The following is a 110,735-nucleotide window of genomic DNA, read 5'->3' as shown; positions in this document are numbered from 1 at the left end:
CGGCCCGGCCGACCAGGAACGCAAGGCGGGCTCGATCGGGCACGCGGGCATGCCCGGCGTCGACGTGCGGGTCGTGGACCTCGACGGGGACGACGTCGGCCCGGGCGGGACCGGGGAGATCTGGCTGCGGTCGGACACCCGGATGGTCGGCTACCTCGACGACCCGGAGGCGACCGAGGCCGTGCTCGTGGGCGACTGGTACCGCACCGGCGACGTCGTGCGGGTCGACGAGGACGGGTACCTGTTCATCGTCGACCGGCTCAAGGACGTCATCATCACGGGCGGCGAGAACGTCTACTCCCAGGAGGTGGAGGAGGCGCTGCGCGGCTCCCCGGAGGTCGCGGACGTCGCCGTCGTCGGGCGGCCGCACGCCGACTGGGGCGAGACGGTCGTCGCGTTCGTCGTCCCCGCGCCCGGCGCCGAGCCGACGCTCGACTCGCTGCGCGCGTTCCTCGCCGACCGGCTCGCGCGCTACAAGGTGCCGCGCGACGTCGCGCTCGTGACCGAGCTCCCCCGCAACCCCTCCGGCAAGCTCACCAAGCACGTCCTGCGGTCGCGCGTGCGGGAGGAGACGACGGTGGCGTGAAGCCAGGGCCTCAGGGGCGCGCGTGCTCGAAGATCACCGTCGTGCTCGTCCCGGCCACCTCGGGGCGCACGCTGAGCGTCCGGGACACCAGGTCGCGCAGCGCGTCCGAGTCGGCGACCGCGACGTGCAGCAGGAAGTCGCGGTCGCCGGTGACGAAGAAGACGCCCTCGACGTCAGGCAGCGTCAGCAGGTAGTCGCGGAACGCCTCCAGGCCCTTGCGCGCCCCGGCCTGGAGGCGGATCGCGATGAGCGCCTCGAGCCCCCGGCCGAGCGCCGCGGGGTCGACGTCGGCCCGGAAGCCCCGGATCACGCCGCGGTCCACGAGGGCCCGGACGCGCGCGTGGCACGTCGAGGCGGCGATCCCGACACGGGCGGCGACGGCCGCGTTCGTGGCGCGCGCGTCGGTCGCGAGGACGTCGAGGATGCGGCGGTCGACGTCGTCCAGCGCGGGCGGTCGAAGATCCTTCGGCACGGTGGGCCTCCCCTGGTCGGTGGGCGAACGTCGGGACGGCGGTGGCAGCCCGGAGCGACGATCCTTCGGCACATCTTGCCGCACACCGAAGGATCCACCACGCTGTGAGTCGTGCGGCACCATCCCGCCGCACACCAGCCACGCGCCCGCCTCGCCACCCGCGGGGCGGGCGTCGGTCGAAGGAGCCCGGCGTGAGCACGACCTCTCGTCCCCGTCCCCGTCCCCGTTCCCGCGACGCCCGGTCGGCACCCCCCGGCCGCGCCCCTCGCACGGCCGTCGTCGTCGGCGCCGGCATGGTGGGGCTCGCGACCGCGTGGCATCTCCAGGAGCAAGGCGTCGAGGTGACCGTCGTCGACCGCGAGGGCGTCGCCGCGGGCTCCTCGTGGGGCAACGCCGGGTGGCTCACCCCCGGCATGGCGATGCCGCTCGCCGACCCGTCCCTGTGGACGTACGGGCCGCGCGCCCTCCTCGACCCGGCCGCTCCCCTGCACGTCCCGCTGCGGTTCGACCCGCGCCTGTGGACGTTCTTCGCGCGCTTCATGGCGCACGCGACGCAGGCCCGCTGGGACCGCGCGATGGCGGCCCTCACCCCGATCGACCGCGTCGCGCTCGACGCGTTCGACGAGCTCGCCGCGGGCGGCAGCCTCGGCCACGGCGTCGAGGCCGGCACGACGCCCGGCCCGTTCACCGTCGCGTTCGAGCACGTGCGCGAGGCCCGACCCTTCCTGCGCGAGCTCGAGCACGTCGCCGCCGCCGGGCAGACCGTCCCGGTCCGGCGCGTCGAGGCCGGGGAGCGCGCCCACCAGCTCACCGACCGCGTCTCCACCGTCTACGCGCTCGAGGGCCAGCGCTTCCTCGAGCCCGGACCGTACGTCCATGCCCTCGCCGACTCCGTGCGCGCCCGCGGCGGCACCATCCTCACCGGCCTCGACGTGCTCGACGTCGAGCCCGGCCGCCTCGGCGCGTGCGTCTTCGCGCGCGCCGTGCACCCCGACGCCGCCCGGCACCCCGCCCTCGTGGGCGCCGGGGCGAGCGACGGGCCCGGGATGACCGACGACGTCGGGCCGGGCGCCGGGGCGCCGCGCCGGGCCGGCTCCCCCGCCGACCGCGAGGAGGGCGTCGTGCTGCGGGGCGACGCCGTCGTGCTCGCGACCGGCGCGTGGCTGCCCTCGCTCGCGGCGCCGCTCGGCGTGCGGACGCGCGTGCAGGCCGGACGCGGCTACTCGTTCACCGTGAAGACCGACGAGCCCGTCGAGACGCCGATCTACCTGCCCGCGCGCCGCGTCGCGTGCACGCCCTACCAGGGCCGGTTCCGCGTCGCGGGGACCATGGAGTTCCGCGGCCCGGACGAGCCGCTCCAGCCCCGGCGGATCGAGGCGATCCTCGCGTCCGTGCGGCACCTGTTCCAGGGCGTCGACCTCGACGACCGGCACGACGAGTGGGTCGGCTCGCGCCCCGTCACGCCCGACGGCCTGCCGCTCGTCGGCGCGACGCGCACGCGCGGCGTCTACGTCGCGGGCGGCCACGGCATGTGGGGCATGGTGCTCGGGCCCGCGACCGGCCGGGCGCTCGCCCACCTCGTGACGACCGGCGAGACCCCCGAGGAGATCCGGGCTTTCGACCCGCTGCGCTGAGCCCGGCGGCCGGGCGCCCTCGGACGGCTCCCGGCCCCCGGTCCCCGGCCCCCGGCTCGCGGCTCGCGGCTGGCCGAGCCCGGCTGAGCCCGGCCGAAAGACCCTGTCGGACGGAGGCGCCGCGTCCTAGCGTGGTCGGCATGACCGTGCGAGAGGAGCACCGGGCCGCGCTGCGCGCGCTCGACGGCGACCCGGCGGCGGTGCGCGCGCACCTCACCGCGGGGTCGGGGCTGCCGGGCCCGCGTGCGAACCTCGAGCTCCTGAACGCGTTCGCCGACGTCGCGCCCGCTGACCTCGTGCGCGCCCTGGCCGACGACCCCGACGAGTACCTCCGGTGCTGCGGGACGTGCGGGCTGGGCCGGGTCGTCGTCGAGGCCCCCGCCGACGCGCGCGCGGAGCCGACCGACCGGCTGCGCGCCCGCGCGTCGGACGGGTCGTGGCGCGTCCGTGAGGCCGTCGCGATGGCGCTCCAACGGATCGGCGACGCCGAGCCCGCTTCGCTCCGCGCTCTCGTCGCGTCGTGGGTCGCCGACGCCGACCCGCTGGTCCGCCGCGCCGCGGTCGCCGGGATCTGCGAGCCGCGGCTCCTCCGGGACCCGGCGACCGCGACCGCCGCGTTCGACGCGTGCGCGGCCGCGACCGCCTCGATCGGCGCGCTCCCCGCCGACGTGCGCCGCGACCCCGACGTGCGCACGCTGCGCCAAGCCCTCGGCTACTGCTGGAGCGTCGCCGTCGTCGGCGACCCGGCCGCCGGTGTGCCGCGGTTCGCGGCGCTGCGCGGGTCGTCGGACCCGGACGTGGCGTGGGTCGTGCGCGAGAACGAGAAGAAGGCGCGCCTGCGCCGCGTGCTCGACCCCGCGTCCTGACCGGGCGCCGGGAGCCGCCCGGTCACGGCGTTCCGGCGGCGGCGCTCCGGCGGCGTTGCGACGACAGCAGCCCAGAAAGGTCGACCCCGAGGAGTCTTGCGCCCCTTCGCGCGCACCTATATGTTTAACCGAAATACTAATCACGACGAAGGAGTCCGATGAGCAGCACGACCGAGCCGACGACGAGGATGGCCGAGCTGGCCGCCACGGACGAGGACCTCCGCAGCCTGCTCTCCGGCGGGTGGCTGCGCTACCGCACGTCGCCCGCGCTGCAGGAGCTGACCCGCGACGCGCACGCGACGTGCGCCCGCATCGGGCGCGTGTACTTCGAGGACGTCGACGAGGCACGCCGCCTCTTCCACCGGCTCGTCCCCGGCGCCGAGGAGGGGATCGACTTCCGCCCGCCGCTGACGATCGACTACGGCGACCGGCTGCAGATCGGCGCGCGCACCTTCATCAACGCCGACTTCATGGTCATCGGCGGCGGCCTCGTCACGATCGGCCCGGACTGCCTCATCGGCCCGCGCTGCTCGATCTACACGCCGAACCACGCCGAGGACGTCGTCCGTCGCCGCGAGGGCTGGGAGCGCCCCGAGCCCGTCACGATCGGGAGCAACGTGTGGATCGGCGGCTCGGTCACCATCACGCCCGGCGTGACGATCGGCGACGACAGCATCATCGGGGCCGGGTCCGTGGTCACGCGGGACATCCCCGCAGGCGTCGTCGCGGTGGGGAACCCGTGCCGACCCGTCCGCACGATCGTGACGGACCCCGCGGACGTCACCGCCCGCTGAGCCGCGCGCCCCTACGCTGGCGCGCATGGACCTCGCGCGCTCGATCCCGCTGTTCGTGCTCGCCGCGCTGCTCGAGATCGGCGGGGCGTGGCTCGTGTGGCAAGGACTCCGCGAGCACCGGGGCTGGCTGTGGATCGGGGCGGGCGTCGTCGCGCTCGGGCTCTACGGCGTCGTCGCGACGCTCCAGCCGGACGCGAACTTCGGGCGCATCCTCGCCGCGTACGGCGGCGTGTTCGTCGCCGGCTCGCTCACGTGGGGCATGGTCGTGGACGGCTTCCGCCCGGACCGCTGGGACGTGGCCGGCGCGCTGCTGTGCCTCGCCGGCGTCGCCGTCATCATGTACGCCCCACGCCCCGAGTGACCGAGGCCCCCGCCCACGCCCCTGCCCATCCGCCGCCGAGCACGACGTTGCCGTCGCTATCCGGCGGACGACGACCGCAACGTCGTGCTCGGCGGAAGGGTGTGGTCGCCGAGGTCGCGCTGTGCCAGGATGCGCGCGTGGCCATCGACGCCCCGACCGGCAGGGGGCCGACGCACGCCGTCGGAGCCGGAGACCTCGACGACACGCTGCCGGAGCTCGAACCCGCGCACGGCCCCTACGCGAGCTGGTCGCGCCGGGTCGTCGCGTCGCTGCTCGACACCGCGATCGCCGCGACGGTGCTGTTCCTCGCCGTCGGGCCGGCCTACGAGGTCGCCTGGATCCCGACGATCAGCTTCGGCGTGAGCACGGAGGCACCGGTGCCCGGCGGGGGCTGGTGGGCCTTCGGCACCGTGGCCGCGCTCCTCGCCCTCCAGGCCTGGACGGGCGCGACCCCCGGCAAGCGGACGGTGGGGATCGTCGTCGTGCACGACACCACGGGTCGCCCCGCGGGTCTCGTGCGCACCGTCCTGCGGAGCGTGGCGCACATCCTCGACGCGCTGCTCTACATCGGCTTCCTCCGCCCCCTGTGGAACGCGCAGCGCCGCACGTTCGCCGACTCGCTGTGCAGCACCGTCGTGCTCCGGCGCGTGCGACCGCCCGTCCCGTTCCTCGGCCCGGGCACCGGCCTCGGCGGCCCGACGCCGTCGCGCGTCGTGACCGGCGCGGCGACGGTCCTCGCTGTGGGCAGCGCCGTCTTCATGCTCGGCCCTGCCACGTCCACCACCGGCGACCCGGAGATGCAGTCGTGCACGCCCGAGGTGGCGGCCGGGTCCCCGCTGACGGTCAGCGACATCCACGTCTCCGGCTGGTCGGAGGCGGGCACCATGACCCGCTGGGGCGTGACCCGCACGGACCCGCTCCCCGCGTGGGCCGGCGAGGAGGCGGGCCTCGAGGCGGCGTTCACCGTCGACGTCGCCCCGGGGGTGACGCTCGACGGGCCGCTGGACGGCGCGCTCGTCGTGCGCCTCACGACGTGGCAGGGCGACGAGCTGGGCGAGTACCGGTCGTCCTTCCGCGTGGAGCAGACGCCGGACAGCGGGCCAGAGTGGGAGTCGGTCGAGCCCACGACGCCGGGCTCCGGTCTCGGCACGGTCCACGTCCCGGCGGGGACGGTCGATCTTCTGCCGGAGGCCTGGCGCTGGGAGGCCTCGGTGGTTGTCGACGGCGAGGAAGGCTCGCAGACGATCGCCACGTGCGGAGCCCGCGGCCCCGCCTGACCTGACCGGCCGCCGTCGAGCACGGGGTCGGCGACCGGGATCGGTCTCGGGCGGTCGGGAACCCCGTGCTCGGCGGCCGGGTGGGGCCGCAACATGGCCGAAACGTTGAGGACGACCGGGGGAAACGTCGCGGTCGCACGATGAGGGGGCGCCGGGCGGCGAGCCCGGCGCACCAGCATCGTCCCGACCCTCCGCCGCCCCGCGCGACGGAGTCCCCGAGGAGGCTCCCGTGCCGGACAACCGCCCGCTCTTCTCCGCACCGTCCGCTCCGACGTCGGCCGGCCCGGCGACCACGACGGCGCACCGCGCGGCCGACCACGGCGCCGCGCCCGACCTCAACGTCCACGGCGAGCCGCGGCGTCGGGCGAACCCCGGCGACGAGCTCACGGTCGACCCGACCGACCGCCGTCGGCGCGCCCGCGCGGCACTGCTCGACCTGCGCCGTGACGTCATCCGGAGGAGCTCGACCGGCTGGTGACGAGCGGCCGCGCGCGTGGGCGGCGCCGCGTAGGTTGGTCCCCATGCGGATCGGAGCCCACCTCGACCAGTCGGACGTCATCGCGCAGGCAGCGAGCATCGGCGCGGACGTCGCCCAGATCTTTCTCGGCGACCCCCAGTCGTGGAAGGGTCCGGAGTTCACGTTCCCGGGTGGCGCGGAGGCCCTGAAGGACGCCGCCGCGGCGGCGGACCTCGAGCTCGTCGTGCACGCGCCGTACGTCATCAACGTCGCGAGCCCCAACAACCGCATCCGCATCCCGAGCCGCAAGCTGCTCCAGCAGATCGTGGACGGCGCGGCGGCGGTCGGCGCGACGGGCGTCGTGGTCCACGGCGGGCACGTCACCGCGAAGGAGGACCCGGCGAAGGGCTTCGACAACTGGCGCAAGGCGATCGACGCGCTCCAGACGGACGTCACCGTGTACATCGAGAACACCGCCGGCGGCGACTTCTCGATGGCCCGCCGCCTCGACCGCATCGAGGGCCTGTGGGCGGCCGTGCAGCAGGCCGACGGCGCCGAGAACGTCGGGTTCTGCCTCGACACGTGCCACGCGTGGGCGGGCGGCATCGACCTCACGACGGCGGTCGACGACGTGCGCGCGATCACCGGCCGCGTCGACCTCGTCCACCTCAACAACAGCCGCGACACCGCGGGCTCCGGCGCCGACCGCCACGCCGGCCTCACGGCCGGGACGATCGACCCGGAGCTCCTGCTCGGGGTCGTGCGCGCGGCGGGCACGTCGGTCGTCTGCGAGACGCACGCCGACGTCCCGGCCGACGTCGCGTGGCTGCGCGAGCAGGTCGGCTGAGCCGTGGCAGACCCCCGCCCGCTGCGGCTCCGCAACGTCACCGTCGACGCACGCGACCCGCGCGCGCTCGCGGAGTTCTACCGGCGCCTGACCGGCTGGGCGTACACGCCGGGCCACGAGGTCGCCGACCCGGCGGGCGACGACTGGCTCTCGCTCCAGGTCCCGGGCGGCGCATCGCGCCTCGCGTTCCAGCGGTCCGACGCCGAGGTACGACCCTGGCCCGGCGGGGCGCGCGTGCACATCGACCTCGACGTCCCCGACCTCGACGCGGCGCACGAGCACGCGCTCGCGTGCGGCGCGCGCCCGCTCACGGGCACGCCGGAGGACGAGGGCCACCCCGACGACCTGTTCCGCGTCTACGCGGACCCGGAGGGCCACCCGTTCTGCCTGAGCTCGCCGCCGCTCGACCACCCGTGAGCGGCCGGTGCAGGGCCGCCCGGCGCGAGGCCGGTCCCCGCAGGACCAGCCCGCGCGCGTCCGGTCGGCGCACCGGTCAGTAGCCCGACCCGGCGGCGGGGGCCGCGTCCATGATCTCGGTCCCGTCGGGAGCCACGACGTGCCAGACGCCGTTCACGCCCTGGCCGGTGACGTCGCCGGGGCCGGTGTCGGCCGCGTACGTGTAGACCGGGCGGCCGTCGACGGTGACCTGGAGCTCGCCGTCGACCGCGGTGATGGTGCCGACCTCGCCCGTCACGCCGTCGACCTCGGGGTCCGCGCTCGCCGCGTGGACGGCGGGCCACGCGGCGGCGCACTCGCCCTCGCACGCGCTCGTGCCCGAGCCCTTCGTGTCCTTGTCGTAGTAGTAGACGGTCATGCCCTGGCCGTCGACCACGACGGTCCCGAGCGAGGAGTCCGCCGTGCCGAGCGCGACGTCCGACGAGCCGCCGCCCGTCGAGCCGTCGGAGGTCGATTCCGACGGGCTGGAGCCACCGCCCCCGTACAGGCCGCCTCCCCCGCCGGAGCACCCGGCGAGGGTGGCGGCGAGCAGGGCGGTGACGGCCCAGGTGGTGGCGGCCGGGACACCGGTGGTCAGGGTGCGTCGCATGTCGACTCCTCGGAAGGACGGTCGGGGTCGCGAGCACGGCCCCTACTCTCACGACGGCGCGGCGCGCCGCGAGGTTCACCGGCCCGCCCGCGCGTCGGCCCGCACACCGCACGCCCGTCCGACGGCCCGTCCGACCGTCGGGCCCACCGCCCGGCCGCGCACCGTCGACGGCCCGGGTGAACCGATCAGGACGCTGCCTCGTCTCCCAGGTGACGGAGTCGCAGAGGATGATCGGAAGGGGCAGACGTGCGCAGGAGGACGAAGGTGCTCGTGGGGGTCGGGGTCGGTGTCGTGGTGCTCGGCGGTGCGGCCGTCGCGTTCGGCCCGGGCCTGTACGCGGACTGGTCCAACCGCGCGGCGGCCGAGGAGCCGACGCTCGACGCGTCGTCGGGCGACGGCGCCACGCTCGACCCGGCGGACCTGGCCGGTGCGTGGACGGTCGGGGACGGCTCGTACGCGGGGTACCGCGTGCACGAGGTGCTGCAGGGCGAGGACGTCACGGTGACCGGCCGGACCGACGAGGTCACGGGGTCGTTCACCGTCGCGGACGGCGCGCTCACCGCGGCGACGATCGAGGTCGACATGGCGAGCGTCGCGACCGACGAGCCGCCGCGCGACGCGTACTTCCGGGGCGACGCGCTCGAGGTCGGGACGTACCCGACCGCGACGTTCGAGCTGACGAGCCCCGTGGACCTGCCGACCGGGTCGGGCGACGTCGAGCTCGCGGGCGACCTGACGATCCACGGCGTGACCCAGGCCGTGACGGTCGAGGCGCAGGTCGGCCCGACCACCGACGGCGTCCAGGTCGTCGGGAGCGTGCCGATCACGTTCTCCGACTTCGACGTGGAGGCGCCGAGCCTCGGGTTCGTCACGGTCGACGACGCGGGCAGCGTCGAGTTCGGCCTCGACCTCGTGCGGTCGGCCGGGTCGTGACCGACGGGGAGGTGCCGCGCGTGCGCGCCGACGCCGACGACCTGCTGCGGGCGGTCCACGCCGCGCACGGGCCGGCGCTGGAGCGCTACGTCGCGCGCCTCACCGACGACCCGGCGCAGGCGCAGGACGTGGTGCAGGAGACGCTGCTGCGCGCGTGGCGCCACCCCGAGGTGCTGGAGCGGCCGGAGGGCTCGGTGCGCGCGTGGCTCTTCACGGTGGCGCGCAACCTCGTCGTCGACGAGCTGCGCAGCGCCCACCACCGCCGCGAGCTCGCGAGCGCCGACGTGCCCGACCGCGGCGAGGCCGACGCGACCCAGGCCGTGCTCGACGCGTGGCTCGTCGCGGACGCGCTGGTCTCGCTCTCGCCCGAGCACCGGGCGGTCGTCGTCGACGCGTACTACCACGGGCGCTCCGTGGCCGAGATGGCGTCGGCGCACGGCGTCCCGCCCGGGACGGTGAAGTCCCGCATGCACTACGCGCTCCGCGCGCTGAGGCTCGCGCTGCAGGAGAAGGGAGTCTCGTCATGACCGCCACGCCGGACCCGTACCGCGAGTGGGACGCCGCCTACGTGCTGGGCGCGCTCAGCCCGCGCGACCGGCGCGCGTTCGAGCAGCACCTCGCGACGTGCGCGGCGTGCCGCGAGGCCGTCGCGGAGCTCGCGGGCATGCCGGGCATCCTCGGCATGCTCACGGCCGAGCACGCGGACGCGCTCGTCGACGACGCGCGCGCCGACGTCCCGGCCGAGGCGTCCGGCGGGGCGGGGGGCGCCGTCGTGCCCCTCGCGGTGGTGGCCGCGAGCGCCCGGCGGCGCCGCACCCGACGGCGGTCGCTCCTGTCCGTGGCGGCGGTGGGCCTGGTCGTCGCGGGCGCCGCGGGCGGCGCGGCGGTGACGCGGCCCGACGACGTCCCGCCCCCCGCGACGACCGGCACGACCCAGGTCGCGCTCGAGCCGGTCGGCGGCGCGGACGTGCGCGCCGAGCTCACGCTCACGCCGGCCTCGTGGGGCACGCGCCTCGACTGGTCGTGCTCGTACCCGGCCGGGGTCTGGGAGGACGGCGCGACGTACGAGCTCGTGCTCGTGGACGACGACGGCACGCGCTCGGTCGTGGCTACGTGGTCCTCGACGGAGGCGGGGAGCTCGTCGGGCCTGGGTGCGTCGTCGGCGGTGCCGGTGGACGGGATCGCGCGCCTCGAGCTCGGGGTCGTGGGGGTCGACGGCGCGCTCGCGGCCGCCGACGTCTGACTCCGGCCCGGCCCCCGGGCCGGCCGGACCCTCAGGAAATCCTCGGGTCGAACCACACCACCGGGCTTCCGCAACGCTGAGCCAGACCTCGCCGACCCCTGCGCCGCCCCCGCGGGAACGCTGAGGCGACCGCCGGAGGCTCCTTGTCGACAGCACTCGTCGACCTGGAGCCTCCGGTGAACACCACTGCCCCGCACACCCCCCGCCACCGCGCCGAGGCGGCCGCCCGTCCCGCGGACGGGCCCGCCGTGCGCGTCGTCGTCGTCATCCCCGCCCACGACGAGGAGCAGGCGCTCCCCGCCACCGTCGCCTCGCTCGCGGCCCAGACGCGCCGCCCCGACCGGGTGCTCGTCGTCTCGGACAACAGCACGGACGCGACCGTCGCGGTCGCCCGCGCCGCCGGTGCGGACGTCATGGAGACCGTGGGCAACACGGCCCGCAAGGCGGGCGCGCTCAACCAGGCGATCGCGACCACGACGGAGGACGTCGTCATGGTCCTCGACGCGGACACGACGATCGCCCCGACGTTCGTCGAGGAAGGGCTCGCCGTCCTCGCCTCGGCGCCCGAGGTCGCCGCGGTCGGCGGCGTGTTCCGCGGTCGGCCGCCGCAGGGCTACCTGCAGCACTGCCAGGCCAACGAGTACACGCGCTACGGCGTGCAGGTGGACCTCACCGGCCGCACGGCCGTGCTCACCGGGACCGCCGCGCTCGTGCGCCGCACCGCGCTCCAGGAGGTCGCCGACGCCCGCGGCTCGGTCCTCCCCGGCGAGCGCGGCGACGTGTACGACCGGCACGCGATCACCGAGGACTCCGAGCTCACCCTCGCGCTGCGCACGCTCGGCCACGAGCTGCGCTCCCCCGTCACGATGAGCTGCACGACCGAGCTCATGCCGACGGCCGGCGACCTCCACCGGCAGCGCGTCCGCTGGTACAAGGGGATGCTCGACAACCTCGCCGAGTACGGGCTCACGCGCACGACGTGGCGCTACGTCGGCCAGCAGGTGATGCTCGCCGTCGGCACGCTCATGATGGCGGCCTACCTGCTCCTCACGGTCGTCACCCTCGTGACGGGGACCTTCACGCTGTCCCCGCTGTGGGCGGCTGTCGGGCTCGTCTTCGTCGCGGAGCGCCTCGTCACCGTCTGGGGCGCCGGGCGGCGCGCACGGCTGCTGGCCGCGCTCGTGCTGCCGGAGCTCCTCTATGACCTCGCCCTGCAGCGCGCGTTCCTGCACGCCGCAGCGCTGTTCGTCACGCGGCGCCAGACGACGTGGAACCACGTCGCCGCCACCGCCTGACCCTCACCCCTCCCCTCGCCGGCCCGCCCCGTCGCGCACGCGACCGGGACGTCCTCGGCATGCCCTCACCCGTCCCGGAAGGACAGCAGCCATGTACAACTCGACCCTCGCCCAGACCGCCCCCGTCCTCGCCGTCACCGGCGTCGCGACCGCGTTCCACGTCGTCGCGGCCTGGACGCTCCTCGTCGCCGGCCTCGCGCTCGTCACGACGGCGCGCGTCCTGCGCCGTCGGGCCGCCGCCCGCCGCGCTGAGCAGGCCTGACCTCAGGGACCGGGGGCGGGCGCGACCGGCACGGCGACCTCCATCACCGGGCCGGGACCGCCTGCTTCCCAGGTCGGCAGGTAGACCTCCCGGTCGTCCCCCGCGGGCGCACCGCCCGCGAGCGCCCGCCCGGACGCCAGGTAGTCGTGCACGAGGACCAGACGTTCCTGGTCGCGGGCCTCCGCGGCCGTGAGCGCGACGTACGCCTCCTCGTGCGCGTCGTCCGTCGTGAGGGCGAAGCCCGACGGCGGCCGCACGGGCGCGGGGACGGGAACCCGGAGCGTGAGGCGAGCGGCGTACCCCTCGCTCGCGCGCTCGTGGAGCTCGACGTAGGGGTGGCCGGCGAGGGGCACGTCGGCGGCGCGCAGCACGGCGAAGACCGCTCCGGTCGCCTCGGGCAGCACGGACGGCAGCTCGGCGAGCGTCGCGCGGCGCTCCGTCCCGAGCACGAGCCGCTCCGGCACGTGCCGTCGGTGCACCACGACGTCCAGCCGTGGCGCGCCGACGAGCGCGGACCGGACGTACTCCGCCGCCGTCAGCGACGCCGCGAGCGCCGAGCGGCGGTCGCTCCACACGGCGTCGAACGCGGGGACCGGGTCGGGGGCGGCGAGCACGTCGCCCACCTCGGCGAGCGACAGGCCGACGCCCCGCAGGAGCCGGACGAGGCGGGCGCGCTCCACCTGGCCGCCGTCGAGCAGCCGCGGGCCGTCCGCGGAGGTGCGGCGCGCGTCGAGGAGCCCGCGGTCGACGTACATCCGGACGGCCTTCTCGCTCAGGCCCGTCGCGCGCGCCACCTGACCCGTCGTGTACTCGTCCATGCCCGCGACGCTAGGGCCTTCCCCTGGGGCAGCCGCAAGGGGTCGGCTCAGTCGTCGTCGCCGGGCACGTAGGGTCCGCGGCGGAGCTCGAGGTCGATCTGCTCGGCGTCCAGCAGGTCGAGCGCGTGCCGCAGCGCCTGCGAGCTGTACGCGCCGGACGTGCGCGCGTCGAGCAGCGCGACGCGCTGCGCGGCGATCGCCCGGAGCCGCAGCTCCTTGTACTGCGCGAACAGGTCGGCCGACGTCGCGGCGTCGGTGTCGCGGTTCTCGAGCTCGCGCACGACGTCGCGGCGCACGCGGGCGACGACGGCGCCGTCGTAGGTGGTGCCGTCGGCGCGGCGGAGGTCGGGCGCGTCGATGACGGCCACGGCCGCGCCGTCGAGCTCGGCGCGCACGGCGCCGCGGTCCTCGTCGGCGCGCGTGGAGCCACCCGAGAGGCCGAGCCGGCGCACGACCCACGGGAGCGTGCCGCCTTGCACGACGAGCGTCCCGGCCGCGACCCCGAACGCGACGAGCACGAGGAACGAGCGCTGGGGGGTGTCGAGCGGGAGGGTCTGCGCCGCGGCGAGCGTCACGACGCCCCGCATGCCCGCCCACACGAGGAGCGTGCCCTCGCGCCACCCGAGCCGCTCGGCCGTCAGGTAGTCGATGTCGGCCGCACGACGACGCAGCGACGACCGCAGCCGGCCCACCCGCTCCGGGGGCGCCTTGGCGACCATCTCCGCGCCGCGTCGCTCCGGGGTCCCGGGCGCCGGCCTGGCCGGGGGCGGTGTGGCCGGCGTGACGGGCGTGCCGTCGGCCGCGAAGCGCGCGTCGAGCTTCTCTTGCATGCCCGCGATGACGCCGCGCATCGACTCTCCCCGCCGCGCGCGTCGCGCGAGCGACCGCAGGAGCGTCGCGACGTACGCGGAGCGCACGACGAGGATGACGACGGCCGCGAGCGCAGCGATGCCGACCGCGCGCCACAGGCTGCCGTGGGCCTCCTGCACGTCGGTGACGAGCGCGAACAGCTCGAGCCCCATGAGGAGGAAGACGGTGCCCTCGAGCAGGAGCTCGACGGTCCGCCAGTTCGACTCCTCGGCGAGCCGGTGCTGGGGGCGCAGGTACTTCGCGGCGCCGTTGCCGGTGACGAGGCCCGCGGTGACGACGGCGACGAGGCCCGACGCGCCGAGCTCCTCCGACGGCAGGTAGGCGAGGAACGGCACGACGAAGGACACCGCGGTGCTCAGCGCGGGGTTGGCGAGGCGGCGCCGGACGAACAGGCCGAGGAAGCCGACGAGGAACCCGACGAGCACGGCCACGACGACGGCGAACACGAAGTCGCCCGCGACCGACCACAGCGACACGCGGGTGGCGGACTCCCCGGTCGCGACGGCGATCCCGATCCCGGCGATGGCGGAGCGCAGGAGCACGAGGGCGGACGCGTCGTTGAGCAGGCTCTCGCCCTCGAGCAGCGTGACGACGCGGGGTGACGCGCCGAGCCGTTTGACGATGGACGTCGCGACGGCGTCGGTCGGGCTGACGATGGCGCCGAGCGCGAAGCCCGCCGCGAGCGGGATGCCGGGGATGAGCCACGTGAAGAGGTAGCCGAGGAGCGCGGTGCTGAGCAGGACGAGGACGACGGAGAGCCCGCTGATCGCGGTGAAGTCCCGCCGGAAGTCCATGGTGGGCAGGCCGACGGCCGCCGAGTACAGCAGCGGCGGCAGGATCCCGGCGAGGATCCACTCGGGCTCGAACTCGATCTCGGGGACGGCGGGCACGAAGCTCACGACGACGCCGACCGCGACGAGCACGAGGGGCGCGGCCACGCCCGCCTTCGGCGCCAGGGCGTTGACCCCGACGATCGCGACGACCGCGAGCGTCCCGACGACGATGAGGGAGAGGATCTGCTCCTCGGTCAGGCTGAACGGGAACTCCATCTGCACCTCCGGCTACCGGCGCCGCGCCCGGGTCGGCGCGCGCGGGACGCCCCCACGCTAGCCGCCGGGGCCGTCTCCGGCGGTGCGCACGCGGCGTTCGAGGCGCCACTCGTTGCCGGAGGTCCCCGCGACCCAGCGGTGCTCGAGCCGGTCGACGCACGCCCGCGCGAGCGCGAGCCCCCGCCCGGACTCGGCCTCGGGGGGCGGCATGGTGCGGTCGAGGTCGACGTCGGCGGCGGGTGCGGTGTCGCGCAGCACGACGACGACGCGTCCCGCCCCGGCGTCGAGCTCGGCCCGGACCTCGACCGTCTCGGGTGCGGGCGAGTGCCGCACGATGTTCGCGGCGATCTCCGTCGTGGCGAGCTCGACGGCGAGCCGGTCGTCGGTGGGCACCCACGGCGCCTGGCCCCAGAGCGCGGCGAACGCGTCCGGGAGGGCGTCGAGCCACGGCGGGGACGCGGTCGCGCTCAGCACGACGAGCGGGGCGTCCGGCGGGGTCACGCGGGGGTCACCCGTCGGCGAACGCGCTCGCCGCGTCGTCGTGCACGCGCAGCACGCGGTCGAGGTTGGTGAGCCGCAGGACCGTCGCCACGGACGGCGCGGCGTTCGCGAGCCGCAGGTCTCCGCCGGCGGCGCGCGTCGTGCGCAGCCCGCCGACGAGGGCGCCGAGGCCCGAGGAGTCGACGAACTCGAGGCTCCCGAGGTCGACGACGAGCCGGGTCCGGCCCGCCTCGACGAGGTCGGTGACCGCGTCGCGCAGCTGGGGTGCCGTGGTGAGCGTGAGCCGCCCCCGCGGCACGATCACCGCCCCCGTCTCCTCGAGCGGTGTCACGTCGAGCTTCACTGGTCCTCCGTCCGTCGTCCGGTCATCGTCGTCTCCGGCACGGGCTCGCGCGGCGGGCGCGGGCCGGAGTACCGCGCGGCGGGGACGAGCACCCCGAGCACCGCGAGGTCGTACGCCACCCAGGCGAGGGTGACGAGGGTCGCGCCGAGGTCGGCGTCGAACGCGACGAGGCGCACCGTGCCGACGACGGCCGAGACCACGAGCAGCACCATGGCCGTGAGCTGGGGCCAGATGGTGCGCCAGGCCGGCCGGTGCTCCCCGGTCCGCGTCTTGGGCGTCACGACGAACCCGAGCGGGCGGCCGAGGACGACGTTCGCGAACGCCGTCCAGCAGGCCCGGATCCACACCGGGAAGAGCGCGAGCGAGTACTGCTGCCCCCGCCAGGTCCGCACCCCGCGCGCCACGACGAGGAACAAGAGCTGGTTGAGCACGAAGTACGGCACGAAGCGCACGAAGAAGTCCGTCCCGAACGCCTGGACCGGGAGGATGCCGAAGCACAGGTACACCATGGGCGCCGCGAGGTACGCGAGGGCGGCGAAGCCCGCGAGGTAGCTCCACATCGTCGCGAAGTACATGAGCCGCTGCCCCACGCGCAGCCCGCGCAGCGTGAGGGGGTTCTCCCGGAGCATCACCTGCACCGTGCCCTGCGCCCAGCGCAGGCGCTGCTGGAGCATCGTCGGCATGTCCTCGGGCGCCAGGCCGTGGGCGAGGACCTCGTGGTGGTAGACCGACCGCCACCCGAGCGCGTGCAGCCGCATCGCGGTGGCCATGTCCTCCGTGACGGAGATCGTCGCCATCGGCATGACGGCCTGCGCCTCGTCGCTGCGCCCGACGTCGACCGCGTCCGCGAGGCGGCGCACCGCCTCGACGGCCACGAGCGGCGAGAGGTCGCGCCGGGCGAGCCGGTCGAGCGCCTCCTCGTCGACGACGAGCTGGCCGATCTCCTCGTCGACCTGGAACGGGCCGCCGGACACGAGCTCGGGCTCCACCGTCGCGAGCTCTGCCCGCAGCGCCTCCACCTGGCCGGCGACGACGCTGCGCGACGCCTCGTCGACGCGGCGCTGGAACCGGTAGGTGACGTCGGCGGCGGGCTCCCCCGCGGCGAGGGCCCGGCGGGCCTCGTCGGCCTCCGCGCGGAGCCGCTCGACGGCGGTCCGCACCGCCGGGTCGGCCGCCTCCGGCGAGCGCGCCGCCCGGGCGAGCACCGAGCCCGCGGTGCGCAGCGCGCGCCGCACGCCGACCGTCACGCCCTGCACGTACCCGACGACGCCGAGCTGCATGAGCGCCTCGCGCCGCAGCACGGCGTTGGAGCCGCAGAAGAACGCGGCGTTCCACCCGTCCTTCCCCTGCTGGATCGGCCCGTAGAAGAGGGGCGCCTGGCTCCCGAGAGGGTCGGCGTCGTCGACGTTGACGAACCACTGCGGTGTCTGCACGATCGCGACGCGCTCGTCCGCGGTGAAGTACCCGACCGTGCGGTCGAGGATCGCCGGGTCGGGCACCTGGTCGGCGTCGAGCACGAGCAGCAGCTCGCCGTCCGTCTGGAACAGCGCGTTGTTGAGGTTGCCGGCCTTCGCGTGCCGCGGCTTGCCCGCCCAGCTCGCGCTGCGCGTGAGGTACCCGACGCCCGCCTCCGCGGCGGCGGTCCGCATGCTCTCGCGCGCGCCGTCGTCGAGGATCCACGTGCGGTGCGGGTACCGGATGGCCCGCGCCGCGCGGGCGGTCGCGAGGACGAGCTCCTCGGGCTCGTCGTACGTCGTGACGAACACGTCGACCGTGACGCCCTCCGGGGCGGGCGGCGGCTCGCCCCGCTCGCGCAGGCGCCACATCGTCACGCCGAAGAGGGCGGTGTCCACGAGGCTGTACGTCTCGGCCAGCACGAGCGGGACGGCGATCCACCAGTGCGACCACGCCACGGAGTCGAGCCACCGCCACGCGACGTAGTTGACGCCCGTGAGCAGCGCCAGCACGACGAGCACGCGGATCAGCACGAGCCGCCGCGCGGAGCCCCTCATGCCGCGACCCGCTCGACCACGAGGACCGTGAGGTCGTCCCCGACGTACCGCCCCTCGGCGATCCCGACTAGCACGTCGAGCGTCGCCGCGGCGTCCCCGGCCTGGCGGACGTCGCGCGCGGCCCGCGCGAGAGCGGGGCCCTCCGGGACGGGCAGCGGGACGTCCGGGTCCAGGAGCCGCGGGTCCCCGCCCGGGACCCCGAGGTCGGCGAGCAGGTCGACGAGCCCGTCGCTCACGACGACGAGCCGGTCGCCCGGTTCGAGGGTCACGTGGTGGACGGTGCGCGCGGTGCCCGGCGCGACGCCGAGCGGCAGGCCGTCCGCCTCCAGGCGGTGGATGCCGCCGTCGGGCCGCAGCACGCTCGCCAGGCCGTGCCCCGCGTCGACGTACGCGAGCCGCCCGCTGTCCCGCTCGACCGTGGCGCACCAGGCCGTGACGAACGAGCCGACCTCCTCCAGGTCCGGGGCGAGCAGGTCGTCGGCCGTCTCGACGCCCGCCGCGAGCGACGGCGACCGGAGCGCGGACCGCAGCGCGGCGCGCGCCGACGCCGCCACGATCGCGGCGGGCATGCCCTTGCCCATGACGTCCGCGACGACGAACCCGGCGCCGTCGGCCGTCGTCGTCCAGTCGTAGAAGTCGCCCCCGACGCCGCGGGCCGGCAGGCAGCGCGCGGCCACCCGGTAGCCCTCGAGCTCCGGGGCGCGGCGCGGGAGGAGTCCGCGCTGCACCGCGCCCGCCCGGTCGAGCTCGACGTCGTGCTGGAGCTCCCCCTGGACCCACAGCGCGAGGTCGCGCAGCAGGGAGCGGTCGGCGTCGTCGAACCGGCGCGGCCGGGTGTCGATGACGCACAGCGTGCCGACCAGCTCGCCGCCCGGCGCCGCGATGGGGTGCCCGGCGTAGAACCGCAGGTGCGGGTCGCCGACCACGAAGGGGTTGTCGGCGAACGTGGCGTCCTGCGCCGCGTCCTCGACGACGAGCGTGCGGTCCGCACGGATCGTCACGTCGCAGAACGCGCCCTCGCGCTGCGCGACCGGGCCGTCGAGGCCGACGAACGCCTTGCGCCACTGCCGGTCCGCGTCCACGAGCGTGATGCTCACCGTCGGGACGCCGAACAGGCGCTGCGCGAGCCGCGTCACGCGGTCGAACCGTTCCTCGGGCGAGCTGTCGAGCACGCCGAGCCGCTGGAGCGCCAGGACCCGCGCGCGTTCGTCCTGGAGCGCGTCGGTCGTCGTCAAAGTCTCTTCCCCCTGCTCGTGCCTCTCCGTCGTGACGCGACCTCCCGACATCTATCACGGAGTGCTGCGCGTCGCAGGGGCAGGAGACGGTCCGCACGTCCCGGACCTGGACCTTCGCCCGTGCCTGCCGCGGTGCGTCTCGGGGTGGGGCCGCTCCGGTCGCGAGCGGCCCGCGGTCCGGAGACGCTGCCAGAGGCGACGAACCGCCGGGCACCCGAGGAGAGGGAGGACCGTGGACGCGATCACCGTGCTGGAGGACCTGTTCGGGAGGATCGGGCCGACCGCGACGCGCGCGGTCGACGGCCTCGGCGAGGACGCGCTCACCGCGCGCGTCGACCCGGGCGCCAACACGATCGCGTGGCTCGCGTGGCACCTCGCGCGCGGGCAGGACGCCCAGGTCGCGGGCGCCGTCGGGCGGGACCAGGTGTGGACGCGCGACGGGTGGGCCCGCCGGTTCGACCTGCCGTTCGACGACGGCGCGACCGGCTACGGGCAGTCGGCCGACGACGTCGCGCGCGTCCGCGCGCGCGACGACCTGCTGCTCGGCTACGTCCACGCGGTCCAGGTCGAGTCCCGCGACGTGCTCGCGTCCCTCACCGCCGACGACCTCGACCGGGTCGTCGACGAGGCGTGGGACCCGCCCGTGACGCTGGGCGTCCGGCTCGTGAGCGTCGCGGTGGACGCCCTCGAGCACGCGGGCCAGGCCGCCTACCTCCGAGGGGTGCTCGAGCGCACCGGGCGCGTCTGACGCAGCGCGGGATCGACGAGCGAGGCGCGACCGCCGGGCGCCAGGACCTGCGGTCGTAGGGTCGGACGATGGGGAACCCGATGCACTTCGACGCGCTGGCGGACGCCTACGCGTCCGCCCGTCCGCCGTACCCGGCCGAGCTGTGGGAGCGGGTGCGTCGCACGGGCCTGGTCGCGCCGGGTCGGCGAGCGGTCGACCTCGGCGCGGGCACCGGTGAGGCGACCGGGCCGCTGCTCGCAGCGGGGGTCGACGTGGTCGCCGTCGAACCAGGCACGCAGCTGGCCGCCGTGCTCGCGGCCCGTCACCCGACGGCGGAGGTGGTCGTCGCACGGGCCGAGGACGCCGAGCTCGGCCGAGCGGCGTTCGACCTGGCGGTCGCCGCGACCTCGATCCACTGGATGGACCTCGACGCGCTCCTGCCCCGGCTCCATCGCGCCCTGGTGCCAGCCGGGCGGTTCCTCGTCTGGCGGCACGTCTTCGGTGACCCCGCGGCGGAGCCGACCGCCTTCCGTGACCGGGTCGCGCGGATCGTCGCGCGGCGGAGCAGGCCGCCGCGCGCCGGAAACCCGGAGGCCGTCAGGGAGACCGCGGCACGGCTGACTGCCTCCGGGCTGTTCGCCGTCGAGGACATCGGTGAGTACCGCTGGAGCATCGAGCTCGACCCCGAGCAGGTTCACGGGCTCTTCAGCACGTTCAGCGACTGGAGTCGGGACGAGGTCGACGAGGTCGCAGCGGCCGTCGCGGACCTCGGAGGGCGCGTCGTCGAGCACTACACGTCCTGGTTGATCGTCTGTGCACCGGTCCCCGGAGCCAGTCCCCAGTAGCTCGGCATGCCGTCGAGAGCCTGGCCCGACCCGCCGTGGTGATCGAGAGCTGCTACGGCTGGTCGGGTGAGAGGAGCGAGGAGAGTCTCTGCGGCGGTCGGACGGGGGGTGTGACGTACGGCTAGTGAACGGCGCTGCGTTCTTGCTGGCCAGAGAGGGTTTCTCATTCCGCGGCCCGGTGGTCGAGCTCGTCCTCGATCACGGCCTCGAGCTCGGCGGCGGACGGCAGCACACCGCGGGCTTCCTCGGGCAAGCCCTGGTAGTCCGCGACGGCGATCGGCACCCGGGTGCCGGCCAGCGCGTACCGCACCGTCGGGCCGGTCTTGCCCGTGCACAGCAAGATCCCGATCGTCGGGGCGTGGATCTCGGGCCGACGGAACTGATCGTCGACGATCGCGACGTACGTACCGAGCTGGCCGACGTGGGCCGGCTCGAACGGCCCGATCTTGAGCTCGACCACCACGTAGCGCAGCTGCTCGACGTGGAAGAACAGCAGGTCGACGTAGAACTCGTCCACCCGGTCGCTCGCGTCGTCCGGCACGGTCAGACGCACCTGGCGCCCGACGAACGCCATGCCGCGACCAAGCTCGAGCATCGTGTCCTGCAGCCGGTCCATCAGCGCCTGCTCGACGTCCCGCTCTGCCACCCGTTCGACCATCGCCAGGTGCTCGAACACGTACGGATCCTTGACCAGCTGCTGCGCCAGCTCAGAGTCCGGCGCCTCGAGCGCCTCGGTGAAGTTCGTCGGCGCCGCCCCGACGGCGCGGCGCAGGTCGGCCTTGATCTGATGCTCGAGCACCGCGCGCGACCAGCCGTACTCGGCCGCACTCGCGGCGTACCAGTCCCGCTCCTCCCGCGTTTCGAGCCGGTCGAGCAGGACCGTCACATGACGCCACGGCAATCGTCCACCAACGTGGTGGACGAACTCCTCCTCCGTCGGCCACGCCTCCGCCGCCCGGCGCATGTAGAGCAGGTTCGAGCGTGACCAGCCGCGCTGGTCCGGAAACTCGCGCTGCAGGTCCGCGGCCAGCGACGTGACGACCTTGCTGCCCCAGCCCGCCTGGCGCTGCCGGTCGAGGATGTCGCGCCCGACCGACCAGTACAGACGCAGCACCTCGGTGTTCGCCGCACGCGCCGCGCGGAACTGCGTCGCGCGGACTCGCGCCTTCAGATCGGCCAGGAGCTCGGCGTATCCGACTGGTTCCAACTCGCTCCCCGAGGACGTCACGCGCGACATCCTGCCGCATCGCTCGGGACAGCAGCACACACAGGCTTGGCCTGGCCTTCACACCGGCCGTGGGGTCGAGCGCCTCGACAGAGATCATGCCCGGCCACCTCGAGGTGACCCGTTGCCGCACCGCGTCAGGCAGACGGCGCCACCGCGTCGACGAACCAGGACGTGAGGGTCGTGGGGTGGGTGATCGCGGTGCCCACGCACACGGCGAACGCGCCGCGCGCCATCGCCTCGGCGGCCTGGGCGGGGGTGTGCACGCGACCCTCGACCACGACCGGGAGGGTGCAGGCGGCGACCATCTCGTCGACGAGCGCGAGGTCGGGGCCGTCGGTCCGGGGCCGCTCGCCGGTGTACCCGGAGAGGGTCGTGCCGAGCAGGTCGACGCCCGCGTCCTGGGCGGCGAGCGCGTCGTCGAGCGACCCGCAGTCCGCCATGACGAGCGCGTCGGTCGTCTCGCGCAGGCGCGCGACGGTCTCGGCGAGCGTGAGCCCGTCGGGGCGGGGCCGGCGCGTGCCGTCGAGCGCGACGACGTGCGCGCCCGCGTCCGCGACCGCGACGGCGTGCCGGAGGGTCGGGGTGATGAAGACCCCGCCGTCGCCGTCCTTCCACAGCCCGACGACGGGCACGTCGACCGCCGCGACGACGGCCGCGACGTCGTCCAGGCCCTGGACGCGGACGGCGGCCGCGCCCCCGGCGACGACGGCGCGCGCCATCTGCGCCGTCGTGCGCGGGTCGCGCAGGGGCTCGCCGGGGTAGGCCTGGCACGACACCGTGAGGCGTCCGCGCATCGCGTCGAGGACGCGCTCGCGCGTCCAGGGGGTCCGGTCGTGCTGCTCCGCGCTCATCGGGCTCCTCCGTCGGTCGTGCGGTCGTCGAGCAGGTTCCACGCGCCGCGCGCCGCGCCGACGACCGCCGCGACGTTCCCCAGCGCGGCGGGCCGCAGCGGCAGGTCGGCGAGCACGTCGACGACCTCCGCGCGCAGCGCGTCCTCGAGCGCGGACCACCACAGGTCGCCCGCGCCGGCCATGCCGCCGCCGACGACGACCACCTCCGGGTCGAGCACGGTGACGACCCCGGCGACGGCGCGGCCCACGGCCCGGGCGGCGTCGCGCACGACCGAGGCCGCGAGCTCGTCGCCCGCGTCGGCCCGGGCGACGACGTCGCGCGTGTCGGGGCTGGTCGCGTCCCCGCCGAGCGCGAGGTAGCGGCGGTGGACGGCCGGGCCCGCCCCGATCGCCTCCAGGTGGCCGGTACGCCCGCACGGGCAGCGCAGGAGCTCGGCGCCGGGGACGGGCACGTGCCCCAGCTCGCCCGCGACGTGGTGCGCGCCGCGCAGGGGACGCCCGTCGAGCACGACGGCGCCCCCCACCCCGGTCCCGACGGCGACGAGGAGCGCGCTGCGCGCACCCGCGGCGGCGCCGCGCCACACCTCGCCGGCGGCGTGCGCGTCGACGTCGTTCTCGACGAACACGGGCAGGTCGGCGTCCGCCGCAAGGTCGGCGAGCCGACGGCGCAGGCCGCCCGCGACGTCGGTCCCGGGCCAGCCGGGCAGGGTGTCGGTCGCGGAGACGATCACGCCACGACCGACGTCCACCACGCCGGCCGTGCCGACCCCGAGCGCGCGCAGGCGCGCCGCGCCCGGCAGCGCGGCGACGACCTCGCGCACGACCCCGGCGACGTCGTCGAGCACCGCGTCAGGGCCGCCGGCGGCCGGGGTCGGCACGGCGAGCACGGGACCGAGGGTCCCGTCGGCCGCGACGGTCGCCGCGGCCGTCTTGGTGCCGCCGAGGTCGACGCCGACGACGACCGTCGGCGCGGCGGCGTCCGGGGAGGCGTCAGCCACGCAGGAGCCCCGCGGCGCGCGTGATCTCCTCGACGCGCGCGGCGACGTCGTCCGCGAGCGGCTCGACGGGGAACGCGAGGGTCTCGGTCGCGATGAGCCCCTGGCGCTGCGCGGCCACCTTGAACGCCCCGACGCCCGCGGCGTCGCCCGAGCGGCCGCGTGCCTGGAACACGATCTCGAACAGCGCGGCGATACGGTCCTGCTCCACCCGGGCATCGTCCCACTTCCCGGCCTGGGCGAGGTCCCACAGGCGCACGTACCCGCCCGCGTCGACGTTCGCGAGGCCGGGCACGACGCCGTCGGCGCCGAGCAGCAGCATCCCGTCGACCACGACCTCGTGCCCCGTGAAGAGCACGAGGGGCGAGCCGGCCGCCGCGTTGGCGGCGACGAGACGGCGGAACCCGACGTCGTCGCCCGACGAGTCCTTGACACCCGCGAGGACGCCCTCGGTGCCGAGCCGGACGAGGAGGTCCGCGGGCAGCTTCGTCCGCACGCGCACGGGGATGTCGTACGCGAACAGCGGCACGTCGACGGCGGCCGCGACGGCGCGCAGGTGGCGCTCGATCTCGTCGAGGTCGTTGAGCGCGTAGACGGGGGCCGTGGCGACGACCGCGTCCACCCCGCCCGCCACGAGCGCCTTCGCCTGCTCGACGACGCGCGCCGTCGTCAGGTCGATGGCGCCGCCCATGACGGGCACGCGACCGGCGGCAGCGCGCACGACGGTCCGCACGACGACGTCGCGCTGCGCGTCGGTGAGGTAGGCGACCTCGCCGGTCGACCCGAGCACGAACAGGCCGTGCACGCCCTCGGTGACGAGGTGGTCCACGAGACGCTCGAGGGACGCGACGTCGACCTCGCCCTCGGTCGTGAGCGGGGTGAGGACGGGCGGGACGATCCCGCGGAAGGGGGTGGTCACGAGGAGCTCCGGTTCTGGGTTCAGCGGTGTGGTGGTCGGGGTGGTGCCCGGCGTCGGGCGGGGCGCGGCGGCGCTCACAGGAGCGCGGGCGCCGCGCCGAGCAGGGTGCGGGTGTAGTCGTCCTGGGGGTCGTCGAGCACGCGCGCGGCGGGGCCGGACTCGACGATGCGGCCGCCCTGCATGACGACGATCTCGTCGGAGACGTGGCGCACCGTCTGGATGTCGTGCGAGATGAACACCATCCCCAGGTCGAGCTCGGCCTTGAGGTCGGCGAGCAGGTTGAGGATCTGGGCCCGCACGGACACGTCCAGCGCGGACGTCGGCTCGTCGGCGACGATCACGTCGGGCGAGAGCGCGAGGGCGCGCGCGATCGCGACGCGCTGCCGCTGCCCGCCGGAGAGCTGGCCGGGCAGCGCGTCGAGCGCCGACTCGGGCAGCCCGACGAGGTGCACGAGCTCGCGGACGCGCGCCTCGCGCGAGGCGGCGTCGCCGACGCGGTGCACGTCGAGCGGGTCGCGCAGCGCGTCCCGCACGCGCATGCGGGCGTTGAGCGCGGTGGCCGGGTCCTGGAAGACGACGGACACGACCCGCCCGACGTCGCGCCGCACGCGCGTCGTGTACTTGTCGACCGGCTGCCCGCGGAAGCGGATCTCGCCGGACGTCGGCGCCTGCAGCCCGACGAGCACCTTCGCCATGGTCGACTTGCCCGAGCCGGACTCGCCGACGATCCCGAGCGTGCTGCCGCGGCGGACCGCGACGCTGACGTCGTTCACGGCGTGCACCCGGTTGGCCTGGAAGAGCGTGCCCGTGCGGGCCTTGAAGACGACGTGCACGCCGCGCAGCTCGACGACGGGGGTGTCGCGGTCGGTCGCGGACCCCCGCTCCGCGGCGGTCGGGGTCTGGTCGGTGGCGCTCATCGCGTCCCTCCGGTGGTGATCGGGGCCGGGCCACCGCCCGCGACGGCGCCGACCGGCTCGTCCGGCGGCATCGCGACGAGGTGCTGCCCGTCGGCGTCCACGGCGCGCAGCACGGGCCGCACGTCGAGACCGCGGTCGGGGCGCGACGAGCGCGGCGCGAACCGGTCGCCCGTCGGGAAGTCGCGCGGCGACGGGACCGTGCCGGGGATCTGGTGCAGGCGCGTGGAGCGCTGCTCGATCGAGAGCACCGCGCCGAGCAGGCCCTGCGTGTACTCGTGGCGGGGGTCGGTGAGCAGCTCGCTCGTCGGCGCCTGCTCGACGACCTGGCCCGCGTACATGACCGTGATGCGGTGCGCGATCTGCGCGACGAGCGCGAGGTCGTGGCTGACGAACACCATCGCGAAGCCGAGCTTGACGCGCAGCTCGTCGAGCAGCGCGACGACCTGGGCCTGGACGGTGACGTCGAGCGCCGTCGTCGGCTCGTCCGCGATGACCAGCTTCGGGTCGCGCGTGAGGGCCATGGCGATGAGCACGCGCTGGCGCTGCCCGCCGGAGAGCTCGTGCGGGTAGCTCTTGAGCGTGCGCTCCGGGTCGAGGCCCACGAGCTCGAGGAGCTCCTCGGCCGTGCGGGTCCCGCCGCGGCGCGTGAGCTGCTTCATCTGCGCCCGGACGAGCATCGACGGGTTGAGCGAGCTCAGCGCGTCCTGGTAGATCATCGCGATCTCGGTGCCGCGCAGCGCCGCGCGCTCGCGGTTGCCCATCGCGAGCAGGTCCTTGCCGCCGTAGCGGATCTCGCCGCTGATCTGCGCGGAGGGGTCCAGCAGGCCCATGACGGCGAGCGACGTGATCGACTTGCCGCAGCCGGACTCGCCGACCAGCGCCATGGTCTCGCCGGGGCGGACCGAGAACGAGACGTCGTCGACGACCGCGACGTCCCCGTGGCGCGGGAAGCGGATGGACAGGTTGCGCACCTCGAGCAGGGGCTCGGCGTCGCCGTCGTACACGGGCCGGTCCGTGCGGGCCGACTCTGCCGCGCGCAGCGTGGCGAGGCGCGAGGCGAGGGGCACGGCCCGCCCGACGTGCGCGACCTGCGGCTCGACGTCCGGCACGACCGGCTCGGACTCGGCGAGGCGTGCCTCGTCCGCCGTCTCGACCGGCTCGTCGGCGTCCATCGCGGTGAGCTCCGCGGCGACGGCCGCGTCGTCGGAGTCGGTCGCGAGGGCCTTCGCCGGGGTGGCGCGCGTCGCCCGCGGGGCGGCGACCATCGCGTCCGTCATGCCCTCGGAGAGGATGTTGAGGCACAGGACGGTGAGCATGATGGCCAGGCCGGGGAAGAACGTCGCCCACCAGTAGCCGCCCATGACGAGGTCGCGGCCGGCGGCGATGATGTTGCCCCACGAGGGCTCCGGGTCGGGCACGCCCGCCTGGATGAAGGAGAGCGACGCCTCGAAGACGATCGCGTCGGCCACGAGCACGGTGGTGAACACCAGCACGGGCGCCGCGCAGTTGCGGGCGACGTGCTTGGCGAGGATCCAGGCCGTGCGGGCGCCCATGACGCGGGTCGCGGCGACGTAGTCCTCGCCGTACTGGTCGAGGATGTTGGCCCGCACGACGCGCGTGAGCTGCGGCGTGTAGAGGAACGCGATCGTCAGCACGAGCACGGGCAGCGAGCGGCCGAAGACCGAGACGAACACGGCGGCCAGCGCGATGCCAGGGAACGACATGATGATGTCGAGCACGCGCATGAGGGTCTCGGAGACGCTCTTGCGGGCCGTCGCGGCGACGGCGCCGAGCACGGCGGCCGCGGCGAGCGCGATGGCGGTGGCCCCGAGGCCGATGACGAGCGAGTACCGCGCGCCGTAGACGACGCGGGAGAAGATGTCGCGCCCCTGGCGGTCGGTGCCGAACCAGTTCTCCGCGCCCGGGGGCTGGACGGGCGTGCCGGTGGCGAGCGGGTCGTGGCTCGCGACGAGCGGCGCGAAGACGGCCGCGAGCGCCACGAGGAGCACGAACGCGAGGGAGATCTTGGACCCGAGGGGCAGCGCGCGCAGGCGCAGCCCGGGGGTCGAGAGTCGTTCGGTGAGCTGTCGGCGCACGTCACACCGTCCTGATCCGCGGGTTGACGAGCACGTAGAGCATGTCGACCACGATGTTGATGAGCACGAACGCGAGCGCCACGGTGAGGGTCACGCCCTGCACGAGGTTGGGCTCGTTGTTGGTGACGCCGTTGAGGATGAGCGTGCCCATGCCGGGCAGCGCGAAGATGATCTCGATGACGACGGCGCCGCCGATGAGGTAGCCGACGCGCAGGCCGAGGACCGTGATCGGGGTGATGAGCGCGTTGCGCAGCACGTTGCGCCCGACGACGACGTGGCGTGGGATGCCCGCGCCGATCGCGGTGCGGACGTAGTCCTTGTCGAGCTCCTCGACGACGGACGTGCGCACGACGCGCGTGAGCTGGCCGACGACGGGGATCGCGAGCGCGAGCGCGGGCAGCGTCATGCGCGCGAGGTAGCCGCCGAGGTCCTCGGACGGGTCGGGCAGGGGCCCGCTCGCGGGCAGCCACCCGGCGCTCAGCGTGACGACCTGGATGAGCAGCACCGCGAGCCAGAACGACGGCGTCGCGAGGGACGCGACGGACACGACGCGGATCGCCTTGTCGGGCCAGCGGTCGCGGTAGAGCGCCGCGAGGATGCCCATGACGAGCGCGGCCACGACGGCGATGACGAGGCCCATGAGCGTGAGCTGCAGGGTGATCGGCAGGGCGCGCGCGACCTCGTCGGCCACGGGCACCTGGCGTGCGCTGAACGTGCCGAGGTCCCCGTGCAGGAGGCCGCCGAGGAACGCGACGTACCGGACGAGGAGCGGGTCGTTGAGCCCGTTGGCCTCGCGGTACGCCTCGCGCGCCTCGACCGAGGCACCCTCGCCGAGGGCCTGGATCGCGGGGTCGACCTGCGAGAACGACATCACGAGGAACACGAGGAACGTGATGCCGAGGATCATGATCGGCAGCTGCAGGAGGCGGCGTCCGACGAGTCGCAGCAGCGCGCTCATGGTCGACCTCCTGGTGCGTCGGGGGTGCGGTGCATGGTCTGTCCGTTCTGGGTGCCGGGCGGGTACCGGGCCCCTCGCCGGGGCGGGCGAGGGGCCCGGGGTCGGTCGGCGCCGAGGGCTACGCGCCCGCGGCTACTTGACGAGGCCGGCGTCGAGGAACGACAGGCCCGTGATGGGCAGCGGCTTGAAGCCGGAGAGCGTGTCGCCGTCCCACGCGGTCGGCAGCTTGCGGTGCAGCAGCGGGTAGAGCGGCACCTCGGTGGAGATCAGGTCGAACGCCTGGTTCCACAGCTCCTGCTGCTCGTCGCCCGACGTGCGGACGGCGGCGTCGAGGATGCCCTGGAGCTCGGCGAACTTCGGGTCGTCGTTCCAGCGGTAGCGCGACTGCGACCACACGTTGTCGCCGTACCACCAGCGCATGAGCAGGTCGGGGTCGTTGCCGAAGACGGACGGGTCGCCGGGCGCCACCATGACCTGCAGGTCGCCGTTGTCGACCTTGGTGTACTGGCCGCCGGACTGGCCGATGTCGAGCGTCGTGTCGACGCCGATCGCGTCGAGGTTCTCCTTGATGAGCGGCGCGATGTCCGCGACCCAGCCGGTGTCGGTGGTGAGGAGCGTGATGGACAGGTCGCTCACGCCGGCCTCGGCGAGCAGCGACTTCGCCTTCTCCGGGTCGTACGAGTAGACGGTCGACGCCTCGTGGTAGTTCGGGTGGCTCTGCGGCAGGAAGCTCGTGGCCGCGGCACCGTTGCCGAGGAGCCCGTTGTCGATGATCTTGTCCATGTCGAGCGCGTAGAAGAACGCCTGGCGCACGCGGACGTCGTCGAACGGGGGCAGGTCGGTGTTGAACATCATGAAGAGCGTGCCGAACGACTGGACCGACTCGACGTCCACGGCGCCCTCGAGCGTCGGGACGTCGATGTAGGGGACGTCCTCGATCGCGCTGACCGTGCCGGAGCTCATCGCGGTGACGCGCGCCGCGGGGTCGGACAGCAGGTTCCACACGAGACCGGCGGCCAGCGCGGGACGACGGCCGTTGTAGTCGTCGAAGCGCTCGAACGTGATCTTGTCGTCGGGCGTCGCCTGGGTCATCTTGAACGGGCCGGTGCCGACGGGCAGGGCGTTGAACGCCTCGTAGTCGGACTCGACGAGCGCCTTGGGGACGACCTTGACGACCGAGAGACGCTCGGGGACGAGGCTGAACGGGTACTTGAGGTTGATCGAGACCGTGTCGTCGTCGACGGGGGTGACGGACTCGATGAAGTCGATGAAGCCGGCGTAGAGCGACTCGCTCGCCGGGTCGAGCACGCGCTCGAAGCTGAAGACGACGTCGTCGACGGTGACGGGCGTGCCGTCGTGGAAGACCGCGCCCTCGCGGATGTCCACCTCGTAGTGGGTGTCGTCGACCTGCGCCGGGAGGTCGGTGCCGAGCGCCGCGTAGACCTCGCGCGTCGCGGGGTCGAGCTCGGTGAGTCCCTCGAACACGTGCCAGTTCGCGGCTACTGTCACGGCACCGGTGGTGATCATCGGGTCGAACCCACCGGAGAGGGAGTACGAGATGCCCGCCTCGATCACGGCGTCCTGGTCGATCTCGCCCTGGGCGGCGGTGCCCTCGGTCGGGTCGTCCTGCGCGGCGTCGCCACCCGAGCACGCCGCGAGGCCGAGCGCGAGCACGACGCCCGCGGCGACCGCAGCGACTCCCCGGCGACGGGGAGGTGAGCTGACGTGAAGCTTCATTGGTTCTCCTGACATGAGACCGACACTCTTCCGGAGAGAAGATGTCTGATGTCTGACGTTGTGTAGCATGACACTAGGACCAGAAACCGAAGGGGTCAAGATGGCGACACCACGGCGGAGGAGCTTCGCGACGCTCGACGCCTCCAGAGCCGGCAGCACCGGTGCGACCGCACCGCGGCGGACCACCACCGCCGACCGGATCAAGGACTTCATCCTCGGCGAGGGGCTGCGGCCCGGGGACCCGCTCCCCACCGAGGCCGAGCTGTGCGAGCACCTCGGCGTCTCCCGGTCGAGCGTGCGCGAGGCGATCCGCACCCTGTCGACCCTCGACATCGTCGAGGTCCGCCACGGGCACGGCACGTTCGTCGGCAGCATGTCGCTCGACGCGCTCGTCGAGGCGCTCGTCTTCCGCGGCGTCCTCTCCCCCGGCGACGACCTGCGGGCGCTGCGCGACGTCGTCGAGGTGCGCCAGTCCCTCGACCTCGCCATGGCGGAGCGCATCGTCGCGAGCCTCACCGGGACCTCGAACCCCGAGCTGCACGCCCTCGTCGACGAGATGGTCGCCGCGGCGTCGCAGGGCCAGTCGTTCCCCACCCAGGACCGGGCGTTCCACACCGGCCTGCTCGCGCGGCTCGACAACTCGCTCGTCGGGCAGCTCGTCGCCGCGTTCTGGGACGTGCACACCGCCGTGATCCCCAAGCTCGGGCTCTCCGTCGCCGCCGACCTCGACCAGACCGCCCGCGCGCACGGCGCGATGCTCGACGCCGCCGAGGCCGGCGACGTCGACGCGTTCCGGGCCGCCGTCGCCTCGCACTACCAGCCGATCGACCGGGCCCTCGGGGTGACGACCGCGTGAGACCCCAGCACCTCCCCACGGCCGGGCGACCGTCGAGCCGCCGCCCCGTCGGGATCGCCGTCGTAGGCATCGGGGCGTTCGCGCGCGAGCACCTCACGGCCCTCGCGGCGCTCGACGGCGCGGACGTGCGCTGGGTCGTCGGGCACGACCTGGAGCGCACCCGCGCGCTCGCGGCGCTCGTCCCCGGTGCCCGGGCGACGACCGCCCTCGACGAGGCGCTCGCGGACGACGCCGTGCACGCCGTGGACGTCGTCACCGCGACGCCCACGCACGCGCGCGACACGATCGCCGCGGGCGAGGCCGGCAAGCACGTCCAGGTCGAGAAGCCGGCGGCGCTGTCGCTGCCCGAGCTCGACGCGATGGTCGCGGCGACCGAGGGCCGGGGCAGGACGCTCGTCGTCGGGCAGACCGTGCGCTTCCAGCCCGCCGTGACGGCGCTCGCCGCCGCGGCCCGCCGGGGCGAGATCGGCACCCCGCGGCTCGCGCACATCTCCTGGTACACGGGACACGCGTGGCCCGCCGGGTGGCGCGGCTGGCAGCTCGACCCGGAGCTCTCGGGCGGGCACCCCGTGCACAACGGCACCCACATCATTGACGCCGCGACGTGGCTGCTCGACGACGAGCCGGTCGAGGTCTTCGCGCGCGGCTTCCGCACGTTCTCGCCCGACATGGAGTCGCCCGACTCGTTCCACGTGCAGCTCCGCACGGCGTCGGGCGCGCTCGCGACGCTCGAGCTCTGCTACGCGCTGCGCCGCCGCGGCGAGCTCGTGCGCCGGGTCGTGCTCGTGGGGACCGAGGGGACGCTCGCGCACTCGACCACCGAGGAGGACGGCCTGCACTCCGACGCCACGACCGCCCCGCCCGTCTCCGTCGAGGGCGCGCTGGGGATCCAGCTCGCGCACTGGCTCGACGTGGTGCGCGGCGACGCGACGCCCGTCGTCACGACGCCGCAGGTGCGGGCCGCGCTCGCGACCGCGCTCGCCGCGCAGCGCTCGCTCGTCTCCGGGCGGCGCGAGCGCGTCGCCGACGTCCCCGGCTACGCGACCGCGGGGGTGGCCGCATGAGCACGACCCTGCGCGTCGCGTTCGCGTCGGCCGTGCGCCACGCGGCCGACTACCTGCGGATCCTCGGCGCCGACGACCGCGTCGAGCTCGTCGGCGTCGTCGAGGAGGCGGACGCGCCCGGCTGGGTGCGCGACGACTCGCGTGCCGTCGCCGAGCGTGCCGGGGTGCCCTACGCCGAGGTCGCCGACGTGGCCGCGGTCGCGGAGGCCCTGGGCAGCGCGGTCGACCTCGTCGTCGTGTGCGCCGAGCCGACCCGGCACGCGCGCCTGGCAGCGGCGCTGCTGGAGGCGGGCCTCGACGTGCTCGTCGACAAGCCCGTCGCGACGACCCTCGCCGACGCCGACCACCTCGTCGCCGTCGCCGCCCGCACGGGGCGGACGTGCGCCGTCGTGAACCGCACGCACGCGCCCGCGCTGCGCCGCCTGCGCGCGTGGGTCGACGCCGGCCACGTGGGCCTGCCGCGCCACCTGGACCTCGAGTTCCTCGCGTCCGGCGCCCACTTCGCGACGTCGGTCGAGCGCCCGGGCCTCGTCGTGGACCGCGCGCTCTCCGGGGGTGGCGAGCTGCTGAACTTCCTCGGCTACTGCGCCGACGCGGCGCACCACCTCACCGGGCTGCGCACCGTCGAGGTGCACGCGTTCGCGGGGTCGCTGTTCCTGGAGCCGCACCGCGAGGCCGGGGTCGAGGACACGGCGGTCGTCACGCTCGAGCTGGAGCGTGGCGTGACCGCGACGATCACCCTCGGGCGCGTCCCGTTCGCGCCCGGCGGGACGCCCACCACGTCGTCGGTGCGGCTGCTCGGGTCGCACGGCCACGCCGTCGCGGACGACGACGCCCCGGCCGTCGCGCGGTTCGGCGCGGACGGTCGGACGACGATCGCCGCCGACGCGGGCCAGGTCGCCGCGGCGGCGTACCTGCGGCACGTGGTCGGGGCGGTGCTGGCCGGCGGACGGCCGGACTACGGGATCGAGGAGGCGCGCGCGTCGCTCGCCGTGATCGACGCGGCGTACCGCTCGGTCGAGACGGGCGACGTGGTCGCGGTGGAGCACCGGACGGTGCCCGAGGAGGCGAGGGTCTGATGGAGGTCGTGATCGCTCCGGCGGAGCGGTTGGCGGTGCTGGCTGCGGATGCCGTGGAGGCGGTGGTGCGGTCGGGGCCGGGGGCGGTGCTGGGGTTGGCGACGGGGTCGTCGCCGTTGAAGGTGTACGACGAGCTGGTGCGGCGTCATGTGCAGGAGGGGTTGTCGTTCGCGGGGGTGCGGGCGTTCATGCTGGACGAGTACGTGGGGTTGCCGGTCGATCATCCGCAGCGGTACCGCAACGTGATCGAGACCGAGATCGCCTCGCGGGTGGACTTCGCCCCGGGTGCGGTGCAGGGTCCGGACGGCAACGCGCAGGACCTGGTGGCCGCGTGCGCGGCGTACGAGGAGTCGATCGCGGGGGCGGGGGGTGTGGACCTGCAGATCCTGGGGATCGGGACGGACGGGCACATCGCGTTCAACGAGCCGGGGTCGAGCCTGGCGTCGCGGACGCGGATCAAGACGTTGACGGCCCAGACGCGCGAGGACAACGCGCGGTTCTTCGGTGACGACGTGGAGCGGGTGCCGCGGCACTGCCTGACGCAGGGTCTGGCCACGATCATGTCGGCGCGGCACCTGGTGCTGCTGGCCACGGGCAAGGGCAAGGCGGAGGCGGTGCACCAGCTGGTGGAGGGCCCGGTCAGCGCGATGTGGCCGGCGACGATCATGCAGATGCACCCGCACGCCACGGTCCTGGTCGACGACGCGGCGGCCTCGCGCCTGCAGCTGGGCGACTACTACCGCCAGACGTACGCGTCCAAGCCCGACTGGCAGGGCCTCTAGCCGGCCGCCCGGGCGGCTCGACACCGCCCGGACTTCACCCGCTCGAGAACTGGACGCCTGTCCAGTTGGGTGTCTAGGTTGAGGCCCAGCCGATGCCCGCACCACAGCCCCCTGCAGGTGCGGGCATCGGCGACGACGGCGGTGCCGCCTCATCGTGTCCGACACGCCCGTGCCCCTGCTGCTCCGGTCCCGCTGGTCCGCGGGGGTACGGCGGCGCCCGTGGACGACGACCGCCGAGACCCGACCGACCACGACCCGACGGGAACCACCATGAGCACCTCGACCGGGCGCCGCGCCGCCGGGCGGGCCACCGCCGCCGCCGCTCTCGCTGCCACCGCCGCGCTCCTCGCGGGGCCGGCCCACGCGGCGGAGGGCGACACCTACGTGCCGACCGAGCCCTCGATGCGCCTGACGACCCTCGCGCCCGTGTGCGAGAGCGACGCCGCGTACCTCGACTACGCGATCGAGGTGGAGGGCACGGACCACGACACCGCGACGGTCACGTGGATCAACCCCGACGGCGAGAGCGTCGTGCAGAGCGGACTCCCGCTCTCGGGCCGCCTCCTGTGGCCCGGCGCGGTCGTCGACGACTCCGGCCGTGGGGTCGACTGGCCCGGCTGGCGCCTCGAGGACGGCCAATGGGTCGAGGGCGACGAGTACGACTGGGTGCGCCCCTCCGTCGACGTCCGCTTCGAGGTCAACCCCCACGTCGTCGTGACGACCGTCTACCCGCCGGCGTCCCCCGACTGCGCGACGAACCCGCCCGGGCTGGACGACCCGGCCGGCGTCGTCCCCGTCTCGAGCACGGTCAGCGCCTCCGCGGCGAACCCGGGCCTCGCGGAGACCGGCGTGAGCGCGGCGCTGTACGCCGGGATCGCCGCGGTGCTCGCCGCCGCGGGCACCGCCGTCGTGATCGCGTCCCGCCGGACCCGCCGCGGCTGAGCCGCCGGAGAGCTCCGACCCGCACCGACGCCCGTCAGCCGCGCACCCCGCGCGGCCGGCGGGCGTCGTGCTGTCCGCGCGCCGCCCTTGACCCTGCCGACCCGCCGGGCTACCTTCCTGACGTCAGACATCTGACATCATCTGTTCAAGCGTTCTCGGCAGCGTCGCCGCGTTCCCCCGCGACCGTCCGCCCGCGCCGAGCACCGACCGGAAGGAACGGCATGATCGGACACCTCCGCAGACCCGCGCACCGCGCGGTGACCGTCGCCGCGGCGCTCGCGCTCGCGGTGGGCGGCGTCGTCGCCCCCGTCACGACGGCGTCGGCCCACCACACGACCCTCGCCCCCGACTTCGACCTCGCGCCCGCCACCGGCGGACCGGGCTCGTACACCGAGCAGCAGCTCGCGACGAACGGCCAGGGCGGCTTCCCCAACTACCGCATCCCCGCGCTCACCGTGGCGCCCAACGGCGACGTCCTCGCCTCGTACGACGGCCGCCCCACCGCGGCCGACTCCCCCGGGCCGAACTCGATCCTCCAGCGCCGCTCCACCGACGACGGCGTCACGTGGGGGCCGCAGGAGGTCGTCGCCGCCGGGAAGACCACCGCGCCGATCGAGGGCTACTCCGACCCGAGCTACGTCGTCGACCGGGAGACGGGGACGATCTTCAACTTCCACGTGAAGTCCTACGACCAGGGCTTCGGCGGCTCCCGGCCGGGCGTCGACCCGACCGCGCGCGACGTCATCCACGCCAACGTCTCCGCCTCCACGGACGACGGCCGCACGTGGACCCACCGCACCATCACCGCCGACGTCACCGCGGACCTCGGGTGGCGCTCGCGCTTCGCCGCGTCGGGCCAGGGCATCCAGCTCCGGTACGGCCCCCACGCGGGCCGGCTCGTGCAGCAGTACACGATCATCAACGGCTCCGGCCAGTTCCAGGCCGTGTCCGTCTACTCCGACGACCACGGCGCGACCTGGCAGGTCGGGCAGCCCGTCGGCACGGGCATGGACGAGAACAAGACCGTCGAGCTCTCGGACGGGCGCGTCATGCTCAACTCGCGCGACTCCGCCGGGTCGAAGTACCGCAAGGTCGCGTACTCGACCGACGGCGGCGTGACGTACGGGCCGGTCACCCTCGACACCGAGCTGCCCGACCCGACCAACAACGCGTCGATCGTGCGCGCCTACCCGAACGCGCCGCAGGGGTCGGCCGAGGCGAAGGTGCTGCTCTTCTCGAACGCCGCGTCGCAGACCGGGCGCGTCAACGGCACCGTCCGCGTCAGCTACGACGACGGCGAGACGTGGCCCGTCGCGCGCGTCTTCCAGCCGGGCGGCATGGCGTACTCGACGCTCGCCACGCTCGCGGACGGGACCGTCGGCCTGCTCTACGAGCCCGGCGGTGGCGGTGGCGGCATCCGGTTCGCCAAGCTCGACCACGACTGGCTCCTCGCGGCCCCGAGCAGCACGCCGGGCGAGGTCGAGGTCACCGCGGCGAGCGTCACGAGCGCGACGCCGGCCGGCGGCTGGAAGGTCGGCGACGTCGTCACCTACTCGTTCACGGTGACCAACCTGTCCGACGCCGTGACGACCGTCTCGCCGACGGGGACCCTCGACCGGTTCGACCCCGCGCAGGGCGCGCCGAACTGCCGCTACCGCAACCTCGGGGCGCGCGCGGCGTACACGTGCACGTCCGCCCGGCACACGATCACGCAGGCCGACCTCGACGCGGGCTTCTTCGCCCCGCGCACCACGTGGACATCGACGTCCGGCACGACCGTCACCACCGTGGAGCACGAGGGTCCCGGCGTGTACTTCGGCGCGCCCGGGAACATCAGCGTGCGCGGGAAGCACGCGAACCCCCAGCAGTCGTACGCCGTGGGCGACCGCCTGAGCTTCACGTTCGACGTGCGCAACCTCTCGACGGCCGCGACCCAGGTCGTGCCGGCGGGCAACCTCGCCGGGCTCGACCCCGCGAACGCCGCGCAGAACTGCCGGTACCGGAACCTCCCGGCCGAGGGGTCGTACACGTGCACGTTCGCGCACCACGTCGTCACGCAGGCCGACCTCGACCGCGGGTCGTTCACGCCCGCCACGACGTGGACCTCGACCTCCGGGTCGAGCGTGACGGTCGTCGAGCTCGACGGTCCGACGGTCGAGCTCGCCGCCGCCCCTGCCGCGCTCGCCGTCCAGGCGACCAGCCGCTGCCTCGCCGGCGGCGCGTACGTCGCGGTCACGGCGCGCAACACCGGCGACGAGCCCGCCGACGTCACGCTGCGCACGCCGTACGGCGAGCGCACGGTGGCGGGCGTCCAGCCGGGCCGGGCGGCGTACCAGTCGTTCGCGGTCCGCGCGGCGTCGGTCGACGCCGGGAGTGCGAGCGCCGGGACGGCCACGGCGGCCGTGGACGCCGACTACGCGGCGACCGACTGCTCCTGACACCGGGAGCGCCCGGCCGGGCGGCGCGGGAGCGTCACCCGGCCGGGACGGCGTCGGTGCGGGCCGGGGCACCGGCCGACCGGCGCGAGAGCAGCGCGGCGGTGAGGAAGCAGACGGCGCCGAGGAGCGTCCCGGCGTCGTCCCACCACGCGCTCAGGTACGTGCCCGTGGACGGGTCGACGTACGCCCCGACGGCGGACGCCGCGAAGGCGACGGAGCCGATCATGTTCAGCCACGTGCCGTGCCACGTGCGCGCGTCGGTGTCCCACAGATGGCCCCGGTCGCGCGTCGCGAGGACCGCGAGCGCCGACGACACGAGGAACGCGACCGACCCGTAGGCGTCGGGCCGCCACCCCACCCACAGCGCGGTCGGGGCCTTCACGGCCGCGACGAGGGCCGCCGTCGTGCTCACGTTGAAGCACAGCGTCCCGACGAGCTGCACGGCCGCGGACCACCAGTCCCAGCGGTCGGCGGGCGGCGTGCCCGTGCGGGGCGGGCGGCGCCCGCTCAGGCCCAGCTGGACGAACGCCGCGGCCGTGAAGAACACCGAGCCGACGACGAACGTCACCCCGGTCGCCACGGCGCCCACCGCGCCCGCGTACGGCGGGAGCGCGCCGACGAGGAAGCACAGCGACCCCGCCGCGAACCCCCACGCCTCGCGCCGCAGGCGACGCCCCGGGTCGGCGGTGCGGGTGCGGGTCATGCTCGTCCTTCCGCCGTGCCGGGCCGGCCCGCGCGCCGGCGGACCGGCCGTGTCAGGCGAGGATGCGGGCCTTCTGGGCCTCGAACTCGGCCGGGGTGAGCACGCCCTGGTCGCGGAGCGCGGCGAGCTGCGTGAGCTGCTCGATGCGCGCGTCCGTGGCCGCCGGGGCGGGTGCCGGCGCGGCGTACTGCGGCGGCGGGGCCGCGTACTGCGGCTGCTGCGGCGGGGCCGCGTACTGCGACTCCTGGGCGGCCCAGCGGCCCGCCTGGCGGCGCGAGACACGGTTCGAGACGGCGGTCGCCGTCCCGGCGACGACGGCGGTGCGGGCGACGCCGCGGAGCAGTCCTGGCACGGTGGTCTCCTTCCTGGCGCCGGTCAGCCGACCGGCTCGGTGGCGTCCAGCGACGCGATGAGCGCCTGGACCGGGATGCGCCCGCTCGCGACGAGCTGGGCACCGTTGCGACGCAGCGCGGTCGCGAAGGGCGCCGCCCACACGTTCTCGTACACCAGCACGACGGCCGTCATGCCGGGCTCGACGGCGTCCACCGCCTGCGCGAGGTCGTCGTCGTCGAGCAGCCCCGACCGCGCACCCTCGAACACCGCGAGCTCCGTCGACCCGTCGTCGAGCTCCTCGAGCCCGACGGCCGTCACGCCGCCGTCGTCCTCGCGGCGCACGACCACCAGGTCGAGCACGCGGATGATGCCGCGGTCCACGAGGTCGACGAGGTAGGGGAACGCGGCGTCGCCCGTCGCGCGGTCCGTCGGGAGCTCGACGACGAGGAAGTCGACGGGCCCGCTCTCCCGGAGGTCGTCGAGCCCGTCACCGGGCCCGTCGCTGAGTTCCTGCGTCATCGTCGCGTCCTCCCCGCGTCCGTCCCGCGCGGCGCACGGGCTCGACCCCCAGGCTCGCCCCCGGGCGCCGTCCGCGTCCTCACCCGGGAAGTGTGAAGTCGCGTCACACGTACGCGACGTGCACGCCGTCGATGCGCCCGTCGAGCGCGAACGGCATCCGGTCCGCGTACACGCGCGACACCGGCCTCACGGCCGTGCAGCGTGGCTCGATGCTCGTCCGTCCTCCCGTCCGTCCCGGGCCGTGCGGACCCGGCGCCGTGGCCCGCCCGGGTGCGGTCGACGCCGCCGCCACACCCGACCTCCGCGAGGAGACCTGGGTGGACCTGCGGGGACGGGTGCGCACCGCTCGACCGGGCGGCAGATCGGCCATGATGGTCCTCGGCGTCGCGCGCGGCCAGGGTCGTCGACCGCGACGTGCACGGCACCGGGACCGGTCCGCGACGAGGGGGCACTCATGGAGGAGCAGGACGTCGACCGGGCGCACCGGCCGACGGGACCTCGGCGCGTGCGCCTGCCCGTCTGGGCGGGGACGAGCCTCGTGGTCGTCGGGGCGCTGGTCGTCGTGGCGCTCCTCGTCTCGCGGCTCTCCGGCGGCGCCGCGGTCTGCCCCGCGATCGGGTACGCCGATCTCCTCGAGGTGGTGCTGACCGGCGACACCGAGGAGGTGCACCATCTTCAGGTGCACGACGGCGGAGGCGACGTGTGGCAACCACCGCTGCCAACGGGTCCCGACCCCCAGGAGTCGGCCGTCGCGACCTCGCGGGACGGTGACACCTGGTCCTTCACGCTCTTCTCGCGGACCGACCCGGTCGGGCTGCGCGCCCTTGACGAGACCGGAGCGGTCCTCGCCGAGACCGAGAAGTCCGTGAACTGGGTCCGCGTCGGGGGGTCGGAAGCGTGCGGCGGCCCGATGGAAGCCCGGGTGGGCTGGACGCTCTGATCACCCCCGACCACGGACCGGCCGTCGACGGCCACCCGTAGGGCCCGAGCGTCGTCCGCGTGCCCTGCCGCCGCCCGATCAGCCAGCCGGCGCGCGCCGTGCAGCGCGCACCTGCGTGGACCCGAGCACGGCGAGCGACGTGACGACGAGCAGAGCCGCCCCGGCCGCACACACCTCGGCCACGCCCGACCCCGTCGCAGCGTTGAGGAGCGCCCCCACGATCGCGGCGGCGCTCAGGGTCGCCGCTGTCGCGACGGCTCGGGGCGCCTCGACGTCGGACGAGCCGCGGGCCCAGCCCCGGACCAGGCGCCAGCCGAGGACCCCGCACCCCAGGGTGAGGACCGCCCCGACACCACCTACGAACCCGGAGAGCTGCTGCACTTCCGCGAGGAGCTCCGGTGACGCCGCTGCCGCACGGGGCGCCTCGTCGCGGTACTCCGTCACCGCCGCGGCGACGACCAGGCCGGGCAGCGCGCCGACGACGCAGAGCAGGACGGTCGCGATCGCGAACAGCTCGACGGCCGGGCGCGCAGCGCGAAAGCCCCACGTCCAGGCTCGTTCGTCGTCCATACCTGAGGAGTGTGGCAGAGGTCGGTGTCGTCCCGGCCGGATCGGCGCGCGTGTCGGTCTACGGCGGCGCGCGCATTGCAGTCACATATGACTGCGATTCAGGATGGGCCTGGTCGAGGCGCCAAGGAGACCTGAGCGGTTCACTGAGTCGCAGACAGCTATCCGAGAAGCAGGATTACCCGTTCGACATATTCCTCGTCATCCACGAAGACCTGCACGCGCAACAAGTCAGACTTGACCGACTGGACCACCAAGGACACAGAATCGTTGGGGTCGTGGAGACGCAACCGCTCGTCCATCGACTCGATGACGACATCGGCCACACTGGACAAGACAGTCATGCCAAGACCTTGAACACTAGCCTCGTGAAAGGCAATTTCCACTATCCATCGACGGCGTTCTGCACTCTTAAAGCGACGGAATCCGCCAAGACATGGGCAACGCCACCCTCTGGATTCCGGCGATGCCTGCGGCCGACACGGCGACGACCGCGAACATTGCGAGCCACCCGCTACTGGTCGAACGAGCAGCCCCCCCCCGCGAGCTGTATTCGGGTGAATGTCGGCCGAGTTCAAGAGGAGCGACGCCGACGTAGAAGATCCCGCAGGTCGTCGGCGAGCGACTTTCGAAGCACGACATCGCCGGACTCTGTCTCAACCCTCAAGGATGAACGGCCAGTGAGGCGCGCACGAGCTGGAGCGGGACTGTCCCGGAAATATGCAAGAGCGACCTGCACGTACTTCTTTATGGTGCGGCGCATGTCTTCGTCCGTAACATCCTGCTCGAATTGGTCGATTGAATAGCCACCGGCGACCTCGAGAGAGACCCATCGATCGCCGGGGGTCGCGATCGCAGCCCAGCGACCAGGCTGTTGTGGATCACGAACCAATAGGTATGCCGCGTCACCCTTCTGTCCTAAATCCCGCGAGAGATCGCCAAACTCACCCTCGAAGAGAGCTAATTCTCTGATGGCATCAGACGTGTTCATTTTGGAGCCTTCCAGCCTCCCCACAATCGCTCGGATCTTCCGCTTGGGTTCCACGTAACCCCTGCCTTGGCGCGCTCCATGTGAACATGGATCGGCTGGAGAACCTGGCGCCACCGAGGCATCTTATCCCAGTGCCTTTTCTGAGCCCCAAGGGATACTCTAAATGGCCCACCCTTCACAGTTGGGCCCAATCGAATGATGTTGTTCCCACCGCGAGCGGGAGCGACGCCTCGACCTCGACGCCGCTCGACCCGACCCCCTGCTCCACCCGCACCTCCGCCATCGACCCTTCTGTCACCCACGACAACGCACGAGCCCGCCGAGAGATTGAGACGCATCGTCCGGCGGCGAGTCGGGGTGGTTCAGGTCGCGACCAGCAGGACGACGAAGAGCGCGAGCGCCGCTCCGACCGTCGCGACGACCCACGCAGGCGTCTGTCGCGGTCGAGCGATCGCGAGCCCCAGGAGCAGCGGCGCCGCGAGGAGAGCGACCACCACGCCGAAGAACTGCGGCGCCGTGCGGCACGGCTCGCCGAACACGTCCACGCACGTGTCACGGTTGGCGTCGACACCGAAGATGAACGCGATGTACGCGTGCACCGCGACAGGGAGGAGCCCGAGGAAGGCGACGAGCGCCCCGACGGCTGCCCGATCTCGTCGTCTCCGCATCTCGGACGTCGTGAGCACCGGGTGAACCCTCGGGCCGTTCCCGTTCGCAGGAGTGGTGCCACCGCTCGGCCGTCCCGGCCCGACGCCCCGCCGCGTCGACGCGCCTTCATCGTCGTCCATGCCGGCGAGTCTCCCAGCCCGCGCCTGCACCCAGTGCGACAGCGCGCGCCGCTCCCCCGAGCGACAGGGGTACGGCACGACGACGCCTCTGTCGCTGCCCCCTGAGCCGGTCGGGGCTCGTCGCTCCCGGGCTCTGCGGCGCTCGTTGGCGTCAGCCCAGAGCCACGACCGCCCTTCCCGACCTTCGCGCGCGAGGCGTCTCAGCTACAGCTGTTCTCGACGTGCTCGGTGACCGCGCTGAACGAGGCCTGGTAGTCGTCGTCGAGCAGGAGCTCGGTCCCGTCGTCGCCGTCGGCCAGGGCGTCCGCCACGTCCGAGGCCGTCGTCGTCACGCGGTCCCAGTCCGCGCTGAGCGCGTCGGGCGCGGTGACCTCGCGCATCGCCTCGGCGTCCTGCGCGAACGCGTCTGCGGCCTCCTCGCGCGTGAGCGACTCCGTGCTGGCCCTGACGGTCTCCTCGTAGGACCGGGCGGCGTCGCAGAAGCTCGGCTCGTCCGCCGTGCAGGCTCCTGCCGACACCAGCACCACACCCGCTGCGGCGACCGCCGCGACCCGGGACCGCAGAGCTCTCATGACCGTCCTCGCCTCGCACCCTGCCCGACCTGGCGGCCCGGCCTCCCCGGGCGGCCCGAGGAGCACTGCCGATGATGCCCCAGGCCCTCCGGCACCGCCCCCGGACGCCGCGCACGAGCCGCAGCGGCGCCGTCTGCGTAGCGTGGTGCCCATGACACGCGTCGAGAGCTCGAAGGTCACGGTGGTGGGCGCTGGGAGCGTGGGGACCAGCCTGGCGTACGCCGCGCTGATCCGCGGCTCCGCACGGACGGTGGCGCTCTACGACATCAACCGCGCGAAGGTCGAGGCCGAGGTGCTCGACCTCGCGCACGGCACGCAGTTCACGGGGGCGAGCCAGGTCGTCGGCGGTGCGGACCCGTCGGTCGCGGAGGGGTCGCACGTCGTCGTCATCACCGCCGGTGCGAAGCAGGACCCGGGCCAGAGCCGCCTGGACCTCGCGGGCACGAACGTCCGCATCCTCGAGACGCTGCTGCCGCAGCTCCTCGAGCACGCGCCGGACGCCATCTACTGCATCGTCACCAACCCGTGCGACGTGCTGACCGTCGCGGCGCAGCAGATCAGCGGCCTGCCGACGTCGCGCGTGTTCTCGTCCGGCACGGTGCTCGACACCTCCCGGCTGCGCCGCCTCATCGCCGACAAGGCTCGGGTCGCGGCGACGAGCGTGCACGCGGACATCGTGGGCGAGCACGGGGACACGGGGTTCGCGCTGTGGTCGCAGGCGCGCATCGGGCCGGTGCCGATCCTCGACTGGGTCTCGCCCGACGGCCACCACTTCACGCACGGCGAGCTCGACGAGATCACCGACCAGGTGCGCCAGGCCGCGTACCGGGTGATCGAGGGCAAGGGCGCGACGAACTACGCGATCGGGCTCGCGGGGGCCCGGATCGTCGAGGCGGTCGTCAGCGACCAGCACGCCGTGCTGCCCGTCGGCACGGTGCACGACGACTACCGCGGCATCGGCGGCGTCGCGTTCTCCGTGCCGAGCGTCATCAGCTCCGGCGGTGTCCAGCAGGTCCTCGACCTCACGATGTCGGCGGCCGAGGAGCGCCAGCTCCGCGCGTCCGCCGACGCCCTGCACGCCGCGCAGCAGGACCTCGGGCTGGAGTAGCCGCCGGCGCGGGGGCGCTCCGCTTGCGGGTGGAGCCCGGCGCACGGAGCGTGGTGCTCGTCCGGGACGAGCCGTGAGGCCGTCCACCGACGCGAGCGTCGTGCGCCGAGGCGACGCCCACCGAGGAGGCCGCCATGACCGACAGCAGCGGACGCCACGCGTCCGGCACCGCACGGGACGAGGAGTCGCGGCCCGCCCCCGACGCCGACCACAAGCCCGACTCCCCCACGGACCTGCGCAAGCCGTCGTGGGGCTTCGCCGTCAAGGGCGCGGTGCGCGAGTTCATGGACGACCAGTGCACCGACCTGGCCGCCGCGCTGACGTACTACGCGGTGCTGGCGTCGGCGCCCGCGCTGCTGGCGCTCGTGTCGATCCTCGGGCTCGTGGGCGACGGCGAGAAGGCCGTCGAGTCGGTGCTCAAGAGCGTCGAGGGCGTCGTGCCGCAGACCACCCTCGACATGATCAAGCCGCTCGTCGAGAACGCCGCCAACACGGACAAGGCCGGGTTCGCGCTCGTCATCGGTGTCGTGCTGGCCCTGTGGTCGGCGTCCGGCTACGTGGGCGCGTTCTCCCGGTCGATGAACCGCATCTACGAGATCGAGGAGGGGCGCCCGATCTGGAAGCTGCGCCCCGTGATGCTCGGTGTCACCGTCATCACCGTGCTGCTCGCGGGCCTGGTCGTCGGGAGCCTCGTCCTGTCCGGGCCGATCGCGCGCCAGGTGGGCGAGCTCGTCGGCCTCGGGGACACCGCGATCGCCGTCTGGCAGGTCGCGAAGTGGCCGGTCGCGCTCCTGCTCGTCGTCATCCTCGTCGCGCTGCTCTACCACCTCACGCCGAACATCAAGCAGCCCAAGTTCCGCTGGGTCAGCCCGGGCGCGATCCTGGCGATCCTCGTCTGGGTCGTCGCCTCGGCGGCGTTCGGCCTCTACCTCGGCAGCGGGCTGAGCAACTACGGCGCGACCTACGGCACCCTCGCGGGCGTCATCATCTTCCTCCTGTGGCTCTGGCTGACGAACCTCGCGCTCCTGCTCGGCGCCGAGCTCGACGCGGAGGTCGAGCGCAGCCGCGAGCTGCAGAGCGGCATGCCCGCGGAGGAGCGCATCCAGCTCCCGCCGCGCGACACGCGCGCGAGCGAGAAGAAGGCCGCCAAGCGCGAGGAGGCCGTCGAGCAGGCGCGCGCCCTCCGCAAGTCGAACGGCCGGTCGACGGACACCGACACCGACTCTCCCGGCACCGGGCGCACGAGCGCGGACGACGACGCCACCGACCCGGGCACGACGCCGCGCCGCGACTGAGCTCACCGGCGACGACGGGCCGCCGCGCCCGGCGGCCCGTCGTCGGCCCGCTCCGCCCGGCTGCCTGCGCGCCCTGTTCGTCTTCCCACACGGCCCGACCCGGGTTGGGCGCGCCCGGCGGCGCCCCCGCGGTTACGGTCGTGGCGGGTCGAGACGAGGCCCGAACTTGATCCCCGGAGCCGCGACATGCCCGACCTCGCTCGACCCACCGCCCCCGGCCTCGTCCCGCTGTACCTGGGCCCGCCGTCGACCCCGCTCGCCGACCGGCCCGCGCTCGTCGGGACGGACGAGCTCGCCGCGATCGACGCGGCCGGGACCGACGTCGCGGCCCTCCTCGACCACGCGCGGACGATCGGCGCCCGGGCACCGTTCCCCGGCGACGGGCAGACCGCGGGGCTCTGGGGGGCGCTCGCCTCGCTCGCCGCGACGGACGTGGGCGCCGCGCGCGTCGTCGAGCCGCACCTCGACGCCCTCGCGATCCTCGGGCAGGTCCCGGTCCCCGTGGCGCTCGACGCCGTGGGGGCGGGTCCGGACAGCACGTGGGGCGTGTACGCGGCGGAGGGTCCCGGGGTCCGGCTGGAGGCGCACGAGCGCGACGGCGCGTGGGTGCTCTCGGGCACGAAGCCGTGGTGCTCCCTCGCCGCCGACCTCTCGCACGCGCTCGTCACCGCGTGGACCGACGCCGGTCGGCGGCTGTTCGCGGTCGGGCTGCGGTCGCCGGGCGTCGTCCCCGCCGACGGCCCGTGGGTCGCGCGCGGGCTCGCCCAGGTCGTGAGCGCCGCGGTCCGGTTCGACGACGTCCCGGCCGTGCCGGTCGGGGCACCCGGCTGGTACCTGGAGCGGCCGGGGTTCGCGTGGGGCGGCATCGGCGTCGCGGCGTGCTGGTGGGGCGGCGCCGTCGGGCTGGCGCGGACTCAGCGCGACGCGCTCGCCGCGCGCGAGCCGGACCAGCTCGCGCTCGCGCACCTCGGTGCGACGGACCGCGCGCTCGCCGCCGGGCGGGCGGTCCTCGCGGAGGCCGCGAGCGCCGTCGACGCGGGCGTGGACGGCATGGACGCCTCCCTGCTCGCGCGCCGCGTGCGCGGGGTCGTCGCGGAGGCCGTCGAGGAGGTGCAGCGCCGCTGCGCCCACGCGCTCGGCCCGGGCCCGCTGACCACGGACGAGCGGTTCGCCCGCCGCGTCGCGGACCTCGGCCTGTACGTGCGCCAGCACCACGCGGAGCGCGACGACGCGTCGCTCGGCCGCGCCCTCCTCGCGCACGGGACGACGGCGTGGTGACGTTCGACCACCGCGAGCCCGGCACGTCGGAGGACGCGTGGGTGCACGCCGGGATCCTGGACGTCCCGCGCCTCGACGTGGGCGAGGTCGCGCACCTCGTGGTGCTCGCCGCGCACCCCGACGACGAGTCGTTCGGCGCGGCCGGGCTCGTGCACGAGCTGGCCGGTCGCGGCGCCGCGGTCACCGTGGTGGTCGCGTCGGACGGCGAGGCGTCGCACGCGGGCTCGACGACGGTCTCCCCCGAGCGGCTCCGTGCCGTCCGCCGCGCGGAGGTGGCCGACGCGGTGGCCGTCCTGGCGCCCGCGGCCCGGGTCGTGCTGCCCGGCCTGCCCGACGGCGGCCTGCGCGAGCACCGCGGCGACCTCGCCCGGGTGCTCGGCGACGTGCTGGACGACGTGCTCGCTGGGCCGGGCGGCGGGGGCGTGCCGCCGTCGTCGGTGGTGCTGTGCGCGCCGTGGCGCGGCGACGGGCACCGCGACCACCGGATCGCGGGCGAGGTGGCGGCGGAGGTCGCCGACCGCCTCGGCCTGCGCCTCCTGGAGTACCCGGTGTGGCTGTGGCACTGGGCGGACCCGGGCGACGACGCGGTGCCGTGGCCGACCCTGCGTGCCCTCCCCCTCGGCGCCGCGGCCCGGGACGCCAAGCGGCACGCCCTCGCCGCCCACGTGACGCAGGTCGAGCCGCTGTCCGCGGCGCCGGGCGACGAGGCGACGCTCGGCCCGGAGATGCTCCGGCACGCGGACCGCGGGGTCGAGGTGCTCGTCGACGCGTCGGGCCGCCGGGTCGCGAAGGAGCCCGCCGACCCGGGCGCGAGCCTCGGCGCGGGGTTCTTCGAGCGCTTCTACGCGGGCCGGCGCGACCCCTGGGGGTTCGAGACGCGCTGGTACGAGCAGCGCAAGCGGGCCGTCCTCCTCGCGAGCCTCCCGCGGCCGCGGTTCCGGGCCGCGCTCGAGGTCGGGTGCTCGACGGGCGTGCTCACGGCCGAGCTCGCCGCGCGCTGCGACCGCGTGGTCGGCGTGGACGTCGCCGAGGCTCCGCTGGCGGAGGCGCGGCGCCGCCTCGGGCCGGAGGTCGAGCTGCTGCGTCTCGACACCCCGGGCGAGTGGCCCGACGGCACCTTCGACCTCGTCGTGCTCTCGGAGGTCCTCTACTACTACGGTCGCGACGACCTCGACCGCGCCCTGGACCGCGCGACGGCGTCGCTCGCCGCCGACGGCGTGCTCGTCGCGTGCCACTGGCGGCACGACGTCGTCGAGTACCCGCTGGGCGGCGACGAGGTGCACGCGCGTCTCGCCGCCCGCCCGGAGCTCGACCGGCTCGCGCACCACGTGGAGGAGGACTTCGTCCTCGACGTGCTGGTCCGCCCTCCGGCGGTCTCGGTCGCGCGCGCGACGGGGCTGCTGTGAGCGCCCCGGGGAGCGGGTCGGCGGGCGCCGTCGAGCGCGTCGTCGTGGTCGTCCCCGCCCGCGACGAGGAAGAGCTGCTGCCCCGCTGCCTGGCGGCGCTCGGGCGGGCGACGGCCGTCGTCGGGCGGGACCGGCCGGGCGTGCGGGTCGCGGTCGTCGTCGTGCTCGACGGCTGCACGGACGGGAGCGCGCGCGTCGCCCGGGCCGCGGGCGTGCGGGTGGTGGAGGTCGCGTACGGCAACGTCGGGCGCGCTCGTCGGGCGGGGGTGCGCGCCGGCGTCGCCGACCTGCAGGTACGCCGGGACGGCGCCGCGGCACGCACGTGGCTCGCGTGCACCGACGCGGACTCCGCGGTGCCCGACCACTGGCTGACGCGTCAGCTCGACCTGGCGGACGCCGGCGCGGACGTCGTGGTCGGCACGGTCCGCCCCGAGCTGGCCGCCCTCTCGCCGGACCGGGCGCGCGCGTGGCTCGCGACGCACCGGCCGGGCCACGCGAACGGGCACGTGCACGGCGCCAACCTGGGCGTCCGCCTCACGGCCCACGACGCCGCGGGCGGGTTCGCGCCCGTCGCCGAGCACGAGGACGTGGGGCTGGTGGAGCGCGCCCGGGCCGCGGGGGCGCGCGTCGTCGCCGACGCGTCCGCCGAGGTCCTGACGTCGGCGCGCCTCGTCGGGCGCACGCCCGGCGGGTACGCCCGGCACCTGCGCGAGGACCTGCTCGCGCACGACCTCCCCGCCTGAGGCGCCACCTCCCGGCGAGCGCAGTCCTGGCGGCCGGGTCAGGCGCTCGTGCGCCGCACGACGACGGACGGGAACGTCCGCTCGTCGTCGTGCCGCCGCCCGAGCAGGGCCGCGGTCGCGGCGGCCGCGATGCGCTCCACCGGGTGCGTGGCGGTCGTCAGGCCGGGACCGGCCTGCTCCGCGAACGGCTGGTCGTCGAACCCGGTGACCGCGACGTCGTCGGGCACGCGGACGCCGTCCTCCGCGAGCGCGCGCATCGCGCCCACGGCGAGGGTGTCGCTCATCGCGACGAGCGCGTCGACGCCGGGCCAGCGCCGTCGCGCCTCGCGCGCGGCCTCCGCGCCGGCGAGCCACGAGAGGTCGGCCGCGACGACGCGCGTCGGGCGCCCCGCCGCCCGGACCACGCTCTCGTAGGCCTCGACGGCACGCCGCGACCCGGGCAGCCAGCCCGGTCCCGTGAGCATGACGACGTCGCGCCGTCCGTCCGCGAGCACGTGCTCGACGAGCGCGGCGATCCCGGCGGCGGCGTCGACGTCGTACGAGGGGACGCGGCCGTCCGCGGGGCCGATCGCCGCGACGCGCGGGACGAGCTCGCGCGGGACGCTCGCGAGCACGTCCGCCGAGTAGTCGACGAGCAGCACGCCGCCCACGCCGGGGTCGCGCGCGAGGCGACGCAGCTCCTCCCGCGGGTCGCGGCCGAGCCAGCGCAGGGCGACCCCGACGCCCTGGGTGTCCGCGGTGCGGCTCGCCGCCGCGACGACGCGCGCGACGTAGGGGTCGGCGAGCAGGTCCGCCGACGGCGACCCGACCGCGACCACGACGCGCTCGCCCCGACCGCTCGCGAGCGCACGTGCTCCCGGGTGCGGCACGTAGCCCAGCTCGTCGACCGCGGCGAGCACGGCGCGGCGCGCCTCGTCCGAGACGGGGCCCGTCCCGCGCACGACGCGCGACGCCGTCGACCGCGACACGCGCGCGGCGGCCGCGACGTCGTCGAGCGTGGTGGTCGGCATGGCGTACTCCCGGCGTGGTCCTGTCGGCGGTGACGGGCGACGCGCCCGGACCACCACGCTAACCCGGGGAGCACGCTCCGTGGAAGCGTTCCCACACCGTGTCCGTCCTCAGGTCCTGCGCGCGGGCGCCCAGGCCCGACCGGGCGCTCGGCCGCGGCCGTCAGGACGCGCGGGTCGCGGGCACGCGGTCGTCGTCCGTCGTGCGCGCCCGCCGCGCGGCGAGACCCAGCGCGACGACGGCGATCCCCGCACCGACGAGCGCACCGATCGAGTTGGAGAGCCAGTCGTTCGTGTCGCACGACCGGCCCAGCGCCGGGACGAGCGCCTGGAACGCCTCGACGAGCGCCGACGCGACGACCCCGCCCAGCAGCGCGACGAGCGGCCGGCGGAGCAGCAGCGCCGCGAGGAGGACCGGCGGCACGAACAGCACGACGTTCGCGAACAGCTCGACCCGGGCCGGCGTCGGCAGCACCCAGCTCACCGTGCAGACGGCGTACAGCTCGCGGTCGACCGGCACGAGCGTCAGCAGGAGCAGCGGCACGAGGGACAGCGCGAGCAGCGCGCCGGTGAGGCGGCGGCGCCCGACGAGCCACGAGCCCACGAACGGGCCGACGACGACGAGGGCCGCGAGCGCGAGCGGCGACATCCAGGGGTGCGCGACGAGGAGCGTGGAGATCATGAGGGCGACAGTCTCTCAGGAGTCGCGTGTCGGCGGGGCACGGTAGACCTGTGCCATGACGACGACGCCCGCGCCCTCCCCCGACCCGACCCCGGACGCGGGCTGGTGGATCTGCCGCACGTGCGCGGTCGAGCACGCCGAGCGACCGGCGGTGTGCGCGATCTGCGCCGACGAGCGCCAGTGGGTGCCTGCGACGGGCCAGGCGTGGACCACGCTCGCCGAGCTCGCCGCGGCGGGCGAACGCCTCGTCCTGGAGGAGCTCGAGCCGGACCTGTTCGGCCTGACGAGCGAGCCCAGCGTCGGCATCGGGCAGCAGGCCAAGGTCGTGCGCACCCCGGCGGGCACCCTCCTGTGGGACCCGCCCGGCTACGTGGACGACGCCGCCGTCGAGCAGGTGCGCGCGCTCGGCCCGGTCGTCGCGATCGCCGCGAGCCACCCCCACATGTTCGGCGTCCAGGTCGAGTGGAGCCGTGCGCTCGGCGACGTCCCCGTGCTCGTCGCCGAGGCGGACGCGCACTGGGTCGCGCGGCCGGACCGGGTCGTCGAGACGTGGACCGGCGAGCGCGAGGTGCTGCCGGGCGTCGTGCTCTCGCAGCCGGGCGGCCACTTCCCCGGGAGCGCCGTCGTGCACTGGGCCGCCGGCGCCGACGGTCGGGGCGTGCTGCTCTCCGGCGACACGATCTTCGCCAACCCCGACCGCACGTCGGTGAGCTTCATGCGGTCCTACCCCAACCGCATCCCGCTCTCGGCGGCCGTCGTGCTGCGCGTCGCCGAGCGCGTGGCGCGGCGCCCGTTCGAGCGGCTCTACAACAACTTCGAGGGCGTGATCCCCGCCGACGCCCGCGCGGTCGTGCTCCGCTCCGCGCAGCGGCACGCCGCGTGGGTCCGCGGCGACTTCGACCACCTCACCTGACCCCACCCCCACCAGGGCTGCGACCGCGCGCGGCCCGGCCGAGGATGGGAGCGGAGGTGACGACGATGCCGAGGCGTGTCTCAGGGGCCGCGGTGGCGGCGACGGGGACGTGGGTCGACCCGGACGGCGTCCGCATGCCCGCAGGCGAGGTCCACGCGTGGGAGCGCGGCACCAACGCGACGGTGTGCCGCCTCCAGCTCAGCCGCCAGGGTCTCGTGCGGTTCCCCCACGTGACGTGGGCCGACGTCCAGCCCGCGACCGGGCGGGACGCCGACGCCGTCACGTCCGTCTGCCGCCGCTGCGCCGCCGGGACGGGCGCCCGGCGCGACGAGAAGCCGTGGCGCCGGATCGACCCGCGGCCGTGACGGCGTCCTCCCCGGGTCGTGGACAGGTCGCCCGCAGGGCGCTCTGCGGGCTGGCCGTCGTCATGGCCGTGGCGTCCGGCTGCGCTCTCGGGACCGGCGAGCCGACGGCGTACTGCCAGCCCGACGACCCGCTGGTGACGCCGCAGCGCGTCGCTCCGGGCGACGACCTGCGTGTCGAGGTGCCGAGCAGCAGCGGGGGCACGGGGTGCGAGCACGACCTGCCGGACCGGGCACGCTACGAGGTGCTGATCACGGTCCGGGGACCCGCGAGCGATCCCGCCACCAGCCGGTACAGCGCGTCCCTCGGGACCCTCGAGCCCGGTGACGGCGGTGCCGCAGACGGCACGTTCCCGGTCCCCGACGACGTGCCCTCCGGCGAGGCCCAGGTCTCGGTGAGCCTCCGGCACGCCCCCACGGTGTGCGAGGTCGACCCGACGATCGGGTGCGCTGCACCGCCGTCCGCGCTCGTGGACGTCGCGCCCTGACGTCGGCGCCCGGTGGGACTCACGCCGAGACGGCCACCGGGGTGCCCGGGACGTCGCGCCGCACGACCGCCGCCTGCGGACCGGTGCGGAGCGCGACGAGCGCGACGTCGTCCTCGGCGTCGCCGGGGAGGACCTGGGAGAGCGCCGCCCGCACCACGTCGTCCAGGCTCGCGCCCGCGAGGCCCCGCAGCGCGTCGGCGAGCGCCGCGACGTCGTCCCGGATGCTGTGCCCGCGGCGCTCCACGAGCCCGTCCGTGTACAGGACGAGGGTGTCGTCGGTGCCGAGCTCGACGGTGTGGTCGCGCCGGCCCGCGCCCGGCCGCAGCCCGAGCGGGAGGTCGTTGCGCACGGTGAGCACCTCGACCGCGCCGTCCGCGCGGACGACGACCGGGGGCAGGTGGCCCGCGCTGGACCAGCGGACGGTCCGCACGCCGCGGGAGCGCTCGTCGTCGCTCTGCTCGATGCGGGCGACGACGGCCGTCGCCACGGCGTTGATCCCCAGGGCGAGGCCGTCGATCGCGGCGTCGACGCGCTCGAGCAGGCGGGCCGGGGTCGCGCCGCTGTCGTAGCCGATGGCGCGCACCAGGCCGCGCAGCTGGCCCATCGTCGCGGCGGCGCCCAGGTCGTGCCCGACCACGTCGCCGATGACGAGGGTCGCCACGCCGTCGGACGCCACGAACGCGTCGTACCAGTCGCCGCCGATGTCGCGGTCGTGGGTCGCGGGCTGGTAGTGCACCGCGACCTCGAGGTCCTCGGGTTGCGGCGGCTCGGTGAGCACCGCCTGCTGGAGCACGAGCGCGAGCTCGCGGGCGCGCGCCGTCTCCTCCTCCGACCGCTCCGCCCGACGGCGCAGCTCGTCCAGGGTCGTGCGCATCCGCGCGGCGTCGCGCAGCGCCGCACCGATGGTCGTGGCGAGACCCGTGAGGTAGCGCGCGTAGTCGTCGTCCCACGGGCGGCCGGTCGCCGCCTGGAGGACGAGGACGCCCGCAGCACCCCGCGGGCTCGCGTCCCGCAGGGGCTTGACGACGCGGCCCCGCGCGACCTCGCGCTGACCGGTCGCGAGGGTGCGCCCGACGGCCTCGGCCTCCGTGCCGTCGGCCGCGTGGCCCGCCTCCAGGAGCACGCGCGGGCGCGGACCGTCGATGGCGTAGAACGCGACGCGCGCGACGTCGGCGCTGCGGGCGAGCACCTCGACCACCGGCCGGGCGAACGCGGCGAGGCTGCCCGCCGTCGTCGGCAGGACGGCGTGCAGCTCCCCGAGCGTGAGCAGGCGGCGCTGGTTCACGACCTCCCGGGTCGTCTCCGTCACGATGTCGAGGACGCCCGCGATCTGTCCGTCGTCGTCGACGAGGGGACTGTAGGAGAAGGTGAAGTAGGTCTCCTCGTCGAAGCCGGAGCGGTTCATCACGAGGGGCATGTCCTCGCTCCAGGTGGCGCGGCCCTCGGTGAGCACCGCGTCGAACAGCGGCTCGATGTCGTCCCAGATCTCCGGCCACACCGCACGGACCGGCGCCCCGAGCGCGCTCGGGTGCTTGTCCGTGCCGAGGAGGTCCCGGTACCCGTCGTTGTAGAGGAGCGTCAGCTCCGGACCCCACACGAGCATCGCGGGGAACCGGGTGGAGAAGCACAGCCGCACCGCGTGGCGGAGCGCGACCGGCCAGGTCTCGGGCTCCCCCAGCGGGGTGTCCGCCCACGCGACCTCGCGAGCGAGGCGACCGACGTCGCTGCCCGACGTCGCCTCGTCAAACCAGCTCGCGTCCGCGTTCACCTCCGCATCGTAGTGGGCTGCGTCGTCGGCCCCGCGCCTGGGCGCTCGCCGGGGACCGTTAATCGCTGTGCCCGGTTCCGCGTACCGAGCAGGATCGGGGCCATGGAGGACACGACGACCGAGCAGGAGCTCACCGGCGGCAACGTGAACGACGTCGTGCGGCGCGGGGACACCGTGCGGCGCTCGGCGGGCCCGTGGACGCCGACCGTCCAGGCGCTGCTGGCCTGGGTGCGCGCGCAGGGCGTGTCGTTCGTGCCCGCGCCGCTGGGGCTCGACGAGCGCGGCCGCGAGGTGCTCGGCTGGATCCCCGGCGAGACGGGCGGCTGGCCGGTCCCGGACTGGGTGTGGACGGCCGCGGCACGCGAGCAGGCGGCGGGGATGCTGCGGACGGTGCACGACGCCTCGGTCGGCTTCGCTCCCCCGGGTGCCGTGTGGCGCTCGCCGGTGCGCGAGCCCGCGGAGGTCGTGTGCCTCAACGACGTCGCGCCGTACAACATGGTGCACGACGGCGAGCGGGTCGTCGGGTTCAGCGACGTCGACATGGCGGCGCCCGGGCCGCGCGCGTGGGACCTCGCCTACCTGGCCTACCGGATGTGCGGGTGGTGCGAGGACATGCCCGCTCCCGCGGACGCCCGGCCCGAGGAACGGCTGGCGCACCTGCTGGAGGCCTACGGGCCGGACGCGGCGCCGGGGGCCGCCGTCGTGCTCCGCACGATGCGCGAGCGCCTGCTCGACCTCGCGGACTGGACCGAGGAGCGTGCCCGGACGACGGGCCGCGACGACCTGCGGGAGCACGCCGCGCTCTACCGGCGGGACGTCGAGCGCCTGCCGCGGGGGTGAGGGGTGGTTGCCGGTGCCGCACCAGCAGGGGGCAGAGATGCGGCACCGGCTGTCCCTCACGCTAGATGCGAACTGGACAAGCGTCCAGTAGCGAGAGCGGGTGAAGTTGACGAAGGTCCCTTCCGCTGACAGCGCTTTCCGCTGAAGATGTGGCCCATGGGGCTGAACTGGGGGAACACCGGACCGGACGTGTACGAGGCGCGCGCGCCCGAGGGCGTCTACCGCATCGTCGCGCGCGGCACGGAGTGGTGCCTCGAGAAGCCGTTCCCGACGCCAGGCCGCATCGGCGGGTTCCCGTCGACCGCCGAGGCCATGGCCTGGGGCGACGACCTGCACCTCGCCGCGAGCGGCCCGCGCGTCCGCACGCCGCAGCCCGCGTGGCCCACCGTGGACGAGTTCGCGCGCGTCGTCGACGTCCAGCCCACGGTCCTGCGCTCGTGGATCGCGGTGCACGCCGGCGGCTCGACGAGCCCTCGACGCCGCATCGACCCGGCGACCCAGCAGCGCATCCGCACGTTCTACCAGCTCGACCCGACGCCCTGACCCCGCGGCCCCACCGCCCCGCACCCCCCGCGTGACCCGCGCGGTGAACTGCTCCCAGCCGCTCAGCCACCCAGCAGCAGGGACACCCCGATCGTCGCCATGACGACGGCGATCACGCCGTCGAGCACGCGCCACGCCCCGGGCCGGGCGAAGACCGGCGCGAGCAGCCGCGCGCCGAAGCCGAGCGCGGTGAACCAGACGACGCTCGCCACCATCGCCCCGGTGCCGAACAACCACCGGGCGGTGTCGGCGCCCCCGGCCCCCGCACCGCCCGCGTGCGCGGCGGCGTAGCCCGCGGCGAGCGACCCCAGCAGCAGGACCGTGTCGAGGTACACGTGCGGGTTGAGCCAGGTGAGGGCCAGCGACGTGCCCACGGCCGACCGCGCCGACGTCGCCCCCGCGCCCGACGCCGGGTCGAGCCCTCCGGGGCGCAGCGCCCGCCGGGCGGCGAGCGCCGCGAGCGTCAGGAGGAACGCGGCGCCACCCCAGCGCACGACGGTGAGGAGCACGGGCGCACCCGTCACGAGCGCACCGAGGCCGGCCGTCCCGGCCGCGATGAGCACGAGGTCCGAGACCGCGCAGACGAGGACGACGGGCAGCACGTGCTCGCGCCGCAGCCCCTGGCGCAGCACGAACGCGTTCTGCGCGCCGATCGCGACGATGAGGGACAGCCCGGCGGCGAGGCCGGCAGCGAGGGGCGCGAGGAAGGACAGCACCCCTCGACGGTAGGGACGCGGCTCCATGAAGTACAGCGACAGATTCTGCAGAACCATAAGATGCGTTCATGGTTGACCTGCAGCCCGACCAGCTCCGCGCGCTCGAGGCGATCGCCGCGACCGGCACGTTCGACGCCGCGGCGCGCCGGCTCGGCGTCACGCCGTCGGCGGTGAGCCAGCGCATGCGTGCGCTGGAGTCCGCCGTCGGGCAGGTGCTGGTGCGGCGGGGCAAGCCCGCCGAGCTGACCCCGCCCGGGCGGGTGCTCGTGCGGCACGCACGCCACCTCGCGCTCCAGCAGGCGGACGTGCTCGCCGAGCTGGGCATCGGGCGGGACGGGCAGGACGCGGGCGACCCGGCCGCGCTGCCCGAGATCACGCTCGTCGTCTCCGGGGACGCCCTGACGACCTGGGCGCTGCCCGCGCTCGCCGAGGCGGCGCGGTGGGCACGGCTGGAGGTGCTCCGCGAGGACGAGGAGCACTCGGTCGGTCTCCTGCGCGACGGGACGGCGGTCGCCGCGGTCACGTCGGTGGCGGACGCGGTGCCGGGCTGCCGGTCGACCCTCCTGGGCCGGATGCGCTACCGGCCGTGCGCGAGCCCGGCGTTCGTCGAGCGCTGGTTCCCCGACGGCCCGACGGCCGCCGCGCTCTCCCGGGCGCCCGTCCTCGCGTTCGACCGCAAGGACGACCTCCAGGAGCGCTACCTGCGGCTGCGGGCGGAGGAGGCGGGCACCGCGCTCGACCCGCCGCGCCACTACGTCCCGGCGTCGCACGAGTTCCGCCGGGCCGTCGAGCTCGGCATGGGGTGGGCGATGCTGCCCGACCTGCAGAGCGCCCGGGCCGAGCGGGCCGGGCGCCTCGTCGGCTTCGACGACGAGCGGGCGACGGAGGTGCCGCAGCACTGGCAGCAGTGGCGGCTGCACTCCGCCTCGCTCGACCGGCTCGCGACAGCGGTCGCACGCGCGGCGCGCGACGCGCTGGGATAGCACGTCGCGCGCCGCGGGCGTCGGTCAGCCGGCCAGCGCACCGGCCGGTTCGTCGGGCGGGGGCACCTCGTCGGGGCCGACGATCTCGACGAGATCGAGGGCGTGGCTGAACTCCAGGATCTCGAGCACCTGGGGCGGGACGCCGAGGAGCCGCGGTCGCGACTCCTCGGTCACCTTCATGAGGAGCAGGTGCAGCCCCGACGAGTCCATGAACGTCACGGCCGAGAGGTCGACCGTCTTGGGGCGGCCGTCGATCGTGGCGGCGAGCCGTGCCTTGACGGCGTGGGTGACCGCGAAGTCGATCTGGCCCCACATCACCCAGCGACGGCCGCCGTCCTCGACGCGGACTCCCCCGGTGCCAGTGCTCCCCACGACGCTCCCGTCCCCGACGTCACCGACGGTGCGCCGTGCGCACGGTCAGCCCCGGTTGTTCCGGGTGACCGCACCGTACACGCCGAGGGTGATGAGCGAACCCAGGATGGCGAGGAGCCAGGTGCGGAAGTCGCCCAGGTCGCCCAGCGAGGTCCCGAAGAACACCGAGCCGAGCCACCCACCGAGCAGCGCGCCCAGGATGCCCAGCAGGATCGTGATGATCACCGAACCGGTCTGCTTGCCCGGCAGGACGGCACGGGCGATGAGACCGGCCACGAGGCCGAGGACGATGTACGCGATCCAACCCATGAGTACTCCTCCGATATGTCGGTTTCCCTTGCGGACGTGAACACTCCCAGGGTCCGGGACTTCTCGCACGCGCTGGCGCCGTCTCATCCGCACCCCGTTGCGGACGTCACACCGCCCGACGCGCGGGGCGCAGCCCTCGCTGCCCTGGTCAGGGGGCGCGCGGGGCGGCAGGCCGAGGGGCGCGTCGAGGCGACGACGGGGTCGGGGCCCGGGACGCCGCCAGGACCGTGCGCTCGACGTCTCGCACCACGGACGCCGCGGTCGCGTCGTCGAGGCGCGCCGCGTCCGCCGTTAGCACGACGTCGACGCCGCCGTCCGGCGCGTCCACGAGGTGCAGCGTGAGCGTGACGCCGCCCTGCTCGTCGGACGCGTCGGCGCGCGCCAGCCGCCGCGACCGCGTGGGTCGTGCGCGCAGCGTCCGGTCGGGCCCGGTGCCGCGCCGGTCGTTGTACCAGCAGGTCCCGTCGTGCGCGGTCGTCGGGTCGGCGGCGGCCTCGCGTCGGAGCAGGTCCTTGTCGCAGTACGCCGAGCGGTACGCCGTCATCGCGGCCCGCCAGACGCGCGGCCCGACCTCCTCGAACGGGGCGTCGAGGCCGTCGACGTGGAGCAGCCCCTCCATCGCCGTCGTCACGACGGCGTCCGCGAGCGTCGGCCGGAACCGGTTGCTCACCATGACCTGGAGCGCGAGGTCGTCCCGGCCCGCGGCGGTGGCCAGCGCCCGGCACGACGCCGCGAGCAGCACCCCGGACGTGCTCGTGCGCCACCGGGCGGCCACGCGCTCCGCGGCGGGCCCGAGGCGGAGCGAGCGCAGGACGGTCTGCCGGTAGCGCGGCCGCGCGGCGGCCTCCGCGCCTCCCGCGCCTCCGTCCTCCGTGCCTTCGTCTCCTCTGCCCTCGCGGACGGCGCTCCCGCTGTCCGGGCCCTCGCCGTCGGCGCTCCCTCGCGGGAAGACGACGACGGGCGCCGCCCGCATCGTGCGCAGGGTGCGTGCTCGGGCGGCGGCGTCGTGCCGGCGGCCGTCGTGCGACGTCTGCCAGGCCGCCTCGTCGAGCGGCGTCCACGCGGCCCGCTCCGGCGGGGCGCTCCCCGCGGCGAGGGCCGTGAGGTCGGCGTCGAGCACGGGCAGGCCCCAGCCGTCGAGGGCCGTGTGCGCGACGACGAGCACGGTGTGGTGCACCGCGCCGTCGACGGTCACGAGACCGGCGCGCACGGGCAGGTCCGTCGCGTAGTCGAACCTGCGGCCCCAGAGCTCGTGACGCATGCGCGCGCCGCGCACGGCGACGGCGGCGAGGTCGTCGACGCGCTCCTCGACCACCTCGACCGTCCCGACGCCGCAGAGCTCCTGGGCGAAGCCGTCGCCCCGCACGTGGATCCGCGTCCGCAGGGAGTCGTGGCGCTCGACGAGCGCCCGCACCACCTCGACCGCCGCGGCGGTGGGCAGCGGTCGGTCGAGCGGACCGCCCCACACGAGGTTGAACTGGTGGTCCTGCGGCGCGAGCGCCGCGAGGGCCCGCCGGATGGCGGTCTGCCCCCATGTGGCGGGCCCCTCGCCCGCGCTCCCGCGGACCTCGACCCGGTGCACGACCCTCATCGGGCCCCCTCCCCTGCGGCGACCGGTCGTGGCACGCGGACCGGGCGGTCGCGCTGCTCCCCCGGCCACGCCCGGACGCGGCACACGTGCGGGCGCGCGCCCGGCGTCGCGCACGCGGCGACGGCTCCGTCCGGGGCCGGCACGTCGGACACCCACCACTCCTGCCCGCGCCACGCGCCGTCGTCGGCCCGCACGAGCCCCGGGGCCGCGACGTCGAGGCCGAGCACGTCGAGCAGGCGCCCGCCGACCGCCTTGGCGCACGCCTCCAGGCGCGCGAGGCGACGCCAGTCGTCGGTGGCTCCCGCGGTCCGGGCCGCGGGGCCGAGGTAGCGCGCCGCGACGCGGGCGACGTCCACGCGGGGGTCGCGCACCTGCACGTCGACGCCCACGTCGTCGGCGGCGAGCGCGACGAGCGCGTGCCCCCCGCTCCGGCTGAGGTTCCACCGCTGCCCGACGACGGGCCCCGGCTTCCCGTGCGGCCCCACCTCCCACCGGACGTCCGCGGGTGCCAGGCCCGCGCGCCGCGCGAGGATCGCGCGGGCGGCGACGTGGGCGTGCACGTACCGGGAGGCGTCGGCGGCGACCGCGAACCGCCGGGACCGCGCCCGTTCCGCCGCGCCCAGCAGGGTGTCGCTGCCGAGCACGGGGACCGTCGTGTCGACGTACCAGGCCTCGACGTCGAGGACTCCGCTCATGCCACGACCTCCAGGCTCGCGACGCGCAGGGGACGGTCGGCCCGCACGAGGACCTCCAGCCCGCCGCGCAGGGGTCGTGCCGTCACCGGCCGCAGGTCCGGCACGCGGTGGTGCGCCCCCGGCACGGGCTCGGGCCCGACGGCGAGCACGGCCGCCGTCGCCCCACGCCCAGCCGCGACGCCCGCCGCCGAGTCCTCGAGCACGAGGCACCGCCGCGGGTCGACCCCGAGCAGCCGGGCCCCGGCGCGGAAGCCCTCGGGGTCGGGCTTCCCGCGCGTCACGTCCTCCGAGCACACGAGGCGCCCAGGCACCGGCAGCCCCGCCGCGGTGAGGCGCGCGAGCGCGACCTCGCGCGCCGCCGACGTCACGACCGTCCACGTGCGGGCGTCCAGACCGGCGAGCAGCTCGGCCGCGCCCGGCACGGCGACGACGCCCTCGGTGTCGTCGCACGAGAGGCGGTGCAGCCACGCGGCCTCGCGCGCGACGTCGGCACCCGGCGCGACGAGGCGGACGACCTCGACGTCGCGCCGCCCGTGCGACGCGGCGACGACGGCCGCGCCGTCGAGCCCGAGGCGGGCGGCCCACGCGAGCGTGTGGCGCTCGATCGCGGCGGACGAGTCGACGAGCGTGCCGTCGAGGTCGAGCAGCAGCGCGTCGCCGCGCCACCGCCACACGCCCGCAGGGCCGCCGCTCACAGCAGCTCCGCCGCGCGCGCGGACCGCGCCGCGGCGTACCGGTCGGCGTACTCCTGCGCGGCGCCCGTCGCGTGCTGGAGGCCGAGCGGCGCGCGGCACGGGCGGCCGAGCGGCTCGCCCACCGCGCGGGCCACGACGGGCAGGCCGGGCGCCTCGTCCGCGAGCGCCACGAGGAGGTCGGCGGCGTCGAGCCGCTCCCCGCCCGCGGCCGACGCGCGGCGTGCCGCCCACAGCCCGCGCGAGACGTGCCGTCCGCCCGGCACGAGGCCGAGGAACCCCCGCACCTCCAGCCGCTCGCACGCGAGGACCTCCACCGTCGCCCGGGCGTCCTTGGTCCGCCCGTCGCCGTGCACGGGGTCGGGGCCGCCAGGCGCCGGGTGAGGGCGGCCCGTCCCGTCGCCCGCGGAGGACACGGTCTCGTCCGACCCGACGGCGGTCGCCGCTACGCCGTGCTCGGCCACGACGCCGTGCTCGTCCACGACGTCCTGCTCGTCCGCCACGAGGTGCTCGGCCGCGCCGTCGAGGTCGCCGTGCGCGGCGTGGTCGGCGACGGCGTCCGCGGCCTGCGCACCGCACGACGCGCAGCCGTGCACGACGACCCGGACTGGCACCGCAGGACCGGCCGCGCGGCAGACGACGACCGCGTCCCGCTCGGCCAGGACCCGCACCGCGTCGAGCGCGGCCGGGTCGAGCCGGTCGTCGCGAGCGGGCAGGTCGGAGCTGTCGTCGCGAGCGGCCGGGTCGAGCCGGTCGTCGCCAGCGGTCGGGCCGCGACGGTCGTCGCGTGCGGCCGGGTCGGGCCGGTCTCCGCGCGCGCCGGGGCCGGGCCGGGCGGGCCCCGCGGGGGACGCGCCGCCCGCCGTGGCGTCCCGCGCCGTGGCCGCCCAGGTCGCGCCCGCGGCGAGCGCGTCGAGACCGAACGCGACGAGCTCGTCGACGCGGCTCTCGGGGCGGTCGGCGGGGAGCAGCCCCGAGAGCACCCACGTCCGCACCGCGGCCGCCCGGTGCGCCGTCGTCCCGGGGCCGGCGGGCGGTGGCCAGGCGGTCCGCGCGACGTCGGACCCGAGCAGCCAGCACGCCGCGCCGAGCTCGACGAGCGCGGCGGGCGCGACGCCCCCCAGCCGCGGGCAGACCCCTGCGGCGAGCGCCGCGACGTCGTGCGCGACCGCCGCCGGGTGGACGCCGAGCCACCCCGCCCAGGCGTCCCAGGCCCACCCGAACGGGTGCTCGAGCGGCTCGCCCGCCGTGGGGCGCAGCACGCGCAGCGTGCAGCGCGACCGTTCGAGCGTGACGGCGACCGGCCGCAGGGTCGCCGGGACGCGCGCCGGCGTGCGCTCCGGCCCGGGCCGGTCCCACGCGTCCGGGTCGACGACGTCGTCCGCCGGGACGGTGGCGTGCCGGGCGCCGTGCGCGTCGTTGCCCGCGAGGCTGGGGCCGTCGCCGTGCTCGAGCAGGTGCGGCAGCGTCGCGACGACCGGGTACCGCTCGCGCGCGCAGAACGTCACGACGGCCTCGTCGTCGTCGCGCGCGTCGTCGGGCAGGGTCGCGAGGTGCGCGGCGAGCCGTCGGGCGCCGTCGGCGGGGAGCACGAGGCCGAGCGTCGGCACCCACTCGTCGTGGCCGAGCGGCGCCCAGGCCTGGCCCGCGGCCGCGGCGGCGCGCACGAGGTAGGCGTTGCGCGGGCTGTTCCAGTTCGAGTACAGCGCGACGGCGTGCCGCGGGCGGGCCCGCACCGCGCGCCGGACGAGCTCGGCGAAGCCCGCGACGGGCGCGACGTCGTCCTGGAGCACGAGGTGGTGCGTCGCGCCGGGCGCGACGGCGGCCCAGGCGCGCTTCGCGGTGCGCAGCGGGCTGGGCGGACCGTCCGGGTCGGGGTCCTCCACGACGCGGACGTCCAGCGGGGCGCACGCGCGCACGAGGGCGGACACGTCGCCCCGCGCCGGGTGGTGCATGACGACGACGCTCAGCACCGGGTCGCGGACCTCGCCCCGCGCGGCGGTCACCCGCCCCGGCCCGGGCTCCCCGGCGCGCGCGACCGCGGGCCCGGCCGTCACGGCGCGACCTGCCGCGCTCTGCCGCCGCCCGCGCGTCGTCGCACGAGACGCACCGCGACGGGGAGCAGGACGGTCAGCCCGACGACGTTCGCCACCGCGATCGTCGCGTACAGCGCGGTCGGCCCGCCGCCCGCCCGCGCGAGCGCCCCGCCGACCCCGAGCGACACCGCGTGGTAGAGCACGTTGAGCGTCACGGCGACGCGCCCGTACCCGAGCTGTTCGAGCAGCGTCACGAGGTACAGCACGAGGCCCACGCCCGCGTACGACGGCCCGACGACCCGCAGGTACAGCGCCGCCTGCGCGGCGACCTCCGGGTCGGCGGAGAGCTGCCCCGCGAGCAGGGGCGCCGCCGCGAGCACGAGGGCGCCCACGACGACGTACGTCCCCGCGACCACGACCGTCCCGGCGCGGAACGTGCGCGGGAGGAGGCCGAGCGCACCTGCGCCCCACTGCTGGTTCATGACGATGCTCACCGCGGCCGCGAGGCCGATGGCCGGCACGACGACGAGCGTCTGGACCGTCGCGGCGCCGCCGAACCCGGCGACGACGTCGGTCCCCGAGGGCCCGAGCACCCACACCATGACGAGGTTCGTCACGGTGAGCAGGAGGTAGGACAGACCGACCGGCAGGCCGACGCCGAGGAGGAGCGCGCGCACGTCGACGCCCCGGTGGTCCGCCGCGCCCGGTCGCGCGGCGCCGCGCATCCGTCGTCCCGGGGGCGGGAGGAGGCGTGCGCGCACGAGGAGGGCCCACGCGACGCCCGCGCCGACGAGGGTCGACCCGGCGATCGCGACCGGGACGGCGAGGACGCCGAACCCGCCGACCAGCCCGACGAGCCACACGACGAGCACCTGGAGCCCCGCGACGAGCAGCGCCACGGTCGCCGACGCGCCCGTGCGGCCCCAGCCGCGCAGCGCGGCGGCCGCCACCGCCGTCGGCACGGACAGGACGCTCGCGAGCACCGTCCAGCGCGCGAACGCCACGAACTCCGCGACGAGCGGGCCCGGCACGGAGAGCACGGTCGCGAGCGCCGGGGCGGCGAGGACGACGAGAAGAGCCACGGCGCCGAGCACCGCACCGCCCGCGGCGACGAACCGCCCCAGGAGCGCCGCCGTCGCGGACGACGGCACGTCGTCCCGGCCGCGCGCGCCACGCAGGCGCGCGAACCCGACCTGCGTCGAGACGTCGAGACCCTCCTGGACGGCGAGGACGAGGAACGTCACGGGGATGAACAGCGAGCGCACGTACAGGGCGTCGTCGCCCATGTGGCCGAGGAGCGCCGCGACGACGAGCTGCGCGAGCGCCCCGACGACGAGCGCGGCGCAGATCGGGCCCGCGAGCCGCAGGACGCGCCGGCGCAGCTCCGCGACCGACGGCGCCGACGCGCCCGGCAGCCCCGACCCGCCCGGAAGCGCGGCGTCAGGTTCGAGCCCGGGGACGGGCAGGGCCGGTGCCGTTCCCGCCTCCCTAGACGAGCTCGACATGCCGTGCCCTGCCCTGCAGCCAGCCCTGGGCGAGCGTGAGCCGCTGGACGGTCCGCGTGCCCTCCATCATCTCGAGGCCGGGCACGTCGCGGACGAGCTTGTCGAGGTACGGGTGCTCCCACCGCGCGCCGGGGCCGAGCAGCGCGGGCACCGTGCGCGTGACCTCCTCCGCGAGGTCCAGCGCCGTGGCCTTCGCCGCCGCGGGCAGCGTCCCGTCCGCCGGGTCGGCGTCGGCGCCGCGCGCCGCCTCGAGCACGAGGGCCCGGGCCGCGTGGAGACGGTCGTCGAAGGTCTCGAGCAGCCGGCGCTCGTCGGCCCGGAACGACGACCGCTCGGCCCGCACGTAGTCGAGGGCCGCCTGCGTGACGCCCACGGCCAGCGCCGCGACGACGGGGCGGAGCCGGTTGAACGTGCGGACCGCGCCGAGGAGCCCGCGGCGCGACGGCGAGAGGTGCCGGCCCAGGCTGTCCTCCGGGCGGAGCGGCACGTCGCGGAACCGGACCTCGCCGAGCTGCACGGCCCGCATGCCCGTCGTCACGAGCGGCGCGGCGTCGAAGCCCGGGCGCGCGGTGTCGACGAGGTAGACCCCGACCCCGAGCGGGCCGGGGCGGTGCCGCGCGAACACGACGCCGAGGCTCGCCCGGGCGACGTTGCCGACGTACTTCTTGTGGCCGCGCAGGACGCCTCCCGCGGCCACCTCGGTCTCGAGCGCGGCGGCGTCCGAGCCGCGGTCGGGCTCGGTGAGCCCGAAGAACGTCCACGTGCGCGGCGCCCCGACGACGACGGACGCGTCGCCCCACGCGAGCGTCTCCGCGACGACGGCGCGCTCGACGCACGTCCGCACGAGCACGGGCACGCCCCGCACGCGCAGCGGGTCGTCGAGATAGCCGGGCGGGAAGCCGCCGAGCTGCCGGTACGGCAGGACGCCGGCGTCGAGGAGCGCGTGCAGCGCGCCCGGGTCGGCGTCGACCGCGAGCGCGCGCTCGCGGAGCGCGACGGCCACGGGGCGCAGGTGGTCCCGGAGCGCCAGGAGGTCGACGGTGGTCATGCGTCCTGCCCTTCCCCGCCGCCGGTCGTCCCGGTCGGCAGCGTCCCGCTCGCGTGGCCGAGCAGGTCGATCGTCCGGGCCAGCCGGGCCGCGTCGCCGTCGACGAACCCCGAGGCGCCGAACAGGTTGTGGACGGCGCGCGACGTGCGGTCGAGCACCGCGGTGACGCGCACGAGCGTCGTGGCGGGCACCGGCCCGTCGTCGGCCTGCTCCCCGGGCTCCGCGGTCACGCGCGCCAGCAGCGCCTGCGCCTCCAGGTGCGCGAGCGCCGCGTCCGCGAGGACGAGGCGGACCGGCGGCAGGTTCACCGTCGCCGTGCCGCCGATGCTCCGGCCGCGCAGCCGGTCGACCGCACGGTCGGCCAGCCGTTCGCACAGGCCCGTCCGCGCCCACGCGACCCCGACGCGCCACGCGGCGTCCGCCGCACGGCCACCCCGGTCGTCCACCGGTCCGGACGCCGCCGCGCGCCAGGCGAGCAGCGGGCCCGCGTCCGTCACCACCTCGCCCAGCAGCACCGACCCGGGCGGCGGGGCGACGTCGTCGGGCAGCAGGACGCACTCCCCCGGCAGCGCCGCGACCGGCAGCACCGCGGCGAGCGCGACGAGCGCGGCGACCGCGCCCTGCTCGCGCGCGACGTCGCGCACCCCGGCGATCCCGGTGACCCGGGCGGCCCCGGCCCCCGAGGTCGCAGCACCCCCCGCAGCGCCCGGCGCCGCGACGCCGGCGCTCACCGTGCCCGCGTCCCGCGAGACGACCCCCGCGCTCATGCGAGCACCGCCTCGCGGGCGCGGCCGCCGGCCTCCGGGTCCGTCGCTGCCGACCGCGGACCGAGGGCGAGCGAGCAGCGGTAGCCGAGCTCGACGCACCGCTCGTGCAGCACGACGGGCGCGTCCGGGGCGTCGTCGTCCGCGAGCACCTCCCAGACGCCCGTCGCCGCGGCCCCGGGGTCGGCGTGCCGCACGACGTCGCCGTCGAGCAGGGGCACGTCGGCCGGGTCCACGTCGACACCGAGGACGACGCGCCGGACGTCCGGGCCCGCCTCGCGGGGCGCGTCGGACGAACTCGCCGACGCGCCGGGGCCCGCGGGGCGCGGACCCCGCGGGGCGCGCGCGACCGACAGGTCCTCGACGGGCCGCCCCGCGCCGTCGCGCGCGACGACGAGCGCCACCACGCGGTCCCGCGCCGGGACGCGCGTCGCGGTGGGCGGGAGCGTGCACTGCTCGAGGACGAGCACGACGGCCGTCCCTGCGCGCCCGGCATCGCCCGGCCCGCCGACCGGCCCGCCTCCCGGTCCGCCGCGCGACCCGACAACGGGCCCGCCGTCGGCGAGCAGCTCGCCCGCGAGCCGCAGCGCGGTGAACGGGCCCGCGAGCCCCTGCTCCGTGACGCAGAAGGTGGACGGGCCGCCGTCGAACAGGTCCGCGACGAACCCGCCGAGGAGCCGTTCGTGCTGGAGGTCGGGCGTCGTCACGACGAGCACGACGAGGCGCACGTCGTCGAGCAGGCCGCGCCCGTCGAGCGCCGCGCGCGCCGCGCGGATCATCGTCGGGTAGTCGCGGCCCGGCCCGTCCTCGAGCCAGTCCGTCGGCTGGTCCTCGCCGTAGACGTACCGCAGGTCCTCCGCGACCGACCGCCGCGTCCCGTCCCCGACGGGCGCGAGGTCGTCGACCGGCACGTCCACGACGGCCCGCACCCGCAGCGCGTCCTCGCGCGGATCCGACACCGGCGAGGCTCCGGGCCCCGCACCGCTGCCCCCGAGCGGCACGTCAGTTCCGGGTCGAGTGCTCGACGACGAAGTCGGTCAGCGAGCCGACCGTCTCGAGGTGGTGCTGCTCGAGCGACTCCGGGTCGACCTCCATGTCGAGCGAGTCCTCGAGGGCCATGAGCAGGCCGAGGACGCTCGTGGAGTCGAGGTCGAGGTCGTCGAACAGGCGCGTCGCCGCGGTCACGTCAGGCAGCGGTCGCCCGAGGACGCTCGACAGGGCCTCGACGACGGCCCCGACGACGCGCTCGCGGCCGAGGGCCTCCTGCGGCTCGGTGCTGGTACTCACGATGGTTCCTCCGGGTGGTGGGTCGGCGCCCGCGGGGCGGGCGGTGGCTGGACGACGGCGGACGGGCGGTGGGTCAGGGGACGGCGCCGACGGCGACGGGCTCGACCCGCGCACCGAGGTCGTGGAACACCTGGCGCGCGAGGAGGTCGTCGGGCGTGTCCGCGTGCCGGACGAGGAACGTCTCGTCGCCCAGCGTGAGCACCTCGGCCGGGTACCCGTGGCTGAGGAAGTGCACCGGCGACGCCGTCGCGCCGTACGCGCCGGAGCGGTCCACCGCGACGAGGTCGCCCGGCGCGAGGTCGGCCGGGAGCGGCACGGCCTTGCCGATCGTGTCGTTGGGGGTGCAGAGCGGGCCCGTCACGTTCCACGCGACGTCCTCGGCGGTCGAGGCGGTCCCCACGCGACGCATCGGGAAGTTGCGCTTGACGAACGACCCGATACCGACGGCCGCCATGTGGTGGTTCGTGCCGCCGTCGGCCACGGCGAACCGCTCGCCCATCGACTCCTTGACGTACCGCACGCGCGCGACGTACGTGCCGCAGAGCGCCACGAGGTAGCGGCCGAGCTCCATGACGAGGTCGGTCCGGGGGTGGCGCTGCACGAACGCCTCGACGACGGGGTTGAGCGCCGCGGTGAGGACCTCGACGTCGAGGTCGCGCTCGCGCTCGAAGTACGCGACGCCCAGGCCGCCGCCGACGTCGACGAGCTCGAGCGGGAACCGCAGGCGCTCCGCGAGCCGTTCGGCGAGCTCGAAGATCCGCGTCGTGTTCTCGACGATCGTGCCCTCGTCGAGGATCCGCGTCCCCATGTACACCTGGACGCCCACGACGCGGGCCGCGGCGAGGCCGTCGCACAGGTCGGGCGCGTCGAGGAGCTGCTGCTCGTCGATGCCGAACTGGCGCGGCTTGCCGCCCATGGTGAGCCCGGAGCCCTTGACCGAGAACGACGGGTTGACGCGCAGCACGACGCGCGCGGGCCGTCCCACCGCCTGCGCGAGCTCGTCCACGAGCGCGAGCTCGGGGAGCGACTCGACGATGATCGCGCGCACGCCCGTGTTGAGGCACGAGACGAGCTCGTCCCGGCTCTTGCCGGGACCGAGGAACAGGACGTCCTGCGGTGCGACGCCCGCGGCGAGCGCGGTGCGCAGCTCGGCGAGCGACGACACCTCGGCGTTCGCGCCGAGCGCGTGCAGCAGCCCGCAGACGCTGACGTTCGGGTTCGCCTTGAGCGAGTAGAAGATCCCCAGCGCGGGGTGCAGCCGCTCGCGCAGCGCCCGGTAGTTCGCGGCGAGCACGTCGCCGTCGTACACGTACACGGGGGTCCCGTACCGCTCCGCGACCGCGGCGAGGTCCGCGCTCCCGGGCGTCGTCGGCCGGGTCGGGGTCGTGGTCATCGGGCGTCTCCTTGGGTGGGGCGGGCGGTGGGCCGCGAGGCCAGCCGCTCCGTCACGGCGCGGTCGAGGCGGGTCAGGGTGTCCTCGTCGGGCGCGACGAGGAGGCCGTGGAGCCGGCCCGCGAACGTCGTGCCCGGCGTCGGCCCGGACGCGCCCGACGCCCCCGCGTTGACCGTGCCGGTCCCCTGGACCACGAGGCCCGCCTCGCCGGGGGCGCCGGGCAGCAGGTCGCCGAGCAGGTCGTGGAGCGCCGCGAACGGGAGCGGCGCGTCGAGCACCAGCGGGTACTGGCGCGCGAGCGCGACCCACCCGTCGGGCTGGAACCGCTCCTGGAGCGGGACGGTGTACGTCGACATGTTGCTGCGCGCGTTGATCTCGAGCACGGGCAGGAGCCGGCCGTCGGTGCGCACGAGCGCGTCGACCCCGACGAGGCCGTGGAAGCCGTCGGCCGCGAGCCGCGCGCCGAGGCGGCCCGACAGCTCGGCCAGCGCGTCGACCTGCTCCGCCGGCAGGCGCGACGGGATGCGGTGGCCCTTGTGGACGCCGCCCTCCGTGATCGCCTCCTTGACGAAGTCGAACGCGACCGAGCCGTCCCGCGCGACGGTGAAGTGGTAGTTGAGGTCCGTCGCCTTGTCGGCCCACACCTCCACCACGACGGCGAGGCGGTCGTCGCCCGAGCGCGCGGCCCGGCGCGCGACCATGCGCACGAGCTGGTCGAGCCGGCGCGGGTCGTCGACGACGAGGATCCCCTTCCCGGAGACGCCGTACGCGTCCTTGACGCCGACGGTCGCGCCGTCCGCGACGAGCCGCGCGGCCTCGGCGCACGCACGCTCGAAGTCCTCGACGGTGCGGCACGCCCAGCCACGCGCCTGCTCCACGCCCAGCTCGTCGCACAGCCCGCGGCTGTAGACCTTGCTGTTGACGGTCTTGGTCGTCGCCGCGTCGGGGAGCACCGAGCGCAGGCCCGTCGCCGTCGCGAGGTCCTCCTCGGCCGACGACGTCCCGTGCGCGAGGAGCCGCACGCCGTCCGCCGCGAGCTCCCCCAGGCGCGCGAGCAGCGCGGGCGAGTCGAGCGCGTCGAGCGTCACCGTGCGCAGCGGGTCGCTCGACCCGGCGACGTGCACCGTGGGGAGCCCGACGCCGAGCGCGTCCAGGTGCGCGAGGTGGTCGGGGTCCGGCTCGGCCTTGAGCACGACGTGGTCGCGCGGGCCCGCGAGGAGCAGCGCGAGCTCGTCCATGCGGTGGACGAGCGCCGCCGTCGCCGACGCGCCACCGACGGCGGGCAGGCCGACCTCCCCGGCCGCCCACGCGTCCTCGACCTCGACGTTCCCCAGCAGGACGAGCGGCGCGTCGGGCGCGCCCGCGAGCGCGCGCTTCGTCCGCGCGAGGAACGGCTCGCGGCCGGCCGCCGTGGTGGTCTGCGGGGCGGTCCCCGTCACCTGGTCGACCGTCATGCCTGCTCCTTCGTGTCGTGGGCCGCGGCGCCGTCGGAGTCCTCGGAGAGCCCGGAGCCCTCCGAGGCCTCGTGGCGCAGGACCATGGCGGAGAACGTGGCGCCCAGCCCGACGGCGACCATGAGGAACGGGTCGCCGGGCCGCAGCCGGCCCTCGGCGCGCGCGGCCGCGTAGCCGATGAACGAGTCCGCCCCGAAGCAGTGCCCGGTCACCGGGACGTCGTCCAGCCGGACGCGCGCGAGCGGGAGGCCGAGCCGCGTGCACAGCCGCCGCCAGGACACGCGGTTGACGTTGTGCGGCAGGACCAGCGCGAGGTCGTCCAGCGTGAGGCCCGCGCGCCCGACGGCCTCCAGCACGACCTCGGCGAGCACCTCGGTGTACGCGACGCCGAACGGGCCCGCGAGGTCCTCGGGGAGCGGCACCTGGTGGTACTCGCCCAGCGTGCGGGTCGCGTAGGCGAGGACGGGGCTGCCCGACGCGGGCCCGTCGGCGGACGAGCCTGCCGCGCCCGACGCCGCGACGAGGCACGCCGCCGTGCCCTCGCCCATGATCGTCGTGCCCTCGATGAGCCGGGAGCCCGGGCTGAACGCCTTCTCGCCCGTGAGCACGAGCGCGAGCGCGTCCGGGTCGCCGTCCGACGCGAGGAGACGCCCCGCGAGGTCGACCGCGAGCAGCGCCGACGCGCACGCGTGCTGGGTGAGCGTCCACACGACCGCGTGGTCCAGACCCAGGCGCGTCGCGGCGTCGTGCAGGGGGTTCACCCCGACCGGGGCGACCGTCGCGATGGTCCGCGCCCCCAGCACGTACCGGACGCGGTGCTCGTTGCCCGCGAGCCCGGGCACCGCGCGCGCCGCGGCGACGAGCAGGTCGGTGAGGGTCTGCCCCGGCGCCGTGCACACCTCGCGCAGCCCGAAGAACCGCTCGAACACGCCGAGCTCGAGGTGGTCGAGGCCGAGCTCGTCGGCGAGGTCGCGGATCGGCACGCGCGTCGCGGGCACGTGGGCGCCGACGTCGACGAGGGTCGTCATGCCGCCGTCCCGGGGACGTCGACGACGCTGCGCAGGTGCGCCGCGAGCGCGCGGGGCGTCGGGTTGTCGACGACGGCCTCCGGGTCGAGGTCGACGCCGAGGACGTCCTCCAGGTCGCCGAGCAGCGCCAGCACCTGGACCGAGCCGAGGCCGAGCCCGGCGAGGTCGGCCCCCGCGTCCACGTCGGCGGGGGCGACGCCGAGCGCGGTGGCGACGTGGCGCAGCACGAGGTCGTCGAAGGCGTCGGGGCGGGGTGCGGTCATGGTCGGGTCCCTGCGAGCTCGGGGTGCGCGCGGTCCCGGGCCGCGCGCAGGGAGTGGAGCGCGGCCAGGTCGCCCCGGCCGTGCAGGTCACGCGCCCGGCCGCGCTGGATCTTGCCGCTCGTGGTCCGCGGCACCTGGCCGGGACGCACGAGGACGACGTCGTGCACCGCGGCGCCCGAGACCGTCGCGAGGTGGGCCGCCATCTGCCGGACGACGGCGTCCAGCTCCTCCTCGGCGCTCGCCGCCCCGCCCGCCCGGGCGCCCGGCGTGGGGCGGAACTCCTGGACCGCGCACAGCGTTCCCGGTCGGCCGTCCGCCTCGAACACCGCGCCCGGGCGGCCCTCGGCCCCGGGGTGCAGGCGGCGCAGCTCGCGCTCCAGGTCGTACGGGTAGAGGTTGCGCCCCGCGACGATGAGGAGCTCCTTGATGCGGCCCGTGACGACGAGCTGGCCGCCGTGCAGGGCCCCCAGGTCGCCGGTCCGCAGCCACGGGCCCGTGCCGTCCGCGGCGACGGCGCCGAAGGTCTCCGCCGTCGCGGACGCCGCCGCGTCGCCCCAGTACCCGGCCGCGACGCTGCCGCCGCGCAGCCAGACCTCGCCGACCGCGCCGTCCGGCACGGTGGCGCCCTCGCCGTCCACGACCCGCAGCTCTACCCCGCTCGGCACGCCGCAGCACACGAGGCGCGCGCCCGGCCCCTCGACCGCCGCAGCGTCGGGGAGGGCGGACAGGTACGTCGCCTCCTCCGTCACGACCAGGCGGCCGTCGGCGAGCGCCGTCTCGTCCGCCGTGACGACGAGCGGGAGCCGCCTGTCGGGGTACGTGGCCGTCAGCGTCGCCTCCGCGAGGCCGTAGCCCGGGCCGTGCGCGGACCCGCGGAAGCCCACGGGCTCGAACCGGCGCGTGAACGCGTCGAGGACGGCCGGGTCGACCGGCTCGGCGCCGCCGAGCGCCCAGCGCAGGCGGGACAGGTCGAGCTCGGCGAGCTGGTCGTCGCGCACGCGCCGCGCGCACTGGTCGTAGCCGAAGTTCGGCGACGCCGTGACGGTCGCCCCCGTCTCGGTGATGGCGGAGAGCCAGCGGACAGGGCGCTTGAGGAACGACGTCGAGGGCACGACGACCGCCGTCGCCCCGAGGCCGAGCGGCACGAGCAGCATCCCGACGAGGCCGAAGTCGTGGTACCCCGGGAGCCAGCTGCAGAAGACGTCGTCCGGGACGAGGCCGAGCGTCGTGGTGAAGGCGTCGTGGTGGTGCAGCACGTTCGCGTGCGTGACCACGACGCCCTTGGGGCTGCTCGTGGACCCGGAGGTGTACTGGAGGAACGCGACGTCCTGCGGACCGGGGCGGTCCCGCCGCGCCGCGCCGTCCGTCGCGCCGTCGACCACGGTGACGACGACCGGGCCGCCGTCGGCGCGCTGCAGCGGCTCGGCCCACTCCGTCGTCTCGGTCGCCGCGGTCGGGTCGACGAGCACCACCGCGGCGTCGCAGTCCGCGAGCATGCCCCGCACGCGCTCGCGCTGGTACGCCTGCCCGCCCGGGAGGGGCGACGGGACGGGGACCAGCCCGGCGGAGAAGCACGCGAGGAGCCCGACGACGAACGACGCGGTGGCGGAGTAGAGGACCAGGGCCCGGTCGCCCGGCTGGTGCAGGGACGCGAGCCGCCCCGCGAGCGCCGCCGCCTGCGCGTCGAGCTCGGCGTAGGTGAGCGTCCGACGCTCCCCCACCTCCGGCACGACGACGACCGCGGGGTGGTCCGGGCGCTCGCGCACATGGTCGCGGACGAGGTCCACGAGAGTCCGGTCGTCCGGCAGCACGCCCACGTCGCCCCCTGCTCGCCGGCGCCGGGACCGTCCCGACGCACGCGGACGCCAGGAAGCACACGCCCCACCCCGGCGGTCCGGGGGAAGCCTCGCAGCGGTTGCTCGCGGTGTAAACAAATTCACGTGGCCGGAAGAGGACAAATGCCTTCTCTCGACCGCAACCCGTCACATCGGTCCGCACCGCGGGACGGCCCGGGACCGTTGCCGGGGTCGACTACAGTCACACGGCGTGACCTCGACGGAGCGGGACCCGGTCCTCGGGGCCCGCCGTTCCGCGCGGGCCCTCGCGCTGCGCCGCGCGCACGACGTGCTCGTCCTCGACGACGGCAGCGAGGCCTGCCCGGAGCCCCTGTGGCTCCGGGTCCGCGAGCGCGCCCGCCACGCCGCACGCCTCCGCGTCGTGATGCTCGGTGCGGGTCGCGAGGAGGGCACGGCCGGCGCGCCCGCGCAGGACGGCGGCCCCGGTCGTGCAACGGGTCGGCCCGGTGACGTGAGCGGCGGCGCCCCCGCGGTCGAGCGACGGGTCGCGACCTCCCTCCCGGTGTCGCTCGTCGCCCTCGACGACACCGTCGTGCTCGTGGCGCGCCCCGGGCGCACGCGCGCCGTGACCGACCGCGACGCCGTCGCCGCGCTGCGCGCCCTCGCCGAGTCCGAGTGGGACCGCGCACGGCCCGACGGCGACGCCCTCGCCCCGAGCGAGGACACGCTGCTGCGGCTGCTCGCCGAGGGCAAGACCGACACCGCCGTCGCCGTCCGGCTCGGCGTCTCGCCCCGCACCGTGCGCCGTCACGCCGCCGGCCTCATGGGGCGGCTCGGCGCCACCAGCCGGTTCGAGGCCGGCGTCCGGGCCGCGCAGCGCGGCTGGATCCGGATGACCGACCGCTGACGAGACCGTTGCCCGCCGGGGCGCCCGCCACTATCCTGGGACGAGCCCGTCGCGCTGAGCGTCGGGAAGTGGACCCGAGACCCGTCCGGATGGTCGTGGCGCTCGGGTCTCGCGCTGTCCGGGCTCGGTGCTAGAGATCGACGACCCGGCTCACCACGGGCTCGCACCGCTGGCGCCAAGAGGTGCCCCTCGCCCACGCCCAGGCGATCGCGTCGGGCAGCGCGAGCAGCGGTTCGGCGGTCGCGCTCTCGTGCCGGTACGCCAGACTCTCCGAGCACCCCGCGGCTCGGGTGGCCTCGATCAGGTGCCTGCGGTCGCGCTGGACCAGGCTCTCGTCCCGCTCGAGGCACAGGTGCGTGCGCCGGTCGCGGGCGATGTCCTCGACGAGGGCGCGCAGGCACCTCTCGCGCCGTTCGAGCTCCGTCCTGTACGCGCCTCCTGCCCGGTAGACCGTCACCTCCGGGGCCAGTCCCACGAACGCCTCGAGGATCTTCCGGCGACGCGCGTCGCTCTCCCTCTTCATGTGGATGCGTGGCTGGCGGGGCATCGTGAGGTCGCGGACGACCCGTCGCGCCGTGTTCATCGAGCCGGGCAGCACGACGGCCGCGACGAGCAGGTACTCCCGTGCCTTGCTCTCGTCGACGAACACCTGACCGACCACGTGGCCACCCTCCCCCTGCGACGACCCGAGGGTACGCGCCGGGGTGCGACACCGGGACCGCCCGGCGACGACCGCCCGTCGCGGGAAGCGATCAGCGGCCTCGGGGACGACGTCGCGCGAGCGGGAAGGACGGCCCGCCCCGTGTCAGCGCGGGCGCTCAGCGCGCCGCGTCCGCCGCGACCTGGGCGTCGCTGCGCAGGATGCAGAACTCGTTGCCCTCGGGGTCGGCGAGGACGACCCAGCCGCCGCCGTCGGGCGTGCGACGGTCGGCGACCTGGGCCGCGCCGAGCGCGAGCAGGCGCTCGACCTCTTCCTCGCGCGACCCGTCGGTGGGCCGCAGGTCGAGGTGGACGCGGTTCTTCAGCTGCTTGTCGTCGGGCACCTCGACGAACAGGACGTGCCCACGGCTCTCGGCGGGCGTCGTCGCGTCGGACGGCGGGACGATCATGCACTCCTCGTGGCCGGGGAGGTTCGGGTCGCCGGGCACGTCGGTGTACCCGAGGACCTGGGCCCAGAAGACGGACTGCGCGTAGGCGTCCCGCGCGTCGAACGTGGTGTGGGAGATACGAGAGGTCATGGCGCGACCCTGCCACGCGCTCGCCGCGCGGGCACCGGCTTTTCGGCCCACACTGACCGGCGTGAGCCCACGGACGAGGCACGTCGCATGGACCGGCTGGGACGACGACCCCGACCGCCTCGAGGCGGCGACGGTCACCGTCCGCGGCGACCGCCTGGCCGCATTCGGCACGTCGCGTGCCACCACCTACGCGACCGCGTGGGCGCTGCGCACCGGGCCGGGCTGGGTCACGGAGCACCTCGACGTGTCGGTGCGGGGCCTCGGGTGGTCGCGGCACCTCGACCTCGTCCGGATGCCCGACGGCGCGTGGCGGGCCGACGCGCGCGAGGCGGGGACGCCGCCGTCGGGCCTGGCCGCGCCCGGCGTGGAGGACCCGGCCACGCTCGACGGGGCGCTGGACTGCGACATCGCGCTCTGCCCGGTGACGAACACGATGCCGATCCTGCGGCTCGGGCTGCTCGGGGACGACCCGCCGGCGCACGAGACGCACCTCGTGATGGCCTGGGTCGAGGTGCCGTCGTTGCGCGTCCTGCGCAGCGACCAGGTCTACGCGGCGCGCGAGCCGCTCGACCCCGCGACCGGGCAGGGCGTCGTCACGTACACGAGCGCGACGCGGGACTTCACGGCCGACCTCACCGTCGACGCCGACGGTCTCGTCGTGGACTACCCGGAGCTCGCGCGCCGCCTCTGACCCCGCCGACCACGAGGTTGCTGTCGCTCTCACGTCGAGAACGACAGCAGGGTCGTGCTCGACCGGGAGCAGGGTCGTGGTCGGTGAGGCGTGCCCGCCCGGTCAGTCGTGCGGGGGGCGGCGCAGGCGCTTGACGTCGGTCCGCCGCTTCTTGGCGGCGATCCGCCGCTCGACGGACCCGCGCGTGGGCCGCGTCGCCCGCCGCGACGGCCCGGGCGGCGCCACGGCGGCCGCCAGCAGGGCGGCGAGCCGGGTGCGCGCCGCCTCGCGGTTGCGCCGCTGCTCCCGGTGCTCGGACGCCGCGACCGTGACGACGCCCCCGACGACGCGGCGACCCAGCCGGTCCAGCAGGCGCGCGCGCTGGGCGTCGGTGAGGACCGCCGACCGGGCGACGTCCCACGACAGCTCGACCCGCGAGTCCGTCGTGTTGACGCCCTGCCCGCCGGGGCCGGACGAGCGCGAGAACCGCCACGACAGCTCCGCCTCGGGGACGACCAGTGCGGTCGTCACGCGCAGGCCGGTGCGGGCGTCGTCGGGCATCCGTCCATCGTGCCCGACGAGGACCCCCCCAGCCCAACGGATTCGGACCCCGGCCCCCTGGCCGACCACCGTCCGTCGAGCACGGGTCGAGCGACCGGAAAGGGGCCCTCCCGGTCGCGGACCGCGTGCTCGGCGCTGCCGTTCGACGGGCGGGACGACCCGTCCGACCTGCAAGATCACAGCGCGCCCTCCTTGACCTCAACCGTGGTCGAGGTCCTAGCGTGGCTGCATACCGACGGAAGGAACCTGAGGAACCATGCCTGTCTACACTCTCCCCGAGCTGTCCTACGACTACGGTGCGCTCGAGCCGCACATCTCCGGGCGGATCATGGAGCTGCACCACTCCAAGCACCACCAGGCCTACGTCACCGGCGCGAACACCGCCCTGGAGAAGCTCGCCGAGGCCCGCGAGTCCGGCGACTTCGCCGCGATCAACCTCCACGAGAAGAACCTCGCGTTCAACCTCGGCGGCCACGTCAACCACTCCGCCTTCTGGACCAACCTCTCCCCCGAGGGCGGCGGCGAGCCCACCGGCGAGATCGGCGCCGCGATCGACGAGCACTTCGGCTCCTTCGACGCCTTCAAGAAGCAGTTCGCCGCCGTCGCCGCCGGCGTCCAGGGCTCCGGCTGGGCCATCCTCGCCTGGGACTCCATCGGCCAGAAGCTCATCACCGTCCAGCTCTACGACCAGCAGGGCAACCTCACCCTCGGCCTGACCCCCATCGTCCTGCTCGACGTCTGGGAGCACGCCTACTACCTCGACTACCAGAACGTGCGCGCCGACTACGTCACCGCCTGGTGGAACCTCGTCAACTGGTCCGACGCCGAGGCCCGCCTCCAGCGCGCCAAGACCCAGACCGCCGGGCTCATCGTCCCCTGACGACCCCGCCGCACGACACCCGGTCGGCGAGCACGACCCTGCTCCCCCACCACGACGAGGTTGGTCCCGCTATCCACCGCATAGCGGGACCAACCTCGTTCTCAGCGGCCGCCTCGGGCCACACGTCAGTCAGTCCGCGGTCACGAAGAGGTGGCGCGTGACGTCGTCGGGCAGGTCGAGGACGGTCAGGGCGCCCTCGCCCGACGCGGTGACGACGCCGTCGCCCACCGTGACCACGAGGGTCCGGTGCGGGAGCACGCCCGCCTCGGCGAACCGCGCGAGCAGCTCGACGTCGACCTGGATCGGCTCCGCGATGCGCTGGAGCACGACGCGCACCTCCGTGCCGGGCACCGCGGCGCGCGCGACGAGGTGGGCCCGCAGGGACACGACGCCCTGGAGGTAGCCGACCTCGGGCAGGTCCTCGCCCAGCTCGCGCAGGCCGGGGATGGGGTTGCCGTACGGGTCGTGCGCCGGGTGGTCGAGGAGCCCGACGAGGCGCCGCTCGACGAGGTCGCTCATCACGTGCTCCCAGCGGCAGGCCTCGGTGTGGACGTGCTCCCAGTCGAGCTTGATGACGTCGGTGAGCAGGCGCTCGGCGAGGCGGTGCTTGCGCATGACGCGCACCGCCGTCTGCTGGCCGAGGGCCGTGAGCTCGAGCTGGCGGTCCCCCCCGACGACGACGAGGCCGTCGCGCTCCATGCGCGCCACGGTCTGCGAGACCGTCGGCCCCGAGTGCCCGAGGCGCTCGGCGATCCGCGCGCGCAGCGGGGGGATCCCCTCCTCCTGCAGCTCGTAGATCGACTTCAGGTACATCTCGGTGGTGTCGATCAGGTCGGTCACTCGGCCTCCCGCGGCAGGTACGCACTCTTCTCTGGAACCATTCCAGTCTAGCGCCCTATCATCGACACGATGATGTGTCTCTTGCTTATACTGTGCGTCACACACTATGGTGTGTGACATGACCGATCCCGAGATCTACGCCGGGCACAGCCAGGAGGTGCGCCGCGGCTCCGTCGTCGTCGCGAGCCTGCTGCTGCTGCGCACGCCCGGCTACGGCTACGGGCTCCTCGAGGCGCTCGCCGCAGCGGGCGTCCCCGTCGACGCCAACACGCTCTACCCGCTCCTGCGCCGGCTCGAGAAGCAGGGCCTCCTCGTGAGCGAGTGGAACACCGACGAGGCGCGGCCGCGCAAGTTCTACCGCACCTCCCCCGCGGGCGAGCGCTTCGCCCGCGACCTGCTCGAAGAGTGGCTCGCGATCGCACGGAGCCTCCAGACCATCGACTCCCAGGAAGGCACGTCATGACGCTCACCGACCGCTACGTCGCCGCCACGCTGCGCCGCGTCCCCGCGAACCAGCACGCCGACCTCGAGCAGGAGCTCCGCACGTCCGTCGCCGACGCGGTCGAGGCCAAGGTCGAGGCCGGCGCCGACCCGGCCCGAGCCGAGACCGACGTCCTCAACGACCTCGGCGACCCCGACCGCCTCGCGGCCGACCTCGCCGGTCGCCCGCTGTACCTCATCGGGCCGACGCTCTACCTCGACTGGCTGCGCCTCCTCAAGGTGCTGCTCTGGGTCAGCCTCATCCCCGGGGCGATCGTGCTTACGACGGACCTCGTCGACGGCGGCCCCGTCGGGTCGGCCATCTGGAGCGGCATCTGGACGACCGCCTCGGTCGCCCTCCAGATCGCGTTCTGGACGACCCTCGTCTTCGTCCTGCTGGAGCGCTACGGCGCCCCGCGGAGCCGGGACGAGCTCACCGGCCCCTGGACGGTCGACCGCCTCCCGACCGAGCGCGCGCCCCGCGAGGTCACGCTCGTCGACACGGTCGTGTCGGTCGGCCTGCTCGTCCTGGTCGCCGCCGTGCTGCTCCTCCAGAACGTCGCGACCTACCGGGGCCCCGACGGCACCGCGGTCCCCGTGCTGCACCCCGACCTGTGGCCCGTCTGGACCGGCGTGCTCGTCGCGCTCGTCGCGGCCGAGATCGTCCTCACGATCCTCGTGTACGCACGCGGTCGGTGGACCATCGGGCTCGCCGCCGTCAACACGGTCATCGGGGCCCTGTTCGCCGGGGTGGTCGTGTGGCTCGCGAGCGCCGACCGCCTCGTGAACCCCGCGTTCCTCGAGGTCACGGGCGGCGACTCGCTCACGTGGCTCTCGAACGGGATCATCGCGGCGACCGTCGTCATCGCGGCCTGGGACGTCATCGACGTCTGGGTCAAGACCCTGCGTGGTCGTCGCGCCTAGGCTGACCCGGTGACCAGCCGCCGCCTCGACCGCGTCCGACGCGCGGTCGAGGCGGCCGCCGCGCGTGACGGGTTCGCGCTCGACGCGGCGCAGTCCGCGCTCCTCGACCGGCTCGTCCGGCTCGGGGAGGAGCTCGCCGGGGCCCGACGGCGCCCCGTCCGCGGCCTGTACGTGTGGGGCCCCGCGGGGCGGGGGAAGTCGTGGCTGGCGGGGGCGTTCTTCGCGGCCGTCGCGGACGGGCTCCCCGCCGGCGCGACCAAGCGGGTCCACGTGTACGACCTGTTCCGCGAGCTGCACGCGGCGATCCACGCCCGACGGGTGACCGCCCTCACCGGGCCGCGGCCCGCCGTCGGGCAGGGTGGCCCGACGCGCGGGTGGCGCACCCGGGCGACCGCGCCGGTCGCGGAGCCGACGCCGCCCAGGCCGTCGGAGGAGTCGCCGGAGCCACGCCCCGGCGCCGTCGACTCCGCGATCGACGGCCTCCTGCGCGGGACGACGCTGCTCTACCTCGACGAGCTCCACCTCCACGACACCGGCGACGCGACCCTGCTCACCCGGCTCCTGCGCCGGGCGTTCGCGGCGGGCGTCGTCGTGCTCGCGACGTCCAACTACGAGCCCGGCACGCTGCTGCCGAACCCGCTGTGGCACCACGTCGCCGAGCCCGGGATCGCCCTCCTGCGCGCGCACCTCGACGTCGTCGAGCTCGCCGGGCCCACGGACTACCGGACGCTGGGCGGGCGCGGTCGCGCCGGGTTCGCCGCGGGCGCGTGGCTCCTCCCCGGCACGACGGCGCAGCTCGACGCCCGCGGCCTGCGTCGCCCGGGCGCGGACGAGGCGACGGCGGTGCGCACCGGGTCGCGCACGTTCCCCGTGACGGCGGCGCGCGCGCACGAGCTGTGGGTGACGTTCGACGACCTCGCGGGCCGGCCGACGTCGACCCTGGAGTACCTCGACTGGTCCGTGCGCTTCCGCCGGTGGGTCGTCACCGACGTCCCCCTGCTGACCGCCATCGACCGCGAGGCGCAGCAGCGGTTCATCGCGGTCGTCGACGTGCTGGTCGACGCGGACGTCGAGCTCGTCGTCACGTCGCCCCACGCGCTCGGCACCTTCCGCACCGCGCTCCCCGACCGCCCGGACGCGTTCCGCACCGCGAGCCGGCTCCAGCTCCTCACCGAGGACGCGGGCGGCGGCGTCCCGGCGGACGACGTCCCGCACGCCTGACCGGCGCGTCCCAGGGCTCGCGTGCGGGGGTGTCGTGGGCGACGGTTACGATCGGCCGCAACCGACTCGACTGGAGGCACCTGGTGGCACGCTCCGACGGCACCGACGACGGCGGCGCGCGCGGTCAGCGCGGGCCCCGCGCGGCGGACGCGCTCACGTGCTCGTTCTGCGGCAAGTCGCAGCGGCAGGTGAAGCGGCTCATCGCGGGCCCCGCGGGCGTTTTCATCTGCGACGAGTGCGTCGCGCTCTGCCTCGAGATGGTCGAGGAGGACCGCGAGACGGAGTCGGCCGAGCAGGACATCGTCACCGGCAGCGGCCCGCTCCCCACGCCGCACGAGATCTTCGCGCACCTCAGCCGCTACGTCGTCGGGCAGGACGGCGCCAAGCGGGCGCTGGCCGTCGCGGTGCACAACCACTACAAGCGCGTGCGCGCCGCCGCTGCCGCCGAGGAGGCGGGCGAGGCCCTCGCGACCGACGACCCGGACTACGTGGAGCTGGCGAAGTCGAACATCTTGTTGATCGGTCCGACGGGGACGGGCAAGACGTATCTGGCGCAGACGTTGGCGCGGATGTTGAACGTGCCTTTTGCGATCGCGGACGCGACGGCGCTCACCGAGGCGGGGTATGTCGGTGAGGACGTGGAGAACATTCTGCTGAAGCTGGTGCAGGCGGCGGACTTCGACGTGAAGAAGGCTGAGACGGGCATCATCTACATCGATGAGATCGACAAGGTGGCGCGGAAGGCGGAGAACCCCTCGATCACGCGGGACGTGTCGGGTGAGGGTGTGCAGCAGGCGTTGTTGAAGATCATCGAGGGCACGTCGGCGTCGGTGCCGCCGCAGGGTGGTCGTAAGCATCCGCACCAGGAGTTCATCCAGGTGGACACCTCGAACGTGCTGTTCATCGTGGCGGGGGCTTTTGCGGGGTTGGACGACATCGTGGCGGCGCGGGCGCGCAAGCGGGGTGTGGGTTTTGGTGCGCCGATCGAGACGGGTGCGGGGGAGGACCTGTTCGCGCAGGTGCGCCCGGAGGATCTGCACCGGTTCGGGTTGATCCCGGAGTTCATCGGGCGCCTTCCGGTGATCGCGTCGGTGGCGGCGTTGGACCGGGAGGCGTTGGTGCGGATCCTGACCCAGCCGCGGAATGCGTTGGTGAAGCAGTATCAGCGGATGTTCGCGATCGACGGGGTGGAGCTGGAGTTCACCGCGGGTGCGGTCGAGGCGGTCGCGGAGCAGGCGTTGTTGCGCGGGACGGGGGCGCGGGGGTTGCGCGCGATCATGGAGGAGGTGTTGCAGCAGGTGATGTTCGACGTGCCGTCGCGTGATGACGTGGAGCGGGTCGTGATCACGCGTGAGGTCGTGCTGGACAACGTCAATCCCACGATCGTGCCGCGCACCACGACCGCGCGCGCCCGCACCCCGCGCGAGAAGTCCGCCTGACCCCGACGACCGTCGACCGGACGACCGGGTGAATTCCGTTCGACCGGTGCCGGGGCGCTCACCACGCCCACCTAGCATGTGCCCATGAGCACGCCCGATGGTTCTCCGGCACCCGGTTGGTACGACGACGGCAGCGGGACCGGTGTCCAGCGGTACTGGGACGGATCGTCGTGGACGCAGCACACGATCCCGGCCCCGCAGAACCAGCCTGCCGCTCCGGGAACCGGCTACGGCGCCCCCGGCGGCGACCCCTCGGCAGCAGCCTACGGAACCGCCTACCCGGGCGCGACGACGGCCACCGCCCGCACGGTCCACCCCCTCGGCTGGGTGGCGCTGGCCGCCGCGGTCGTCGGGTTCGTCTTCGCCTGCATCCCCGGCGCGCTGATCATCGGCTGGGTGCTGCTCCCGATCGCCTTCATCCTGTCGATCATCGGGTTCTTCGTGCAGGGTAAGAAGTGGCCGGTCGTCACGGCGCTCGTCCTGTCCGTCGTCGGGACGATCGTCGGGTTCATCGTCTTCTTCACCGTGGTGAGCGACTCGGTGGACGAGGCCTTCGGCGGCTCGGACGTCACCGTGACCACCCCGGACGCCGAGGACTCGGCGCCTGCCGAGGACGAGGGCGCGGCGGAGGAGACCGAGACGGACACGGAGCAGGAGGCGGCCTCCGAGCCGGGCAGCCGCGACAACCCGGTCCCGCTCGGCAGCGTCATCAGCGGCGACGAGTTCGACGTCACCATCAACAGCGTGCAGCTCGACGCCACGGACGAGGTCATGGCGGCGAACACGTTCAACGAGGCGCCCCCCGAGGGGTTCACCTACGCGGTCATCGATGCCACGATCACCTACACCGGCGCGGACTCCGGCTACGCCATGATGGTCGACATCGACTACGTCGCGAGCACCGGCGAGGTCCTGACCTCGTACGACACCGTCGCGGTCCCGCCGGAGCCTCAGCTCGGCCTCGACGAGCTCTACACGGGCGGCACCACCACGGGCAAGATGGCGATCGCCGTCCCGTCCGGGGACCCCGGGCTCCTGCGCGTGACGCCCGGCCTCTTCTCCGACGAAGTGTTCGTCACCCTCCAGTAGGGCCACCCTCCGCGGCGCGCAGCCAGTCGCGCGCCGCGGCGACGAGGAGCGCGACGCCCAGGTCGAGCGTCGGCTCGGGGACGGGCGCGAAGTACGGGGAGTGGTTCGGGGCGACGCCGTCGGGCAGGTTGCCCATGCCGGTCGCGGTGGACAGGTCGAACGCGGCGAAGAGCGCGGGGTCGAACCCGCCGAGGTTCCAGTAGACGAGCGGCACGCCGGCGGCCGTGGCGAGGTCGCCGACGTCCTCGGAGCCGGGCAGCGGCGGCAGCGACACGACCGCGGCCCGCCCGCCCGCGGCCGTGATGCGGTCGTGCTGCTCGTCGAGCGTGCGGGCGAGGACGGCCCGGGTGCGCTCGGCGGCAGCGGGGTCGTTGACCATGAGGTCGAACGTCGAGACCTCCTCGTACTCCGGGGCCTGCGGCGCCCCGGACGCCGCGGCCTCGGCGTCGACGATGCGGTGGATCGCGTCGAGCACGCGACGGCGCACCTGCGGCGTGAAGGACCGGACGTTGACGAGCAGCTCCGCCGACCCCGGGATGATGTTGGCCTGCGTCCCGGCGCGCAGGGCCCCGACGGTCACGACCGCGGACTACCGCGCCCCCACCTCCCGCGACACCACGCCCTGGAGCCGCATGACCGTCGCGGCCGCCATGACGACGGGGTCGACCGTCGACTCGGGGCTCGAGCCGTGACCACCCTTGCCGTGCAGGGTGACGCGGAACGAGTCGGTCGCGGCCATCGCCGGCCCGGCGGTGAGGTTGACGACGCCCACGGGCAGGGGCATGACGTGCTGCCCCAGGACGACGTCGGGCCGCCCGCCGGTCCGGTCGAACAGCCCGTCCGCGACCATCGCCCGCGCTCCCCCGCCGACCTCCTCGGCGGGCTGGAAGACGACGACGAGCGTGCCCGACCACGTGTCGCGGTGCGCGGCGAGCTCGGCCGCGGCGCCGAGCAGGCACGTCACGTGCACGTCGTGGCCGCACGCGTGCATGGTGCCGGACTCGTGGCCGTCGGGCGTGGTCGCGGTGTCCGTCGAGGCGTAGGGCAGGCCGGTGAGCTCGGTGACGGGGAGCCCGTCCATGTCGGCACGCAGCAGGACGCGCGGCCCGTCGCCGTTCGCGAGGACGCCCGCGACGCCGGTCCCGCCGATCCCCTCGTGCACGTCGTACCCCCAGCCGCGCAGCCGCTCGGCGACGATCCCGGCGGTCCGGTGCTCGGCGAACGCGAGCTCGGGGTGCCGGTGGAGGTCGATGTAGACGTCGGTGAGCTCGGCGGTGGTCAGCGGGGTCGCGGTCATGCACGCATGATCCCGCGCCCGGCGACGGGCGGCGACCGCGCGCGTCAGCCCACGAAGAGGCAGAACGGGTGACCGGACGGGTCGGCGTAGACGCGCAGCGGCTCGTCGGGGTCGTCGGACCGGTCGAGCAGCAGCCGTGCCCCGAGCGCGAGGGCGCGGTCGTGCTGCCGGTCGAGCTCCGCGACGTCGGGCACGGTGCAGTCGAGGTGCAGCTGCTGGGGCACGCCGTCGTCGGGCCACGTCGAGGGCGGGAGCGCCCCGACCTGCTGGAACGCGAGCTGGACCCCGCCCGGTGCGGCGCGCAGCACGAGCCAGTCCGCGCCGTCGGGGTCGGGCTCGCCCGCGGCGGGCGGCTCGTCGCCCGCGCGGTACTCGAGCCCGAACAGGCCGCGGTAGAACTCCGCGAGCGCGCGGGCGTCGGTCGTGTCGAGCACGACCTGGGCGATCCGGGGGAACGTGTCGGCCACGGTGACCACCTCCGCACGCCACCGTCGCGCCGCGCCCGCGCGCTCGCAAGCAGGTGCGGTCGCGGCACGCGAGGATGGGACCGGACGACGGCACACCACCCACCGGGAGACGACGTGACGGACCAGGACGGGCGCCTCGCGCGGCACGTCGCGGAGGCGGCGGACGCGTGGCTGCGCGACCCGCTCGACGCGGGGGTGTACCGGCGCCTCGTCGACGCGACGCTCGCCTGGCGGGCCGGCGGGGGCCGCGTGGTGCAGGGGCTGCCGGAGCCGGGTACCGTGCCCGGCGCCTCGCCAGGGGACGGGCCGACGGCGCCACCTCGCCCGGCCGTGGGCACCCCGGACGACGACGAGCGCTACCTGCGGCCCGACCGCGCCCCGCGGGCCGTGGGCAGCACGCTCGCCGACGTGGCGAGCCTGCTCCGGGCGCGCGCCGGCGCGGCGGACGCGGAGGGCACGGCGGACGCGGCGGAGACGGCGGACGACGAGCGCTCCTGACGGCCGCCGTCCGCCCGCGCCACGGCACGCGGCGACGCCGACGCGTCAGCCGGTGGCGCAGGTGGGCGTCGGCGGCTCGCCCGCGAGCCGCGCCTCGGTCCAGCGCACGAGGTCGGGGGCGAGCGGCGAGTCCGCCTGGACGAGGCCGACGTGGTCCCGCCCCTCGTACGTGCGGTAGTCGACCGGCTGCCCGGCCGCGCACCGCTCCCCCACGTACGCGTCCTGCGTGCTCGGGAGGACCAGCGGGTCCGACGCCCCCTGCGCGACGAGCAGCGGCGCCTCGACCGCCCCGGTCGGCACGTTCTCGGCGAGCCGCTCCCCCAGGGCGCCGTCCGTGGGGTCGGTCGTCCACAGCGGCTGGTCCATGGACAGCGCCTCGGCGACGGAGACGAGCGCGCCCGGCTCGGACAGGCAGCGGGAAGCCATCTCGTGCACGACGAGGCGCGCCCCCGGGCGCACGGCCTCGATCGCGTCCGCGTCGGGGTAGGCCGCGTCGTACGCCGCCACGACGTACGACGCGAACACGCTCCCCCCGGCCACGTTCTCCAGGTGGGACACCATGTCCGTGAGGTCGCTCGCGGGAGCGAGCGCGGCGACGCCCGCGAGCGGCACGTCGGGGGCGTACGCGGGCGCGACGGCGCCTGTCCACAGGGCGGCGTGCCCGCCCTGCGAGTGGCCCCAGACGACGGTCTGCTCGCCGAGCGTCGCGTCGTCGAGGGCGCGGGCCGCGCGCACCGCGTCGAGCACGGAGCGGGCCTCGCCCTGGCCGACGAGGTACGGGTGCGGTCCTGCCGTGCCGAGCCCGGCGTAGTCGGTGGCGACGAGGGCCCAGCCGCGCGCGAGCACGTCGTCGAGCAGGAAGAACGCGCCGGACTCGAACGGCTCATCGAGCACCGACGGCGCGCACCCGCGCGCGAAGCCGGTGGTGCCGTGCGCCCACGCGACGACGGGCGGCGGCGCTCCGCCGTCCGTCCCGACGCCGTCGGGCACGACGACGAGGCCGCTCGCGACGGTGGGCTCCCCCTCGTCGAGCGTCGTCGTGTAGAGGATGCGCCAGGCCGTCGCCCCGTCCGGGATCTGTCGCGTGAACGGCTCGGCCCGCAGCAGGCTGCCGGGCTCGTCCGGGGGCGCGTCGGGCGCGTCGTAGAACGCGTCGGCGTGCGGCGCGGCGCGCTGCACGGCGACGCTCACGCCCGTGAGCCCCGCGGCCGCGACGAACGCGAGCACGGCCCCGACGAGCGCGGCCGGGCCGCGGCGCGCCGACCGGGACCGGCGTGACGGCGCGGCGACGGTTTCGGGCGGACGGCGCGCGGCGCGCGCACGGCGCACGCCGGCGACGAGCAGCCGCACGCCGAGCAGCACGAGGCGCACCCCCAGCACCACGGCGACGACGAGCACGGTCACGTCCGGCCAGACGAGCGCGAGCCCGCCGAGCAGCACGGACGCCGCGCCCACCGCCACGCGGGCCCAGCGGTCCGTGCCCGACGACCGGAGGCCGTCGACCACGTCGAGGACCCCGGCGACGACCAGGCCGACGCCCACGAGCAGCGCGACGACCCCGATCGTCGGCGCGGGCCACACGAGCACGGCGACCGCGAGGGCGAGGAACAGCAGCCCGCGCACGACGCGCAGGGCGCGGGGGCCGCGCGCGTCCGGGGGCGCGCCGCCGTCGCCGACGAGCTCGGCGACGCCGAGGACGGCGAACGCCGCGACGACCGCGACGACGAGGACCGCGAGCGAGGCGAACGGCCGCAGCACGACGGCGGCGCCGAGCGCGGTCGCGGCGGCGCCGAGCACGACGGCGGCCCAGGGCGGCAGGCGGTCCCCGAGGTCGCGCAGCGCGCGGCGCGCCCGGGCGGTGGTTCGGCTCACGTCGCGACCGTAGCCACGCGTCCCGCAGGGCGCGCGCGGAGCGCGTGGCGCAGGCCGGGAGGGGTCGGCGGTCAGACCGCCTCGGGCGCCACCTGGCGCGCGAGCTCCTCGACGATGCGCACGTCGGCGTCGAGCCACGGCACGTCGAGCCAGCGCCCGGCGTCGAGCCAGGTGAGCTCGTCGTGCTCGACGAGCGGCTGGGGCTCTCCCGCGGTGACCCGCGCGAACCACAGGCGCATCACGTGGCGGTCGGTGATGATCCAGGCCCCGTGGTCGGGGCCCACGATCTCGTCACCGAGCTCCACGGCCACGCCGAGCTCCTCGCGGAGCTCGCGGTGCAGCGCCTCCGTCGGGGTCTCGCCGGGGTCGACCTTGCCCCCGGGGAACTCCCAGCGGCCCGCGAGGTGCGACGGACGGGACCGGCGCGCGCTGAGCAGGAGCCGCGGGGCGACGAGATCGTCGACGATCGCCGCGGCCACCACCAGTCTGCGCAGAGTCATACGCGGAGTGTCGCACGGCGTCGTGACGTGCGTGTGACGCGACCGCGACCGCGGCCTGCGAGGGCCGCGGGCCCGTTCGTCAGCGCAGGCCGGCCGCGCGGGCCCAGGCCACGGCCTCGGCACGGGTCGAGACGCCGAGCTTGCGGTAGAGGCTGCGGACCTGCGACTTGACCGTGTTGCGCGTGACGAAGAGCTTGGTGGCGATCTGCTCGAGCGTGACGTCCTCAGACAGGTTCGACAGGACGACCCGCTCCCGGCGGGTCAGCGGAGCGATCGGCGTGGCGATCCGCTCCGACGGGGCCGCCACGGGGCGGACCAGCTCGATGGTGCTCATTTTCTCCTCCAGATGCTCTCCGGTCACGTCATCCCCACGTGGCGAGTTCCGGTTGGTGCTACTTGAAGGGATGGGACGGGAGTCGTTTCATGACGCGACTTCTCGCGACGAGTTTCAGGACGTTCGTCCAGACCCGGACGAACCTGCCGCCGGAGCGGCGTCGGTGCAGGTCAGACGAGGTGCTGGTACGAGAGCAGCAGCAGCGCCACCGCGGTGTAGTCCTCGACGGAACCCGTCGAACGGGTCACGACGCTCACGCTCATCTGCTCGACCGTCGGGAGCATTCCCTGGGCGAGGTCCTCCTGCAGCGTGCGCTCGACGGTGTCGCTCAGCGCTGCCATGGCGGCGTCGATGCTCGCCTGCGGTCCCGACGTGAGGTAGGTCGGCGTCGGGACGCGGGGCCCGTGGCTCGCACGGGTCTCGCGTCGGGTCGGGCTGTCGGGCGACGTCACGGTGTCGATCATGGGAGTACCCCCCTGCCAGTCCGGGGGACCGTCCCCTCGGCACCCACCACCCTGGTGCGCGGTCCTCGGGGGAATCCCACGTCCGCCGCAGGAGAACCTCAAGATTTGCTCAAGACTCGGGGTTCGTGGCCTCCCGGGCGCCGTCGGTCAGGGCGCGCAGGCGCTGGAGACGTGCCGGCACCGCGGCGAGGTCGCTCCCGCGGAGCGCCGCCTCCAGCGCACGCGCGGCCGCGGTCGTGTCGTCGTCGCCGAACGTCCCGGCAGACCCGGCGACGGCGTGGCACAGCGCCGCAGCCTCCAGGACGGCCTCGGCCGAGGGCTCCTCCGCGCCGTCCGCCCCGGGCCCCAGGAGGCGGGCGGCCTCCTCGACGCGGGCCGCGTTCCGGGCGCGCGCCCGCTGCCGCAGCACGACGAGCGCGGCGTCGAGCCGGTCCTCCGCACGGCCGTCGGGGCCGGCCGTCACGGCTCCCACCCGAGGAGCGCGCCGAGCCGGGCCGCGAGGTCGAGAGCGTCGAACGGCTTCGTGATGACGCCGGCCGCGCCCAGGCCGTCGAGGCGCGAGATCTCTCCCGCGCCGACCTTGGCGGTGAGGAAGACGACCGGAACGTCACGCAGCGCGGGGCGCGTCCGCAGGCGCGCGAGCACGGTGGGCCCGTCCACGACGGGCATCATCACGTCGAGCACGATCGCGTCGGGCCGCACGCGCTCGGCGAGCGCCGCGCCCTCGTCCCCGTCGGCGGCGACGTGCACTTCGTAGCCGCCCACCACGTCGAGCGCGAGCTCGACGACCTCGCGGATCGACGGGTCGTCGTCGATGACGACCACGCGCCGCCTGGTCTGCCCTTCCGCGTCCATCGTCCCGACGCTAGCCGAGAAGCCCGTGCCCGGCAGCGCGCGCCCACGGGCGGTCCCCTACGCTCGACGCATGGTGGGGCAGCGGGGACCGGCGGAGCGGACGCACGACCCCTTCGTCCTCTGGTGCTGGGTGGTCGGCGTCCTCCTCGTGCTCCTCGCCGCGGTCCTCGCGAGCCCCCTCGACGCCGAGACGCGACGCACGGTCTCGCAGGCCTCGATCGTGAGCGCCGGGGCGATCGCTGCGGCGAGCTGCGGGTGGCGCGCGGCACGCTCGACGGGCCGACGGCGTCGGGCGTGGAGCCTGCTCGCGCTCGGCGGCGTGGTCGGTCTCGTCGGCAACGTCTACGCGGGCCTGGTCGACAACCCGTCGACGGGCGACTACGCCTACATCGCCGCGCTGATCCTCGGCATCGTCGGGCTCGCGTTCTTCCCCACCGTGCGCCCGCGCGGCAAGGAGATCGGGCGGATGCTGCTCGACAGCGTCGTCGTCGGCGGCTCGGTGCTCTACATCGCGCTGTACGCGGTGACGCTCCGCTCGGCCGAGGCCCCGCCGACCGGCACCACGGCCGTCACGGCGTACACGCTCCCGGTGGTGGACGCGCTGCTCGCGACCTTCGCCGTCCTCGTGATGACCCGCTCGACCGCCTCCGAGCGGGTGCCCCTCGTGCTCGTGGGCAGCGGGTTCGTGCTCTACGCCGTCGCCGACGTCGCGTTCGCCCTGCTCTCTGCCGACGGCACGTTCACGTTCGGCAGCCCGATCGACGTCGGGTGGGTCGGCGGGTACCTCATGATCGCGCTCGCCGCGCGGCACCGGGCGGCGAGCGGCAGCCCGGTGGCCGACGAGCGGGCGCAGGGGTCCGCGATCCTGGGCACGACCGTGACGTTCTGCCTGTTCCTCGCGGCCGCCCTGATCCGGGTCGTGCAGTCCTCGACGGGCTTCACGTGGGCCCCGAACGCGCTGTGGGTCGTCGTGCTGCTCGCCGTCGTCGCACGGCAGATCCTCGTCGTCGCCGACAACGAGTCGCTGCTGCACGGCCTGGAGCGACGCGTCGAGGAGCGCACGTCCCAGCTCCGCGCGCTCGCCGGCGAGCGCGCGCGGACGCTCGAGTCCGTGGCGGACGGCATCTACGGCGTCGACCCCGACGGCCGCGTCACCTTCGTCAACGCGGCGGCGTCCCGCACGCTCGGCGCGAGCCCCGACTCGCTCATCGGCCGGGACGCGCACGCGCTCTTCCACGCCCCCGACGCGGACGGCAACCCCTATCCCGCTGACTCCTGCTACATCCGGGAGGCCGTGCGCGACGGCATCACCGCGGTCGCCGAGCAGGACGTCTACCTCCGCGAGGACGGCTCCGAGGTGGCCGTCGAGGTCACGGCGAGCCCGCTCAAGGACGACGGCCGCACGCTGGGCGCGGTCGTCGTGTTCCGCGACATCACGGACCGGCGGGAGGTCGAGCGGCTCAAGGACGAGTTCGTGTCCGTCGTGAGCCACGAGCTGCGCACGCCGCTCACCGCGATCCGCGGCGCGCTCGGCCTGCTCGACAGCGGGGCCCTGGGCACGCTCCCCGAGCGCTCGGCGCGCATGGTGCACGTCGCGCGGTCCAGCAGCGACCGCCTTAACCGGATCGTGGACGACATCCTCGACATCGAGCGCATGGACTCGGGCACGACGCCGCTCGAGCGGGCCGACCACCGCGTCGCCGACCTCATCGCGACGGCCGCGGAGCCGGTCGGGCTGCTCGCGCGCGACGCCGGCGTCGAGATCGTGCAGGAGGACACCGACGAGGTCGTCGCCGTCGACGGGGACCGCGTCGTGCAGATGCTGACCAACCTGCTGAGCAACGCCGTGAAGTTCTCCCCGCCGGGCGGGACGGTCCGCGTGTCCGCGCGCTCCGCCGGGGAGATGGTCGAGCTCCGCGTCGAGGACGAGGGGCGCGGCATCCCCCCGGACAAGCTCGAGGCGGTGTTCCGGCGCTTCGAGCAGGTCGACGCGTCGGACTCCCGCGAGCGGGGCGGCAGCGGGCTCGGGCTTGCGATCTCGCAGAGCATCGTGGAGCGCCACGGGGGCCGCATCTGGGCCGAGAGCCGCGGCGAGGGCACGGGCGCGACCTTCCGCGCGACCCTCCCCCGGCCCGAGCCGGTCCTCGGCGCGGCCGACGACGTGCCCGCGACCGCGACCGGCGACCAGCGCCCGCGGGTCGTCGTGGTCGACGACGACGCGTACGTCGTCGACGTGCTGCGCGCGGTCCTGGAGTCGCGCGGGTACGACGTCGTGGGGGTGACCGACGGCACGCTCGCCTTCGCGGCCATCGAGGCCGCCCGGCCCGCCGCCGTCGTGCTCGACCTCGCGATGCCGGGGCGCGACGGGCAGGACGTGCTCGACCGGGTGCGCCGGAGCGCCGCGACGGCGAACGTGCCCGTCGTCATCGTCTCGGGCTCGCAGCCCTCGAAGGCCCAGGCGACGGCGTCGCTCGCCGACCGCTGGCTCGTCAAGCCGGTCGCGCCCGCGGAGCTCGAGCGCACGGTCAAGGAGGCCGTGAGCCTGCGCCCGCACCACGAGCACGTGCTCGTCGTCGAGGACGACCCGGAGGTCGGCGAGGTGGTCCGGGCCGTCCTGCAGGGCGCGGGCCTCGTCGTCACGCTGGCACGCAGCGTCCACGAGGCGCTGGAGGTGCTCGCGGGCGGCGACGACCCGGCGCTCGTCGTGCTCGACCTCACGCTGCCCGACGGCGCGGGCCGCGAGGTCGTCGACGCGCTCCGCCAGGACGGCCGCCTGAGCCGGGTCCCGCTCGTCATCTACAGCGGGGCCCGCCTGGACGCGCACGAGCGTGCGGACCTCCGGCTGGGAGATACCGTCTACCTGCGCAAGGGGAGCACCGCCCCCGAGAAGCTGCTGGAACCCGTGCTCGACCTCCTGGACACGGCCGCGGGCCGCTGGGGCACGGCGCACGACGACGGGGCGAGAGCCTCGAGGACGGAGAACACATGACCGCGGGACCCATCATCTACGTGAGCCACGGGACGGGCACGGGGAGGACCGAGCTCTCCGCGTTCGACGCGGCGCTCACGGATGCCGGCGTCGGCGACTTCAACCTCGTCCGGCTGAGCTCCGTCGTGCCGCCCGGGTCCCGCGTGGTCGAGGTGGACCGTCTCGAGGAGGGGTACGGCGGGCACGGCGACCTCCTCTACTGCGTGTACGCCGAGGCGCACGCCGTGATGCCCGGCCACGAGGCGTGGGCCGGCGTGGCGTGGTCGCTGCGCGACGACGACAGCGGTGCCGGTCTCTTCGTGGAGCACGAGGCGCCGTCGCACGAGCAGCTCGAGCTGGACCTCACGCTCAGCCTCGAGGACCTGGCCGCGACCCGCGGCAACCGGTTCCACCCGGCCGGTCGCCGGGTCGCCGGGGTGCGCTGCGAGTCGCTGCCCGTGTGCTCCGTCGTCGTCGCCGCGTACCGCCGCGAGGGCTGGGACGGGGAGACCCGGTGACGGCGCCGACGCGCGCCGGCGCGGGGCGCGCCGCGGTGACGTTCGAGCAGACCGTGGGCGGCGAGCTCGCCGACCGGTTCTGGGAGCTCTACCTCGAGGCGTTCGAGCCGCTGCGCACGCGCGCGGCGGCCCGGCACGTGCTGCACCGGGAGGAGTTCGACGAGGAGATGAGCGACCCGCGGGTCCTCAAGCTCCTCGCGCACGACGACGACGGCGCGGCCGTCGGGCTGACGACGCTCGCGACCGACCTCGCGGCCGTCCCGTGGGTGAGCCCGGAGTTCTTCGCGGCGCGTTACCCCGAGCACGCGGCGCGCGGCGCCGTCTGGTACATCGGCTTCACGCTCGCCCACCCGGGCCGTCGGGCGAGCCGGACGTTCATGGACATGATCGACGCGCTCGTCGCGCACCTCGCGGAGAACCGCGTCGTGTGCGCCTACGACGTGTCGCGGTTCAACGACGACTCGCTGCGGTTCGCGGACAACCTGCGCCGCCACCTCGAGCGGACGCAGGACGTCGAGGTCGAGACCGTCGACCAGCAGACGTACTACGCGACGACGTTCCGCTGACCGGCGCGCCGACCCCGTGCCGGGGCGGTCCGCCTCGCCCCGGCACGGCCGTCAGCTGCCGACGTGCGCCGCGTACTGGTCGGCGGTGAGCAGGTCGCCCGTGTCGACGACGTCGACCTTGAACAGCCAGCCGTCGGTGTACGGGTCCGAGTTCACGACGGCCGGGTCGTCGACCGCCGCCTGGTTCACCTCGACGACCGTGCCCGTCACGGGCGAGAAGAGCTCCGACACGGACTTGGTCGACTCGACCTCGCCGATGACGCTCCCGGCGGTCACCTCGGCGCCCACCTCGGGCAGCTCCAGGTAGACGATGTCGCCGAGGGCCTCGGCAGCCGTCGCGGTGATCCCGACGACGGCGGGCGTCGAGCCGTCGATCCACTCGTGCTCGGCCGTGTACTGCAGGTGCGCCGGGAACTGGGCCTCGGTCATGGGGTTCTCCTTCGGGACGACGGGGCGGTCAGGACTGCTGGGGACGACGGTAGAACGGGAGCGGCACGACGACCACGGGCTCGGCCCGGCCGCGCACGTCGACGGCAAGCTCGGTGCCCTCCGCCGACAGCTCGGGCGTGACGTACGCGAGGGCGATCGGGTGGCCGAGCGTCGGTGACGGCGCGCCGGACGTCACCGTGCCCACGCGACGCGCGGACTCCCCCACCGCTCCCCCGGCGTCGACGCCGTCGCCCGGCAGCACGACGGCGTAGCCCGCCCGCGCGGGCCGCCGCCCCAGGCCCCGGAGCCCGACGAGCACGCGCGCGGGCGGCGACTCCCGGCGCGCGGCGAGCGCGGCGCGGCCGACGAACTCGAGCGGCGCGCCGTCGGCGTCGACCTTGTCGAGCTTCACGACGCGCCCGAGCCCCGCCTCGTACGGCGTGGTCGTGGTGTCGAGCTCGTGCCCGTACAGCGGCATCCCCGCCTCCAGGCGCAGCGAGTCGCGCGCGGACAGGCCCGCCGGGACCAGGCCGAGCGGCGCGCCCGCGGCGAGCACCGTGCGCCACAGGTCGGCGGCGCGGTCGGCAGGCACGAACAGCTCGAACCCGTCCTCCCCCGTGTACCCGGTGCGGGCCACGAGCGCGTCGACCGGGCCGTCGTCGGTCCGCAGCACGAGCGGCGCGGCCGCGTAGTACCGGAGGTCGCGCACGGTCTCGGCGGCGACCGGGTCGGCCGGGTCCGTGAGGCCCGCGACGATCTCCTCCGCACGCGGGCCCTGGACCGCGACGAGCGCCGTGCCCGCGCCCTGGTCGGTGACCGTCGCGTCGAAGCCCGCGGCCCGCTCCACGAGCTCGCGCGCGACGAGGTCCGCGTTCCCCGCGTTCGCGACCACGAGGAACCGCTCGTCCGCGAGGCGGTACACCACGAGGTCGTCGAGGACCGCGCCGTCCTCCTGGCAGATCATCGTGTAGCGCGCCCGGCCCGGCGCGACCGCGGAGAGGTTCCCGACGAGCGCGTGGTCCAGGGCGGCCGCGGCCTGCGGTCCCGCGACCTCGATCTCGCCCATGTGGGAGAGGTCGAACAGGCCGGCCGCCTCGCGGACGGCGCGGTGCTCCGCGAGGTCGGACGTGTACCGCAGCGGCATGAGCCACCCGCCGAAGCTCGTGAGGTTCGCGCCGAGCGCGACGTGCTCGTCGTGCAGCGGGCTGCGGCGCTCCGCGCTCTCGGTCGTCCCGGTCTGCTGCTCGGTCATGCAAGGTCTCCCGTCACGTAGGACTCCAGGGGCGGGCACGAGCACACGAGATTGCGGTCGCCCCGCGCACCGTCGATGCGGCGCACCGGCGGCCAGTACTTCCCGGCGCGCAGGCTCGCGACCGGGTAGGCCGCGAGCTCGCGCGAGTAGGGCTTGTCCCAGTCCTCCGCCACGAGCGCCGCTGCGGTGTGCGGCGCGCCGCGCAGCGGCGACTCCTCGACCGCCCAGCGGCCCGACGCGACCGCGTCGATCTCGCCGCGGATGGCGACGAGCGCGTCGACGAACCGGTCGAGCTCCGCGAGGTCCTCGCTCTCCGTCGGCTCCACCATGAGCGTGCCTGCCACGGGGAACGAGAGCGTCGGCGCGTGGAACCCGTAGTCCATGAGCCGCTTCGCCACGTCCTCCGCCGTCACACCCGTCTCCGCGGTGATCGGGCGCAGGTCGAGGATGCACTCGTGCGCGACGAGGCCGTTCGGGCCCGTGTACAGCACCGGGTAGTGGTCGGCGAGACGGCTCGCGACGTAGTTCGCGGTGAGCACCGCCGCCTTCGTCGCCTCCGTGAGCCCGTCCGGGCCCATGAGCGCGACGTACGCGTAGGAGATCGGCAGGATCCCGGCCGAGCCGTACCGCGTCGCCGAGACGGGCGTCGCGGCGGACGCGCCCGGCGCCAGCGGGTCGCCCGGGAGGAACGGCACGAGGTGCTCTCCGACCGCGACCGGTCCTACGCCGGGCCCTCCCCCGCCGTGCGGGATGCAGAACGTCTTGTGCAGGTTCAGGTGCGACACGTCGCCGCCGAACTCCCCCGGGCGCGCGAGCCCGACGAGCGCGTTGAGGTTCGCCCCGTCGATGTACACCTGACCACCCGCCTCGTGTACGAGGTCGCAGACCTCGCGGACGTGCTCCTCGAACACGCCGTGCGTCGACGGGTAGGTGATCATGATCGCCGCGACCCGCGGCCCGTGGTCGGCCAGCTTCGCGCGCAGGTCGGCGAGGTCCACCTCGCCGCTCTCGGCGGTCCGCACGACCTCGACCTTCAGGCCCGCCAGCGCCGCCGACGCCGCGTTCGTGCCGTGCGCCGAGGCGGGGATCAGGCACACGTCGCGCTCCACGTCCCCGCGAGACACGTGGTACTCCCGGATCGCCAGCAGGCCCGCGAACTCGCCCTGCGAGCCCGCGTTCGGCTGCACCGAGACGCCCGCGTAGCCCGTGATCTCGGCCAGCGCCGACTCCAGGCCGCCGATGAGCTCCTCGTAGCCGCGCGCCTGGTCGGCGGGGACGAACGGGTGCAGGTCCGCGAACCCCGGCCAGGAGATCGCCTCCATCTCGGCCGTCGCGTTGAGCTTCATCGTGCACGAGCCCAGTGGGATCATCGTGCGGTCCAGGGCGAGGTCCTTGTCCGCGAGGCGGCGCAGGTAGCGCAGCATCGACGTCTCGGAGCGGTGCAGACGGAAGATCGGGTGCTGGAGGTACGGCGTCGTGCGGGTCGCCCAGGCCGGGAGGTCGTGGCCGGGCGCTGCGGCAGCGGCGCCGTCCTCGCTCTGCCCGGTCGCGGGGTCGACCCCGAACGCCCGCACGACCGTGGCGAGGATCGCCGACGTGGTGGTCTCGTCGCAGGCGATCTGTACATGATCTGCATCAGGGTTGTACAGGTTGACGCCGGCCGCTGCTGCGGCCTCGACGACGGCGGCGGCGCGGCCCGGGACCACGGCGCGGACGGTGTCGAAGAAGGTGGCGTGCTCGACCGTGACGCCGCCCGCGCGCAGGTGCTCGGCGAGGGTCGTGGCGTGGGCGTGGGTGCGCTCGGCGATCGCGCGGAGGCCGTCGGGGCCGTGGTAGACCGCGTACATCGAGGCGACGATCGCGAGGAGCGCCTGCGCCGTGCAGATGTTGCTCGTCGCCTTCTCGCGCCGGATGTGCTGCTCGCGCGTCTGGAGGGCGAGGCGGTAGGCGGTGTCGCCGTCGGCGTCGATCGAGACGCCCACGAGGCGGCCCGGCAGGGACCGCTCGAGGCCCTTGCGGACGGCCATGAACGCGGCGTGCGGGCCGCCGTAGAACAGCGGGACGCCGAACCGCTGGGCGGAGCCCACCGCCACGTCGGCGCCGAGCTCGCCGGGGGAGACCAGCAGCGTCAGCGCGAGGAGGTCGCTCGCCACGGTGACGAGCGCACCCACGTCCTTGGCCTCCGCGACCACGGGCCGCCAGTCCACGACGCGACCCGACGCGCCCGACTGCTGGACGACGACGCCCACGAGGTGCGCGTCGTCGTCCACCCCGGCCGGGAACGCGCCCGCCGCGCGGGCAGCGGCGAGCCCGGCCTCCAGGCCGCCCGACAGGTCCGCGACGACCACGGGCAGGCCGACGGCCTGCGCGCGACCGAGCGTCACCGCGAGCGTCTGCGGGAAGAGGTCGGCGTCGAGCACCACGTAGCCGCTCTTCGCACCCGAGGCCCGCCACATGAGGGCGACCGCCTCCGCGACCGCGGTCGCCTCGTCGAGCAGCGACGCGTTCGCGACGTCGAGGCCCGTGAGGTCCTCGACGACCTGCTGGAAGTTCAGCAGCGCCTCCAGGCGGCCCTGCGAGATCTCGGGCTGGTACGGCGTGTACGCCGTGTACCAGGCGGGGGACTCGAGGACGTTGCGACGGATCACCGGGGGAGTGACGGTGCCGTAGTAGCCGAGCCCGATCATCTGCGTCTTGACGACGTTCTTCGCGGCGAGCGCGCGCAGGTGGTCGAGCACCTCCGTCTCGGTGCGCGCCGCCGGCAGGTCGAGCGGGCGCTCGGTGCGGATCGTCGCGGGCACGGCGGCGTCGACCAGCGCGTCGAGCGAGGCGTGGCCGAGCTGGTCGAGCATGACCTGCACCTCGCGGCCGCGCGGGCCGAGGTGGCGCGGCGCGAACGCGCCGGAGGCGGCGTCGAGCGGGGAGGTGCGGTCGAGGGACGGCTGGGTCACGGGGACCTCCGGGGGAGGGGACGACGGCGGGTCCCTCCCCGCTCTGTCATCGGACGCACGCGTCGACCTGAGAGTTTTGCCGGTCCGCCGTGCCACGAGGGCCGGGGCGCGCCGACTTGCACCGTCGGTGGGCCGCGCGCGACGCCTCGAGGGCGCCCCAGCACGGCCGCTTTCCAGAGTTGCCTCGCCTCGACGGTACGTGGGCCTGAGAGATTCCCGGGGAGGACTTGCTCCTTCGGCGCCGTCGCCGCGGTCCGGGGACCGGGGCGACGGACTCTCCCGTCGCGGTTCTGGCGGCCCGGCCGGCACCGCGCCCGAAGGACGGCACCGCCGGTCAAGCATGGAGTTGTGGCCTCATCGTAGCGGGCACACCGCCCTCGCTCCCGCGTACCCGGTGCCCCCGGCCCTGCGGACCCCAGGAGGTCGCCGTACATTCGGACGATGGGGGACACGCGCACGATCATCGTCACCGGGGCCGCAGGGCCGGCCGGGCGGGCGCTCGGGGCTCAGCTCGCGCGACGACCGGAGGTGCACGCCGTCGGGGTGGACCTGGCGCCACGTGCCGTCCCGGGGTTCGCGACCGTGGAGGCCGTCCCGGCGGCGGGAGACCCCGCCTACGACGGCGCGACCCTGGCGCTCGTGCGCCGGTACGGAGACGTCCTCGTCGTCCCGTCCGTCTCCGAGGAGCTGGCGCACCTCGCCGTCCTCGCCGGTGCCGCGGGCCTGACCCGCGACGTCGTGGTGTCGCCGCCCGGCCCGACGGCCGTCGCCGGCGACAAGCTCCTCACGATGCTCGCGCTCGACCGCCAGGGCGTCGGCGTCCCGCCGCACGCCGGGGCCGACGCCCTGCCCTCCGCGGCGGACGCGCTCGACTGGGCGGCGGGTCCGGTCGTCGTCAAGCCGCGTGTCGCGCGGGGCGGGCGTGGCGTCCACGTCGTGGAGACCGCGGACGACCCGGCATGGGCCGCTCTCGACGCGTCGTGGATCGTCCAGGGGTTCGCGCCGGGGCGGGAGTACTGCCCGCAGGTGTTCCGGTCGCCGTCGACCGGGGAGACGCAGGTCGTCGTCCTGGAGAAGACCGGCCGCAAGGAGGGACGCGTCGGCAACGCCACGACGGTGACGCGCCTCGAGGAGAGCGCGGCCGCGGACGTCGCCGCCGTGGCACGGGCCACGACCCTGGCGCTCGGGCTCGTCGGTCCTCTCGACATGGACGTCCGGCGGCTCGCGGACGGGACACCGGTCGTCCTGGAGGTCAACGCGCGCTTCGGGGCGGTGTCCGAGTCCGCACCGGAGCTGCTCGACGCCGTGCTCCGCGAGTGGCCGGTCTGAAGGCATGCCGGCCGCCCTGACCGGAGTCCTCACCGCGCTCGCGCTCGTGGTCGGATCGACGCTCCTCGTCGTGGGGCTCGTCCGCCTCGCCCTCGTGCCGTTCGCGCTCGCCTTCGAGCACCGCCACCGACGCGCGGCACCCGGCCCCGCCGGGCTCGGCCCGTCCTGGGCGGAGCCTCCTCTGGTCTCCGTCGTGGTCCCCGCCTTCGACGAGGCGGTCGTCATCGACAACTGCGTGCGGTCGCTCCTGCGCAGCGACTACCCGCGCTTCGAGATCCTGTGCGTCGACGACGGGTCCCGCGACGACACCTTCGACAGGATGCTCAGGCTGTCCGAGCGGCACGCGCGCGTGCACGCGGTGCGGCAGGAGAACGCCGGCAAGGGCGCCGCCCTCAACCGTGGCATCGCCCTCGCGCGGGGCGAGGTCGTCCTCCTGGTCGACGCCGACGGCGTCTTCCGGCCCGACACGATCACCCGGCTGCTGCGCGGGTTCCGCGACGCCCGCGTCGGCGCGGTGTGCGGGAACGACCGCCCGGTGAACCTCGATCGGGTGCTGACGCGGTTCCTCGCCCTCGTCAGCCACGTCGGCACCGGGCTCATGCGCCGCGCGCTCGACGTGCTCGGCTGCCTCCCCGTCGTGTCGGGGAACGTGGGCGCGTTCCGGCGCGAGGTGCTCGAACGCACGGGGCCCCTCCGGACGGACACCCTGGCAGAGGACCTCGAGCTCACCTGGCGGGTGCACGCCGCCGGCTACGGGGTGACGTTCGCGCCGGACGCCGTGGTCTACGCCGAGTCGCCCTCGACGGTCCGCGGCCTCTGGCGACAGCGGGTGCGGTGGGCGCGCGGCCTGCTCCAGGTGTCGGCGCTGCACCGGCGGATGATCGGCAACCTCCGGTACGGGCGCTTCGGGGCGTACCTGCTCTACAACACCGTGTCGCAGGTGGCGGGACCGTTCCTCCAGGTGCTCGCGTTCCTCGCCCTCTCCGTCCTCGTCGCCGTCGAGGGCACGGGCTGGCTGCCTCCGTCGTGGTGGGAGTGGGCGCTGTTCCTCGGGCTGCCCCTGTCCCTGGGGCTGCTGCTCCTCGCGGTCGTGCTCGACCACGCACCCGGGGATCTTCGCTACCTGTGGACGGTCCCGCTGTGGCCCGCCTACTCCTCGCTCATGACACTGGTCATGCTGGAGGCGGCACGCCGGGAGACGACGGACTCGGAGGGACGATGGGACAAGCTGGAGAGGACCGGGACGGTATCGGTCGCCGGGCTGGACGGGGAGGACGCTGGGTCCCGCTGATCGCGGTCCCGGTGGCGGCAGCACTCGTGCTCGCGGTGGTGCTGGCACGCCCTTGGGAAGCATCGGTCCCACCGATGCGCACCGCGGTCCCACCCGAGGACGTGCGTTCGGTCAGCATCGACTTCGGTACGGTCGTCGACCCCGGCACCGACTGGTCCTCGATCGATCGACACCTCGACCGAGCCGGCGTGAACGCCGTCGAGCTCAATGCAGGTCGAGTGGAGTTCACCGCGTTCGACTGGGACGACCACCCGGAAGCAGCGGCAGAGCCAGGCACGGACCACCTCGCGCTGGCGGCCCGCGCACTGGCGCGGGGTCCCGACGGAGCGCGCCGGAACTTCGGTCTCATCGTCGACGCGTACGTCCCTCGCTGGCTCGAGCAGGACCCGTCGCTCGCAGGCAGATCGTCGGACGGCGAGGCAGCGGAGTACCAAGCATCCGCGAGCGCTCTCGCGCGGGGCGAGGTGGGCGACCGCCTCGTCGACTACGTCGTCGCACTGGGACGGCGGTACGAGCCCGCGCAGATCTCGGTGACCGAGCTCTTCCTCAACCGCTTCGCGTTCGGGGACGACGACCTGGCGCTCTACCGCGAGATGACCGGCGCGGAAGACTGGCCCCGCGACGAGTCCGGGGCGGTCGAGGAAGATGCGCCGGAGCTGGGGGCCTGGAGGTCCGACGTGCTCGCCGGGCTTCTCTCGCGCATGCGGACAGGGCTCGACGAGGTCCAGCGAGGCGATACCGCTCGGATCGCGCTCTCGATGGAGGTCCGCGTCGACTGGGACGAGCTCGCCCGGGGCGTCCCGAGCAGCGGACACGACTACGAGAGGCTGTTGTCGGCCGTGGACCGGCTGACCGTCTGGGCGTACTTCCGGCCGAGCGGCCGGGACGTCAGCAGCGTCGAGGCGCTGACCGCAGCGCTCGCGGGCGCCGGGTTCGACATGTCGCGCATCACGATCTCGGTCGGCCTGTGGGCAGGGAGCTCCGGGAGCACCGCCCGCATCACGCCGGAGGACATGGCACGAGCTGTCACTCTCGCCGCGACGAACGGGGTGCGCTCGGTCAACGTGACCCCGTACTCCCTCATGGGCGACGCGTACTGGACCGCGCTCGCGTCCGTGTGGCGCCCCGACGCGAGCGAAGAACCGGCCTAGGGCTCGTCCTGGTCCGGTGAGAGGTCGGGCAGGAGCACGTCCACCTCGGTCCCGACCCCCGGTTCGCTGGCGATGGACAGGCTCCCCCCGTGCGCGTCGACGATCGTCTGCACGAGCGACAGGCCGAGACCGACGCCCCGGACCCGCCGACGGACGGTCTCCCGGGTCCGGTAGAAGCGCTCGGTCAGGCGCGCGAGCTCATCCGCCGGGATGCCGGTGCCGTGGTCGACGACCCGGACGCGGACGCACCGGGCGGCATCCTGCGCGGGCTCGGCGGTGACGCTCACCCGCACCTGGCCGCCCCGCGTGCTGTGCTTCACGGCGTTCGTGAGCAGGTTCTCGACCACCTGGCCCAGCCGCTGCGCGTCGGAGAGCAGGCGGACCTCGGCGTCCCCGTCCTCGACGATCGCGACCCCGGCACGGGCCGCGACCGGTGCGGTGGACGCCACGGCCTCCCGGACCACCTCCACCACGTCCAGCTCCATCGGTACCAGGGCGAACGTCCCGGAGACCACCTGGGCGCTGGTGAGCAGGTCCTCCACCAGGGCCTGGAGCTGGTGCGCGTTGCGCTCCACGACCTGGAGATAGCGCTGCTGCTCGTCGTCCAGGCTCTCGGGCCGCATCCGGAGCAGGTCGACGTACCCGAGGATCGAGGCGAGCGGCGTGCGCAGCTCGTGGCTGACGAGGCCGATGAACGCGTCCTGCTCCTGCTCGTCCTCGTGGCGGCGCGTCACGTCGGTCGCCACGAACAGGTAGCCCGGCGGGAGCTCCGGCGCCGGCCCCGAGAGGGCGGGCCTGCGGGTCACGACCACCTCGAGCCGACGACTCGTACCGTCCGGCAGGGTGTGGTCGCGCTCGTGCACCTCGGTGCCGCCGTGCGCGGCGGCCCCGACGATCTCCGCGAGCGCCGACGGCGTGCCCCCCTCCTGGTCGCCCGCCTCGCCCGCCGCGGCCGATCCTCCGCCGAGGAGGCGGACGACGTCCGTCCCCACGAGCGTGCTCGCCGCCGTCCCGAGGAGACGTTCGGCGCCGGTGTTGGCGGAGACCACCGTGCCCGCGTCGTCGGTGGCCAGGAAGGCCTGCTCGGTAGCGGCGGCGAGGATGCTCGCGAGCGTGTCCCGCGAGTCGCGCAGACGTCGTGACGACGCGTCGAGGGCGTCGCGGGCGGCGGCCAGCTGGACGGCCTGGCCGCGCGCGAGCGTCACCATGCCGTGGATGCCGAGCGCGAGCGTCGCGAGGATCGAGAAGGTGACGACCGCGTGCAGGACGGGCTGGATCCGGCCGGTGTCCACGACGACCGGCACGAGGAGGACCAGACCCGCGCCCGCGAGCCCGACCGCGGGACCGGCCGAGCCCGGACGGAGCGCCAGGCTCGCGAGGGGGAGGACGAGGAGGATGTCGAGGGTCACCGCCTGGAGGCCCGCCCCGACGTCGAGCAGGCCGATCGCGAGCATCTGCGCGAGCGAGCAGGCGAAGCGCCATGAGACGGGCCACGTGTCCCACCGGCCGAGCGCGGCGACCACGAGGACGCCGACGGAGAGCACGACCGCCGCGACCAGCAGACCCGGACGGGCGGGCTCCACCATCCACCACAGCGAGGCCGCGGCGACCACCACGGAGAGCGTGATGGGCACCTGGCGCAGCGCGACGGTGTCCTCGTCCGCCCAGCCCAGGCGGAGGACCGGGTACCTCTCACCGAGCTCGGTCGGTCTGCTCACCGCCCGCCGGAGCCGTGCCCGGCGTCCGCCCCCTGCCCGTCGACCGCGGGAGCCGCCTGGACGACCTCCCCGCGGACGAGGGTCTCGCTGGCCCGGACCGTCTCCAACGGCTCGGCGTCGCGGGCGGGGCTGAACCTGGCCCAGTACCGCGCGGTCGCACGCACCACGTCGGGCTGCATGTACTCCCGGTGGCTCTGGGACGCGAAGGCGGCGAGCATGCTCAGCTTGGTGTCGACGAACCCGTCGACGTCGACGAAGCGGTTCGGCGCGAACTCGACGGTCGAGGACGGGCTCTGGAAGCACCAGAGCCCCGGGACCTCCCGCGCAGCGACCTGGACCGCCTCGTGCACGGCGCGGTGGTCCTGGTGGCGGTCGTGGATCCCGTGGGTGTAGATCCGCGTCGGGCGGATCTCCCGGACGACCTCCTCGATCGCGGTGATCATCCCCGCGGCGGGGTCCAGCCGCGTGTCGGGGAAGTCGAGGTGCACGAGGCGCGCACCGACGACCGCGGCCGCGGCGGCCGCCTCCGAGCGGCGGGCCGAGGTCTCGCCGCCGACCGCACCGCCGGAGAGGACGAGCGTCACGATCTCGTCCCCGGCGGCGGCGTGCGCGGCGAGCGTGGCACCCACCCCGATCTCGACGTCGTCCGGGTGCGCTCCGACGGCGAGCACCCGCTGCCGGGAGGAGGTGCGGGCCGCCCGGGTCCGCTGCGCGAGCTCGGTGGCGCGGCGGACGACCTCGGCGGCTGTCACCGGCTTGACGAGGAAGTCGTCCGCCGACTCGCGCAGCGCACCGATCGCGTGGTCCACGGTCGGGTACGCGGTGACGATCATGACGCGCACCGCCGGGTCGATCGCCCGGAGCTCGGGCAGGACCTCGAGCCCGGAACGGCCGGGCAGCTGGATGTCGCTGACGAGGACGTCGTACGACTGCCGTCGCAGCGCCTCGACGGCTCCCTCGGCGGTCTCGACCGTGTCGACGTGCATGCCGCCGTGACGCTCGAGCGCGATCCTCAGGAACTCGGCGGCGTCGAGGTCGTCCTCGATCACGAGCACCTGGTACTGGGATTCGGGCACGGTCCCCCCTGACTGCGGACTCGGTCCCATCGACGGTACGCGCTCCCGGGCGACGTCGCTCGGCACCGGGCCCGGGGTCGGGAGCGGGCGTCCCCTCACGCCCTTCGCGGACCGGTGTCCGCGGGCTCGGGGACTGCCGCCTCGACGACGACGGAGCGCACCGTCGCGAGACGCCGGACCGCCCGCTCCAGAGCGCGAGTGCGGCGGGGCGTCGCACGGAACGACACGACGATCCGCCCTGCCCGGCCGTCGCCGTCGACCGGCCCGGTCGCGAGGGAGTCGAAGCTCACGCCCCGCGTCGAGAACACCCCGGTGAGCGCGGTGAGCGTGCCGGGCTGGTCGAGCCCGTGCACAGTCGCGACCCAGTCGCGTTCCGCACCGACCGGGGCGAGCGCACGCTCCGCGCCCGTCGCCCCGGTCGTCGTGACAGCAACCCCGCTCGCCGCGCCTCGCGTCGCGCTCGACGACACCATGCGGTCGATGCCCTCGGCCGCCTGCACGAGCCGGCGCGCCTCGTCGTCGGGCAGCTCGTCGAGCAGGACGCGCGTCCACCCGCCCGGACCGAGCACGACCGGGACGCCGAGGACGCCGCGGGACGGCACGCCGTCGTTCGGGGCGAACCGACCGTCGAGCTCGCCGTCGAGCGCGACCTGACCCGCGACGACGATCTCGCGCCCGTCGAGGATCACCTCGAGGAGGTCGACGGTCGCGCTCGCGGTGCCTGCGGGGGTCTTCGCGCCGGACTGGTGGGTCATCCAGGGTCGCGTGACGAGCCGCAGGTCGGCGGGCCAGGTGTCGATGAGCTCGAACGCGGCGCCCATGTCCTGGCTCGCGACGCGCGCGAGCTCGTCCTTCGCCGCCGCGATCTCGCCGGGCAGCGCGTCGAGCGTGCGGCTGCGGCGCAGCGCGGCGACGGCGCGCGCCCGCTCGTCGGCGTCGAGCCCGCTCACCCGGACGGTCGACCACAGCGGGACGGCGTCCTCGCCGTGCTGGCCCCCCACGAACCCGCCGACGCGGTGCCGCCGCACGCCCAGCTCGACCGCGATCTCGCGCCGGAACCGCAGCGTGTCGAGCCAGGCCCCCATGCCGAGCACGCGGTGCCGCCCGAGCCGTTCCGCCATGACCGCGACGCCGAGCTCCACGGGGTTCGTCACGACGATCACGACCTCGTGGCCCGAGCCGTGCCGCGCGATCGCGTCCGCGTACTCGGCGAGCACCGCGCCGTTCGTCGCGGCGAGCACGCGCCGGTCGGGGTCGGCGCCCGTGCGGGCCGGGGGAGTGAGGCCGGCGGCGACGACGATGACGTCGGCGGTCACGTCGTCGGGCGAGTGCGCGACGTCGAGGAGCGGCGCGTGCTCGTCGTACGCGTCGACGAGGTCGGCGCGCAGCCCGTGCACGGCGCGCCCCGACGCGCCCCCGGCCCGGCCGACGAGCTGGAGCCGCGCCGTCGGCGGGAGCACCCGCCGCTCGACGATCTGCGTGCACACCTGCCGGCCGACGTCCCCCGTCGCCCCCACCACCGCTACGTCCACCCCCGCAGGGTACGACGCCCCGGAGTCAGGCGAACGCGATCCCGCCCGCGGCGGCGACCATCTCGTCGAGCACGGCGGAGACCACGGGGCGGGGCTCGTGCCGGGTCGCGCGGTGGCGCGCGACGAGGCGGCGCGACCCGAGCCCGGGCAGTCCGACGACCGTGACGCCGTCGGGCACCTCGTCCGACGCGCCGCCCTCCACGGCGAGCGCCGGGAGCATCGCGACGCCGAGCCCGGCCGCGACGAGCGAGAGCGCGACGTCGAAGTCGTAGTAGTTGTGCCGCGTGCGCAGGGTCCCGCCGAGCCCGCGGGCCAGCCTCCGGAGCGCTCGGGCGGCTGCGGTGCCGGGCTCGGGTCCCAGCCAGACGGCGTCGCGCACGTCGTCGAGGCGCGTGGGCGTCGGCATGCCGGCGGGGACGACGAGCCGCCACGGCTCGTCGAGCAGGACGATCTCGCGCGTGCCGCGCGGGGCGGGGGAGTCGGCCTCGTAGTCGCGCTCGAGGAGGACGACGTCGAGCTCGCCCGCGCGCAGGAGGCGCAGGGCCTCGGTGGGCTCGCGCTCCTGCACGTCGAGCTCGATCCCGGGTGCGGTCTCGGCGAGCCGCCCGGCGACGGGCGCGACGACGGCGCGGATCGCCGTCTGGAAGGAACCGACGGCGACGCGCCCGCTCACCTCGTCGCCGAGCGCGGCGAGCGCCTTGCGGGCCTCGACGAGCTCGGTCTCGATGCGCTCGGCGGTCTCGGCGAGCACGCGACCGGCGGGCGTGAGGGTCACGCCGCGCGGTCCGCGGTCGAGCACGACGACCCCCTCCTCGGCCTCGAGCCGCTGGATCTGCTGCGAGACCGCGGACGGAGTGACGTGCAGGAGATCCGCTGCCGCGAGGATGCCTCCACCACGGTGCACGGCAAGGAGGAAACCAAGTCTGCGTGGGTCCGTCGCCATGTAGAGATGCTAAACGCCCGGTGCAGAATCCTTCGATTGTGCTGAACCTCGGAAGGCCTCACACTTGTCGTGGCGCCGGTCGGTTACCTCCTCCTCCTTACGGGTCGGCGCCCGAGCTTCGCACCACCCGCGCCACCAGCCATCGGCCCGGAGCGCACAGCCACCGCAGCGTCGCGGTACCCCCCTCCACCCCTTCTTCGTCACCGGAGTACCGCTGTGCCTGTCACCCTCGACGCGATCGTCATGTTCCTCGGCTGGATCGGTGCCGCCGTCGGCGTCGTCGCCTACGCGATGGTCAGCCGTGGCCGCTGGGCGCCGTCGTCCGCCCCGTTCCAGCTCACCAACCTCACCGCCGCGGGCCTCATGGGCATGGTCGCCGCGGCCAACGGCGTGTGGCCGTCCGTCGCCGCGAACCTCGTGTGGGTGCTCATCGGCGCCCAGGCGATCGTCGTCATCGTGCGGGCGCGCCGTGCGCGCCGTCGCGCGCTCGACGAGGCCGCCGCCCTCACCGCGTCCGCCCCTGCGGCGGTCGCCGTGCGCGCCGACGGCGAGCCCGCGCCCCAGGAGGTCGGGCTCGCCGCCTGACGGCCGCCCGCCCCCGCCCGGCACGGCTGCCCGACCCCGCTCGGCGCGGCCGCCCGACCCTGCTCAGCGCGGAGCGTCGGGCGCCGGCTCCACGACGACGTCCACCACGACCGCACGGTGGTCGGACAGCCCCGTGTCGACAGCCGTCGCGGGCCCGAGGGCCCGGACGGTCGGGCCGCCGGGCAGGCCGTCGGCGAGCACGTGGTCGATCTGCCGCACGGGCCGGTCGACGGGGTGCGTGAGCACGTCGGCGAGCGACGTGAACCCGGTGATCTCCGCGGGCTCCGGCGCGCGCAGGTTGAGGTCGCCCAGCAGCACGAGCGGGCGCGGGAGCGGCGCGCAGGTTCCCGTGAAGGCCCGGAGCTGGTCCGCGGTGAACTCGGGGCGCGACGTCGTGTGCGCGGTCACGACGGTGAGCGGCCCCCACGGCGTGCGGACGGCCGCGGCGAGCGCGGCGCGCGGCTCGTCGGGCACCACACGGAAGGGCAGCAGGCGCGCGGCCCCCGTCGCGGTCCCCGGCCGTCGCCGCCGCACGCGCGACCGCCACGGCATCCGGTCGAGCTCGAGGCGCGACCACCGCTCGACGGGGAACCTGCTGACGAGACCGATCCCGTAGGACGCGACGCCCGGGACGCGCCGCACGCCCGACCCCGGCCGCCCCGCGCGCACCCACGCACCGGAGACGCCGCGCAGCGTGGGGGACAGGTGCCGGTGCTCGGCGCGCAGCGCCTCCGCCGCGACGGCGACGAGGTCGGCGCGGTGCGAGCGGGGCGAGTCGCGCTCGACCTCCTGGAGGGCGAGCACGTCGGCGTCGAGGTACGCGACGGCGCGCGCGAACCGCTCGACGTCGACCGTGCCGTCGAGCGCGGCGCCGTGCAGCGTGTTGAAGGTCGCGAGGCGCAGGGCGCCGTCCGGGCGCGGGGGCAGCGGTCCGTCGTTCAGGTCACGGGAGTCGTGGGGCACCGGACGATCCTCGCGCGGGCCGCGGACCGTCGCGACCAGGGCGGGGTCCCCGGGCGCGGGGGACGTCGTCGGGCCGCGCGCCGCCCGGGACGCGTCAGAGGGTGCGGCGCCAGGCGGCGATGCGCTCGACCGCCTCGGCGACCGTGCTCGGGGCCGCGGCGAACGACAGCCGGACCCAGTCCCCGCCGCGGACGCCGTCGAAGTCGGTGCCGGGGGTGAGCGCGACGCCCGCCTCGGCGAGCAGGCGCGCGCACCACGTCACGGAGTCCAGACCGTCCCCGGAGACGTCGGCGTAGACGTAGAACGCGCCGTCGGCGGGCGCGACGCGCGACCACCCGAGGTCGTCGAGCCGGGAGAGCACGAGCTCGCGCGACGCCGCGTACCGCGCGACGTTCTCGGCCGCGGCGGCGTACCCCTCGGGGGAGAACGCGGCGACGCCCGCGTGCTGCGCGAGCGCGGGCGGCGACAGCGCGACGTTCCCGGCGAGGGCGTCGACCGGCCCCACGAGCTCGTCGGGCAGCACGAGCCACCCGAGGCGCCACCCGGTCATCGCCCAGTACTTCGAGAACGAGTTGACGACGACGGCGCCGTCGGGCACGTACCGCGCCGCCGTCGGCAGCGCCGCGGCCGGGCCGTCCGCGCCGTCCCCGTAGACGATGCCGTGGTAGATCTCGTCGCTCACGAGGCGCACCTCGTGGTCGGTGCACCACGCCGCGACGGCGTCGAGCTCGGCGGGCAGGATCATCGTCCCCGTCGGGTTCGCGGGGCTCGCGACGACGAGCCCGTCGAGGCCGCCGTCGTAGTACGCCTCCATGAGCTGCGACACCGTGGGCTGGTAGCGCGTCTCCGGGCCGCAGTCGAGCTCGACGACCTCGCAGCCCAGCGCGCGCAGGATGTTCTTGTACGCGGGGTAGCCGGGGCGTGCGAGCGCGACGCGGTCGCCGACGTCGAAGGCCGCGAGGAACGCGAGGAGGAACCCGCCCGACGACCCGGTCGTCACCGCGACGCGCGCCGGGTCGATCTCGACGCCGTACCAGCGGTCGTAGTGCTCGGCGATCGCGCGCCGCAGCGTGGGCACCCCGAGCGACTCGGTGTAGCCGAGGTCGCCGTGCTCGAGCAGCTCGATCGCACGCCGCCGCACGACGTCCGACGCCCCGGTCGACGGCTCGCCCGCGCAGAGGTTGAGCACGGACGCGCCCGCGTCGCGCAGCCGGTTCGCCTCGGCGAGGACCTCCATCACCGCGAACGGCGGCACGTGGGAGCGGCGTGAGACCTTCATCGACCCGGGCATGAGCCCATCATGCCCGGGGTCATCCGTTCGGCGGACGCCGGCCGGCCGCGCGCGGAGGTGTCGGTCGTCCGGGCGACGCGCCGCACCGCGCGCCCGGGGTCGGATGAGGCCATGACGACCGACCACGCCTGGCGCGACGGCCCCGAGGACCGGGAGGACGACGACCGCGGCGACCACGGCGACCATGGCGACCGACGCGACGGCGCCGCGACCTTCCGCCCCGTGCGCGGGTGGGCCGTGCTGTGGCGGAGCGCGTTCGGGCTCCGGCACGGCGGCCACGAGTACGTCGTGGCCGTGGACTTCCTCGACTGGGACGAGCGCATCCGGCTGTACCGGGACGGCCGGCTCGTCGACGAGCAGCGCTCGCGCGCCCGGTTCGACCTCGGGGGCGCGACGCTGGAGGCGAGGATGGGCACCTACGGGATGCGGTACGTGCGCGTCGTGGACGCGGTCGGCACCGTGCACGACGTCCCCCCGCTGCCCGGGACCGCCGAGGCCTGGCGCGACCGCATGGACCGCGAGCG

At 75.3% G+C, this 110,735-nt stretch carries 117 protein-coding genes and 1 riboswitch (2 of these 118 running past the window's edge); of the genes, 51 read left to right on the top strand and 66 right to left on the bottom strand.

What is annotated here, in order from left to right; genetic code table 11:
- Positions 1–586, top strand: the final stretch of a protein-coding gene (locus RSE42_RS00850) for a class I adenylate-forming enzyme family protein (protein ID WP_415297644.1). Its footprint begins 980 nt before the window's first position; only the last 586 of its 1,566 coding nucleotides appear in the window; its start codon lies beyond the left edge, outside the window; it ends in the stop codon at positions 584–586.
- Positions 587–596: 10 nt separating this feature from the next.
- Here RSE42_RS00850 and RSE42_RS00845 read toward each other — a convergent pair whose 3' ends face one another.
- Entirely contained in the window at positions 597–1,058 is a 462-nt protein-coding gene (locus RSE42_RS00845) for an Lrp/AsnC family transcriptional regulator (protein ID WP_021482652.1), read from the bottom strand.
- Positions 1,059–1,249: 191 nt separating this feature from the next.
- Between RSE42_RS00845 and RSE42_RS00840 the strand changes: the two genes are divergently transcribed.
- From RSE42_RS00840 to RSE42_RS00805, 8 genes are all read left to right on the top strand, one after another.
- A complete protein-coding gene (locus tag RSE42_RS00840) occupies positions 1,250–2,692 on the top strand; it encodes an NAD(P)/FAD-dependent oxidoreductase (protein ID WP_415297643.1) in 1,443 nt (480 codons plus the stop codon).
- Positions 2,693–2,832: 140 nt separating this feature from the next.
- A complete protein-coding gene (locus RSE42_RS00835; protein WP_085388578.1) occupies positions 2,833–3,558 on the top strand; it encodes a HEAT repeat domain-containing protein in 726 nt (241 codons plus the stop codon).
- A 158-nt stretch (positions 3,559–3,716) separates the two neighbouring features.
- Entirely contained in the window at positions 3,717–4,352 is a 636-nt protein-coding gene (locus tag RSE42_RS00830) for a sugar O-acetyltransferase (protein ID WP_415297642.1), read from the top strand.
- 25 nt (positions 4,353–4,377) lie between these two features.
- A complete protein-coding gene (locus RSE42_RS00825) occupies positions 4,378–4,713 on the top strand; it encodes a YnfA family protein (protein WP_415297641.1) in 336 nt (111 codons plus the stop codon).
- A 137-nt stretch (positions 4,714–4,850) separates the two neighbouring features.
- Positions 4,851–5,990, top strand: coding sequence for an RDD family protein (locus RSE42_RS00820; protein WP_415297640.1), 1,140 nt, complete (start codon positions 4,851–4,853; stop codon positions 5,988–5,990).
- A 229-nt stretch (positions 5,991–6,219) separates the two neighbouring features.
- A complete protein-coding gene (locus RSE42_RS00815; RefSeq protein ID WP_034650959.1) occupies positions 6,220–6,468 on the top strand; it encodes a hypothetical protein in 249 nt (82 codons plus the stop codon).
- 43 nt (positions 6,469–6,511) lie between these two features.
- Positions 6,512–7,294: a deoxyribonuclease IV gene (locus RSE42_RS00810; protein WP_074804546.1), complete on the top strand. Its 783-nt coding sequence runs from the start codon at positions 6,512–6,514 to the stop codon at positions 7,292–7,294.
- A gap of 3 nt (positions 7,295–7,297) precedes the next feature.
- Positions 7,298–7,711: a VOC family protein gene (locus tag RSE42_RS00805; protein ID WP_255180150.1), complete on the top strand. Its 414-nt coding sequence runs from the start codon at positions 7,298–7,300 to the stop codon at positions 7,709–7,711.
- Between the two features lie 76 nt (positions 7,712–7,787).
- Here RSE42_RS00805 and RSE42_RS00800 read toward each other — a convergent pair whose 3' ends face one another.
- Positions 7,788–8,339, bottom strand: coding sequence for a hypothetical protein (locus tag RSE42_RS00800; RefSeq protein ID WP_415297639.1), 552 nt, complete (start codon positions 8,337–8,339; stop codon positions 7,788–7,790).
- 246 nt (positions 8,340–8,585) lie between these two features.
- Between RSE42_RS00800 and RSE42_RS00795 the strand changes: the two genes are divergently transcribed.
- The 5 genes from RSE42_RS00795 (at position 8,586) to RSE42_RS00775 (ending at position 12,072) form a co-directional block, all read left to right on the top strand.
- The gene (locus RSE42_RS00795) at positions 8,586–9,272 is read left to right on the top strand and encodes a YceI family protein (protein ID WP_043658578.1); all 687 of its coding nucleotides are present in this window, start codon (positions 8,586–8,588) and stop codon (positions 9,270–9,272) included.
- 20 nt (positions 9,273–9,292) lie between these two features.
- Positions 9,293–9,799, top strand: coding sequence for a sigma-70 family RNA polymerase sigma factor (locus tag RSE42_RS00790; RefSeq protein ID WP_269467723.1), 507 nt, complete (start codon positions 9,293–9,295; stop codon positions 9,797–9,799).
- Positions 9,796–10,515 (top strand): anti-sigma factor family protein, encoded by a 720-nt coding sequence (locus RSE42_RS00785; RefSeq protein WP_171467216.1) that lies wholly within the window; start codon positions 9,796–9,798, stop codon positions 10,513–10,515. The genes RSE42_RS00790 and RSE42_RS00785 overlap by 4 nt, the downstream gene beginning before the upstream one ends.
- A gap of 176 nt (positions 10,516–10,691) precedes the next feature.
- Entirely contained in the window at positions 10,692–11,810 is a 1,119-nt protein-coding gene (locus RSE42_RS00780; protein WP_051028347.1) for a glycosyltransferase family 2 protein, read from the top strand.
- Positions 11,811–11,901: 91 nt separating this feature from the next.
- Positions 11,902–12,072 (top strand): hypothetical protein, encoded by a 171-nt coding sequence (locus RSE42_RS00775; RefSeq protein ID WP_156186415.1) that lies wholly within the window; start codon positions 11,902–11,904, stop codon positions 12,070–12,072.
- Positions 12,073–12,074: 2 nt separating this feature from the next.
- On the opposite strand, the gene RSE42_RS00770 is transcribed toward RSE42_RS00775, so the two are convergent.
- The 6 genes from RSE42_RS00770 to RSE42_RS00745 are packed head-to-tail and all read right to left on the bottom strand — an operon-like array spanning position 12,075 to position 18,900.
- Positions 12,075–12,890 carry a MerR family transcriptional regulator gene (locus tag RSE42_RS00770; protein ID WP_415297638.1) on the bottom strand — a complete coding sequence of 272 codons (816 nt, stop codon included), beginning with the start codon at positions 12,888–12,890 and terminating at the stop codon, positions 12,075–12,077.
- A 47-nt stretch (positions 12,891–12,937) separates the two neighbouring features.
- On the bottom strand, positions 12,938–14,809 hold the full coding sequence (locus RSE42_RS00765; protein WP_051028348.1) for a cation:proton antiporter: 1,872 nt from the start codon (positions 14,807–14,809) through the stop codon (positions 12,938–12,940).
- Between the two features lie 57 nt (positions 14,810–14,866).
- A complete protein-coding gene (locus tag RSE42_RS00760) occupies positions 14,867–15,310 on the bottom strand; it encodes an ATP-binding protein (RefSeq protein WP_415297637.1) in 444 nt (147 codons plus the stop codon).
- Between the two features lie 7 nt (positions 15,311–15,317).
- A complete protein-coding gene (locus tag RSE42_RS00755) occupies positions 15,318–15,653 on the bottom strand; it encodes an STAS domain-containing protein (RefSeq protein WP_051028350.1) in 336 nt (111 codons plus the stop codon).
- Entirely contained in the window at positions 15,650–17,665 is a 2,016-nt protein-coding gene (locus tag RSE42_RS00750) for a glycosyltransferase family 2 protein (protein WP_415297636.1), read from the bottom strand. Before RSE42_RS00750 ends, RSE42_RS00755 begins: the two co-directional genes overlap by 4 nt.
- Entirely contained in the window at positions 17,662–18,900 is a 1,239-nt protein-coding gene (locus tag RSE42_RS00745) for a PP2C family protein-serine/threonine phosphatase (RefSeq protein ID WP_415297635.1), read from the bottom strand. Before RSE42_RS00745 ends, RSE42_RS00750 begins: the two co-directional genes overlap by 4 nt.
- Positions 18,901–19,132: 232 nt before the next feature.
- On the opposite strand from RSE42_RS00745, the gene RSE42_RS00740 reads away from it, so the two are divergent.
- On the top strand, positions 19,133–19,648 hold the full coding sequence (locus RSE42_RS00740) for a mycothiol transferase (RefSeq protein WP_034650952.1): 516 nt from the start codon (positions 19,133–19,135) through the stop codon (positions 19,646–19,648).
- Between the two features lie 68 nt (positions 19,649–19,716).
- Positions 19,717–20,472: a class I SAM-dependent methyltransferase gene (locus tag RSE42_RS00735; protein WP_137279988.1), complete on the top strand. Its 756-nt coding sequence runs from the start codon at positions 19,717–19,719 to the stop codon at positions 20,470–20,472.
- Between the two features lie 163 nt (positions 20,473–20,635).
- Here the strand turns inward: RSE42_RS00735 and RSE42_RS00730 are convergent, their stop codons facing one another.
- The 8 genes from RSE42_RS00730 to RSE42_RS00695 all read right to left on the bottom strand — a co-directional run bounded on the left by RSE42_RS00730 (position 20,636) and on the right by RSE42_RS00695 (position 30,173).
- Positions 20,636–21,700 carry a YhcG family protein gene (locus RSE42_RS00730; RefSeq protein ID WP_409141166.1) on the bottom strand — a complete coding sequence of 355 codons (1,065 nt, stop codon included), beginning with the start codon at positions 21,698–21,700 and terminating at the stop codon, positions 20,636–20,638.
- Positions 21,701–21,834: 134 nt separating this feature from the next.
- Positions 21,835–22,551, bottom strand: a complete 717-nt coding sequence (locus RSE42_RS00725) for an N-acetylmannosamine-6-phosphate 2-epimerase (RefSeq protein WP_076404010.1) — start codon at positions 22,549–22,551, stop codon at positions 21,835–21,837.
- A complete protein-coding gene (locus tag RSE42_RS00720) occupies positions 22,548–23,549 on the bottom strand; it encodes an ROK family protein (protein WP_415297634.1) in 1,002 nt (333 codons plus the stop codon). Before RSE42_RS00720 ends, RSE42_RS00725 begins: the two co-directional genes overlap by 4 nt.
- On the bottom strand, positions 23,542–24,465 hold the full coding sequence (locus RSE42_RS00715) for a dihydrodipicolinate synthase family protein (protein WP_391513432.1): 924 nt from the start codon (positions 24,463–24,465) through the stop codon (positions 23,542–23,544). The genes RSE42_RS00720 and RSE42_RS00715 overlap by 8 nt, the downstream gene beginning before the upstream one ends.
- A gap of 74 nt (positions 24,466–24,539) precedes the next feature.
- Positions 24,540–25,382: an ABC transporter ATP-binding protein gene (locus RSE42_RS00710; RefSeq protein WP_415297633.1), complete on the bottom strand. Its 843-nt coding sequence runs from the start codon at positions 25,380–25,382 to the stop codon at positions 24,540–24,542.
- The gene (locus RSE42_RS00705; RefSeq protein ID WP_415297632.1) at positions 25,379–27,478 is read right to left on the bottom strand and encodes an oligopeptide/dipeptide ABC transporter ATP-binding protein; all 2,100 of its coding nucleotides are present in this window, start codon (positions 27,476–27,478) and stop codon (positions 25,379–25,381) included. The genes RSE42_RS00710 and RSE42_RS00705 overlap by 4 nt, the downstream gene beginning before the upstream one ends.
- Position 27,479: 1 nt before the next feature.
- The gene (locus tag RSE42_RS00700; RefSeq protein WP_021481963.1) at positions 27,480–28,436 is read right to left on the bottom strand and encodes an ABC transporter permease; all 957 of its coding nucleotides are present in this window, start codon (positions 28,434–28,436) and stop codon (positions 27,480–27,482) included.
- 132 nt (positions 28,437–28,568) lie between these two features.
- A complete protein-coding gene (locus tag RSE42_RS00695) occupies positions 28,569–30,173 on the bottom strand; it encodes an ABC transporter substrate-binding protein (protein ID WP_157446544.1) in 1,605 nt (534 codons plus the stop codon).
- A gap of 100 nt (positions 30,174–30,273) precedes the next feature.
- Here RSE42_RS00695 and RSE42_RS00690 point away from each other — a divergent pair, with 100 nt between their 5' ends.
- From RSE42_RS00690 to RSE42_RS00665, 6 genes are all read left to right on the top strand, one after another.
- Positions 30,274–31,029: a FadR/GntR family transcriptional regulator gene (locus RSE42_RS00690; RefSeq protein ID WP_021481961.1), complete on the top strand. Its 756-nt coding sequence runs from the start codon at positions 30,274–30,276 to the stop codon at positions 31,027–31,029.
- Positions 31,026–32,093, top strand: a complete 1,068-nt coding sequence (locus RSE42_RS00685) for a Gfo/Idh/MocA family protein (protein ID WP_415297631.1) — start codon at positions 31,026–31,028, stop codon at positions 32,091–32,093. Before RSE42_RS00690 ends, RSE42_RS00685 begins: the two co-directional genes overlap by 4 nt.
- Entirely contained in the window at positions 32,090–33,172 is a 1,083-nt protein-coding gene (locus RSE42_RS00680) for a Gfo/Idh/MocA family protein (RefSeq protein ID WP_415297630.1), read from the top strand. The genes RSE42_RS00685 and RSE42_RS00680 overlap by 4 nt, the downstream gene beginning before the upstream one ends.
- Positions 33,172–33,954 carry a glucosamine-6-phosphate deaminase gene (nagB, locus tag RSE42_RS00675; RefSeq protein WP_144681217.1) on the top strand — a complete coding sequence of 261 codons (783 nt, stop codon included), beginning with the start codon at positions 33,172–33,174 and terminating at the stop codon, positions 33,952–33,954. The genes RSE42_RS00680 and nagB overlap by 1 nt, the downstream gene beginning before the upstream one ends.
- Before the next feature lie 270 nt (positions 33,955–34,224).
- Complete coding sequence (locus RSE42_RS00670) at positions 34,225–34,896, top strand: peptidase (RefSeq protein WP_415297629.1); 672 nt, start codon at positions 34,225–34,227, stop codon at positions 34,894–34,896.
- 221 nt (positions 34,897–35,117) lie between these two features.
- Entirely contained in the window at positions 35,118–37,334 is a 2,217-nt protein-coding gene (locus RSE42_RS00665) for a sialidase family protein (RefSeq protein ID WP_415297628.1), read from the top strand.
- 34 nt (positions 37,335–37,368) lie between these two features.
- Here RSE42_RS00665 and RSE42_RS00660 read toward each other — a convergent pair whose 3' ends face one another.
- The 3 genes from RSE42_RS00660 to RSE42_RS00650 are packed head-to-tail and all read right to left on the bottom strand — an operon-like array spanning position 37,369 to position 38,889.
- The gene (locus RSE42_RS00660) at positions 37,369–38,037 is read right to left on the bottom strand and encodes a hypothetical protein (RefSeq protein WP_391513416.1); all 669 of its coding nucleotides are present in this window, start codon (positions 38,035–38,037) and stop codon (positions 37,369–37,371) included.
- 52 nt (positions 38,038–38,089) lie between these two features.
- Positions 38,090–38,389: an SHOCT domain-containing protein gene (locus RSE42_RS00655; RefSeq protein WP_034653437.1), complete on the bottom strand. Its 300-nt coding sequence runs from the start codon at positions 38,387–38,389 to the stop codon at positions 38,090–38,092.
- Between the two features lie 23 nt (positions 38,390–38,412).
- Entirely contained in the window at positions 38,413–38,889 is a 477-nt protein-coding gene (locus RSE42_RS00650; RefSeq protein WP_021480863.1) for a DUF6325 family protein, read from the bottom strand.
- Between the two features lie 454 nt (positions 38,890–39,343).
- On the opposite strand from RSE42_RS00650, the gene RSE42_RS00645 reads away from it, so the two are divergent.
- The gene (locus tag RSE42_RS00645) at positions 39,344–39,829 is read left to right on the top strand and encodes a hypothetical protein (protein ID WP_415297627.1); all 486 of its coding nucleotides are present in this window, start codon (positions 39,344–39,346) and stop codon (positions 39,827–39,829) included.
- 78 nt (positions 39,830–39,907) lie between these two features.
- On the opposite strand, the gene RSE42_RS00640 is transcribed toward RSE42_RS00645, so the two are convergent.
- The 5 genes from RSE42_RS00640 to RSE42_RS00620 form a co-directional block, all read right to left on the bottom strand.
- Positions 39,908–40,399, bottom strand: a complete 492-nt coding sequence (locus RSE42_RS00640) for a hypothetical protein (protein ID WP_415297626.1) — start codon at positions 40,397–40,399, stop codon at positions 39,908–39,910.
- A 158-nt stretch (positions 40,400–40,557) separates the two neighbouring features.
- Entirely contained in the window at positions 40,558–40,740 is a 183-nt protein-coding gene (locus RSE42_RS00635) for a hypothetical protein (protein WP_415297625.1), read from the bottom strand.
- A gap of 230 nt (positions 40,741–40,970) precedes the next feature.
- Positions 40,971–41,441, bottom strand: a complete 471-nt coding sequence (locus RSE42_RS00630) for a hypothetical protein (RefSeq protein ID WP_415297624.1) — start codon at positions 41,439–41,441, stop codon at positions 40,971–40,973.
- 308 nt (positions 41,442–41,749) lie between these two features.
- Entirely contained in the window at positions 41,750–42,073 is a 324-nt protein-coding gene (locus RSE42_RS00625) for a hypothetical protein (protein ID WP_415297623.1), read from the bottom strand.
- A gap of 302 nt (positions 42,074–42,375) precedes the next feature.
- Positions 42,376–42,747: a hypothetical protein gene (locus RSE42_RS00620; protein ID WP_415297622.1), complete on the bottom strand. Its 372-nt coding sequence runs from the start codon at positions 42,745–42,747 to the stop codon at positions 42,376–42,378.
- 151 nt (positions 42,748–42,898) lie between these two features.
- On the opposite strand from RSE42_RS00620, the gene RSE42_RS00615 reads away from it, so the two are divergent.
- The 5 genes from RSE42_RS00615 to RSE42_RS00595 all read left to right on the top strand — a co-directional run bounded on the left by RSE42_RS00615 (position 42,899) and on the right by RSE42_RS00595 (position 48,577).
- The gene (locus RSE42_RS00615; protein WP_415297621.1) at positions 42,899–43,855 is read left to right on the top strand and encodes an L-lactate dehydrogenase; all 957 of its coding nucleotides are present in this window, start codon (positions 42,899–42,901) and stop codon (positions 43,853–43,855) included.
- Between the two features lie 134 nt (positions 43,856–43,989).
- Entirely contained in the window at positions 43,990–45,150 is a 1,161-nt protein-coding gene (locus tag RSE42_RS00610; protein WP_415297620.1) for a YihY/virulence factor BrkB family protein, read from the top strand.
- 186 nt (positions 45,151–45,336) lie between these two features.
- On the top strand, positions 45,337–46,428 hold the full coding sequence (locus RSE42_RS00605) for an acyl-CoA dehydrogenase (protein ID WP_415297619.1): 1,092 nt from the start codon (positions 45,337–45,339) through the stop codon (positions 46,426–46,428).
- Positions 46,425–47,834 carry a PIG-L family deacetylase gene (locus RSE42_RS00600; protein ID WP_415297618.1) on the top strand — a complete coding sequence of 470 codons (1,410 nt, stop codon included), beginning with the start codon at positions 46,425–46,427 and terminating at the stop codon, positions 47,832–47,834. Before RSE42_RS00605 ends, RSE42_RS00600 begins: the two co-directional genes overlap by 4 nt.
- Positions 47,831–48,577 (top strand): glycosyltransferase, encoded by a 747-nt coding sequence (locus RSE42_RS00595; RefSeq protein WP_415297617.1) that lies wholly within the window; start codon positions 47,831–47,833, stop codon positions 48,575–48,577. Before RSE42_RS00600 ends, RSE42_RS00595 begins: the two co-directional genes overlap by 4 nt.
- Before the next feature lie 38 nt (positions 48,578–48,615).
- Here RSE42_RS00595 and RSE42_RS00590 read toward each other — a convergent pair whose 3' ends face one another.
- Positions 48,616–49,587 (bottom strand): LacI family DNA-binding transcriptional regulator, encoded by a 972-nt coding sequence (locus tag RSE42_RS00590; protein ID WP_043657091.1) that lies wholly within the window; start codon positions 49,585–49,587, stop codon positions 48,616–48,618.
- A gap of 160 nt (positions 49,588–49,747) precedes the next feature.
- Positions 49,748–50,266, bottom strand: a complete 519-nt coding sequence (locus RSE42_RS00585) for a VanZ family protein (RefSeq protein ID WP_051028346.1) — start codon at positions 50,264–50,266, stop codon at positions 49,748–49,750.
- Between the two features lie 55 nt (positions 50,267–50,321).
- Here RSE42_RS00585 and RSE42_RS00580 point away from each other — a divergent pair, with 55 nt between their 5' ends.
- The 3 genes from RSE42_RS00580 (at position 50,322) to RSE42_RS00570 (ending at position 52,029) form a co-directional block, all read left to right on the top strand.
- Entirely contained in the window at positions 50,322–51,179 is an 858-nt protein-coding gene (locus tag RSE42_RS00580; RefSeq protein WP_114553066.1) for an MBL fold metallo-hydrolase, read from the top strand.
- A gap of 65 nt (positions 51,180–51,244) precedes the next feature.
- Positions 51,245–51,544 carry a hypothetical protein gene (locus RSE42_RS00575; RefSeq protein ID WP_114553075.1) on the top strand — a complete coding sequence of 100 codons (300 nt, stop codon included), beginning with the start codon at positions 51,245–51,247 and terminating at the stop codon, positions 51,542–51,544.
- On the top strand, positions 51,541–52,029 hold the full coding sequence (locus tag RSE42_RS00570) for a hypothetical protein (RefSeq protein ID WP_255180109.1): 489 nt from the start codon (positions 51,541–51,543) through the stop codon (positions 52,027–52,029). Before RSE42_RS00575 ends, RSE42_RS00570 begins: the two co-directional genes overlap by 4 nt.
- Positions 52,030–52,048: 19 nt before the next feature.
- On the opposite strand, the gene RSE42_RS00565 is transcribed toward RSE42_RS00570, so the two are convergent.
- The gene (locus tag RSE42_RS00565) at positions 52,049–53,797 is read right to left on the bottom strand and encodes a SpoIIE family protein phosphatase (protein WP_415297616.1); all 1,749 of its coding nucleotides are present in this window, start codon (positions 53,795–53,797) and stop codon (positions 52,049–52,051) included.
- A 102-nt stretch (positions 53,798–53,899) separates the two neighbouring features.
- Between RSE42_RS00565 and RSE42_RS00560 the strand changes: the two genes are divergently transcribed.
- Positions 53,900–54,637: an aminoglycoside phosphotransferase family protein gene (locus RSE42_RS00560; RefSeq protein WP_415297615.1), complete on the top strand. Its 738-nt coding sequence runs from the start codon at positions 53,900–53,902 to the stop codon at positions 54,635–54,637.
- Positions 54,638–54,793: 156 nt separating this feature from the next.
- A complete protein-coding gene (locus RSE42_RS00555; protein WP_144723503.1) occupies positions 54,794–55,180 on the top strand; it encodes a hypothetical protein in 387 nt (128 codons plus the stop codon).
- A 62-nt stretch (positions 55,181–55,242) separates the two neighbouring features.
- Here the strand turns inward: RSE42_RS00555 and RSE42_RS00550 are convergent, their stop codons facing one another.
- The gene (locus tag RSE42_RS00550; protein ID WP_415298805.1) at positions 55,243–55,923 is read right to left on the bottom strand and encodes a LysE/ArgO family amino acid transporter; all 681 of its coding nucleotides are present in this window, start codon (positions 55,921–55,923) and stop codon (positions 55,243–55,245) included.
- A 41-nt stretch (positions 55,924–55,964) separates the two neighbouring features.
- Here RSE42_RS00550 and RSE42_RS00545 point away from each other — a divergent pair, with 41 nt between their 5' ends.
- Complete coding sequence (locus RSE42_RS00545) at positions 55,965–56,879, top strand: LysR family transcriptional regulator ArgP (protein ID WP_114553851.1); 915 nt, start codon at positions 55,965–55,967, stop codon at positions 56,877–56,879.
- A gap of 24 nt (positions 56,880–56,903) precedes the next feature.
- Here RSE42_RS00545 and RSE42_RS00540 read toward each other — a convergent pair whose 3' ends face one another.
- The 16 genes from RSE42_RS00540 to RSE42_RS00465 all read right to left on the bottom strand — a co-directional run bounded on the left by RSE42_RS00540 (position 56,904) and on the right by RSE42_RS00465 (position 73,133).
- Positions 56,904–57,251 carry an STAS domain-containing protein gene (locus RSE42_RS00540; RefSeq protein WP_128082767.1) on the bottom strand — a complete coding sequence of 116 codons (348 nt, stop codon included), beginning with the start codon at positions 57,249–57,251 and terminating at the stop codon, positions 56,904–56,906.
- A 45-nt stretch (positions 57,252–57,296) separates the two neighbouring features.
- Positions 57,297–57,560 carry a GlsB/YeaQ/YmgE family stress response membrane protein gene (locus tag RSE42_RS00535; protein WP_009863124.1) on the bottom strand — a complete coding sequence of 88 codons (264 nt, stop codon included), beginning with the start codon at positions 57,558–57,560 and terminating at the stop codon, positions 57,297–57,299.
- A gap of 148 nt (positions 57,561–57,708) precedes the next feature.
- Complete coding sequence (locus tag RSE42_RS00530) at positions 57,709–59,151, bottom strand: hypothetical protein (RefSeq protein ID WP_415297614.1); 1,443 nt, start codon at positions 59,149–59,151, stop codon at positions 57,709–57,711.
- Positions 59,148–59,846, bottom strand: a complete 699-nt coding sequence (locus RSE42_RS00525) for a 4'-phosphopantetheinyl transferase family protein (protein WP_415297613.1) — start codon at positions 59,844–59,846, stop codon at positions 59,148–59,150. The genes RSE42_RS00530 and RSE42_RS00525 overlap by 4 nt, the downstream gene beginning before the upstream one ends.
- The gene (locus tag RSE42_RS00520) at positions 59,843–60,541 is read right to left on the bottom strand and encodes an HAD-IA family hydrolase (protein ID WP_157446545.1); all 699 of its coding nucleotides are present in this window, start codon (positions 60,539–60,541) and stop codon (positions 59,843–59,845) included. The genes RSE42_RS00525 and RSE42_RS00520 overlap by 4 nt, the downstream gene beginning before the upstream one ends.
- Positions 60,538–62,595, bottom strand: a complete 2,058-nt coding sequence (locus RSE42_RS00515) for a hypothetical protein (RefSeq protein WP_415297612.1) — start codon at positions 62,593–62,595, stop codon at positions 60,538–60,540. Before RSE42_RS00515 ends, RSE42_RS00520 begins: the two co-directional genes overlap by 4 nt.
- Positions 62,592–64,079, bottom strand: a complete 1,488-nt coding sequence (locus tag RSE42_RS00510; protein ID WP_415297611.1) for an MATE family efflux transporter — start codon at positions 64,077–64,079, stop codon at positions 62,592–62,594. The genes RSE42_RS00515 and RSE42_RS00510 overlap by 4 nt, the downstream gene beginning before the upstream one ends.
- Positions 64,063–65,127, bottom strand: coding sequence for an acyl-CoA dehydrogenase family protein (locus RSE42_RS00505; protein ID WP_415297610.1), 1,065 nt, complete (start codon positions 65,125–65,127; stop codon positions 64,063–64,065). The genes RSE42_RS00510 and RSE42_RS00505 overlap by 17 nt, the downstream gene beginning before the upstream one ends.
- Complete coding sequence (locus RSE42_RS00500) at positions 65,124–65,894, bottom strand: acyl-CoA dehydrogenase family protein (RefSeq protein ID WP_415297609.1); 771 nt, start codon at positions 65,892–65,894, stop codon at positions 65,124–65,126. The genes RSE42_RS00505 and RSE42_RS00500 overlap by 4 nt, the downstream gene beginning before the upstream one ends.
- Entirely contained in the window at positions 65,891–66,850 is a 960-nt protein-coding gene (locus tag RSE42_RS00495) for a hypothetical protein (RefSeq protein WP_415297608.1), read from the bottom strand. Before RSE42_RS00495 ends, RSE42_RS00500 begins: the two co-directional genes overlap by 4 nt.
- Positions 66,851–66,893: 43 nt before the next feature.
- Positions 66,894–67,178: an acyl carrier protein gene (locus RSE42_RS00490; protein WP_061268877.1), complete on the bottom strand. Its 285-nt coding sequence runs from the start codon at positions 67,176–67,178 to the stop codon at positions 66,894–66,896.
- A 73-nt stretch (positions 67,179–67,251) separates the two neighbouring features.
- On the bottom strand, positions 67,252–68,571 hold the full coding sequence (locus RSE42_RS00485) for a type III PLP-dependent enzyme (RefSeq protein ID WP_171467178.1): 1,320 nt from the start codon (positions 68,569–68,571) through the stop codon (positions 67,252–67,254).
- Positions 68,568–70,025, bottom strand: coding sequence for an ATP-grasp domain-containing protein (locus RSE42_RS00480; RefSeq protein WP_171467177.1), 1,458 nt, complete (start codon positions 70,023–70,025; stop codon positions 68,568–68,570). Before RSE42_RS00480 ends, RSE42_RS00485 begins: the two co-directional genes overlap by 4 nt.
- Positions 70,022–71,053 (bottom strand): 3-oxoacyl-[acyl-carrier-protein] synthase III C-terminal domain-containing protein, encoded by a 1,032-nt coding sequence (locus RSE42_RS00475; protein ID WP_415297607.1) that lies wholly within the window; start codon positions 71,051–71,053, stop codon positions 70,022–70,024. The genes RSE42_RS00480 and RSE42_RS00475 overlap by 4 nt, the downstream gene beginning before the upstream one ends.
- On the bottom strand, positions 71,050–71,316 hold the full coding sequence (locus RSE42_RS00470; RefSeq protein WP_415297606.1) for an acyl carrier protein: 267 nt from the start codon (positions 71,314–71,316) through the stop codon (positions 71,050–71,052). The genes RSE42_RS00475 and RSE42_RS00470 overlap by 4 nt, the downstream gene beginning before the upstream one ends.
- Positions 71,313–73,133: a fatty acyl-AMP ligase gene (locus RSE42_RS00465; protein WP_415297605.1), complete on the bottom strand. Its 1,821-nt coding sequence runs from the start codon at positions 73,131–73,133 to the stop codon at positions 71,313–71,315. Before RSE42_RS00465 ends, RSE42_RS00470 begins: the two co-directional genes overlap by 4 nt.
- Before the next feature lie 229 nt (positions 73,134–73,362).
- On the opposite strand from RSE42_RS00465, the gene RSE42_RS00460 reads away from it, so the two are divergent.
- Entirely contained in the window at positions 73,363–74,019 is a 657-nt protein-coding gene (locus RSE42_RS00460; RefSeq protein WP_391513369.1) for a helix-turn-helix transcriptional regulator, read from the top strand.
- A gap of 130 nt (positions 74,020–74,149) precedes the next feature.
- Here RSE42_RS00460 and RSE42_RS00455 read toward each other — a convergent pair whose 3' ends face one another.
- Positions 74,150–74,680, bottom strand: a complete 531-nt coding sequence (locus RSE42_RS00455) for a hypothetical protein (RefSeq protein ID WP_085386928.1) — start codon at positions 74,678–74,680, stop codon at positions 74,150–74,152.
- 157 nt (positions 74,681–74,837) lie between these two features.
- Positions 74,838–75,257: a VOC family protein gene (locus RSE42_RS00450; protein ID WP_415297604.1), complete on the bottom strand. Its 420-nt coding sequence runs from the start codon at positions 75,255–75,257 to the stop codon at positions 74,838–74,840.
- A gap of 61 nt (positions 75,258–75,318) precedes the next feature.
- Between RSE42_RS00450 and RSE42_RS00445 the strand changes: the two genes are divergently transcribed.
- Positions 75,319–75,948 carry a putative glycolipid-binding domain-containing protein gene (locus RSE42_RS00445; RefSeq protein ID WP_415297603.1) on the top strand — a complete coding sequence of 210 codons (630 nt, stop codon included), beginning with the start codon at positions 75,319–75,321 and terminating at the stop codon, positions 75,946–75,948.
- 102 nt (positions 75,949–76,050) lie between these two features.
- Here the strand turns inward: RSE42_RS00445 and arfB are convergent, their stop codons facing one another.
- Positions 76,051–76,488 carry an alternative ribosome rescue aminoacyl-tRNA hydrolase ArfB gene (arfB, locus tag RSE42_RS00440; RefSeq protein ID WP_043657909.1) on the bottom strand — a complete coding sequence of 146 codons (438 nt, stop codon included), beginning with the start codon at positions 76,486–76,488 and terminating at the stop codon, positions 76,051–76,053.
- Between the two features lie 256 nt (positions 76,489–76,744).
- On the opposite strand from arfB, the gene RSE42_RS00435 reads away from it, so the two are divergent.
- A complete protein-coding gene (locus RSE42_RS00435) occupies positions 76,745–77,368 on the top strand; it encodes a superoxide dismutase (protein ID WP_074804415.1) in 624 nt (207 codons plus the stop codon).
- 129 nt (positions 77,369–77,497) lie between these two features.
- Here RSE42_RS00435 and RSE42_RS00430 read toward each other — a convergent pair whose 3' ends face one another.
- Entirely contained in the window at positions 77,498–78,208 is a 711-nt protein-coding gene (locus tag RSE42_RS00430; RefSeq protein ID WP_415297602.1) for a metal-dependent transcriptional regulator, read from the bottom strand.
- Positions 78,209–78,326: 118 nt separating this feature from the next.
- On the opposite strand from RSE42_RS00430, the gene RSE42_RS00425 reads away from it, so the two are divergent.
- The 5 genes from RSE42_RS00425 to RSE42_RS00405 all read left to right on the top strand — a co-directional run bounded on the left by RSE42_RS00425 (position 78,327) and on the right by RSE42_RS00405 (position 83,361).
- A complete protein-coding gene (locus RSE42_RS00425) occupies positions 78,327–78,671 on the top strand; it encodes a PadR family transcriptional regulator (RefSeq protein WP_415297601.1) in 345 nt (114 codons plus the stop codon).
- Positions 78,668–79,612, top strand: coding sequence for a permease prefix domain 1-containing protein (locus RSE42_RS00420; RefSeq protein WP_415297600.1), 945 nt, complete (start codon positions 78,668–78,670; stop codon positions 79,610–79,612). The genes RSE42_RS00425 and RSE42_RS00420 overlap by 4 nt, the downstream gene beginning before the upstream one ends.
- Before the next feature lie 9 nt (positions 79,613–79,621).
- Positions 79,622–80,833, top strand: a complete 1,212-nt coding sequence (zapE, locus tag RSE42_RS00415; protein WP_415297599.1) for a cell division protein ZapE — start codon at positions 79,622–79,624, stop codon at positions 80,831–80,833.
- Between the two features lie 83 nt (positions 80,834–80,916).
- Complete coding sequence (gene clpX, locus RSE42_RS00410) at positions 80,917–82,272, top strand: ATP-dependent Clp protease ATP-binding subunit ClpX (protein WP_396049749.1); 1,356 nt, start codon at positions 80,917–80,919, stop codon at positions 82,270–82,272.
- Positions 82,273–82,356: 84 nt separating this feature from the next.
- Positions 82,357–83,361, top strand: coding sequence for a DUF2510 domain-containing protein (locus tag RSE42_RS00405; RefSeq protein WP_255180086.1), 1,005 nt, complete (start codon positions 82,357–82,359; stop codon positions 83,359–83,361).
- On the opposite strand, the gene RSE42_RS00400 is transcribed toward RSE42_RS00405, so the two are convergent.
- Genes RSE42_RS00400 through RSE42_RS00390 form a run of 3 tightly spaced genes read right to left on the bottom strand, consistent with a single transcriptional unit; the run spans position 83,348 to position 85,125 of the window.
- The gene (locus RSE42_RS00400) at positions 83,348–83,941 is read right to left on the bottom strand and encodes a peptidase dimerization domain-containing protein (protein WP_415297598.1); all 594 of its coding nucleotides are present in this window, start codon (positions 83,939–83,941) and stop codon (positions 83,348–83,350) included. The two genes, RSE42_RS00405 and RSE42_RS00400, sit on opposite strands and share 14 nt — an antisense overlap.
- Positions 83,942–83,950: 9 nt before the next feature.
- Entirely contained in the window at positions 83,951–84,658 is a 708-nt protein-coding gene (locus RSE42_RS00395; protein ID WP_415297597.1) for an amidohydrolase, read from the bottom strand.
- A gap of 44 nt (positions 84,659–84,702) precedes the next feature.
- A complete protein-coding gene (locus RSE42_RS00390) occupies positions 84,703–85,125 on the bottom strand; it encodes a VOC family protein (protein WP_144679222.1) in 423 nt (140 codons plus the stop codon).
- A 114-nt stretch (positions 85,126–85,239) separates the two neighbouring features.
- Here RSE42_RS00390 and RSE42_RS00385 point away from each other — a divergent pair, with 114 nt between their 5' ends.
- Positions 85,240–85,623: a hypothetical protein gene (locus RSE42_RS00385; protein WP_415297596.1), complete on the top strand. Its 384-nt coding sequence runs from the start codon at positions 85,240–85,242 to the stop codon at positions 85,621–85,623.
- Between the two features lie 45 nt (positions 85,624–85,668).
- Here RSE42_RS00385 and RSE42_RS00380 read toward each other — a convergent pair whose 3' ends face one another.
- From RSE42_RS00380 to RSE42_RS00355, 6 genes are all read right to left on the bottom strand, one after another.
- Positions 85,669–87,495, bottom strand: a complete 1,827-nt coding sequence (locus RSE42_RS00380) for a lipase family protein (protein ID WP_415297595.1) — start codon at positions 87,493–87,495, stop codon at positions 85,669–85,671.
- A 71-nt stretch (positions 87,496–87,566) separates the two neighbouring features.
- Positions 87,567–87,995, bottom strand: a complete 429-nt coding sequence (locus tag RSE42_RS00375) for a (deoxy)nucleoside triphosphate pyrophosphohydrolase (protein ID WP_085386939.1) — start codon at positions 87,993–87,995, stop codon at positions 87,567–87,569.
- 79 nt (positions 87,996–88,074) lie between these two features.
- On the bottom strand, positions 88,075–88,329 hold the full coding sequence (locus RSE42_RS00370; RefSeq protein WP_043653127.1) for a helix-turn-helix domain-containing protein: 255 nt from the start codon (positions 88,327–88,329) through the stop codon (positions 88,075–88,077).
- Positions 88,330–88,499: 170 nt separating this feature from the next.
- Entirely contained in the window at positions 88,500–88,793 is a 294-nt protein-coding gene (locus tag RSE42_RS00365; RefSeq protein ID WP_043653125.1) for a hypothetical protein, read from the bottom strand.
- 109 nt (positions 88,794–88,902) lie between these two features.
- On the bottom strand, positions 88,903–89,256 hold the full coding sequence (locus RSE42_RS00360; RefSeq protein WP_415297594.1) for an Hpt domain-containing protein: 354 nt from the start codon (positions 89,254–89,256) through the stop codon (positions 88,903–88,905).
- The gene (locus RSE42_RS00355) at positions 89,253–89,648 is read right to left on the bottom strand and encodes a response regulator (protein ID WP_043653120.1); all 396 of its coding nucleotides are present in this window, start codon (positions 89,646–89,648) and stop codon (positions 89,253–89,255) included. Before RSE42_RS00355 ends, RSE42_RS00360 begins: the two co-directional genes overlap by 4 nt.
- A 70-nt stretch (positions 89,649–89,718) precedes the next feature.
- Between RSE42_RS00355 and RSE42_RS00350 the strand changes: the two genes are divergently transcribed.
- Genes RSE42_RS00350 through RSE42_RS00340 form a run of 3 tightly spaced genes read left to right on the top strand, consistent with a single transcriptional unit; the run spans position 89,719 to position 93,700 of the window.
- On the top strand, positions 89,719–92,637 hold the full coding sequence (locus RSE42_RS00350; protein ID WP_415297593.1) for a response regulator: 2,919 nt from the start codon (positions 89,719–89,721) through the stop codon (positions 92,635–92,637).
- Positions 92,634–93,134 carry a pyruvoyl-dependent arginine decarboxylase gene (locus RSE42_RS00345; RefSeq protein ID WP_043653117.1) on the top strand — a complete coding sequence of 167 codons (501 nt, stop codon included), beginning with the start codon at positions 92,634–92,636 and terminating at the stop codon, positions 93,132–93,134. The genes RSE42_RS00350 and RSE42_RS00345 overlap by 4 nt, the downstream gene beginning before the upstream one ends.
- Positions 93,131–93,700, top strand: a complete 570-nt coding sequence (locus RSE42_RS00340) for a hypothetical protein (RefSeq protein WP_051027849.1) — start codon at positions 93,131–93,133, stop codon at positions 93,698–93,700. Before RSE42_RS00345 ends, RSE42_RS00340 begins: the two co-directional genes overlap by 4 nt.
- A gap of 51 nt (positions 93,701–93,751) precedes the next feature.
- On the opposite strand, the gene gcvH is transcribed toward RSE42_RS00340, so the two are convergent.
- From gcvH to gcvP, 3 genes are read right to left on the bottom strand one after another with little or no spacing between them, the layout of a single operon-like run.
- Positions 93,752–94,129 (bottom strand): glycine cleavage system protein GcvH, encoded by a 378-nt coding sequence (gcvH, locus tag RSE42_RS00335; protein ID WP_415297592.1) that lies wholly within the window; start codon positions 94,127–94,129, stop codon positions 93,752–93,754.
- A 28-nt stretch (positions 94,130–94,157) separates the two neighbouring features.
- Positions 94,158–95,381 carry a glycine cleavage system aminomethyltransferase GcvT gene (gene gcvT, locus RSE42_RS00330; RefSeq protein ID WP_043653114.1) on the bottom strand — a complete coding sequence of 408 codons (1,224 nt, stop codon included), beginning with the start codon at positions 95,379–95,381 and terminating at the stop codon, positions 94,158–94,160.
- Complete coding sequence (gene gcvP / locus RSE42_RS00325) at positions 95,378–98,233, bottom strand: aminomethyl-transferring glycine dehydrogenase (RefSeq protein ID WP_415298803.1); 2,856 nt, start codon at positions 98,231–98,233, stop codon at positions 95,378–95,380. Before gcvP ends, gcvT begins: the two co-directional genes overlap by 4 nt.
- Before the next feature lie 282 nt (positions 98,234–98,515).
- Positions 98,516–98,624: riboswitch (glycine riboswitch) on the bottom strand.
- Between the two features lie 149 nt (positions 98,625–98,773).
- On the opposite strand from gcvP, the gene RSE42_RS00320 reads away from it, so the two are divergent.
- The 3 genes from RSE42_RS00320 (at position 98,774) to RSE42_RS00310 (ending at position 102,103) form a co-directional block, all read left to right on the top strand.
- Positions 98,774–99,661 carry an ATP-grasp domain-containing protein gene (locus tag RSE42_RS00320; RefSeq protein WP_074804121.1) on the top strand — a complete coding sequence of 296 codons (888 nt, stop codon included), beginning with the start codon at positions 98,774–98,776 and terminating at the stop codon, positions 99,659–99,661.
- Between the two features lie 4 nt (positions 99,662–99,665).
- Entirely contained in the window at positions 99,666–100,952 is a 1,287-nt protein-coding gene (locus RSE42_RS00315; protein ID WP_415297591.1) for a glycosyltransferase, read from the top strand.
- A gap of 188 nt (positions 100,953–101,140) precedes the next feature.
- Positions 101,141–102,103, top strand: coding sequence for a hypothetical protein (locus tag RSE42_RS00310; protein ID WP_415297590.1), 963 nt, complete (start codon positions 101,141–101,143; stop codon positions 102,101–102,103).
- On the opposite strand, the gene RSE42_RS00305 is transcribed toward RSE42_RS00310, so the two are convergent.
- From RSE42_RS00305 to RSE42_RS00290, 4 genes are all read right to left on the bottom strand, one after another.
- On the bottom strand, positions 102,100–103,821 hold the full coding sequence (locus RSE42_RS00305; RefSeq protein WP_415297589.1) for a sensor histidine kinase: 1,722 nt from the start codon (positions 103,819–103,821) through the stop codon (positions 102,100–102,102). The two genes, RSE42_RS00310 and RSE42_RS00305, sit on opposite strands and share 4 nt — an antisense overlap.
- Positions 103,818–104,897 carry a PIG-L family deacetylase gene (locus tag RSE42_RS00300; protein WP_415297588.1) on the bottom strand — a complete coding sequence of 360 codons (1,080 nt, stop codon included), beginning with the start codon at positions 104,895–104,897 and terminating at the stop codon, positions 103,818–103,820. Before RSE42_RS00300 ends, RSE42_RS00305 begins: the two co-directional genes overlap by 4 nt.
- Positions 104,898–104,992: 95 nt before the next feature.
- The gene (locus tag RSE42_RS00295; protein WP_415297587.1) at positions 104,993–106,429 is read right to left on the bottom strand and encodes a lactate/malate family dehydrogenase; all 1,437 of its coding nucleotides are present in this window, start codon (positions 106,427–106,429) and stop codon (positions 104,993–104,995) included.
- Positions 106,430–106,454: 25 nt separating this feature from the next.
- Positions 106,455–107,372: a LysR family transcriptional regulator gene (locus RSE42_RS00290; RefSeq protein WP_163185503.1), complete on the bottom strand. Its 918-nt coding sequence runs from the start codon at positions 107,370–107,372 to the stop codon at positions 106,455–106,457.
- Positions 107,373–107,588: 216 nt separating this feature from the next.
- On the opposite strand from RSE42_RS00290, the gene RSE42_RS00285 reads away from it, so the two are divergent.
- Positions 107,589–107,957: a CBU_0592 family membrane protein gene (locus RSE42_RS00285; RefSeq protein WP_415297586.1), complete on the top strand. Its 369-nt coding sequence runs from the start codon at positions 107,589–107,591 to the stop codon at positions 107,955–107,957.
- Between the two features lie 63 nt (positions 107,958–108,020).
- Here RSE42_RS00285 and RSE42_RS00280 read toward each other — a convergent pair whose 3' ends face one another.
- Both RSE42_RS00280 and RSE42_RS00275 read right to left on the bottom strand, forming a co-directional pair.
- Positions 108,021–108,920: an endonuclease/exonuclease/phosphatase family protein gene (locus RSE42_RS00280; protein WP_255180073.1), complete on the bottom strand. Its 900-nt coding sequence runs from the start codon at positions 108,918–108,920 to the stop codon at positions 108,021–108,023.
- A gap of 94 nt (positions 108,921–109,014) precedes the next feature.
- Positions 109,015–110,199 carry an aminotransferase class I/II-fold pyridoxal phosphate-dependent enzyme gene (locus tag RSE42_RS00275; RefSeq protein WP_074804408.1) on the bottom strand — a complete coding sequence of 395 codons (1,185 nt, stop codon included), beginning with the start codon at positions 110,197–110,199 and terminating at the stop codon, positions 109,015–109,017.
- Positions 110,200–110,322: 123 nt separating this feature from the next.
- Here RSE42_RS00275 and RSE42_RS00270 point away from each other — a divergent pair, with 123 nt between their 5' ends.
- Positions 110,323–110,735 carry the 5' portion of a hypothetical protein gene (locus RSE42_RS00270; RefSeq protein ID WP_415297585.1) on the top strand. Its footprint extends 229 nt past the window's final position, so 413 of the gene's 642 nt are visible here — the first part of the coding sequence; its start codon is at positions 110,323–110,325; its stop codon lies off the right edge, out of view.

It is taken from the genome of Cellulosimicrobium sp. SJTW-1 (genome assembly GCF_047716875.1).
GTDB classification, from domain to species: Bacteria; Actinomycetota; Actinomycetes; order Actinomycetales; family Cellulomonadaceae; genus Cellulosimicrobium; species Cellulosimicrobium funkei.
This window is presented reverse-complemented; position numbering and strand designations above follow the sequence as displayed.

Excerpts from the sequence above, each read along its gene's own strand:
- RSE42_RS00545 (WP_114553851.1), top strand. The coding sequence starts at position 55,965 with ATGGTTGACCTGCAGCCCGACCAGCTCCGCGCGCTCGAGGCGATCGCC.
- RSE42_RS00660 (WP_391513416.1), bottom strand. The coding sequence starts at position 38,037 with ATGACCCGCACCCGCACCGCCGACCCGGGGCGTCGCCTGCGGCGCGAG.
- RSE42_RS00350 (WP_415297593.1), top strand. The coding sequence starts at position 89,719 with ATGGTGGGGCAGCGGGGACCGGCGGAGCGGACGCACGACCCCTTCGTC.
- RSE42_RS00670 (WP_415297629.1), top strand. The coding sequence starts at position 34,225 with ATGAGCACCTCGACCGGGCGCCGCGCCGCCGGGCGGGCCACCGCCGCC.
- RSE42_RS00395 (WP_415297597.1), bottom strand. The coding sequence starts at position 84,658 with ATGACCGCGACCCCGCTGACCACCGCCGAGCTCACCGACGTCTACATC.
- RSE42_RS00590 (WP_043657091.1), bottom strand. The coding sequence starts at position 49,587 with ATGCCGACCACCACGCTCGACGACGTCGCGGCCGCCGCGCGCGTGTCG.
- RSE42_RS00575 (WP_114553075.1), top strand. The coding sequence starts at position 51,245 with ATGCCGAGGCGTGTCTCAGGGGCCGCGGTGGCGGCGACGGGGACGTGG.
- RSE42_RS00690 (WP_021481961.1), top strand. The coding sequence starts at position 30,274 with ATGGCGACACCACGGCGGAGGAGCTTCGCGACGCTCGACGCCTCCAGA.
- RSE42_RS00580 (WP_114553066.1), top strand. The coding sequence starts at position 50,322 with ATGACGACGACGCCCGCGCCCTCCCCCGACCCGACCCCGGACGCGGGC.
- RSE42_RS00555 (WP_144723503.1), top strand. The coding sequence starts at position 54,794 with ATGGGGCTGAACTGGGGGAACACCGGACCGGACGTGTACGAGGCGCGC.
- RSE42_RS00605 (WP_415297619.1), top strand. The coding sequence starts at position 45,337 with ATGCCCGACCTCGCTCGACCCACCGCCCCCGGCCTCGTCCCGCTGTAC.
- RSE42_RS00480 (WP_171467177.1), bottom strand. The coding sequence starts at position 70,025 with ATGACGGTCGACCAGGTGACGGGGACCGCCCCGCAGACCACCACGGCG.
- RSE42_RS00585 (WP_051028346.1), bottom strand. The coding sequence starts at position 50,266 with ATGATCTCCACGCTCCTCGTCGCGCACCCCTGGATGTCGCCGCTCGCG.
- RSE42_RS00320 (WP_074804121.1), top strand. The coding sequence starts at position 98,774 with ATGGGGGACACGCGCACGATCATCGTCACCGGGGCCGCAGGGCCGGCC.
- RSE42_RS00530 (WP_415297614.1), bottom strand. The coding sequence starts at position 59,151 with ATGAGGGTCGTGCACCGGGTCGAGGTCCGCGGGAGCGCGGGCGAGGGG.
- RSE42_RS00665 (WP_415297628.1), top strand. The coding sequence starts at position 35,118 with ATGATCGGACACCTCCGCAGACCCGCGCACCGCGCGGTGACCGTCGCC.
- gcvP (WP_415298803.1), bottom strand. The coding sequence starts at position 98,233 with ATGCTCGACCAGCTCGGCCACGCCTCGCTCGACGCGCTGGTCGACGCC.
- RSE42_RS00475 (WP_415297607.1), bottom strand. The coding sequence starts at position 71,053 with ATGACGACCCTCGTCGACGTCGGCGCCCACGTGCCCGCGACGCGCGTG.
- RSE42_RS00750 (WP_415297636.1), bottom strand. The coding sequence starts at position 17,665 with ATGAGGGGCTCCGCGCGGCGGCTCGTGCTGATCCGCGTGCTCGTCGTG.
- RSE42_RS00345 (WP_043653117.1), top strand. The coding sequence starts at position 92,634 with ATGACCGCGGGACCCATCATCTACGTGAGCCACGGGACGGGCACGGGG.
- RSE42_RS00735 (WP_137279988.1), top strand. The coding sequence starts at position 19,717 with ATGGGGAACCCGATGCACTTCGACGCGCTGGCGGACGCCTACGCGTCC.
- RSE42_RS00535 (WP_009863124.1), bottom strand. The coding sequence starts at position 57,560 with ATGGGTTGGATCGCGTACATCGTCCTCGGCCTCGTGGCCGGTCTCATC.
- RSE42_RS00470 (WP_415297606.1), bottom strand. The coding sequence starts at position 71,316 with ATGACCGCACCCCGCCCCGACGCCTTCGACGACCTCGTGCTGCGCCAC.
- RSE42_RS00405 (WP_255180086.1), top strand. The coding sequence starts at position 82,357 with ATGAGCACGCCCGATGGTTCTCCGGCACCCGGTTGGTACGACGACGGC.
- RSE42_RS00510 (WP_415297611.1), bottom strand. The coding sequence starts at position 64,079 with ATGTCGAGCTCGTCTAGGGAGGCGGGAACGGCACCGGCCCTGCCCGTC.
- RSE42_RS00835 (WP_085388578.1), top strand. The coding sequence starts at position 2,833 with ATGACCGTGCGAGAGGAGCACCGGGCCGCGCTGCGCGCGCTCGACGGC.
- RSE42_RS00650 (WP_021480863.1), bottom strand. The coding sequence starts at position 38,889 with ATGACGCAGGAACTCAGCGACGGGCCCGGTGACGGGCTCGACGACCTC.
- RSE42_RS00375 (WP_085386939.1), bottom strand. The coding sequence starts at position 87,995 with ATGACTCTGCGCAGACTGGTGGTGGCCGCGGCGATCGTCGACGATCTC.
- RSE42_RS00825 (WP_415297641.1), top strand. The coding sequence starts at position 4,378 with ATGGACCTCGCGCGCTCGATCCCGCTGTTCGTGCTCGCCGCGCTGCTC.
- RSE42_RS00525 (WP_415297613.1), bottom strand. The coding sequence starts at position 59,846 with ATGAGCGGAGTCCTCGACGTCGAGGCCTGGTACGTCGACACGACGGTC.
- RSE42_RS00695 (WP_157446544.1), bottom strand. The coding sequence starts at position 30,173 with ATGAAGCTTCACGTCAGCTCACCTCCCCGTCGCCGGGGAGTCGCTGCG.
- RSE42_RS00645 (WP_415297627.1), top strand. The coding sequence starts at position 39,344 with ATGGAGGAGCAGGACGTCGACCGGGCGCACCGGCCGACGGGACCTCGG.
- RSE42_RS00315 (WP_415297591.1), top strand. The coding sequence starts at position 99,666 with ATGCCGGCCGCCCTGACCGGAGTCCTCACCGCGCTCGCGCTCGTGGTC.
- RSE42_RS00770 (WP_415297638.1), bottom strand. The coding sequence starts at position 12,890 with ATGGACGAGTACACGACGGGTCAGGTGGCGCGCGCGACGGGCCTGAGC.
- RSE42_RS00635 (WP_415297625.1), bottom strand. The coding sequence starts at position 40,740 with ATGACTGTCTTGTCCAGTGTGGCCGATGTCGTCATCGAGTCGATGGAC.
- RSE42_RS00680 (WP_415297630.1), top strand. The coding sequence starts at position 32,090 with ATGAGCACGACCCTGCGCGTCGCGTTCGCGTCGGCCGTGCGCCACGCG.
- RSE42_RS00425 (WP_415297601.1), top strand. The coding sequence starts at position 78,327 with ATGACCGATCCCGAGATCTACGCCGGGCACAGCCAGGAGGTGCGCCGC.
- RSE42_RS00620 (WP_415297622.1), bottom strand. The coding sequence starts at position 42,747 with ATGAGAGCTCTGCGGTCCCGGGTCGCGGCGGTCGCCGCAGCGGGTGTG.
- RSE42_RS00550 (WP_415298805.1), bottom strand. The coding sequence starts at position 55,923 with ATGGAGCCGCGTCCCTACCGTCGAGGGGTGCTGTCCTTCCTCGCGCCC.
- RSE42_RS00560 (WP_415297615.1), top strand. The coding sequence starts at position 53,900 with ATGGAGGACACGACGACCGAGCAGGAGCTCACCGGCGGCAACGTGAAC.
- RSE42_RS00275 (WP_074804408.1), bottom strand. The coding sequence starts at position 110,199 with ATGAAGGTCTCACGCCGCTCCCACGTGCCGCCGTTCGCGGTGATGGAG.
- RSE42_RS00505 (WP_415297610.1), bottom strand. The coding sequence starts at position 65,127 with ATGACCACCGTCGACCTCCTGGCGCTCCGGGACCACCTGCGCCCCGTG.
- gcvT (WP_043653114.1), bottom strand. The coding sequence starts at position 95,381 with ATGACCGAGCAGCAGACCGGGACGACCGAGAGCGCGGAGCGCCGCAGC.
- RSE42_RS00485 (WP_171467178.1), bottom strand. The coding sequence starts at position 68,571 with ATGACCACGACCCCGACCCGGCCGACGACGCCCGGGAGCGCGGACCTC.
- RSE42_RS00710 (WP_415297633.1), bottom strand. The coding sequence starts at position 25,382 with ATGAGCGCCACCGACCAGACCCCGACCGCCGCGGAGCGGGGGTCCGCG.
- RSE42_RS00355 (WP_043653120.1), bottom strand. The coding sequence starts at position 89,648 with ATGGACGCGGAAGGGCAGACCAGGCGGCGCGTGGTCGTCATCGACGAC.
- RSE42_RS00765 (WP_051028348.1), bottom strand. The coding sequence starts at position 14,809 with ATGGAGTTCCCGTTCAGCCTGACCGAGGAGCAGATCCTCTCCCTCATC.
- RSE42_RS00640 (WP_415297626.1), bottom strand. The coding sequence starts at position 40,399 with ATGGACGACGAACGAGCCTGGACGTGGGGCTTTCGCGCTGCGCGCCCG.
- RSE42_RS00615 (WP_415297621.1), top strand. The coding sequence starts at position 42,899 with ATGACACGCGTCGAGAGCTCGAAGGTCACGGTGGTGGGCGCTGGGAGC.
- RSE42_RS00435 (WP_074804415.1), top strand. The coding sequence starts at position 76,745 with ATGCCTGTCTACACTCTCCCCGAGCTGTCCTACGACTACGGTGCGCTC.
- nagB (WP_144681217.1), top strand. The coding sequence starts at position 33,172 with ATGGAGGTCGTGATCGCTCCGGCGGAGCGGTTGGCGGTGCTGGCTGCG.
- RSE42_RS00775 (WP_156186415.1), top strand. The coding sequence starts at position 11,902 with ATGTACAACTCGACCCTCGCCCAGACCGCCCCCGTCCTCGCCGTCACC.
- RSE42_RS00290 (WP_163185503.1), bottom strand. The coding sequence starts at position 107,372 with ATGGCGACGGACCCACGCAGACTTGGTTTCCTCCTTGCCGTGCACCGT.
- RSE42_RS00725 (WP_076404010.1), bottom strand. The coding sequence starts at position 22,551 with ATGAGCGCGGAGCAGCACGACCGGACCCCCTGGACGCGCGAGCGCGTC.
- RSE42_RS00700 (WP_021481963.1), bottom strand. The coding sequence starts at position 28,436 with ATGAGCGCGCTGCTGCGACTCGTCGGACGCCGCCTCCTGCAGCTGCCG.
- arfB (WP_043657909.1), bottom strand. The coding sequence starts at position 76,488 with ATGCCCGACGACGCCCGCACCGGCCTGCGCGTGACGACCGCACTGGTC.
- RSE42_RS00370 (WP_043653127.1), bottom strand. The coding sequence starts at position 88,329 with ATGAGCACCATCGAGCTGGTCCGCCCCGTGGCGGCCCCGTCGGAGCGG.
- RSE42_RS00365 (WP_043653125.1), bottom strand. The coding sequence starts at position 88,793 with ATGATCGACACCGTGACGTCGCCCGACAGCCCGACCCGACGCGAGACC.
- RSE42_RS00810 (WP_074804546.1), top strand. The coding sequence starts at position 6,512 with ATGCGGATCGGAGCCCACCTCGACCAGTCGGACGTCATCGCGCAGGCA.
- RSE42_RS00450 (WP_415297604.1), bottom strand. The coding sequence starts at position 75,257 with ATGACCTCTCGTATCTCCCACACCACGTTCGACGCGCGGGACGCCTAC.
- gcvH (WP_415297592.1), bottom strand. The coding sequence starts at position 94,129 with ATGACCGAGGCCCAGTTCCCGGCGCACCTGCAGTACACGGCCGAGCAC.
- RSE42_RS00830 (WP_415297642.1), top strand. The coding sequence starts at position 3,717 with ATGAGCAGCACGACCGAGCCGACGACGAGGATGGCCGAGCTGGCCGCC.
- RSE42_RS00500 (WP_415297609.1), bottom strand. The coding sequence starts at position 65,894 with ATGAGCGCGGGGGTCGTCTCGCGGGACGCGGGCACGGTGAGCGCCGGC.
- RSE42_RS00610 (WP_415297620.1), top strand. The coding sequence starts at position 43,990 with ATGACCGACAGCAGCGGACGCCACGCGTCCGGCACCGCACGGGACGAG.
- RSE42_RS00785 (WP_171467216.1), top strand. The coding sequence starts at position 9,796 with ATGACCGCCACGCCGGACCCGTACCGCGAGTGGGACGCCGCCTACGTG.
- RSE42_RS00800 (WP_415297639.1), bottom strand. The coding sequence starts at position 8,339 with ATGCGACGCACCCTGACCACCGGTGTCCCGGCCGCCACCACCTGGGCC.
- RSE42_RS00420 (WP_415297600.1), top strand. The coding sequence starts at position 78,668 with ATGACGCTCACCGACCGCTACGTCGCCGCCACGCTGCGCCGCGTCCCC.